The 115,343-nt window shown below is 37.5% G+C and carries 114 protein-coding genes, 1 tRNA gene, 1 pseudogene, 2 riboswitches and 1 other annotated feature (2 of these 119 cut by a window edge); of the genes and pseudogenes, 27 read left to right on the forward strand and 89 right to left on the reverse strand.

Going from position 1 to position 115,343, the window contains the following annotated elements; translation table 11 throughout:
* The 4 genes from pepF to spxA all read right to left on the reverse strand — a co-directional run.
* Positions 1 to 423: the 5' end (the start) of an oligoendopeptidase F gene (gene pepF / locus IGK72_RS10710; protein WP_023895563.1), read on the reverse strand. 1,389 nt of this gene lie to the left of the window's left edge; only the first 423 of its 1,812 coding nucleotides appear in the window; it begins with the start codon at positions 421 to 423; its stop codon lies off the left edge, out of view.
* Between the two features lie 47 nt (positions 424 to 470).
* Positions 471 to 1,649: a competence protein CoiA gene (locus tag IGK72_RS10715; protein WP_165548637.1), complete on the reverse strand. Its 1,179-nt coding sequence runs from the start codon at positions 1,647 to 1,649 to the stop codon at positions 471 to 473.
* Between the two features lie 88 nt (positions 1,650 to 1,737).
* Positions 1,738 to 2,400: an adaptor protein MecA gene (locus IGK72_RS10720; protein WP_002356478.1), complete on the reverse strand. Its 663-nt coding sequence runs from the start codon at positions 2,398 to 2,400 to the stop codon at positions 1,738 to 1,740.
* Positions 2,401 to 2,742: 342 nt separating this feature from the next.
* The gene (spxA, locus tag IGK72_RS10725; RefSeq protein WP_002356477.1) at positions 2,743 to 3,141 is read right to left on the reverse strand and encodes a transcriptional regulator SpxA; all 399 of its coding nucleotides are present in this window, start codon (positions 3,139 to 3,141) and stop codon (positions 2,743 to 2,745) included.
* A 359-nt stretch (positions 3,142 to 3,500) separates the two neighbouring features.
* Here spxA and trpS point away from each other — a divergent pair, with 359 nt between their 5' ends.
* On the forward strand, positions 3,501 to 4,511 hold the full coding sequence (gene trpS, locus IGK72_RS10730; protein ID WP_002359559.1) for a tryptophan--tRNA ligase: 1,011 nt from the start codon (positions 3,501 to 3,503) through the stop codon (positions 4,509 to 4,511).
* Between the two features lie 42 nt (positions 4,512 to 4,553).
* Here trpS and IGK72_RS10735 read toward each other — a convergent pair whose 3' ends face one another.
* Complete coding sequence (locus tag IGK72_RS10735; RefSeq protein ID WP_129194976.1) at positions 4,554 to 6,269, reverse strand: ABC transporter ATP-binding protein; 1,716 nt, start codon at positions 6,267 to 6,269, stop codon at positions 4,554 to 4,556.
* Positions 6,270 to 6,596: 327 nt separating this feature from the next.
* Here IGK72_RS10735 and IGK72_RS10740 point away from each other — a divergent pair, with 327 nt between their 5' ends.
* Positions 6,597 to 7,310: an HAD family hydrolase gene (locus IGK72_RS10740; RefSeq protein ID WP_002356474.1), complete on the forward strand. Its 714-nt coding sequence runs from the start codon at positions 6,597 to 6,599 to the stop codon at positions 7,308 to 7,310.
* 37 nt (positions 7,311 to 7,347) lie between these two features.
* Here IGK72_RS10740 and elrE read toward each other — a convergent pair whose 3' ends face one another.
* From elrE to IGK72_RS10790, 10 genes are all read right to left on the reverse strand, one after another.
* Entirely contained in the window at positions 7,348 to 8,373 is a 1,026-nt protein-coding gene (gene elrE, locus IGK72_RS10745; protein WP_023894655.1) for a transmembrane protein ElrE, read from the reverse strand.
* Positions 8,374 to 8,447: 74 nt separating this feature from the next.
* Entirely contained in the window at positions 8,448 to 9,224 is a 777-nt protein-coding gene (elrD, locus tag IGK72_RS10750; protein ID WP_002362542.1) for a WxL domain-containing protein ElrD, read from the reverse strand.
* A 39-nt stretch (positions 9,225 to 9,263) separates the two neighbouring features.
* Positions 9,264 to 10,046, reverse strand: coding sequence for a WxL domain-containing protein ElrC (elrC, locus tag IGK72_RS10755; protein ID WP_023894656.1), 783 nt, complete (start codon positions 10,044 to 10,046; stop codon positions 9,264 to 9,266).
* 1 nt (position 10,047) lies between these two features.
* Positions 10,048 to 10,416, reverse strand: coding sequence for an LPXTG anchor domain-containing protein ElrB (gene elrB, locus IGK72_RS10760; RefSeq protein ID WP_002356469.1), 369 nt, complete (start codon positions 10,414 to 10,416; stop codon positions 10,048 to 10,050).
* A 3-nt stretch (positions 10,417 to 10,419) separates the two neighbouring features.
* The gene (gene elrA / locus IGK72_RS10765) at positions 10,420 to 12,591 is read right to left on the reverse strand and encodes an enterococcal leucine-rich protein ElrA (protein ID WP_430608791.1); all 2,172 of its coding nucleotides are present in this window, start codon (positions 12,589 to 12,591) and stop codon (positions 10,420 to 10,422) included.
* Positions 12,592 to 12,780: 189 nt separating this feature from the next.
* Complete coding sequence (gene elrR / locus IGK72_RS10770) at positions 12,781 to 13,686, reverse strand: Rgg family transcriptional regulator ElrR (RefSeq protein WP_165548695.1); 906 nt, start codon at positions 13,684 to 13,686, stop codon at positions 12,781 to 12,783.
* Positions 13,687 to 13,753: 67 nt separating this feature from the next.
* The gene (locus tag IGK72_RS10775) at positions 13,754 to 16,951 is read right to left on the reverse strand and encodes a DEAD/DEAH box helicase (protein WP_002362298.1); all 3,198 of its coding nucleotides are present in this window, start codon (positions 16,949 to 16,951) and stop codon (positions 13,754 to 13,756) included.
* A gap of 19 nt (positions 16,952 to 16,970) precedes the next feature.
* Positions 16,971 to 20,108 carry an SbcC/MukB-like Walker B domain-containing protein gene (locus IGK72_RS10780; RefSeq protein WP_430608792.1) on the reverse strand — a complete coding sequence of 1,046 codons (3,138 nt, stop codon included), beginning with the start codon at positions 20,106 to 20,108 and terminating at the stop codon, positions 16,971 to 16,973.
* A gap of 4 nt (positions 20,109 to 20,112) precedes the next feature.
* The gene (locus IGK72_RS10785) at positions 20,113 to 21,381 is read right to left on the reverse strand and encodes an exonuclease SbcCD subunit D (protein ID WP_207623145.1); all 1,269 of its coding nucleotides are present in this window, start codon (positions 21,379 to 21,381) and stop codon (positions 20,113 to 20,115) included.
* Between the two features lie 51 nt (positions 21,382 to 21,432).
* Positions 21,433 to 22,059, reverse strand: a complete 627-nt coding sequence (locus IGK72_RS10790) for a lysophospholipid acyltransferase family protein (RefSeq protein WP_002356461.1) — start codon at positions 22,057 to 22,059, stop codon at positions 21,433 to 21,435.
* 188 nt (positions 22,060 to 22,247) lie between these two features.
* Between IGK72_RS10790 and IGK72_RS10795 the strand changes: the two genes are divergently transcribed.
* Entirely contained in the window at positions 22,248 to 22,982 is a 735-nt protein-coding gene (locus IGK72_RS10795; protein ID WP_002356457.1) for a tRNA1(Val) (adenine(37)-N6)-methyltransferase, read from the forward strand.
* Positions 22,972 to 23,238: a GIY-YIG nuclease family protein gene (locus IGK72_RS10800; protein WP_002379749.1), complete on the forward strand. Its 267-nt coding sequence runs from the start codon at positions 22,972 to 22,974 to the stop codon at positions 23,236 to 23,238. The genes IGK72_RS10795 and IGK72_RS10800 overlap by 11 nt, the downstream gene beginning before the upstream one ends.
* 66 nt (positions 23,239 to 23,304) lie before the next feature.
* On the opposite strand, the gene IGK72_RS10805 is transcribed toward IGK72_RS10800, so the two are convergent.
* The 3 genes from IGK72_RS10805 to IGK72_RS10815 are packed head-to-tail and all read right to left on the reverse strand — an operon-like array spanning position 23,305 to position 24,893.
* Complete coding sequence (locus IGK72_RS10805; RefSeq protein ID WP_002356454.1) at positions 23,305 to 24,000, reverse strand: 5'-methylthioadenosine/adenosylhomocysteine nucleosidase; 696 nt, start codon at positions 23,998 to 24,000, stop codon at positions 23,305 to 23,307.
* A gap of 15 nt (positions 24,001 to 24,015) precedes the next feature.
* Complete coding sequence (macP, locus tag IGK72_RS10810) at positions 24,016 to 24,312, reverse strand: cell wall synthase accessory phosphoprotein MacP (RefSeq protein WP_002356451.1); 297 nt, start codon at positions 24,310 to 24,312, stop codon at positions 24,016 to 24,018.
* Positions 24,309 to 24,893, reverse strand: coding sequence for an NUDIX hydrolase (locus tag IGK72_RS10815; protein WP_002356449.1), 585 nt, complete (start codon positions 24,891 to 24,893; stop codon positions 24,309 to 24,311). Before IGK72_RS10815 ends, macP begins: the two co-directional genes overlap by 4 nt.
* Before the next feature lie 402 nt (positions 24,894 to 25,295).
* On the opposite strand from IGK72_RS10815, the gene IGK72_RS10820 reads away from it, so the two are divergent.
* From IGK72_RS10820 to IGK72_RS10835, 4 genes are all read left to right on the forward strand, one after another.
* Positions 25,296 to 25,976: a 5-bromo-4-chloroindolyl phosphate hydrolysis family protein gene (locus tag IGK72_RS10820; protein ID WP_002356448.1), complete on the forward strand. Its 681-nt coding sequence runs from the start codon at positions 25,296 to 25,298 to the stop codon at positions 25,974 to 25,976.
* Positions 25,977 to 25,995: 19 nt separating this feature from the next.
* Positions 25,996 to 27,183: a toxic anion resistance protein gene (locus tag IGK72_RS10825; RefSeq protein WP_002356447.1), complete on the forward strand. Its 1,188-nt coding sequence runs from the start codon at positions 25,996 to 25,998 to the stop codon at positions 27,181 to 27,183.
* A 162-nt stretch (positions 27,184 to 27,345) separates the two neighbouring features.
* Positions 27,346 to 28,167, forward strand: coding sequence for an NUDIX domain-containing protein (locus IGK72_RS10830; protein ID WP_002372290.1), 822 nt, complete (start codon positions 27,346 to 27,348; stop codon positions 28,165 to 28,167).
* 16 nt (positions 28,168 to 28,183) lie between these two features.
* A complete protein-coding gene (locus IGK72_RS10835; protein WP_002362532.1) occupies positions 28,184 to 28,708 on the forward strand; it encodes a GNAT family N-acetyltransferase in 525 nt (174 codons plus the stop codon).
* 44 nt (positions 28,709 to 28,752) lie between these two features.
* On the opposite strand, the gene IGK72_RS10840 is transcribed toward IGK72_RS10835, so the two are convergent.
* The 4 genes from IGK72_RS10840 to recX form a co-directional block, all read right to left on the reverse strand.
* Positions 28,753 to 29,238 carry a hypothetical protein gene (locus IGK72_RS10840; RefSeq protein ID WP_002356444.1) on the reverse strand — a complete coding sequence of 162 codons (486 nt, stop codon included), beginning with the start codon at positions 29,236 to 29,238 and terminating at the stop codon, positions 28,753 to 28,755.
* Positions 29,239 to 29,375: 137 nt separating this feature from the next.
* The gene (locus tag IGK72_RS10845) at positions 29,376 to 30,500 is read right to left on the reverse strand and encodes an LCP family protein (protein ID WP_002374081.1); all 1,125 of its coding nucleotides are present in this window, start codon (positions 30,498 to 30,500) and stop codon (positions 29,376 to 29,378) included.
* A gap of 180 nt (positions 30,501 to 30,680) precedes the next feature.
* Complete coding sequence (gene mutY / locus IGK72_RS10850; protein ID WP_002372293.1) at positions 30,681 to 31,865, reverse strand: A/G-specific adenine glycosylase; 1,185 nt, start codon at positions 31,863 to 31,865, stop codon at positions 30,681 to 30,683.
* Positions 31,855 to 32,655, reverse strand: a complete 801-nt coding sequence (gene recX, locus IGK72_RS10855; protein ID WP_002356439.1) for a recombination regulator RecX — start codon at positions 32,653 to 32,655, stop codon at positions 31,855 to 31,857. The genes mutY and recX overlap by 11 nt, the downstream gene beginning before the upstream one ends.
* Before the next feature lie 131 nt (positions 32,656 to 32,786).
* On the opposite strand from recX, the gene rlmD reads away from it, so the two are divergent.
* On the forward strand, positions 32,787 to 34,157 hold the full coding sequence (gene rlmD / locus IGK72_RS10860; protein ID WP_010820222.1) for a 23S rRNA (uracil(1939)-C(5))-methyltransferase RlmD: 1,371 nt from the start codon (positions 32,787 to 32,789) through the stop codon (positions 34,155 to 34,157).
* A gap of 264 nt (positions 34,158 to 34,421) precedes the next feature.
* Here the strand turns inward: rlmD and IGK72_RS10865 are convergent, their stop codons facing one another.
* The 3 genes from IGK72_RS10865 to IGK72_RS10875 all read right to left on the reverse strand — a co-directional run bounded on the left by IGK72_RS10865 (position 34,422) and on the right by IGK72_RS10875 (position 39,405).
* On the reverse strand, positions 34,422 to 34,670 hold the full coding sequence (locus IGK72_RS10865; RefSeq protein WP_002356434.1) for a GlsB/YeaQ/YmgE family stress response membrane protein: 249 nt from the start codon (positions 34,668 to 34,670) through the stop codon (positions 34,422 to 34,424).
* Positions 34,671 to 34,850: 180 nt separating this feature from the next.
* Positions 34,851 to 37,973: a beta-galactosidase subunit alpha gene (gene ebgA, locus IGK72_RS10870; RefSeq protein WP_031324268.1), complete on the reverse strand. Its 3,123-nt coding sequence runs from the start codon at positions 37,971 to 37,973 to the stop codon at positions 34,851 to 34,853.
* A complete protein-coding gene (locus IGK72_RS10875; protein ID WP_002359464.1) occupies positions 37,906 to 39,405 on the reverse strand; it encodes an amino acid permease in 1,500 nt (499 codons plus the stop codon). Before IGK72_RS10875 ends, ebgA begins: the two co-directional genes overlap by 68 nt.
* A 148-nt stretch (positions 39,406 to 39,553) precedes the next feature.
* Between IGK72_RS10875 and IGK72_RS10880 the strand changes: the two genes are divergently transcribed.
* Together IGK72_RS10880 and IGK72_RS10885 are read left to right on the forward strand one after the other, a co-directional pair.
* Positions 39,554 to 40,384, forward strand: coding sequence for an AraC family transcriptional regulator (locus IGK72_RS10880; RefSeq protein WP_002356429.1), 831 nt, complete (start codon positions 39,554 to 39,556; stop codon positions 40,382 to 40,384).
* 319 nt (positions 40,385 to 40,703) lie between these two features.
* Complete coding sequence (locus IGK72_RS10885; protein ID WP_002379759.1) at positions 40,704 to 41,576, forward strand: LPXTG cell wall anchor domain-containing protein; 873 nt, start codon at positions 40,704 to 40,706, stop codon at positions 41,574 to 41,576.
* Between the two features lie 250 nt (positions 41,577 to 41,826).
* Here IGK72_RS10885 and rplL read toward each other — a convergent pair whose 3' ends face one another.
* The 5 genes from rplL to lsa(A) form a co-directional block, all read right to left on the reverse strand.
* Positions 41,827 to 42,195 carry a 50S ribosomal protein L7/L12 gene (gene rplL / locus IGK72_RS10890; protein WP_002356427.1) on the reverse strand — a complete coding sequence of 123 codons (369 nt, stop codon included), beginning with the start codon at positions 42,193 to 42,195 and terminating at the stop codon, positions 41,827 to 41,829.
* Positions 42,196 to 42,257: 62 nt separating this feature from the next.
* Positions 42,258 to 42,758: a 50S ribosomal protein L10 gene (rplJ, locus tag IGK72_RS10895; protein ID WP_002356426.1), complete on the reverse strand. Its 501-nt coding sequence runs from the start codon at positions 42,756 to 42,758 to the stop codon at positions 42,258 to 42,260.
* A 130-nt stretch (positions 42,759 to 42,888) separates the two neighbouring features.
* Positions 42,889 to 43,018: a sequence feature (ribosomal protein L10 leader region), on the reverse strand.
* A gap of 62 nt (positions 43,019 to 43,080) precedes the next feature.
* A complete protein-coding gene (gene rplA / locus IGK72_RS10900) occupies positions 43,081 to 43,770 on the reverse strand; it encodes a 50S ribosomal protein L1 (protein ID WP_002356425.1) in 690 nt (229 codons plus the stop codon).
* 111 nt (positions 43,771 to 43,881) lie between these two features.
* Positions 43,882 to 44,304, reverse strand: coding sequence for a 50S ribosomal protein L11 (rplK, locus tag IGK72_RS10905; protein WP_002356424.1), 423 nt, complete (start codon positions 44,302 to 44,304; stop codon positions 43,882 to 43,884).
* A 122-nt stretch (positions 44,305 to 44,426) separates the two neighbouring features.
* Positions 44,427 to 45,923, reverse strand: coding sequence for an ABC-F type ribosomal protection protein Lsa(A) (gene lsa(A), locus IGK72_RS10910; protein ID WP_430608795.1), 1,497 nt, complete (start codon positions 45,921 to 45,923; stop codon positions 44,427 to 44,429).
* 375 nt (positions 45,924 to 46,298) lie between these two features.
* Here lsa(A) and sdaAB point away from each other — a divergent pair, with 375 nt between their 5' ends.
* Both sdaAB and sdaAA read left to right on the forward strand, forming a co-directional pair.
* A complete protein-coding gene (sdaAB, locus tag IGK72_RS10915) occupies positions 46,299 to 46,967 on the forward strand; it encodes an L-serine ammonia-lyase, iron-sulfur-dependent subunit beta (RefSeq protein WP_002414070.1) in 669 nt (222 codons plus the stop codon).
* Positions 46,968 to 46,989: 22 nt separating this feature from the next.
* Positions 46,990 to 47,862, forward strand: coding sequence for an L-serine ammonia-lyase, iron-sulfur-dependent, subunit alpha (sdaAA, locus tag IGK72_RS10920; protein ID WP_002367199.1), 873 nt, complete (start codon positions 46,990 to 46,992; stop codon positions 47,860 to 47,862).
* A 64-nt stretch (positions 47,863 to 47,926) separates the two neighbouring features.
* Here sdaAA and IGK72_RS10925 read toward each other — a convergent pair whose 3' ends face one another.
* The 3 genes from IGK72_RS10925 to IGK72_RS10935 are packed head-to-tail and all read right to left on the reverse strand — an operon-like array spanning position 47,927 to position 51,514.
* On the reverse strand, positions 47,927 to 48,772 hold the full coding sequence (locus tag IGK72_RS10925) for a M55 family metallopeptidase (RefSeq protein WP_010707192.1): 846 nt from the start codon (positions 48,770 to 48,772) through the stop codon (positions 47,927 to 47,929).
* Positions 48,769 to 49,872, reverse strand: coding sequence for a M42 family metallopeptidase (locus IGK72_RS10930; RefSeq protein ID WP_025194202.1), 1,104 nt, complete (start codon positions 49,870 to 49,872; stop codon positions 48,769 to 48,771). Before IGK72_RS10930 ends, IGK72_RS10925 begins: the two co-directional genes overlap by 4 nt.
* 13 nt (positions 49,873 to 49,885) lie before the next feature.
* Positions 49,886 to 51,514 carry a peptide ABC transporter substrate-binding protein gene (locus IGK72_RS10935; RefSeq protein WP_165548645.1) on the reverse strand — a complete coding sequence of 543 codons (1,629 nt, stop codon included), beginning with the start codon at positions 51,512 to 51,514 and terminating at the stop codon, positions 49,886 to 49,888.
* A 77-nt stretch (positions 51,515 to 51,591) separates the two neighbouring features.
* Between IGK72_RS10935 and IGK72_RS10940 the strand changes: the two genes are divergently transcribed.
* Positions 51,592 to 52,314, forward strand: coding sequence for a MurR/RpiR family transcriptional regulator (locus tag IGK72_RS10940; RefSeq protein ID WP_002407253.1), 723 nt, complete (start codon positions 51,592 to 51,594; stop codon positions 52,312 to 52,314).
* A 92-nt stretch (positions 52,315 to 52,406) separates the two neighbouring features.
* Here IGK72_RS10940 and IGK72_RS10945 read toward each other — a convergent pair whose 3' ends face one another.
* The 4 genes from IGK72_RS10945 to rpmG (IGK72_RS10960) form a co-directional block, all read right to left on the reverse strand.
* Positions 52,407 to 53,294 (reverse strand): alpha/beta hydrolase, encoded by an 888-nt coding sequence (locus IGK72_RS10945; RefSeq protein ID WP_002407254.1) that lies wholly within the window; start codon positions 53,292 to 53,294, stop codon positions 52,407 to 52,409.
* A gap of 110 nt (positions 53,295 to 53,404) precedes the next feature.
* The gene (nusG, locus tag IGK72_RS10950) at positions 53,405 to 53,950 is read right to left on the reverse strand and encodes a transcription termination/antitermination protein NusG (protein ID WP_002384070.1); all 546 of its coding nucleotides are present in this window, start codon (positions 53,948 to 53,950) and stop codon (positions 53,405 to 53,407) included.
* 124 nt (positions 53,951 to 54,074) lie between these two features.
* A complete protein-coding gene (gene secE / locus IGK72_RS10955) occupies positions 54,075 to 54,245 on the reverse strand; it encodes a preprotein translocase subunit SecE (protein WP_002356409.1) in 171 nt (56 codons plus the stop codon).
* Between the two features lie 20 nt (positions 54,246 to 54,265).
* On the reverse strand, positions 54,266 to 54,418 hold the full coding sequence (rpmG, locus tag IGK72_RS10960; RefSeq protein WP_002356408.1) for a 50S ribosomal protein L33: 153 nt from the start codon (positions 54,416 to 54,418) through the stop codon (positions 54,266 to 54,268).
* Between the two features lie 285 nt (positions 54,419 to 54,703).
* On the opposite strand from rpmG (IGK72_RS10960), the gene cbpA reads away from it, so the two are divergent.
* Entirely contained in the window at positions 54,704 to 55,342 is a 639-nt protein-coding gene (gene cbpA / locus IGK72_RS10965) for a cyclic di-AMP binding protein CbpA (protein WP_002365057.1), read from the forward strand.
* A gap of 73 nt (positions 55,343 to 55,415) precedes the next feature.
* On the opposite strand, the gene murB is transcribed toward cbpA, so the two are convergent.
* Positions 55,416 to 56,303 (reverse strand): UDP-N-acetylmuramate dehydrogenase, encoded by an 888-nt coding sequence (murB, locus tag IGK72_RS10970; protein WP_002387193.1) that lies wholly within the window; start codon positions 56,301 to 56,303, stop codon positions 55,416 to 55,418.
* Between the two features lie 86 nt (positions 56,304 to 56,389).
* On the reverse strand, positions 56,390 to 57,304 hold the full coding sequence (locus tag IGK72_RS10975; RefSeq protein ID WP_002359452.1) for a Gfo/Idh/MocA family protein: 915 nt from the start codon (positions 57,302 to 57,304) through the stop codon (positions 56,390 to 56,392).
* 206 nt (positions 57,305 to 57,510) lie between these two features.
* Between IGK72_RS10975 and IGK72_RS10980 the strand changes: the two genes are divergently transcribed.
* The 3 genes from IGK72_RS10980 (at position 57,511) to IGK72_RS10990 (ending at position 59,545) form a co-directional block, all read left to right on the forward strand.
* A complete protein-coding gene (locus IGK72_RS10980) occupies positions 57,511 to 58,266 on the forward strand; it encodes an exodeoxyribonuclease III (protein WP_023894972.1) in 756 nt (251 codons plus the stop codon).
* Positions 58,267 to 58,300: 34 nt separating this feature from the next.
* Positions 58,301 to 58,834, forward strand: a complete 534-nt coding sequence (locus tag IGK72_RS10985) for a 3'-5' exonuclease (protein ID WP_002356400.1) — start codon at positions 58,301 to 58,303, stop codon at positions 58,832 to 58,834.
* 120 nt (positions 58,835 to 58,954) lie between these two features.
* A complete protein-coding gene (locus IGK72_RS10990) occupies positions 58,955 to 59,545 on the forward strand; it encodes a hypothetical protein (RefSeq protein WP_031324150.1) in 591 nt (196 codons plus the stop codon).
* Positions 59,546 to 59,644: 99 nt separating this feature from the next.
* Here IGK72_RS10990 and IGK72_RS10995 read toward each other — a convergent pair whose 3' ends face one another.
* From IGK72_RS10995 to IGK72_RS11060, 14 genes are all read right to left on the reverse strand, one after another.
* Positions 59,645 to 61,327: an FAD-dependent oxidoreductase gene (locus IGK72_RS10995; RefSeq protein WP_023894970.1), complete on the reverse strand. Its 1,683-nt coding sequence runs from the start codon at positions 61,325 to 61,327 to the stop codon at positions 59,645 to 59,647.
* A 96-nt stretch (positions 61,328 to 61,423) separates the two neighbouring features.
* A complete protein-coding gene (ahpC, locus tag IGK72_RS11000; RefSeq protein WP_002367212.1) occupies positions 61,424 to 61,987 on the reverse strand; it encodes an alkyl hydroperoxide reductase subunit C in 564 nt (187 codons plus the stop codon).
* Between the two features lie 240 nt (positions 61,988 to 62,227).
* Positions 62,228 to 62,917, reverse strand: a complete 690-nt coding sequence (locus tag IGK72_RS11005) for an O-methyltransferase (protein ID WP_002381418.1) — start codon at positions 62,915 to 62,917, stop codon at positions 62,228 to 62,230.
* 613 nt (positions 62,918 to 63,530) lie between these two features.
* Positions 63,531 to 64,535 (reverse strand): lipoate--protein ligase, encoded by a 1,005-nt coding sequence (locus tag IGK72_RS11010; protein ID WP_002356394.1) that lies wholly within the window; start codon positions 64,533 to 64,535, stop codon positions 63,531 to 63,533.
* 32 nt (positions 64,536 to 64,567) lie between these two features.
* Positions 64,568 to 65,308: an MBL fold metallo-hydrolase gene (locus IGK72_RS11015; RefSeq protein ID WP_002356393.1), complete on the reverse strand. Its 741-nt coding sequence runs from the start codon at positions 65,306 to 65,308 to the stop codon at positions 64,568 to 64,570.
* A 145-nt stretch (positions 65,309 to 65,453) separates the two neighbouring features.
* Positions 65,454 to 66,245 carry a DUF975 family protein gene (locus IGK72_RS11020; protein WP_002365061.1) on the reverse strand — a complete coding sequence of 264 codons (792 nt, stop codon included), beginning with the start codon at positions 66,243 to 66,245 and terminating at the stop codon, positions 65,454 to 65,456.
* Positions 66,246 to 66,265: 20 nt separating this feature from the next.
* Entirely contained in the window at positions 66,266 to 67,348 is a 1,083-nt protein-coding gene (locus IGK72_RS11025; RefSeq protein ID WP_002367214.1) for a M42 family metallopeptidase, read from the reverse strand.
* Between the two features lie 212 nt (positions 67,349 to 67,560).
* Positions 67,561 to 68,835: a D-alanyl-lipoteichoic acid biosynthesis protein DltD gene (dltD, locus tag IGK72_RS11030; protein ID WP_002359447.1), complete on the reverse strand. Its 1,275-nt coding sequence runs from the start codon at positions 68,833 to 68,835 to the stop codon at positions 67,561 to 67,563.
* Positions 68,835 to 69,071, reverse strand: coding sequence for a D-alanine--poly(phosphoribitol) ligase subunit DltC (dltC, locus tag IGK72_RS11035; RefSeq protein WP_002356389.1), 237 nt, complete (start codon positions 69,069 to 69,071; stop codon positions 68,835 to 68,837). Before dltC ends, dltD begins: the two co-directional genes overlap by 1 nt.
* A 32-nt stretch (positions 69,072 to 69,103) precedes the next feature.
* Positions 69,104 to 70,309 carry a D-alanyl-lipoteichoic acid biosynthesis protein DltB gene (gene dltB / locus IGK72_RS11040; protein ID WP_430608797.1) on the reverse strand — a complete coding sequence of 402 codons (1,206 nt, stop codon included), beginning with the start codon at positions 70,307 to 70,309 and terminating at the stop codon, positions 69,104 to 69,106.
* Entirely contained in the window at positions 70,306 to 71,826 is a 1,521-nt protein-coding gene (gene dltA / locus IGK72_RS11045; RefSeq protein WP_002359445.1) for a D-alanine--poly(phosphoribitol) ligase subunit DltA, read from the reverse strand. The genes dltB and dltA overlap by 4 nt, the downstream gene beginning before the upstream one ends.
* 14 nt (positions 71,827 to 71,840) lie before the next feature.
* Positions 71,841 to 71,990 (reverse strand): teichoic acid D-Ala incorporation-associated protein DltX, encoded by a 150-nt coding sequence (locus IGK72_RS11050; protein WP_002356384.1) that lies wholly within the window; start codon positions 71,988 to 71,990, stop codon positions 71,841 to 71,843.
* Between the two features lie 203 nt (positions 71,991 to 72,193).
* The gene (locus IGK72_RS11055) at positions 72,194 to 74,290 is read right to left on the reverse strand and encodes an ABC transporter permease (RefSeq protein WP_165548647.1); all 2,097 of its coding nucleotides are present in this window, start codon (positions 74,288 to 74,290) and stop codon (positions 72,194 to 72,196) included.
* The gene (locus IGK72_RS11060; RefSeq protein ID WP_002356382.1) at positions 74,280 to 75,047 is read right to left on the reverse strand and encodes an ABC transporter ATP-binding protein; all 768 of its coding nucleotides are present in this window, start codon (positions 75,045 to 75,047) and stop codon (positions 74,280 to 74,282) included. Before IGK72_RS11060 ends, IGK72_RS11055 begins: the two co-directional genes overlap by 11 nt.
* 405 nt (positions 75,048 to 75,452) lie before the next feature.
* Between IGK72_RS11060 and nrdD the strand changes: the two genes are divergently transcribed.
* Positions 75,453 to 77,636 carry an anaerobic ribonucleoside-triphosphate reductase gene (gene nrdD, locus IGK72_RS11065; RefSeq protein WP_002382497.1) on the forward strand — a complete coding sequence of 728 codons (2,184 nt, stop codon included), beginning with the start codon at positions 75,453 to 75,455 and terminating at the stop codon, positions 77,634 to 77,636.
* A gap of 32 nt (positions 77,637 to 77,668) precedes the next feature.
* On the forward strand, positions 77,669 to 78,265 hold the full coding sequence (gene nrdG, locus IGK72_RS11070; RefSeq protein WP_002356379.1) for an anaerobic ribonucleoside-triphosphate reductase activating protein: 597 nt from the start codon (positions 77,669 to 77,671) through the stop codon (positions 78,263 to 78,265).
* Between the two features lie 44 nt (positions 78,266 to 78,309).
* Here the strand turns inward: nrdG and dinB are convergent, their stop codons facing one another.
* From dinB to IGK72_RS11140, 14 genes are all read right to left on the reverse strand, one after another.
* Complete coding sequence (gene dinB, locus IGK72_RS11075) at positions 78,310 to 79,425, reverse strand: DNA polymerase IV (RefSeq protein WP_023894966.1); 1,116 nt, start codon at positions 79,423 to 79,425, stop codon at positions 78,310 to 78,312.
* A 128-nt stretch (positions 79,426 to 79,553) separates the two neighbouring features.
* On the reverse strand, positions 79,554 to 80,312 hold the full coding sequence (locus IGK72_RS11080) for an ABC transporter permease (protein ID WP_002365066.1): 759 nt from the start codon (positions 80,310 to 80,312) through the stop codon (positions 79,554 to 79,556).
* Positions 80,296 to 80,958, reverse strand: a complete 663-nt coding sequence (locus tag IGK72_RS11085; RefSeq protein WP_002356375.1) for an ABC transporter ATP-binding protein — start codon at positions 80,956 to 80,958, stop codon at positions 80,296 to 80,298. The genes IGK72_RS11080 and IGK72_RS11085 overlap by 17 nt, the downstream gene beginning before the upstream one ends.
* Positions 80,959 to 80,972: 14 nt before the next feature.
* Entirely contained in the window at positions 80,973 to 81,845 is an 873-nt protein-coding gene (gene rsmI, locus IGK72_RS11090) for a 16S rRNA (cytidine(1402)-2'-O)-methyltransferase (protein ID WP_002356373.1), read from the reverse strand.
* Between the two features lie 111 nt (positions 81,846 to 81,956).
* A complete protein-coding gene (locus IGK72_RS11095; protein ID WP_002356372.1) occupies positions 81,957 to 82,304 on the reverse strand; it encodes a DNA replication initiation control protein YabA in 348 nt (115 codons plus the stop codon).
* Complete coding sequence (locus tag IGK72_RS11100) at positions 82,297 to 83,136, reverse strand: PSP1 domain-containing protein (RefSeq protein ID WP_002356371.1); 840 nt, start codon at positions 83,134 to 83,136, stop codon at positions 82,297 to 82,299. The genes IGK72_RS11095 and IGK72_RS11100 overlap by 8 nt, the downstream gene beginning before the upstream one ends.
* A 116-nt stretch (positions 83,137 to 83,252) precedes the next feature.
* Entirely contained in the window at positions 83,253 to 84,203 is a 951-nt protein-coding gene (gene holB / locus IGK72_RS11105; RefSeq protein WP_002384059.1) for a DNA polymerase III subunit delta', read from the reverse strand.
* A gap of 1 nt (position 84,204) precedes the next feature.
* Positions 84,205 to 84,534 (reverse strand): cyclic-di-AMP receptor, encoded by a 330-nt coding sequence (locus tag IGK72_RS11110; protein ID WP_002356367.1) that lies wholly within the window; start codon positions 84,532 to 84,534, stop codon positions 84,205 to 84,207.
* Between the two features lie 19 nt (positions 84,535 to 84,553).
* On the reverse strand, positions 84,554 to 85,192 hold the full coding sequence (tmk, locus tag IGK72_RS11115; protein ID WP_165548651.1) for a dTMP kinase: 639 nt from the start codon (positions 85,190 to 85,192) through the stop codon (positions 84,554 to 84,556).
* A 208-nt stretch (positions 85,193 to 85,400) separates the two neighbouring features.
* Positions 85,401 to 85,997 (reverse strand): recombination mediator RecR, encoded by a 597-nt coding sequence (gene recR / locus IGK72_RS11120; RefSeq protein WP_002356363.1) that lies wholly within the window; start codon positions 85,995 to 85,997, stop codon positions 85,401 to 85,403.
* A 175-nt stretch (positions 85,998 to 86,172) separates the two neighbouring features.
* The gene (tenA, locus tag IGK72_RS11125) at positions 86,173 to 86,835 is read right to left on the reverse strand and encodes a thiaminase II (protein ID WP_002379778.1); all 663 of its coding nucleotides are present in this window, start codon (positions 86,833 to 86,835) and stop codon (positions 86,173 to 86,175) included.
* An 11-nt stretch (positions 86,836 to 86,846) separates the two neighbouring features.
* Entirely contained in the window at positions 86,847 to 87,500 is a 654-nt protein-coding gene (locus IGK72_RS11130; RefSeq protein ID WP_002362491.1) for a CbiQ family ECF transporter T component, read from the reverse strand.
* Positions 87,491 to 88,849: an ABC transporter ATP-binding protein gene (locus IGK72_RS11135; RefSeq protein WP_031324148.1), complete on the reverse strand. Its 1,359-nt coding sequence runs from the start codon at positions 88,847 to 88,849 to the stop codon at positions 87,491 to 87,493. Before IGK72_RS11135 ends, IGK72_RS11130 begins: the two co-directional genes overlap by 10 nt.
* The gene (locus tag IGK72_RS11140) at positions 88,846 to 89,409 is read right to left on the reverse strand and encodes an ECF transporter S component (protein ID WP_002359429.1); all 564 of its coding nucleotides are present in this window, start codon (positions 89,407 to 89,409) and stop codon (positions 88,846 to 88,848) included. The genes IGK72_RS11135 and IGK72_RS11140 overlap by 4 nt, the downstream gene beginning before the upstream one ends.
* 104 nt (positions 89,410 to 89,513) lie before the next feature.
* Positions 89,514 to 89,604, reverse strand: a riboswitch (TPP riboswitch).
* 178 nt (positions 89,605 to 89,782) lie between these two features.
* Between IGK72_RS11140 and IGK72_RS11145 the strand changes: the two genes are divergently transcribed.
* Together IGK72_RS11145 and IGK72_RS11150 are read left to right on the forward strand one after the other, a co-directional pair.
* Positions 89,783 to 90,568, forward strand: coding sequence for a TraX family protein (locus tag IGK72_RS11145; RefSeq protein WP_002356353.1), 786 nt, complete (start codon positions 89,783 to 89,785; stop codon positions 90,566 to 90,568).
* Between the two features lie 163 nt (positions 90,569 to 90,731).
* On the forward strand, positions 90,732 to 92,093 hold the full coding sequence (locus IGK72_RS11150) for an MFS transporter (RefSeq protein ID WP_002356351.1): 1,362 nt from the start codon (positions 90,732 to 90,734) through the stop codon (positions 92,091 to 92,093).
* A gap of 50 nt (positions 92,094 to 92,143) precedes the next feature.
* Here the strand turns inward: IGK72_RS11150 and IGK72_RS11155 are convergent.
* Positions 92,144 to 93,334: pseudogene (locus tag IGK72_RS11155) on the reverse strand (MFS transporter).
* Between the two features lie 144 nt (positions 93,335 to 93,478).
* On the opposite strand from IGK72_RS11155, the gene IGK72_RS11160 reads away from it, so the two are divergent.
* Complete coding sequence (locus IGK72_RS11160; protein ID WP_002356348.1) at positions 93,479 to 93,835, forward strand: winged helix-turn-helix transcriptional regulator; 357 nt, start codon at positions 93,479 to 93,481, stop codon at positions 93,833 to 93,835.
* A gap of 92 nt (positions 93,836 to 93,927) precedes the next feature.
* Here the strand turns inward: IGK72_RS11160 and thiD are convergent, their stop codons facing one another.
* From thiD to galE, 8 genes are all read right to left on the reverse strand, one after another.
* Entirely contained in the window at positions 93,928 to 94,758 is an 831-nt protein-coding gene (gene thiD, locus IGK72_RS11165) for a bifunctional hydroxymethylpyrimidine kinase/phosphomethylpyrimidine kinase (RefSeq protein ID WP_002362487.1), read from the reverse strand.
* Positions 94,755 to 95,390, reverse strand: coding sequence for a thiamine phosphate synthase (gene thiE, locus IGK72_RS11170; RefSeq protein ID WP_002387208.1), 636 nt, complete (start codon positions 95,388 to 95,390; stop codon positions 94,755 to 94,757). Before thiE ends, thiD begins: the two co-directional genes overlap by 4 nt.
* Entirely contained in the window at positions 95,387 to 96,205 is an 819-nt protein-coding gene (locus tag IGK72_RS11175) for a hydroxyethylthiazole kinase (RefSeq protein WP_002387209.1), read from the reverse strand. The genes thiE and IGK72_RS11175 overlap by 4 nt, the downstream gene beginning before the upstream one ends.
* Positions 96,189 to 96,677 (reverse strand): energy coupling factor transporter S component ThiW, encoded by a 489-nt coding sequence (gene thiW / locus IGK72_RS11180; protein WP_002356342.1) that lies wholly within the window; start codon positions 96,675 to 96,677, stop codon positions 96,189 to 96,191. Before thiW ends, IGK72_RS11175 begins: the two co-directional genes overlap by 17 nt.
* Before the next feature lie 140 nt (positions 96,678 to 96,817).
* A riboswitch (TPP riboswitch) is annotated at positions 96,818 to 96,906 on the reverse strand.
* A gap of 147 nt (positions 96,907 to 97,053) precedes the next feature.
* On the reverse strand, positions 97,054 to 97,368 hold the full coding sequence (locus IGK72_RS11185) for a YbaB/EbfC family nucleoid-associated protein (protein WP_002384048.1): 315 nt from the start codon (positions 97,366 to 97,368) through the stop codon (positions 97,054 to 97,056).
* A gap of 20 nt (positions 97,369 to 97,388) precedes the next feature.
* A complete protein-coding gene (dnaX, locus tag IGK72_RS11190) occupies positions 97,389 to 99,149 on the reverse strand; it encodes a DNA polymerase III subunit gamma/tau (protein ID WP_002356340.1) in 1,761 nt (586 codons plus the stop codon).
* Between the two features lie 71 nt (positions 99,150 to 99,220).
* Positions 99,221 to 100,471, reverse strand: a complete 1,251-nt coding sequence (locus IGK72_RS11195) for a UDP-glucose--hexose-1-phosphate uridylyltransferase (protein ID WP_002380784.1) — start codon at positions 100,469 to 100,471, stop codon at positions 99,221 to 99,223.
* A complete protein-coding gene (gene galE, locus IGK72_RS11200; RefSeq protein ID WP_002378649.1) occupies positions 100,452 to 101,444 on the reverse strand; it encodes a UDP-glucose 4-epimerase GalE in 993 nt (330 codons plus the stop codon). Before galE ends, IGK72_RS11195 begins: the two co-directional genes overlap by 20 nt.
* Before the next feature lie 267 nt (positions 101,445 to 101,711).
* On the opposite strand from galE, the gene IGK72_RS11205 reads away from it, so the two are divergent.
* Positions 101,712 to 101,879 carry a DUF3042 family protein gene (locus tag IGK72_RS11205; protein WP_002356337.1) on the forward strand — a complete coding sequence of 56 codons (168 nt, stop codon included), beginning with the start codon at positions 101,712 to 101,714 and terminating at the stop codon, positions 101,877 to 101,879.
* 163 nt (positions 101,880 to 102,042) lie between these two features.
* Here the strand turns inward: IGK72_RS11205 and IGK72_RS11210 are convergent, their stop codons facing one another.
* From IGK72_RS11210 to IGK72_RS11245, 8 genes are all read right to left on the reverse strand, one after another.
* Complete coding sequence (locus tag IGK72_RS11210; protein ID WP_002406043.1) at positions 102,043 to 103,881, reverse strand: FAD/NAD(P)-binding protein; 1,839 nt, start codon at positions 103,879 to 103,881, stop codon at positions 102,043 to 102,045.
* A 13-nt stretch (positions 103,882 to 103,894) separates the two neighbouring features.
* Positions 103,895 to 104,245: a DUF488 domain-containing protein gene (locus IGK72_RS11215; RefSeq protein WP_002379785.1), complete on the reverse strand. Its 351-nt coding sequence runs from the start codon at positions 104,243 to 104,245 to the stop codon at positions 103,895 to 103,897.
* 121 nt (positions 104,246 to 104,366) lie between these two features.
* Positions 104,367 to 104,765 (reverse strand): rhodanese-like domain-containing protein, encoded by a 399-nt coding sequence (locus tag IGK72_RS11220; protein WP_002356334.1) that lies wholly within the window; start codon positions 104,763 to 104,765, stop codon positions 104,367 to 104,369.
* A gap of 15 nt (positions 104,766 to 104,780) precedes the next feature.
* Positions 104,781 to 105,752, reverse strand: a complete 972-nt coding sequence (locus IGK72_RS11225) for an ROK family glucokinase (RefSeq protein ID WP_002356333.1) — start codon at positions 105,750 to 105,752, stop codon at positions 104,781 to 104,783.
* On the reverse strand, positions 105,753 to 105,971 hold the full coding sequence (locus tag IGK72_RS11230; RefSeq protein ID WP_023894867.1) for a YqgQ family protein: 219 nt from the start codon (positions 105,969 to 105,971) through the stop codon (positions 105,753 to 105,755).
* Positions 105,972 to 105,988: 17 nt separating this feature from the next.
* Positions 105,989 to 106,699, reverse strand: a complete 711-nt coding sequence (locus IGK72_RS11235; RefSeq protein WP_002362481.1) for a rhomboid family intramembrane serine protease — start codon at positions 106,697 to 106,699, stop codon at positions 105,989 to 105,991.
* A 10-nt stretch (positions 106,700 to 106,709) separates the two neighbouring features.
* Positions 106,710 to 107,252 (reverse strand): 5-formyltetrahydrofolate cyclo-ligase, encoded by a 543-nt coding sequence (locus tag IGK72_RS11240; protein WP_023894868.1) that lies wholly within the window; start codon positions 107,250 to 107,252, stop codon positions 106,710 to 106,712.
* An 87-nt stretch (positions 107,253 to 107,339) separates the two neighbouring features.
* Positions 107,340 to 108,110 carry an alpha/beta fold hydrolase gene (locus IGK72_RS11245; protein WP_002356329.1) on the reverse strand — a complete coding sequence of 257 codons (771 nt, stop codon included), beginning with the start codon at positions 108,108 to 108,110 and terminating at the stop codon, positions 107,340 to 107,342.
* Positions 108,111 to 108,275: 165 nt separating this feature from the next.
* On the opposite strand from IGK72_RS11245, the gene IGK72_RS11250 reads away from it, so the two are divergent.
* From IGK72_RS11250 to IGK72_RS11260, 3 genes are all read left to right on the forward strand, one after another.
* Positions 108,276 to 108,851, forward strand: coding sequence for a DUF805 domain-containing protein (locus tag IGK72_RS11250; RefSeq protein WP_002379789.1), 576 nt, complete (start codon positions 108,276 to 108,278; stop codon positions 108,849 to 108,851).
* Positions 108,852 to 108,941: 90 nt separating this feature from the next.
* The gene (locus IGK72_RS11255; protein WP_016632964.1) at positions 108,942 to 110,507 is read left to right on the forward strand and encodes a membrane protein; all 1,566 of its coding nucleotides are present in this window, start codon (positions 108,942 to 108,944) and stop codon (positions 110,505 to 110,507) included.
* A 353-nt stretch (positions 110,508 to 110,860) separates the two neighbouring features.
* Positions 110,861 to 111,592 (forward strand): DUF4950 domain-containing protein, encoded by a 732-nt coding sequence (locus IGK72_RS11260; RefSeq protein ID WP_411146543.1) that lies wholly within the window; start codon positions 110,861 to 110,863, stop codon positions 111,590 to 111,592.
* A 258-nt stretch (positions 111,593 to 111,850) separates the two neighbouring features.
* Here the strand turns inward: IGK72_RS11260 and IGK72_RS11265 are convergent, their stop codons facing one another.
* The 5 genes from IGK72_RS11265 to IGK72_RS11285 all read right to left on the reverse strand — a co-directional run.
* On the reverse strand, positions 111,851 to 112,915 hold the full coding sequence (locus IGK72_RS11265) for an FUSC family protein (RefSeq protein ID WP_002387217.1): 1,065 nt from the start codon (positions 112,913 to 112,915) through the stop codon (positions 111,851 to 111,853).
* A gap of 255 nt (positions 112,916 to 113,170) precedes the next feature.
* A complete protein-coding gene (locus IGK72_RS11270) occupies positions 113,171 to 113,422 on the reverse strand; it encodes a hypothetical protein (RefSeq protein WP_002403006.1) in 252 nt (83 codons plus the stop codon).
* 89 nt (positions 113,423 to 113,511) lie between these two features.
* A tRNA-Ser gene (locus IGK72_RS11275) sits at positions 113,512 to 113,601 on the reverse strand.
* A gap of 95 nt (positions 113,602 to 113,696) precedes the next feature.
* Positions 113,697 to 113,846, reverse strand: coding sequence for a 50S ribosomal protein L33 (gene rpmG, locus IGK72_RS11280; protein WP_002356321.1), 150 nt, complete (start codon positions 113,844 to 113,846; stop codon positions 113,697 to 113,699).
* Positions 113,847 to 113,971: 125 nt separating this feature from the next.
* Positions 113,972 to 115,343, reverse strand: the 3' portion of a protein-coding gene (locus tag IGK72_RS11285; protein WP_165548655.1) for a peptidoglycan D,D-transpeptidase FtsI family protein. It continues 764 nt past the right edge of the window; the window shows 1,372 of its 2,136 coding nt (coding positions 765–2,136); its start codon lies beyond the right edge, outside the window; the stop codon is at positions 113,972 to 113,974.

Here is a 115,343-nt window from a genome sequence, read left to right on the forward strand (position 1 = left end):
GTGACGATAAACAGCTAATTTCGGCTGCTCTTCAAAATATCCCCAAATTTGTTCATCACTTAATGTTAAAACCTCTGGATCAAACCAAGAAACAGCTTCACTAACTTGTGCATATAAAGAACTAGCTCTGGCATATAAAGCTTGGTAAGCTGTATTTGTAGTGTCTTGATCATTTTTTAAATGAGAATAGACATATAATGTTTCCACTTTTCTATAGACATCTAAAACGTATTCTAACGCAGCTAGAAAAGCTTCTGCACCATTCCCTAAGGTTCCTTTAAATGATTCTGCTTGATTTAGCTCTTCTGTCAACTGATTATACGCAACATCAAAAGCAGCATCATCTTTAAAAATTTTGGTTAAATCCCAAGTTAATGGAGTTGGAACTTCATCACGTGTTGGTAATTGTTTAATTTCGCTCATAGTTTACTCTCCTTTAAGAAACGTTTTACTCATTATACTATCATAATTTAACACGTGTGACTAAAAAAATGTTGTTTTTTCACTTTTTTTAGCCAATGAATGAGCTTTTCAGGATCTTCTCTTAGGAAAATACTAGTTATTAGGTACTTATTGTTTACTTTAATTAACACATAACATTCTTGTAACCATCTCAATAAGTTATTTCCCACAATTTTAAAAAGCTTTTTTAAGCCAATATTCGGCAGTGGCTGCCAAACAAAGTTCCCTTCTTCAAAAAAAATAGCTTCCAAGATACGCCATAGTTCCTGTTTGGTCACTAAACGCTCTTCTTCGGTTTTTAGTGCTTCCCAAACAAGCATTTTTAAATGAATATCTTCTTCAGAAGAAGGTAATAGCTTCAATCCAGGATAGTAAAACCAAGGAGGTAACTGGAGAAGGTGACAACCTTTCGTATATAAAAAGCTCTGTGTTCTAAGCAACTGAGCATTTCTGTAACCAAGTTGTTGAGTCAATTTTTGATAATAATCATGCATCAATTGACCAGTGTGCCGTCTATTTGGCAGTAAATTTAAATTAGCGGTCGGTAGTCGGAAGATTTCTAGTAATTTTTTTTCGTAAAAATCCCATGATTGTTTTCTTCTATAAAATTGTTGACATTGACTCTCTTCAATATGACAAAGTAACTCTATTCGTTCTTGTTTCTTATTGGCCGACCATAAATAAAATCCCAAGGACTCCGAAAAATAAAGGAATTGTTTCGTTAATTGCGTGAGTTTGTCTTTAGGCACTAATCGTTCACCTAAAATCCAAACAACTTGATAGCCATGAGTTTGATAAGTCTCCGTCCGTTCCACCAAACGTTTAATTGGCAATGGACTACATTGAATTTCAATGGCTATCTTCCCAATGAGTAAATCTGGGCGTTGCTTCAAGGCGGGTAAGTATGCCTCAACTTGAAAAGACAGCTTTTCACGTAAACACTTTTCCGCAAAAAGCTGCTTCAAGCGGAGGTGTTCTTCTGTTTCAGCTTCTGCTTCGTACCAACAACTATTCTTTTTACGATGAGCAAAATGGGGTATTTTAATGGGGCCTGCCTTCAAAATGACCGATTGATGACACATTGGACACACAAAAGCTTGTTCGCTTCGTATCTGTGTTAATTCATCAATCGAGCAATCGATTAAAGAAAATAATTCTTGGTTGTCTGCCGTTAAAGCTGTTAACATGATTTTCACCTCTCATAAATAAACTACGCAAAGTTTCTTAATTTTCATCAAAAAAAAAGCAAAAACTCGAAAGTTTTTGCTTTTTTGCTTAATCATTAAAGTAATAACGTGTTAATTCCAATGCACTGCGTTCCATAATACAAGTGCCATATTCGACTAAAGTATCCTGAGTGACAGTTGTTTTATGAGCAAATTCTAAAATCTGTGCAATTTCATTGTCAACATTTGTTTTTTCTAATTCATCGGTTAAGAACAAAACTTGTAAGTAATAACGATCGTTGTACGTGTATAAGTTAGTCAAAACAGATTGCATGAAGACTTCTTTGGATAATTGGATCATCGCTTCAAAATTATCTAATTCAAAGATTACATTTCTGTTTGTTTCATCTGTGGCTTCCATCTCATCAAGTTCATCGGCGGCTGCTTTGTCTGCTTCAATTTGTTTGCGAATTAATTCGCTAACATCTGCATTGACTTCGCTCAGACCTTCTAAGGAAGACAAGTCGTCCATAGCGACATTTTTACTAATAAACAGTTCTAAACCATCATTTTTAGGCAAGACTTGGAAAGTGACTGCTTCACTACCTTGGAATTCATCTTCGACATCAACTTCTTCTAAAATACTATAAAAGAAATTTTCAACATCTTTGTGGTTTCCTAGTAAGTCAAGAAAAGTAATCCCTCTATCCGCCAGGTCTTCGTTGCCAATTAACACACGAATCGTATTTTCATTAATATGTTCCATTTCCATAGCGCTACACCTCTCTTTGCTTCAATCAGGAAACTTCTTACGTTCATTGTAGCGAAAACTACACAAAAGTAAAGTGGAAAGTCTATAAATCCTCGAAAACTAGCGAACGTTTTATAAACTTTGAACTTTTTTAACGATTGGTTTTTCGCTCCTTCTACCTCTTCATCTTAACGCAGTCTCTCCAAAAAAGATACTATTTTTCCTTGACCACGTTCTGCCAAATCAAATGAATACAAGTTCTAAATATGTATTAAAAAGCCAGAGATAAAAATCCCTGGCCCTAAATTCATATGAATCGTTCTTTATTACAATTAACAAATAAAGAACAAAATTTTATATTTTTTATAAACCTGCCATTAATTGTGCTTGGCGCAATTCCAGTTGTCGAACATCTCTTGGTAAGAATCGGCGAATTTCATCTTCGTTAAAACCGACTTGTAATCTTTTCTCATCAATCATAATTGGCCGACGCAACAATCCAGGGTTTTCTTGAACCAACTCTAATAAATCTTGAAGTGGAAGCTCGTCCAAATCCATATTTAATTTTTGGAAAACTTTAGAGCGAGTAGAGATAATCTCTTCTGTTCCATCTTCTGTCATGATTAAAATTGCTTTTAATTCCTCAATATTTAAAGGTTCAGAAAAAATATTTCTTTCTTTAAAAGGAATTTCGTGCTCTTGCAACCAGGCTCTAGCCTTACGACATGACGTGCAACTTGGGGAAGTATAAAGTGTCAACATTGTGCATCACTCCTTTTCGCGAATCATCGCGTTTCTGAAACAGGGAACTGTACTGTTCCTCTATTTAAAACCAGTATACCTAATTTCTAATAAAAATACTAGGGGTTTTTAAACATTTTTTATTAACTTTGTTTATTTTTCCTTCATTACATCCGTGTAAAATTAGGGTTAATTTTTATGAAATTTTATGGATATTCGTTATGATTCTGTAAAAAAGTAATACAGTTTTCTATTTTTATGGTTGCTGTTATAATTTACTTCTCTTGGTGATTTTTCAAGAAGTTCCCATGTATTTTTTTCTAATAAAATGTATAATAGAACTATTCACTATCTTAAGTCTAAAGTCAGGTGGTTATTTAATGAAAACAATTTTTTCTGGTATTCAGCCCAGTGGTACTCCGACAATCGGAAATTACATTGGTGCAATGAAACAATTTATCGAATTACAAAATGAATACAATTGTTATTTTTGTATTGTGGATGAACATGCCATTACCGTTCCCCAAGAACCGCAAAAGCTACGCCAGCAAATTCGTAGTTTAGCAGCTCTTTACCTAGCGGTTGGTTTAGACCCACAAAAAGCAACAATTTTCATACAGTCTGAAGTGAGTGCCCATGCAGAAGCTGGTTGGATCATTCAGTGCAATACTTCTATTGGTGAGTTAGAGCGAATGACACAATTTAAAGATAAATCGCAAAAAAATGGTCGTGCTGGCGTAAGCGCTGGTCTTTTAACATACCCTCCATTAATGGTTGGTGATATCGTGTTGTACAACGCTGACTTAGTGCCAGTCGGAGATGATCAAAAACAACACTTAGAATTAACACGTGATTTTGTGGAACGCTTCAACAAACGTTACGCCCAAAAAAATCAAGAAATTTTAACGATGCCTGAAGTCAAAATCGCTGAGCAAGGTAGTCGAATTATGAGCTTACAGGAACCAACGAAAAAGATGAGTAAGTCTGATACAAATGTGAAGGGCTTTATTTCAATGCTTGATGAGCCAGCAGTGATTCGCAAAAAAATCCGCTCTGCTGTAACTGATTCAACTGGTGTAATTGAATATAATAAAGAAGAAAAGCCTGGTATTACTAACTTACTAAATATTTATTCTGCTGCGACAGGTCAAACTGTTGAGGAACTTGTTCAAGCATACGAAGGCAAAGGCTATGGAGACTTCAAAGCAGATTTAGCAGAAGCAGTAGTTGCCTTATTAGAACCTATTCAAGTGCGCTACCAAGAGCTTCTAGCTTCAGAAGAATTAGATATGATTTTAGATGAGGGTGCAGAAAACGCTCGCCAGGTAGCCAACAAAACACTTCAACGAATGAAAAATGCTGTTGGTTTGGGAAGAAAAGTTCGGCGCTAACTAAACATAATAAAAACCCGCGAAGTTTTATTCGCGGGTTTTTTATGATCTAAATTGAGCATCGTACAAGCGACGATAGTGACCTCTTTGCGCGTACAAAGTTTCATGTGTTCCATCTTCTAAAATTCCTTGGTCACTCACTACGATTATTCGATCAGCATGTTTAATCGTTGCCAGTCTGTGGGCAATAATTAATGTTGTTCGCCCGTCAGCTAACGAGTTTAATGACTCTTGAATCACTTGCTCTGTTTCTGTATCTAATGCAGAAGTCGCTTCATCTAGAATTAAAATCGGCGGGTTCTTCAAGAACATTCGCGCAATTGCCACTCGTTGCTTTTGACCGCCCGATAATTTCACGCCACGTTCGCCAATAATTGTGTCCAAGCCATCTGGCATTAGCTGAATTACATGTTCTAAATGTGCTAATTTCACCGCTTGTTGAATGTCTATTTCTGTAGCATTTAAATTCCCATAAGCAATATTTTCTCGTAATGTTCCAGGGAATAAAAACACATCTTGTTGAACAATTCCAATTTGCTTACGTAATGAAGCCAAGGTTATTTGCTGGATATTTCTACCGTCAATCGTAATTTCACCACTACTGACTTCATAAAAACGAGGCAACAGATTGCACAAGGTCGTTTTTCCTGAACCACTTTGTCCAACGAAAGCAACGGTTTCACCAGGTTGAATTTTTAAATTGATATGGTCTAAAACTTTTGTGCCATCTTCATAAGCAAATGAAACATCTTTATAGGCAATCGTTCCCTCTAAATGCGAAACAGCAACAGCTCCTGGCAAATCTTTGATGGACGGTTGTTTGTCCATTTCTTCCGTAAAACGTTTAAAACCAGCAAATCCTTTGGGATAGCTTTCAATCATATTGTTGACTTTTTCAATCGGCCGAATAAAAATATTGGCTAATAAAATAAATCCTACAAACTGACCTTCTGTAATTTCTCCTTTAATTGTATAATACGCACCAAAAATTAATGAAAATAAATTTATCAGACGAATTAATAAGTAATTATAGGCGGAACTGACACCCATCACCTTATAAAAATATAATTTCGATTTTCGATACATTTGATTTAAATAATTAAACTGTTTTCGTTCAAACGGTTCATTTGCAAAAGATTGCGTGACACGTATCCCACTTACTGACGCTTCAATCCCAGCATTAAATTCACCTAAATTATCGTAAATATCCGTATTCGCTTTTGTCATTTTTTTATTAAAATAGCCTAGCGCAATCGTGATAAATGGCAATAAAATAAACGTAGCGATGGCTAATTTCACGTGAATGGTTAACATTAATAAAAAAGAACCTGCTAACGTCATAATCGTAATAAAGACGTCTTCTGGACCATGATGCGCCACTTCCGAAATTTCAAAAAGATCAGTGGTCAAACGGCTCATTAATTTCCCTGTTTTTTGATTATCATAATACTCAAACGGTTGTGTTTGAAGATGTTGATATAATTCTTCACGCATATCTGTTTCAATATTCACGCCTAACATATGACCAAAATAAACCACAATAAATTGTAAAAACGTATTGATTATATAAAATGCAAATAAGCCCGCACTAGCTAATGCAATGAGGCGAAAATCTCCTTTTGGCATAATCTTATCAATTACTTGGTTGACTGCTACTGGAAAAGCCAACTCTAACAGCCCCGCAAAAACGGCACACCCAAAATCCAAAATAAATAATCGACGATAAGGTCGATAATACCCAAAAAAACGCTTTAACATAACTCCCTAACTCTCCCCCTTCATTCTCATTCATTATACGGAAAAAGACTGTCTCTTGCAAAATTCTAACTTCTATCAGAACACGTGTTATTTAAGTAACTTTGACTCAAAATCATTTTCACAAACTTTTCATTATCAGAATATTTTTTCATTTATCGTTTCCATTTTTTCGGTAAAAATAACTATAATTGTCTTTTCCCGCAAGGCTTTGATTTCTGTACAAAACCTTGAAATACAGTGAAAAATACTCTATTTATTTGTGAAAATATCGGCTACAATATAACATATGAAAAGTTTTGTAAAAAAGTTAAGAGGTGCACTTGTTAAATGAGAACCATTGTTTTTGATGTTGATGACACGCTGTACGATCAGCAACAACCCTTTCGAAATGCGATGACTAAAATTTTCCCAAACGTTGCGACAGAGGATATGCATGAATTGTATCTTCGTTTTAGACACCACAGCGATGAAACGTTTCCGAAAGTTTTAGCCAATGAATGGTCCCTAGATTTCATGCGGTTTTTCCGGATGAATGAAACATTAAAGGATCTAAACTATCCAGGAATTTCACAAGAAGAAGGAAAAATTTTCCAACAAGTTTATGAAGAAGAATTGGATAATATTACGATGCATCCAGAAGTTACTAAGCTTCTTGATACTTTACAAGAGAAAGAAATTCCGATGGGGATTATTACAAATGGTCCAACAGACCATCAATTTAAAAAAGTTAAACAATTGAATCTTGAAAAATGGGTTCCAAGCCAAAATATCATTATTTCTCAAAGTACGGGTTTTCAAAAACCTGAAAAGGAAATTTTTGATTTAGCCTGTAATCAATTTTGTATGGAACCTGAACATACTTTATATGTTGGTGATAGTTATGACAATGATATTGTAGGCGCACGTAATGGTGGCTGGCATTCTCTTTGGTTTAACCACCGCTCTCGTGAACTACCAAGTTGCCAACCTGCATCACACCTTGCAGAAGTCACTTGTTTCACTGAACTTTGTCCGACTGTGGAGAAATTATTTAATCTTTAAAAAAAAGCCGCTCTTCAAATTGAAGAACGGCTTTTTTTTATTTATTTTTTTGTTTTTTCAGACGTAAAATGATGAACAGGCAGATTATCAGTAAAAGGATCAATAAACCGATTAAGAGATAAATAAGTTTAGATTCCGTTTTTTTGACGGTTACATCTTTCTCATTAAATGTTTCTGCTTCCTCTTTTGAGATCGTAAATTCTTTCGTAAATTGCCATTTTTTTCCTGAGCCTTCCACAGTCATTGCCAATACATACGTCCCAGCTTCCATTTCATTTTCTTCATAAGGAATAGGGAAATTAAAAATTGAATTGGGAGCCATTTGCATATCTTCTTGTTCTTTCTCTAAAATAACGTTATTTGTTTTCTTATTTTTAATATTTGCCGTTACTTTCATTGATTGAAGATAGGCTGCTTCATGGTTTAACAGTGTTGCAGAAATAACACTGCGCGCATTTCTTTGTGTCGGTTCAACTTTCTCTAAAGACAATTCTGGTTGTACAACTGTTTCATTTTCTCGAAGTAAAACAGCTACTGTATAGGCATAGCGATTTTCAATTGCTAAGCCGTTTGTATTTTCTTTTTGCTTGTCTTTCGTTTCATCGACTTTTTCACTAAACGTGATCCCGCCCGCTAGTTGCCCTGAAAACTCTTCTTTAGGCATCTTCACTCGCAATTCAACTACTTTTTCACTTTTAGCAGGCAATTCAACACTCTCACCGCCGTCTTTCAGTTGAATGATTTCTGATAAATCTGCTGGTGCAGATTTATCTAATGCTGTCAACGACTCGCCATATTCAATCACTCCGTTGCTGTTTGTTGTGGCCGACTTCACACTAACATCAATCACTAAATTTTCATCTGTACTATTGGCCGCTCGAACTTTCAAAATTTGTTCTTGGTCTGGTTTCATCATTAAATCAAAATATGTTTTTGTTTTATCTATTTGGTTTTCTGGAATTTCTGTTTCAACACTAAATCGTAATTCTGCTGCTGAGGTTTCAATCCCAAAAGCAAAGAAATAAAAACTTAGGATCATCAGAATAAAATATCTATTTTTCATTTCGCTCTACACTCCATTTCTATGTAAAGGAGAAAGGCTGAGTTCCCCTCTTCCTTTCTCCAAAAAGGTTCTTTTTATACTGGCGTATTAGCTAATGTCCAAGTAATTGTTGTTTTGTAGGCATCATTTAATTTAACTGATTTACCTGGCACTTTTAATTGAACATCTTTCATTACTTGACGGCCGTCAACTTCAGCAATTGAACTAGCATTGCCGTATAAGTATGACCATTTCCCAGCACCTTGATCTGTTGCAGCTACCATCACGTTATGACTTTCACCAACTGTACCAAAAGTTACGCTCGCTAAACTTGTTGGTGCAGCGCTTTGTCCTGCTGTCACAGCTGAAGCGTTTTGAAAGACAATTTCAGTTCCTTCAAGCGTCTGACCTTTTGTAGCAGAAGTAAATGCAGAATTTTGTTTTGCAGATAAAGTCCAGCCTTCTAAAGTTCCACGATTATCTGTAATTTGAGCAAATAATGGACCCGTTTTTTCAACATTATTTTTATCTTTTAAAACTTGTGCTGATGCAAAATAGATTTCATCTTTTGTGCTGATGATATTTTCACCAAAGTTTAAACTTGAAGCATAGTCCAAGGTTAAGGGGCCTGTAGAACCTTCATCAACTGGTTTGTCAGGATTTACTGGGTCGATAGGTGTCACAGGATCTTTGCCGTCTTTGTCTTCTGGATCCACTACAGGATTTTTGCTGTTGGGATCCTTTTCATCTGGTGCTTTAAATTTTACAATAGCATCTGTGTCGCGATTAGCCACTTCCTCTGCTTGAACTGGTAGTGTGCCTACCGCGATGGTTGCTAAAATTAAGCTGCTTGCGATGGTCATTTTTTTCATGTTAGTGCTCCTTCTCTTCTATTGTTATAGTTTCAATAATTATACGCTTGGTAAATCAGCGATTGTCCATGTTAAAACAGTTTTGTATTGAACAGCATCTTTTGGTGTTGCTCCTGGTACAGTTAATGTGATCGCTGTATTTTTATCTACGCTTTCACCGTCAACTTCCACTTTTTCAATCCCACCGAACGCACTAAGCCAAGTTCCAGAACCTTGACCTTCAGCGGCAGACATCACATTTGATGAATCGCCAGCTACTAAAGTTACTTCATGCGCAGTTGGTGTGACTGCTTTGGAATTAGACACTGCTTTGTTTTGACTTAATTTAATTTCTGAACCGTCTAAAACTTTATTTAATGTTTCTTTTGTCGCTGTTAATTGTGTTTCTTGTTTAACTGTTAAGGCCCAACCGGCATTCGTTCCGCGTTTGTCGGAAATTTGTACATAATTTGGTTTAGGATTAGTCAAATCAGGACCAGAACCGTCTGCCAAGAAAAAGTATTGTGGATTTGCATAATATTTTTCATCTTTATTTGAAATTTTATTTTTGCCAAAGTCTAGACTAGAAGCATAATCGATACTTAGTGGATCAGTTGTTCCTTCATTTGGCTTATTGCCTGTGTCTGGTGTCGTTGGGTCAAAGGGTTCAACAGGTTTTTCGGTATCTGGATTCACTGGATCGACTGGTTTGTTGATAGAGGTATCCGGCGTAAATTCTACGATGGCATTTGATTCATAGTTTTTTTCTTCTGCATTCACTTCTGGTGCAATAGCCACGCCTAAAGTGATAGCGGGGATTGTTGCTAAGATAATTTTTTTCATTTTATTGTTCCTTCTTTCTTTTTTTTAAAATAAAACTAGCCATAAAGATGACTATTATTCCGAGATAATTAAACATTTGTTGCTGTTTAGTACCAGTTCGAGGTAAGAAGCCTGAGCCTTTTTGATCAACCGTTTTACTTGTTGAATGCTTCAATGATTCTCCACTCACTGCTGGTATTGCTTCCGATTGCTTGGGGAAACGCTGTGGTATCTTACCATCTGGTTTTTCTTTGTTGGCTGGTGGTTCATACTCGCCATAAAAAGAAACTTCTGCATTTGTCGGATAGGCATTTGTTTCAGCAAATACATCAACTGATGAAATCAATCCTAATAGCAATACACCGCTAACTATTTTTTTGATAAGACTCACCCCCTATTTTGCACTGCCATCAGGTACGTCCATCAAGTGCCAAGTTAGTTTTGCTTCGTATTCTTCTGCTTTGGCCGTCCCTCCAGGAACAGATAATAACAACTCTTGGTCATTTTCTTTCCATTGATCAGAAATATTTGTTTCTTGATGTCCATTGACTTGGTTGTGAACAAGAATCGATTGGCCTTCTGGAATGTCCTGTAAGCGATGGTTGGTTCTAAATTTTAAAATATTCGGCAACGTAGCACCTGATTCAGATTTGAAATCAGAAGTAACGGTTAGTGCAAGCGACCAATTATTCCCTGTTTGACGAGTATCCCGTATCACTAATGGTTGATCCATGGAAACAATTGGATATTGGGTCGTGCTACTAGCGATTTGCAGCTCATTCCCAAAGGAAATCGCTGTGGGTACCGTTTTGAACCTGACAGAGCCAACCACAGTGACTGTTAGCGCTAATTCATCAATCTTGTAGCCTTTATCATAGACTTCCACGACCAACTGCTGTTTTCCATAAGTTAGTTCTGGTAATAACAAGGCTTTTTCCTTAAATGTTTTAGAATTAGTGGTTGTTTCATCTGCTAATTTCTGGATTTCTTGGCCCTCTTTTTTGACAATAAATTGTAATCTATTCCCAGTATCGACATCTTGCCAATAAAAAGGCAGGGCTGTTTTTTGAAAGTCATCAATATCGATTGTTTTTTCCATCGACTTTTCTATACGCTCTTTTGACCAAGATAGTTTCGTTTCACTTAAGAAAACTTCTTTGACAGGTTGGACGACTGTTCCAGAAAAGTTCCCTAAGTATGCTTTATCTGTTGATTCCCAGATATAAGAAACGCCTTCATGAGCTTTGGGTAAATTCCATTCAAACAGTCCTTTTGTGGCATCGTAACTTCCATAAGGGCTAATCGTCAGCGGTGGAAATAGTTGACCATCACGAGATACCACCTTATTTTTTAATTGCAGTGGTTTCCCAGCAATATAATCGACAGAAGATAAGATAATCATTTGATTAGATACATCTAGCCCTGTAATGGCCGTTAAGCCTTTTAACGGACTGATATCTGAAATTTGATTTTCTCCCACATCTAAAACTGTTAGATTGAGTGTTTTCTCTAACGGTGCCAAGGAAGAAATTTGATTGTTTCTTGCATACAGTACACGCAGATTAGGAACAGTGCTTAAAGCTTCCAGACTAGCAATCGTTTGATTCATAATACTCAACTCTTCTAGACGTGGCTTATTCGCCAAGGGCGCAATTGTTTTTAATTGATTATTTTCCACATAAAGACGGAGTAGGTTATTTGCTTCCGTAAGCCCATCTAAAGTAGCAATCTGATTATTGGCAGCCCAAATGGTTTCTAAATTACGAAGAGAACGAAGCGGGTCGAATGAAGTTACTCGATTATTCGGCGTGATTTTTGACGGATGATCTGTCGTATTTTGGATACTTAAATTTTTTAAAGCAGCCATTCCTTCAAGTCCATTTAATGTCGTTAATTGATTGTTCTCAACATACAAGCCTTCTAAATTAATTAATCCTGCTTGACCTAACGGACTAAGATCAGCTATTTTATTGTTTCTCATATATAAAAAACGTAATAGCTTAAATTCACCTTTAGCAAAAGGACTCAAATCTGTTACATTGAGTGAATCTTGAAAAGATAATTCTTCTAAGTTTCTTAGGTATTGAACTCCTTCCACATTAGAAACAACGACATTTTCTAAAATAACTTTATTCAATTTTTCCAATTCTGCTTGGGTGACAGTATTAGAGGTCCGAGATTTGCTTAACTGTTTTCTGATATTTTCCGCAAAGGCTGGATCAGGAAATAGTGTACTGATAGGCGTCGCTTTATCTAAGACAGCACCTGCGTATAATTGGGGCATCATCAGTTGTGCTTCCGTTATCGCTAGTGCTTCATTTGGCGGCTCTTCACTTGTTTCAACAGTCGTTAACTCTTCTGACTGGGGAATCTCCGAACTACTGGTTGCTGAATTTTGCTCTTCTGCCGATGAAGTTTCTGGAATCTTTTCTTCTGAAACAGATGAAACATTTTCTTCACTGGAGGATGCAATTGTTTCGGTCGTTTCGGCGAAAGTTGTTACAGGAAGTAGCAAACTATTACCCAAAAGTAAGGCACTAACTGCGGAGATGCACATTTTTTTCATAAACTTCACCTCCTGATATTTTCTTAATTATAGTGAATATCAACTGAAAATGGGTTCAATTACGACAAACTGTCCAAATTAATTTGTATAGACAAGACAAAGAGCGCCAAATAGGGTTTTCTACCCCTATTTGGCGCTCTTTGTCGCTAAACACAACCAGAATGTATTATGACAAATTCTCAATTATGCCTAGTTTTCTTTTATTTCTTTTAAACTATCCTCTATTTTTTCCAATTGCCCAGCAAAAAATTCTTGTTTGGCTTTTGGTAAAAACAATGTGATAGATAAAAGGATCTGTTCTTTAAAGATTGACCAATCTGCGAATATTTCTTCATTGGTTAAAATCATTTCTATTTTTTCTGCTATTTTTTTCCAGAGGATCATTCGCCAGTTATTTTCACCCACTTCATATTCTTTAAACATGCTTAATACATGAAGAATATGGGGAACATTTTGGCTGACAATCGCCGCAAATAAAAAATCAATAATTACTTGCTCGATAATTTCTAGTGAGCGAATATCAATAATTTCCCGCTCATTGACAGATTGTAGTACACGAAAAAGTAACGAAGTTGGAAACGGCTGCAAGCCAACGTTTTTTTGTAATGCTAAAAATTTCAAATTAAAAATAGTATACACATCGGCATTAATTAATCGTTCCAGAATCTGATTTTCTAATGCAATAATTTCCTCTTTTGTCACAACCGTTTGAGGGTTAAAAAGATATTCCAACGCCAACATCGAATACATTACTTCTTGCTTTCCTAAAGCAAAAGACGATTTCTCATAATACGCCCGATAATCTGCAACGATTCGACTACTTTCTTGAAAATTTTTACTAAAGATTGCTTGATTAAACTGCTCCTTAGCTAAAACTGTTTTGGACATTGGCGTTAATTTTTCTGTCATTTCCATCGGTGAAATAGACAAGATTTCGACAATAATGGCTAAATCCGAAATACGCAATTCACTATTTCCTTGGACAAAGCGTTGATAACTTCGACTAGAAACACCATTTTCATCAAAGACACGCAGAGGAATATTTTTCCCTTTACGAATCCGTTCAATTTCTTCACCTAGCGGCCAATATTCCATATATTCTTTTTGTTTCAAACGAATTACTCCATTTCTCTTTAAATAAGGTAGCAACTAAGTTGAACGGCTATTCTCCAATGCTTAAAATTGTGCGAATATCTTCTTCCGTCATTTTCGCTAATTGCTCTTCATTTCCTTGAATCACTTTTTGGAACAGCTCGCGTTTCTCTTGCTGTAAGGAATTCATTTTTTCTTCAACCGTTCCTTCTGCAATCATCCGCCACACTTCAACAACTTTTTTTTGTCCCATGCGGTGCGCCCGACCAGCCGCTTGTTCTTCGACTGCGGGATTCCACCATAAATCGTATAAAATAACTGTATCTGCACCAGTTAAATTTAGTCCGGTTCCCCCTGCTTTCAATGAAATTAAGAAGACATCTTTTTCTCCTTCATTGAAGGCATTCGCCATCGTTAACCGATCTTGAGGCTTCGTACTTCCTCGTAAATAGAACGTCTCTAAACCTAATTCATTCAATTCTTTTTCTAAGATAGAAAGCATGCTTGTGAACTGAGAAAATAATAGAACACGACGATTGTTTTCTTTGGCAGCCACTAAAAAGTCTTTGACTTGTTCCACTTTGCCAGAACCTCCCGTGTAATCCTCAATAAACAAACGCGGATCGCAACAGATTTGTCGTAAACGGGTCAAGCCTGCTAAAATACTCATGCGATTTTTCTTGAAGGTCGCCTGATCCATTTGACTGACATCTGCTTGCATTTGTTTTAGATAGGCCAAATAAACCGTTTTTTGTTCTTCTGTTAAGACACTGTACATATTATTTTCAATTTTTTCTGGTAAGTCTGCGAGCACCGTTTTCTTGTCTCGTCGTAAAATGAATGGTTGAATCATTTTGGCAATTTCTTCCGGCTTAATTTCTCGAAAGGCTTTTTTGCCTGGGAACAATCCCGGTAAGATCATTTGGAAAATTGACCACAGTTCATCTAAATTATTTTCAATTGGTGTGCCACTTAATGCAAAACGTTGCGGTACTTTTAAACTTTTTAAGGCTTGCGCCGTTTTAGTTCCACTATTTTTAACCATTTGGGCCTCATCTAAAATCAAATAGCCGACACGCATTTCCTGATAAAGCTGAACATCTTGTCGCATACTTGCATAAGAAGTAATCAGAATATCTTCGGTGCTATTTTGTAAAAGCGCTGCTCGTTCTTGGCGGTTGCCAGAAACCACTTGAACATTTAAGGTTGGCGCAAAACGTTTGACTTCGGCTAACCAGTTATAGGTTAAACTTGCAGGAGCGACAATCAAAGCTGTCCCTTTCAAGCGCTCTTCTTCTTTTTCCGAAAGTAAATAGGTAATGGTTTGCAGTGTCTTCCCTAAACCCATTTCATCAGCTAAAATACCGCCAAATTGATAATGGCTAAGCATTTTCAGCCATTTATACCCTGTTTCTTGGTAATGGCGTAACGTTGCTTGTAAGGTTTTGGGGACTTGCGCTTCAAAGTTTTCTGGATGTGTTAAATCCGTGACCATTTTTTTAAAGGAATCTGAAAAATGTGCCCGCTCGTTGTCTTCTAATAAACTTTCGATCATGAGACCTTGATTTTTGGGCACATGAATGACATTGTCTTCTTGATGCATATTTTTTCGCAGCTTCGTTAAAATTGCACTTGTATGGAAAAATTCCTCTGAGTCAAAAGCAAGAATTTCACCACTTTTTAACGTATAAAAAGCATCATTACGTAGCAGACTAGTCAATACTGCATCGATTTCGGTTTCATCAATGCCAGTGACATCAAACCGAATATCCAACCAAGAATCCCCTTCCGCAACTTCAATCGTTGGTTGATGATGCTGGGCATCTAAATACAATTCCCGTAATTTCCGTCCCATCCGAACTTCTCCTAATTGACGGAAAGCTGGTACTTCGGCTTTAAAGAAATAATACAAGGACTCCCCAGCAGGTAAGACTTTTTCAAAGCCTGTGGTTGTTTGCTGATAGGCAAACTGTTGAAATTGTTGCTTAATTGCTGTTTCTTTTGCTTTATCTCGAACGATTTCTTGATTGACTTCAGGTAATTGAGCATATTTCGGGTTTGTCGAGAAAATGACTTCTCCATAGTGATAGTCAATTCGAGCATTAATCCGACCTTTAATTTTCTTAAAAATAAAGACTGCTTTTAAAGGATGATGGACGACTAATTCTTCAACTGATTCTTCAACAGACACTCGACCAATTTTTTCCAATAATGGTAACACTTCACTAAATAAATCAGAAACTGTTTCTTTTTCATAAATAATTGACGGCTCTTCCAAGCGTTTCATTAATTGAAGTAACGTGGTGTAGATGGCTTCCTGCTCTTCTGTTAGTAAATAAACCGTTTGATCCGCAATCGCCCAGTGATAGTGGGCTAGAAACGTTGTAATAGGATTCTGAATAGTTAATTTGAAGCTTTGTTCCTCGGTTTTTTGCACTGTAAACGTAAGTGGCAAACTGGTTTCTTTGAACGTTAGATAGCGATACTTATGAGTTTGATTGGTCAATATAAACTGACCCGTTCGATTCATTTTTTCAACTAACGATTGACTGCGATCAATTGGTAATAATAGATAACGTTTGTCGATTTTCCCTTTAACTTGAATACCGTTTGCACCTAATAATTGGCTGGTATGATAAATTGCCGCAAGTTCTGTTAAAATTTCTTGAATCTCCATTGAAAAAGAATCATGTAGCAAGGTAAATTGGTGTTGTTTATTCACCATAAAGGTCATTTCTTTTTCATATGCTTGTAAAAAATCACCAATATTTTTCACAATATATGTTTTAGGTTTGGTGCCTTCCAAACCAATTTTTAAAGAAAGACCAATCGTTGATAATTCTGGATAGTAATTATTCGTTTCGATCACATCTAAATGAAATTCTAAACGTAAAGGCTGCAAGGGAACTTCGGCAGAAGCTTTGCTTAATTTGGCAAAGCCTTTGGTAAACATTTCAGCTGTTGATCGATTTGTTTTCTCAAAACTGACTGTTTGATTCGCTTGAATAATTCTTGACACGCCTCGTTGTTTCAGTGCCAGTTCAACTGCCACTGTATGCTTGCAATAGCCATGTTCCATCCAATATTGACATTCACAAACATCTTGTTCTTTGGCGGTACCATCCAATTCAACAAGATAAAGTTCTTCCCCTAAAACCTCAGACAACCAGATCCTTTTTTCTGGATTTTGAACGATAGATAAGACCCGGCCTTCTTGCATATATTCGCGCCCTTGTTCAACGATTCGCTCTGGAATACTCCATTTCATCGACTCACCTCCTCTTCTACTAAGCTAGCTGATAGTGAACGGTACTTTGACCATTCCCATTGCTTTTTATTTGTAATTGTTGTGGAATTCGTGCTTTTAATTCGCCAATATGACTAATAATCCCAATCATGCGGCCTTCATTTTCAATCGTTTCTAACGCCTCCATTGCCATTTCCAATGCTTCTTCATCTAAGGAACCAAAGCCTTCATCAATAAACAACGCATCAATTAAGACTCCGCCGGCTTGTTCTTGAATCACTTCTGCTAAAGAAAGTGCCAAAGCTAACGCTGCTATAAAACTTTCCCCGCCTGATAACGTGTGAGCACTGCGCACCGTCCCTGAATTGTCATCATAAATATTGATTTCTAGCCCCGTTTGATTCCGATAACTGCCTGCTTCGTGATTCAATTCAAATTGATAACGACTATTGGTCAGGCGGTCTAAACGCTGATTAGCGACTGTCAGCACTCTTTCTAAATACGTTTGTAACATATACCGTTCAAAACTAATTTTTTTAGGATTATTGCCATTCACCGTATCTGCCAACTGTTGTAGTGCAGCAACTTCCTCAAACTTGTCTTCAATTGTTGTTCTTTGCGCATTAATTTCTTGAACCAACTGTTGGTTATTCAGCATTTTTTCATGCAGTTGATAGTATTTTTTTTCTTGTTCTTCAATTTGTTGTGTTATTTGTTCAATTTCTGTGGTGATTAAAGATAATTCTGGGAACGTATCACTAGATAATTTTTTCTCAATTTCAGCGAGTTGGATAGTCAGTTGGGTTTGCTCTTGTTCAAATAAAGCAATTTGTTCTTGCTGACTTTCTAGTGTCGGTACCTCTTTCAACCACTCCGTCAATTGGTCCTCTGTCACTCCTTGTTCCGTTAAAACTGCGTTTAACTGACTCTCAAGTTGTGCGACTGTTTGTTGAAGTGTTTGTTGTTCTTTCTCCAAATGCGTCAACGTACTTTCAAGGATCATTTCTTCTTTCTTCAAGGTTTCTCCTTGTGTCGTCACGTTTTCTTTTTGACGTTCAAATGCAGAGAGTTCTTCTTGAAGCAAAGCTTGTTGTTTGGTCATTTCTTCGTATGTGACGGTTGCATCCAATAATTGGCTAGCAATCATTTGCTGCTGGATAGTGATTCTTTCCAGACTTTGTTGCATTGTTTCTACTTGTTGTCGGAGCACTTCAAAGCGTTGAGAATTTTCAGCTACTTGTTCTTCTAGTTCCGCCAGACGGTCCTTTTCGACTGAAATTTCCGTTAGTTTTTGTGCTATTTGTTGTTTTTCTTTAGCTAATTGCGACTCAACTTCCGCAATTTCTGCAGGTGTTACTTGTGAAAAAGTTAGTCCTGTTAACGGCAACTGCAAGTCAGCAAACTGCGCTGCTAATTGTTCTTGTTCCTCAGTATACGCAGCTTCCTGTTCTTGTAATTGGCTTTCTTTCTGTTGCTTTTCCGCCCCTAATGCAGAGAGCGTTTCAGTAAATCGTTGTACCGTTTTTTCAACTTCCGTTAATTCCCGTTCCGCTTGATTAATCTCTTCTAAGGAAACTTCTTGATGAGTTTGTTGTTTTGGATGTTCTAAAGAGCCACAAACTGGGCAAGGTTCCCCCTCTTCAAGTAACAAGCTTAATCGTTGGATTTGTAAAGAGGCCCATTGACTTTTCTTTGTCTGCAACTTCGCTTCTTCGACGCTTTTTTGTTGCTGTTCAACAGCAAACCGTTGTGTCAACTCGTGCAATTCCCCTTGGTTTTGACTAATTTTTTGCCAAGCTTTTTGATTTTTTTGCCAACGTTCTACAAAATTTTGCCAATGATCTGCTACACTAGAACATTCAAAATTTGCTTTTTCAAGTGTTCCTTCTTGTTCAATAAATTGTTTGGCTGTCGCCACTTTATCCGCTAATGTTGTTTTTTCCTGTTGGCAAGATTCATACTCTTTTTGAATGGCTTGATAATTGGCTTGTTCTGCTATTTTTCGTTGAGCTAACTGTTCATATTCTTGGTATTGTGGTAATTGACGTTGAATCGTTTGAAGATGTTCTTGTTTTTCAGCAATCAATGGTTGTTGTTCTTCCAACTCACTCATGATTGCTTGCCAATCTGTCAATGCTTGTTGCGTTTCCATGAGAGCTTGTTGTTTGGACTTTGTTTCTTGTTCTTTTTGTTGTTTTTCGCTTCGTTTTTCAAAGACTTTTTCAGCTAAAGATTGCTGTTTTTGGCTCCATTTTAATTGCTGAATCTGTTCCTTTAACCGCTCAATGACGGTTTCCTGTTCAGCTTGTTTTGCTTTCTTTTCCAGTAATTCTTCTTTTTGCTGTTGCAAGTTTTGTCGTTCTTCAATAGCATAACGAACTTGCTCTTTTGCTTGTTTGGCTTGTTTTAAGGTTGCAATTTGTTCTCTTTCAACTAATAGTTGTTGCTGAGCCTCTTGTTGTTGGCTTTCTAATAATTGAAGTTTTTCAAAAAGTGTCATTGTCGGTTCAGGTTCTTCTGACCAATGCAACTGTTCTGTTTTCAGTTCAATTTTTTGCTGGGTTTCTTGAATCTCTTGATTGGCAATTTTTAAGCGTTCTTTTAAATTTTCGCTGAACAACTGATACAATTCTGTTCCGAATAAATTACGCAAAACCTTTTCTTTTTCATCACTTTTAGCAATTAAAAAAGTCCGAAACTCTCCTTGTGGTAACAATACAATTTGAGCAAATTGATTGGCATTCAAATGCAATAATTCTTGAATGAGTTCGTCCACTTCACGTCTTTTAGAATAGGCTCGTAGTTCTTTCCCTTGAGCATCTTTGACAATTAAAGAAATTTTGGCACTTTGTTTACGGACTCCTGTGCCACGTTTTTTAAAAAGTTCTTGTTCGGGAAGGCGGTTCAGTTCATAGAGATACTCGTTATGTTTAAAAAGCAAAGTAACTTCAGTGGCTTCTGAGGGGTCAGCAAATGTGGAACGCATTTCTTTGCCTAAACGTAATTTTCCAGAACTTTCACCAAACAAAGCATAGCTCATTCCATCAAAAATCGTTGTTTTCCCAGACCCTGTTTTTCCACTAATTAGAAAAAGTGAAGAATCTTCAAACTTCGTAAAATCAATGGTTTCATTAATATACGGTCCGAAGTTTTTCAATGTTAAAGATAATGGTTTCATCCTGTTACTTCCCTCTTTCTAATTGATTAAGTGTACTCAGTTCTTCTTGGACCCATTGTGCTTGTTGTTCTGTCAAGGCCTCTCCTGTCACATCGTTAAAAAAGTCATGCAGATGTTCTTCTGGTGAACGTTGTTCTATTTGTACCACTTTTTTCTGATTTCCGTTGCTTGTTTCTCGACCATTCAAACGTTCCAACCCAATAATTTTGGGGTAAATTTTTCGCAATTGATTCATCATGTTGGGAATGATCGCTCGGTCGGTTAATTGGACATGTAAATAATTTTCCCGATTCACTTCTTGATAAAAAGCGGGATCCGTTAACTGCTGAAACGAGCCCGTCAATTGTTGAATGTCTCGCAATGGTTTCAAAGTACGGAATTTAAAATGAACTTCAGCTTCTGTTTCAACAAGCCAAACACCCTTTTCTTGTGTCATTTCTGATAAAGAAAATTTTACAGGCGAGCCACTGTATCGAGCATTAGGTGACTGCAACGCATTTTTTCCATGTAAGTGGCCCAACGCGACGTAATCAAAAGGCTCTAACAAAGCCGTCGGTACAACATCCAAACCACCCACTGTTAATTTTGTTTCAGAATCAGTTTTTTCACTGCCAGCGACAAAAAAATGACTAACTAACACCTGTTTTTTGTTGGGAAGAAAAGATTCCTGCATTTTCGCGACAACTTTTTCCATCGCCGCCTGAATCGTTCGAATCGTTTCATCTTCAAAATATAAGCGAGCCGCAATCGGTTCAAAATAAGGCAACAAATAAAATTGGGTATTGTCGATTTCAATTGGTTGAAAGGCTTGTTCTAAACGCGTATTCAAATGAAATTGCGTTTGGTTAAACCAAGGGCCTCCTGTTTCTAAACGAGTGCTGCTATCATGGTTTCCCGAAATAGCTAACACGGGGAAATGCTCTTTGAGATTCATTTGAATCATCATTTCATTAAAAATCTCGACTGCTTCAACTGCTGGAACAGAGCGATCATACAAATCTCCAGCGATCACAACAGCATCCACTTGCTCTTCTTTCGCAATTGCTAAGATTTGTTTAAAGGCTTCCCTTTGTTCTGCCAATAAATCAAAACCATGTAATTTTTTGCCAATATGCCAATCTGCTGTATGTAAAAATTTCATTTTTTCACCGCCTAAAAAAGTCCTTCTTATTATTATAACAAATTTCTGGTATTTTTTAAGAAAATCGGACAGAAGAATTAGATTTTTAACAAACTTTTTTCTTAACGCAAGAAAAAAGACAGGGAGCATCATCTTTTGATGAGACTACCTGCCAGTAACATTCCTATTCTATAGCGGTTTGTTTTATTCTTTTTCTGTTGATTCATATTTAAAAGTTGGATCAATTTCTTTATCTAACTGATCAAATGCTTCTTGCATCCGACGTTCCACTTCAGCTAAACCATCTTTATCCATTTTTTTAATATCGCTAATATCGATTGGCTCCCCAAAACGAACCGTTACTTTTTTACGTTTAAACAACTCTTTTAAAGTTAACGGACCTTGATAAACAGATGGCACGATAGGTACTCGCCCCATTTTAGCAATCAAGGCTACCCCACCTTTTAATTCTGAGGAATGACGCGTGCCACTAGGGAACATAATCAAACTTAAATCAGAATTTTTTAAAATTTTGACAGGTGTTTTAATCGCGCTGGGACCGGGCTTCTCACGATCCACTGGAAACGCATTCGCATGTTTTAAAATGAAACGTAAAACAGGATTTTTAAACAACTCTTTTTTTGCCATAAAACTAAACTTCTTAGGACTGCCAGCAACAGCTAAATACAGCGGTTCCCACCATGTTCGATGCGGCGCAACTAAGACATAGTTTTGGTCTTTTGGTAATTTTTCTTTATTTTCATAATGTGCATTTCCATTAATCACAAATAAAATGACGCGAACCACGCCACGCATAAATGTAAAAAACATAATTTTCTTCCTTTCTTCTCTCCGCTTTCTAGTATGCCGAAAGCTCTACCTTTTGACAAGCTTTTTTTACGTCTATCAATCAGAGAAATAACATGTCCCTACTAATCTAGGGAACAGATTTTGTCATACGGGTTTAAAAGTAGTATAATACATGAACAATCAGATGAAAAGTTGGAGGTTCTTAATCTATGTTATTATCCGGCGAACGGATTGATCAATTATATGCGGATGATATTCAAATTATTCAAAGCAAAGAAGTCTTTTCTTTTTCCATTGATGCAGTCTTATTGGCTAATTTTCCGCAACTACCAAAAAAAGGCAAGATTGTCGATTTGTGTGCTGGCAATGGCGCGGTCGGCCTCTTCGTTAGTCGGAAAACAGCTGCAAAAATCGACCAAATCGAATTACAACCTCGTTTGGCAGATATGGGTCAACGAAGTATTCTATTAAATAAATTGGAAAAACAAGTAACGATGTATGAACGTGATTTAAAACAAGCGACAGAAGTCATCAAAAAAGATTCTGTGGATTTAGTACTATGTAATCCCCCATACTTTAAAGAACGACCAACTAGCCAAAAAAATCCAAACCCGCACTTAGCGATTGCCCGTCATGAAATTCACACGTCTCTTCAAGAAGTGGTCACTGTGTCGGCGGATTTATTAAAAACAAATGGTCGCCTCGCAATGGTTCATCGTCCTGATCGTTTCCTGGATATTTTACATGCCATGGAAAACGCCAATATTGCGCCGAAAAAAGCTCGGTTTGTTTATCCGAAGCCAGGCAAAGAAGCCAATGTTTTACTAATTGAAGGCATTAAACAAGGCAAAAAAGACGGTTTTCGTGTGTTACCACCTCTTTTTACATACAATGAAAAGAACGAATACGAAGCAGAAATGAAGGCTATGCTGTATGGAGAATAAGAAATCCCATTATTTTTATGTTTTACTTTGCCAAGATGGTTCCTTTTACGGTGGCTATACAACTGAGCCAGAACGTCGATTAACCGAACATAATAGCGGAACTGGTGCAAAATATACACGGTTAGCCAAACGTCGCCCAGTCATAATGATTCATACAGAGAAATTTGAAACACGTAGCGAGGCCACCAAAGCCGAAGCCGCCTTTAAAAAATTAACGCGTAAACAAAAAGAACAGTATTTAAAAACCTTTCATTAAATGACAACAAGCAAAAAGAAACAGCCATCATTTCATTGATGAAATGATGGCTGTTTCTTTCTCTTTTTAAACTAAGTTCTCGACAAAATGAATAACCATTTCGGCTGATTTTTTCCCAGCTTCATCGATGAATTCGTCAAAGCTTTGAGTTGCTTCACCATCTGCTGTATCACTCATTGCCCGTACAACTAAGAATGGAATATTGAACTGTGAAGCCGCTTGGCCAATTGCTGCGCCTTCCATTTCGCAAGCTAAGGCTTCAGGAAACTCTTTCTTAATTTTGGCGATTTTCTCAGCGCTATCCACAAAAGTATCTCCAGTAACAATCAATCCTTTACGAATAGCTAAACCAGTTTTTTCAGCAGCTTTCGCAATTTCCATCCGCAAGTATTCACTTGTTTCAAAATACAAAGGCACACCACCAGGCAATTGTCCATAGGCATAACCAAAACCAGTGACATCAACATCAAAGTAAGCTAATTTGTCTGCAATGACTAAATCGCCGACTTTTAGTCCTTCACCGATACCACCAGCAGAACCTGTATTAATCACCATATTTACGCCATATTGATGAATCAATAAAGTCGTGGTAACAGCTGAGGCCACTTTACCAATTCCTGAACGAACCACAATCACCTCATGTCTTCCTAACGAACCAGAAACAAATAAAGCGCCTGCTCGTTCCCATGACATCGTGTCTGTCAATTTTTCTTTTAGAATTTTGACCTCTTGATCCATTGCTCCAATAATTCCAATTTTCATAGTGATTCCTCTTTTCTATAAATTCAAAACGATATACGCCACAACGGCTAATAAAATCGCTACAATAATAATTGCCTTGTTTAACCAAGTACTCCGTTCTCGACGCTTCGAGTATTCTCCTACTCGTGACTTGTTGATCGGTTTTTGTTTTTTCTTTTCTTTACGATAAAACGTCGAAATTTCTTTTTCTTTTCGCTTATACGCTTTTTCCGCCAGCTTCTGCTCTTCTTGCTGACGACGTTCCGCTTCTTTTTCTTCTGCTTCTCTGCGTTTGCGAAGCTCTGTCCGAGTGACTAACGGACCTTTGCTCATTGCGTGTCCTCCTTAAACTGTCTCTGCAGTAAATACAATTCCCAGTATTGTATAGCAAAAAGTGTTTTGGCATCACAAATCGTGCCTTTTGCCACCTCTGCTTTGGCTTCAGCTATTGTTAGCTCGTAAAGTTCCAAGATTTCATCTTCATCTTGAGGACGCGGATTTTCGACTTTCTGCAAATCCGTTGCCAAATAGAGAGCCAATTTTTCATTAGCAAATCCTGGTGACAGATACATTGAATTTATGTAGGTGAGCTGACCTGCACGATACCCAGTTTCTTCTTCCAATTCCCGCATAGCCGTCGTTTCCAGTTGATTTTCTTCTCCAGGATCAATTTTTCCCGCTGGAATTTCTAAAATCACTTGTTCCAAGGGTTTTCTAAATTGTTTAACTAAGACGATTTTTCCTTCTGCGGTTAACGGAATCATAGCTACTGCGCCTGAATGAAAAACCAATTCGCGTTTAGCAGTGCCGCCTGTCGGTAAAGCCACGTCATCCAAAAAAACATCAATAATCTTTCCTTTAAAAATTTCTCGACGTTGAAGTGTTTTTTCTTCGAAGTCCTCATAATTTAACATATCTTTCACCAACCTTTCTTGTTTATCATACCCTAAAATGATAAAAATCGCACCCCTTCTTCTCTAGTTAAACCCTTTTCAAAGAAAAAAATTTATTGCTTTAGAAAAAAATTACATTTTCGAAAAAAAATAGACATAAAAAATTCACAACTTCCTTGTATTATTTAAGCATACCAACAAACAACCCTAACAAAACACTTTTTCATTTTTAACTCCTTTCCCGTCCTACCCCCAATTAGGACGGGTCTTTTTTTGCGTTTTATACTTTTTTTCTTAGGATTTCACTAAATCATAAAATACATCTTCCGCTGTATGTCTTTTCTCTCACAGAGTATGCTAAAATAACTATTGTAACGAGAGCTGACTCTTTCGAGGATTAGATAGATAGGAGGAACTATATAAATGAACAAATTAAATACAAAATTACTGATTGGCTATATTCTTTTAGGAGCCTTAATCATTGCTGTCGCTAGAGAATATGGCTTCTTCGCTTTTGTGATTCTGGTAGGCTTTTTAGTATTCGTTCTCTATCGAAAAAAGAAAAATGCCGCCGACAAGAGCGATCAAATGCCTTACTTAACAAAAGATAAAGAAGCCCATTATCGTGAGTTGGGGTTATCTCCACAAGAAATTGATTTTTTCAGAAGTACAATGAGCACAGCCAAAAAACAAATCATACAATTACAAGAAAACATGAATCGTTCAACTAAATTACGGGCGATTGACTTACGTAATGATACAACGAAGGTTTCTAAAGCTCTGTTTAAAGAGTTAGTGAAAGAACCTAAAAAGTTACACTTAGCCAATCACTTTCTCTATACACATTTACCAAATATCGTTGACTTAACAAGTAAGCATTTAGAAATCGAACAACATGAAGTAAAAAACAAACAAACGTATGAAAAATTAGAAGAAAGCGCACAAATCATTGACCAATTGTCAAAATTAGTTAAAAATGATTATGAGGAAATCGTTTCCGATGACTTAGACGATTTAGATGTCGAAATGTCGATCGCTAAAAGCAGCTTGTCGCAAAAAGCTGCAACTGAGGAATCACCTCAAGTAAACGAAGACCAGCAATAATCATTAGGGAGGAAAAAAAATGACTGAGCAACAACCCAAAGAAACAACATCTGTAACCAATACATTGGACGATTTATTAAGTAATCCATTTTCATCAATGGATGAACTAACACCAACGCAACAAAATGAACTATCTGAGTTAAAAGAACAGCAAGCAGCTCCTCGTTTAATTGATAAATTACCACAAGAACGTCAAGCCCAAGCAAAAGAATTAGCTTCAAAAATTGATGTCCAAGATTCACAAGCAGTAATTACCTATGGTTCAAATGCCCAAATCAAACTCGGCGAATTTTCGCAAGCGATGTTAAACCACGTTCAAGCACAAGACATTGGTCCTGTTGGTGATTCACTGACCGATCTAATGTTTCGTTTAAATGAAGCCAATCCCAATGAATTACGTGCTGGCGAAGGCAACTTTATTCAAAAAATGTTAGGTAAAGTCAAACAATCCGTTTACGAAATTACCGCCAAATATCAAAAAATTGGTGCGCAAATTGACAAAATTGCTGTCAAATTAACCCATGAAAAAGATGGTCTTTTAAAAGATAATGCCATGTTAGATCAATTGTATCAAAAAAATAAAGATTATTTTGATGCCTTAAACATCTATATTGCCGCTGGGGAATTAAAAGCAGAAGAACTACGGACGCAAATTATTCCTGAAGCCATGAAAAAAGCGGAAGAATCTGGAGATCAAATGGATGTCCAAATTGTTAATGATTATAACCAATTCCTAGACCGTTTAGAAAAAAGAACCCATGATTTACGCTTGGCTCGTCAAATTACGATTCAACAAGCCCCACAAATTCGTTTAATTCAAAATACTAACCAAGCTTTGGCTGAGAAAATTCAATCATCGGTGAATACGGCGATTCCGTTATGGAAAAACCAAGTAGTCATCGCCTTAACCTTACTCCGTCAAAAAGATGCTGTGACTGCTCAACGTCAAGTCTCTGAAACCACCAATGACTTACTGAAGAAAAATTCAGAAATGCTAAAAATTTCTGCAATTGAAACAGCAAAAGAAAACGAACGTGGCCTAGTCGATATTGAAACATTACAAAAAACACAAAATGATTTAATTGAAACTATCCAAGAAACATTACGTATTCAACAAGAAGGAAAAGAAAAACGCCAAGCTGCCGAAATCGAACTTGGCCATATGGAAGAAGATTTGAAAAATAAATTATTAGAATTAACACAATAAATAACGTCTAGAACAAACTTCTTATAGTACAAGCCTGGGACAAAAATCAAAAGTGATTTTTGTCCCAGGCTTGCTTTTCTTTTTACGCTTGAATATTGTATTTCAGCCACTTAATGATACAATAAAAGAAAACCATGTTTCTTTTTGAAAGGAGGAGCAATTGTGCCACAATTTGCTTCTAAAGCCGAAGAAAAAAATTATTATGAACGCCAAGCTAGCTTAGAAGAGTTTTTAACTTGGTATCATCAACAAGAATTACCTGAATATGAAAAACCCTCTTTAACCGTTGATATGGTTCTTCTTTGTTACAACAAGGAAGCTGATCAATTAAAAGTCTTACTGATTCAACGTAAAGGTCACCCCTTTAGAAACTCATGGGCGCTTCCTGGCGGTTTTGTTAATCGTAACGAATCTACTGAAGATAGTGTTTTAAGAGAAACAAAAGAGGAAACTGGTGTGGTGATTTCTCAAGAAAATATTGAACAATTACACAGCTTTAGTCGCCCAGATCGAGATCCTCGTGGTTGGGTCGTGACAGTCAGCTATTTAGCCTTTATTGGTGAAGAACCTTTAATTGCTGGCGACGATGCCAAAGAAGTCCATTGGTTCAATCTTGAACGGCATGGTCAACACATCACGTTATCTCATGAAGATGTGGAAATTACTTTAGACTTGAAAACAGCGGCCTCTCTTGGTAAAGATACATTAGCCTTCGACCATAGTGAAATTATAATTAAGGCGTTTAATCGTGTTGTTGATAAAATGGAACATGAACCGCAAGTGCTTCAAGTCTTAGGAAAAGATTTCACCATTACGGAAGCCCGTAAAGTTTTTGCGAAGTTCCTCGGCGTTGATTATCGCAGCATTGACCATTCAAATTTTAAAAAAGCCATGACACAATATTTTGAAGAGTTAGGTGAACGTCCCGTTGGCATTGGCCGCCCTTCAAAAATTTACCAATTGAAAACAACAACAGGTTTCTAAGAGGAGGGAATATTTTTTGACTGTTTACTTAAGAAAAGCAGAACCTTCTGATTTGCCTGACATACTTGCTATCATTGAAGATGGCCGCCGCACCTTACAAAAAAGTGGCATTCCCCAATGGCAAAACGGCGATGGCCCGAATCAAGAAATTTTAGCAAAAGATATCGACCAGCAAACTTGCTATATTTTAATGGTTGAGGATGCCTTGGCAGGCGTTGGTGTTTTATGTTCGGAGATTGATCCTGCTTATGAAGCGATTTTTAATGGTTCTTGGCAACCTCATTCTCAAACTACGTATACGGCAATTCATCGTGTTGCTCTAAAAAGTTCCTTTCAAGGTCAAGGACTGGCTTTGGTGCTTTTGCGCTCACTGGTTACAGCCGCTCGTTTGCAAGGTGCTACTGATATTCGAATCGATACACATCCACAAAATCTCGCTATGCAGCACCTGATTAAAAAAGCTGGCTTTGTTTATCAAGGTGACGTGATTTTAGATGTTAACGATGGCGAACGTTATGCTTATCAGATGATATTGAAATAAAAAAGTTAGGGATAGCTGCCAGATTGACAGCTATCCCTAACTTTTTACATCTTATGAACACTATGAGCGCTTTGAATGCCCTCACAGGCTTCTTTACAAGCTTGATTAATTAATAAATAAGAGGATTCTTTTTGGCGGATTCCTAATTGATATTTCAATTCATCTGTCACTTGGCAAGATTCACTTAATGCCTCTAACCAGAAAAATACTCCTTCTTTATACGTATCTAATCCTTCTAGCAAGATTTTCGTTGCTTCTTTATCATAATACGGCTCTAAATTTTTACGAAACATCATTTCTTCTGTAAAAAAACGATTCACATTATTTCGGCAAAACATATAAGTGTCACGGCCTCTCCGATGTGCAGCCTGATTACAACCGTATTCTTGAACTTCTTTAGAGATGGCTTTGAAAATTTCGTTATATACTTCAATTCTTTGCATAATTGACAAAATGGTATCTGTATAACTAAACATAACTCCTTGCTCCCTTCCCCTTCTAAGTAACAAAAATTTGCTTGTTACTTTCATTATAAAGGGAATGTTGGGTTTATATCAAATGATACGCTGTTTCCTTGCTAAAATCCTTCGTTTTTTCCTTAGAAGAATAATAAGTAAGCGGATTATTTAATCTGTTATGTTCGGATTTTCTACACTTGGAAAATAAATTATTTTATAAAGCCATTTTCCGTTTTAACTGATGGCAACGGGCCGGTCTGTGTATTGCCAGGAACACCAATATACGTATTGCCGTTGATGGAAGTCATTTCGTTTTCCTCAGCTGCTTCATCTTGAACGGTATAATCACTTTGATATAAAAATTCACCGTTCGTATGGAAGACATAGCCGTCTTGATCTCGTTCATCTGGCTTTTCTAAATTTAAAGACACACGTAATTGATGACGGACATTTTCAATACTATCTGGATATAGTTCAACCATACTGCGCCCTTCATTACTAAAAGTGCGCCAGTCAAAAGAAAGCTGTTGTTTATCATAATTGGTCCAAGTCAAACCTTCTTTGACTAAATGAGTCAATTCATTGGAATCCACATCAGTTTGAATGTTTCCATTTAACGAATCAATAATGTCCATTATTTTCATGATTGATTGACCAGATTTCAACTTGTCTTCAACTGCTTGAATAATTTCTTGTTGTCGGAATCCACGCATAATATCGTTATCGCTATGTCTTTCACGGGCATAAGATAAAGCTTTCGTACCATCTAAATGCTGTTTCCCTGCATCAAAATGAATGGATCCTGGCCCGTCTTTGGTGACACCATCAAATGCCTGCTTGACATTGACATCTATGCCGCCAACTGCATCAATTAACTTAATAAAAGATAAAAAGTTAAACACAACGTAATGATTGATTGGAATATTCAATAATTTCTCAACTGTGTTAACAGAAGCTGTTGGTCCATCGTAGGTATAGGCGGCTTCAATTCGCTGCATCCCTTGGTAATTTTTCGCATCAATTTGCACAAAACTATCCCGTGGCAAACTTAAATAGGTTATTTTCTTCGTCTTGTTATTCACGGTAATCACCATCATAGCATCAGTCCTAGTTGTGCCTAATTTCCGTTCAATTGTATTGTCTAGCCCCATAATCAAAAACGATTGACTATCTTTATTTTGCGCTTCATTATAATCATTTTTTATGGGAACATAGCCTTTATCAATTGTTTTCTTTAAATAGCTACCCGCTACAGCAAAGTATGCTGAGCCGACTGTGACAAAAAACAAAATGATGACTAAACTAATTAAGCTGATTTTTCGCTTCCTACTCATTGGCTGTACTTCCTCTCTCTTGAAAAGTCTCCACCATCATTACTACTCCTCTAAGCAGACAAGAGACAAGTCTATCTTACCAGTCCCTTTCAAAACTAAACATAGCAGAATTTATATAGGGGTATAACCTAGAGGAAACAAAAAAGAGGGGCTTGTTTGTTTAAAAGCCTCTCTTTTTTGTTATTTATTTTTGTGTTCTTTTTTGAACAATTCCACCATTTTTTGCTGTGGTTTTGGAAAAACATAGTCCGAAAATTGTTGTGCTGCCACCCATCGCTGCGACTCTAGTGTGGCTAATTCGCCTGTATTTCGGCCATAAAAGACTAAGATATGCCATTTTAAATGACTGAAAATATGAACGACTTCGCCTAAGGCACGTTTTTGCCAGACAACTGTTTCATAGTCCGTAAAAAAGCTGACAGGTTCTTCAGCGACCAAAGGCTCTGTTACAGGCTCTAACTCTAAAGTTAATTGTTTTTCCGTTTCTGCTGGTTGCGCCAGTTTTTGCAATTGTTGAAATTGTTTTTTGCTAATTTCTTCAATCGGAAACAGCCACATATTAGCTAACAAACCGGTTTCAGGGCGTTGTTCTAATAAAAATTCTTGCTTTTTATTTTCAATAATAGTGCCGACATAATACACATCTTTCGGCTTAACTTTTTTTGATTTGACTGGATAAGCGGTCATTTTATCTGCCTGATAGGCCGCACAATATTGCTGAAGCGGACAGCTTTCACACTTAGGGGAAGTTGGGGTGCAGACGGCTGAGCCTAGATCCATTAAGGCTTGATTAAAATCCCCTGGACGCTCACGATCGATGATTTTAAGCATCGCCGCTTCAAATACTTTACGACTACTCGCTTTTGCAATATCTGCATCAATTTCAAATAAACGGCTCACTACCCGCATGACGTTACCGTCAATTGCTGGTTCGGGGAGATTAAAGGCAATACTGCCAATCGCACCAGCCGTATAGGGGCCGATTCCTTTTAAACTCCGAATATCTTCGATTGTGTCAGGCATTTTCCCACCAAATTCTGAAACAATCTGTTGCGCTGCCACTTTTAAATTACGCGCTCGTGAATAGTAACCTAACCCTTCCCAAGCTTTCAACAACTTATCATCTGGCGCTTCCGCTAAATCTTGAATCGTCGGAAACCATTCCATAAATCGATAAAAATAATCAATGACTGTATCTACGCGAGTTTGTTGTAGCATAATTTCAGAAATCCAAATACGATATGCATCTGTATTCGCTCGCCAAGGTAAATTGCGTTTTTCTCGTTCATACCAAGCTAAAAAATCTTCCTGGAATGAACTAACTTTTGCGGGACTCCACGCCTCCCAAGGCTCTTTATTCGTCATGTTCTACTTCCTTTTCGCTAATAAATTGCTGAATCAAATCATAGTCAAACCCTTTTTGGAATAAGCTTTGTTTGACTTTTTGGACTTTTTTAGAAAAATCAAATCGCTGATTAGCACGCCATAAACGTTCGCCTTCCTTGTTTAACGCTTGTTGTTCTTGTTCTTCGTCCTTTTCAAAAGCTAAAGATTCCAAAGCTAGATCAATGATTTCATTTGTAAAGCCCTTTTGCATCAGATGCAGACGCGTTTTCTGAAGTGCATCTTTAAAACTTTTAGTTCGATAGCGTTTCATGGCTTTTTCTGCAGTTGCTGTGGCAACATTAAGCTGTTCATCTAACGTATAAAAGGTCAAGCCATGCTGAATATCTTCTTCACTAATGCCTTTTTGCTTTAATTGTTGTGCCACATTTCGTGGTCCTTTATCACTGGTTCGCATAGCTGTACGTACGTAACTTTCACTAAAAATTGCATCATCCAACAACCGCAGCTCTTCTAAACGTTGAACGATTTTTACTCGATCTTCAGGTACAATTTCTTTCTCTTTTAAATAAGTAAAAATCTCTTTCTTTGAACGTAATTGATAGCTTAAATAATTCATCGCCATTTGTAACCCGACATCATAAGAACTGGCTTTTTTTATTTCTTCTATTAAAGTATCTGATAACTCTTGGCCTTTTAGCAGACGCTGCCGTACTAAAATATCTTCCGAGACACGCAGTTTTTCGCCTGAAGATAGCCAAAGTAGATAAAATTCACCTTTATCTTTACTAATTCGTGTGATTGTTGTCATCTTATTCTCCTGCCCCTCTAAATCAGAACATATATTCTACTATACCATAGAATCCTTGGAAGCCAAATAAATAAAAATGTGCTAAAATGGGAGGAAGTGAAAAATGTGAGATGACTAAAGGATGAAAGAATATGACCCAACAACTAGTAAAAAAAGGCCAACAAATTTCTTTAAAAATTAAACGATTAGGAATTAATGGCGAAGGTATCGGCTATTATAAAAAATTAATTATTTTCGTTCCTGGGGCGCTACCGAAAGAAGAAGTGACTGCCACGATCACAAATGTTACACCCAAATTTGCTGAAGGAACCCTTCAATCTGTCAAAAAAGCTGCTAAAGATCGCGTGGTCCCTCCTTGTCCTGTCTATGAAACATGTGGCGGCTGCCAACTACAACATTTAGCCTACAAAGCACAATTAGACTTTAAAAAAGATTTATTAAAGCAGGCGCTTAACAAATTTAAGCCAGTCAATTATCAAAACTATGAACTACGAAAAACAATTGGGATGGAGAATCCTTGGAATTATCGAAATAAAGCCCAATTCCAATTACGCCAAATCGATGGCCAAGTAGAAGCTGGTCTCTATCAAGCTGATTCACATCAATTAGTACCGATTGATAACTGTTTGGTCCAACAGCCTGCGACAACCAAGGTGATGAATACATTAGTTGATTTATTGAATGACTTTCAATTACCAATTTATGATGAACGTAAAAATAGTGGTATCTTTCGAACATTAATGGTTCGAGTGGGCATCCAAACTGGCGAAGTCCAAGTAGTGTTCATTACACAATCGCAGAAATTTCCACAAAAAGAAAAAATGGTTCGCGCAATTAATGAACAATTACCAGAAGTTGTTTCTATTATGCAAAATGTCCAAAATAAAAAAACCTCTCTAGTAATGGGTGATGATACCCTTCACTTATGGGGCAAAGAAAGCATTGAAGAACACATTAACGACGTTGTCTTTGATTTATCGCCGCGAGCATTTTTCCAATTGAATCCAGAACAAACGGAAGTTTTATATAATGAAGGAATCAAGGCCTTAGATTTACAACCAAACGAAACTGTTGTTGATGCTTATTGTGGCGTCGGGACCATTGGCTTAAGTTTAGCGAAACAAGCGCATCAAGTTCGTGGTATGGATACCATTCCCGCCGCAATTGACGATGCTAGATTCAATGCAAAACGACTTGGTGTTACGAACACACATTATGCTGTTGGAACAGCTGAAGACTTATTACCTAAATGGTTCAAAGAAGGCTTTAAACCTGATGCCATTGTAGTTGATCCCCCACGGACTGGTTTGGATCGTAAATTATTAACGGCCCTTTTGAAACAACCACCTAAGAAAATGGTGTATATTTCTTGTAATGTATCCACGTTAGCACGTGATTTAGTTCAATTAGCCAAAGTATATCAAGTAGACTATTTACAATCTGTTGATATGTTTCCACAAACCGCTCGTTGTGAAGTTGTCGTAAAATTAACGAGAAAATAAAAAAAGGAGCGTGGGACAAAAATCACTTTGGATTTTTGCTCCACGCTCAAAAACTGATAAACGGCGGGAACAGAACCAACACTACGCGTTGCTCCGATCTCAACAACTTCTAAGAGCTAAAGCTCTAAGAGTTGAAGGTCCTTCGGAAATAAGCCGAAATTATCCAAAAATTAAAAAGCAATTTTCGGAAATTTCTTCTTATTTCTCGGAGCTAAACGGTTCTGTCCCGACCTCCTTTAACTAATTAAACAATTATTTACTTAATTAGCTATTTTTTCGTCCGAAGAAGAATGAAACCACAGCAACTAAAATTACTGCCCCAATAATTGATGGCACAATTGCCATACCTGCTACGTGAGGACCCCAGCTACCTAAGATTTTTTCTCCGATAAATGAACCAACTAAACCGGCAACGATATTCGCAATCCAACCCATTGATTGACCTTTGCTTGTAAGCGCGCCAGCGATAGCACCGATAACAGCACCAACGATTAAAACCCATAAAGTATGCATAAAATAATTCCTCCTAAATGCTTTATCTAGCGAATAATTCGCTATGTTACTATTATGGACTACTTTTATTAGATAACAAAATAGTTTGCTTGTTTCCATGAAAAAAAAGCAATAATTTCTGATAATTTCATTAAAAAAACTCAGAACAGGAGACCGATGTGCACTGTTCTGAGCTTTTATTTAAGAAATTGTTGGTCGTTTTACTCGTTCATGTGCGACATCCGCTGCTTGAATCTCTTTATTATTAAAAGGTGTTAAGCGGAATGCCAATTGGAATTCTTCAAACGTAGTCCGGTATTTTTCTAATTGCCACTGGCCACAAGAGTAGCTACCTAGGGCGTTTTGTTTGTAATCGATATTTAAAACAACATACTCACTTTCTTGTACTTCATTGGTATGCTTAGCAACATCTAGCGCTTGTTCTTCAAAATAAGAAACACTAAAATTATATGAATCAGCCGCTGTTGCTACTACCCCTTGGCCGCGATCATCCGTGAATGCGGACCATTTAGTCGCCATGTGGTTACCATTGGCTTGTGGAACAACATAATTAGTGAACATTTCCGCCACTGTAGCATCATAAACGCCAAGTAAACCAGCTTCTTGTGAATCTACATAGTTTTCTCTCGGCCCTTTACCGAAATATTTTACTTCTGATAGAGACTTGTCTAAATGGAGAGTCACACCCAAACGTGGTAACATATCTGGCGCATTTTCAATTTTACCAGCAGGACTACCTTTTAAATCGAAGAAAATTTCGCCATTTGGTGCAATTAAATACTGATAGGTACATTGATAATGCCAAGCACTGTTAGTCGTTCCGTTAATTGTTTTTACGATGACTTGGATAAAATCATCAACTTTTTTCCACTCAAAAGAACGGACAATTTCATGCTCTAAATGTAAGAAATATTTCTTCTTCATTTCATCAATAATTTCCATATCATTACTGATCGGTGCCCGCCAAAATGTAAATTTCGGCCCTTTATGCAATAATTTTTTACCATCTCGTGTCACATTCGTTAAGGCACCCTTCACTTTATCAAAATTAATTGAAAAGTTTGGTCCTTCAATGTATAAATGAGGGCCAATTTCCTTTGCCATTAGCGAGCCAACTGGTGTGATCTCAATCCCTGGCGTTGCAATTGGCAACTCAAACTGTGCGGTAGCTAATTCATGACCAGCAGATGCATAGGCAGTCGTTTCTTTCAATTGATATGAAAGAGTTAAATAATAGGCGGCTCCTGCCTTTTTAGGAAAATCTAAATGATAAGGTAAGTGCAGTCTTCCTTCTGCTCTACCAGCAATTGCTGGCACTGCTACTGTCCCTGATTGAATCACTGTTTGATCTTCAGTAATTGTATAAACCAGCTTAAAGATAGCCAAGTTTTCAAAGTCAAACCGACTCAATAATGAGAATTCACCTGACAGAACGTCAATAGCGCTAGTTGTAATGGGTTCAATGACTTTTTTGTATTCATACAAGCTAGGAGATGGCGTACGGTCAGGCATCAACATCCCGTCAATACAAAAATCTTTGTTACTTGGATCATCGCCGAAATCGCCGCCATAACGATAATAAACTTCACCGTTATCTGTTACCGATTCAATGCCATGGTCAAACCATTCCCAAATAAAGCCACCTTGTAATTTATCATGAGCATAAAATAGCTCTTGGTATTCTTTTAAATTCCCAGGGCCATTCCCCATCGCATGACAATATTCACATAAAATATGCGGTTTTTTTGAATTTTCAATAATCGTATTCATCAGTAATTCTCTAGTTGGGTGTTCCAACCAAGTATACATTGTAGAATAGACATCCGTGACCTCTGCCTCAAAATCACCTTCATAATGGACCAAACGTGTTGGATCCATTTCTTTGGCAATACGGGCCATTTCAATAAAGTTATGACCAAACGCAGATTCATTTCCTAACGACCAAAAGAGAATTGATGGATGGTTTTTATCCCGTTGAATCATCCGTACCATCCGAGAAACATAAGCCGTTTCCCATTCTGGATCGTTGCTAATCCAATCATATTCTCCTGTTAATTCAAAGCCGTGACATTCCAAATCAGTTTCATCAATCACATACATTCCATATTCATCGCATAAATCATAGAAATAAGCAGATGCTGGATAATGACTGGTTCGAATGGCATTAATATTAAATTGTTTCATTAAACGAATATCTTTTTCAATTTCTTCACGACTAACCACTCGACCATTTTTCGGATTATAATCATGACGATTCATTCCTTTTAGTTTAATGGCCACACCATTGACTAAGAAAGTCTCACCAGATACATGAATATTTCTGAAACCAACTTTTTGCGGAATAACTTCGACGACTTCCCCTTCAGAAAAAACAGTTATAAATAGTTGATACAAGTATGGTTTTTCAGCTGACCAAGCAGTGACAGACGGTAAACTTACTGAAAATTCAACTGTACCTTGATTTCCTGCGACAGTCTCTTTAAGAACCGTTTTTCCCTGCTGATCCATCAACTCCAATTGAACTTGTTGTCCTTTGTCTTGCCAAAATTTACCCGTAATTGCCAAGTGGCCATTTTGATACGAATCATCTAAATCGGAAATAATAAAGAAATCTTCCAGCCCATTTTCTGGTACACCGAGTAATTCAACATCACGAAAAATACCACTTAACCACCACATATCTTGATCCTCTAAATACGTACCATCTGACCATTGATAGACTCGCACCGTTAAATCATTTTTTTCACCAATTTTAGCGTAAGGCGTAATGTCAAATTCTGCTTCATTTCGTGCACCTTTACTGTAGCCAACTTCATGGCCGTTCACCCAAACATGATAAGCTGAATCTACGCCACAAAAACGTAAAATGATTTTTTTATCGTGAAATGTTTCATCTATAGCAAATGTCCGTTTGTAAATACCTGTTGGGTTTTCCGTTGGTACATACGGCGGATTAATGGGAAAATTGTACCATAAATCAGAGTAATGCATTTTGCCATATCCTTGGACTTGCCAATTTCCAGGAACAGTGATTTGATCCATTTGGCTTGTATCAAAGTCCGTCGCAAAAAAGTTTTCTGGGCTGTATTCTGGCGCTTCTAAAAAGAGAAAATGCCAGCATCCGTTTAAATTTTTGTATGCTTGTGTATATTTATTTTCATTTAATAACGCTGTTTCTTTCGAAGGAAAGCTCGAAAAGTGTGCTCGTCCAGGCAACCGATTAATACTATCTACTTTATAATTTTCCCAAGTCTTCATAATCCATTTCTCCTTTACCAACTTCATTTTTTTCTTTTGTTTCATATCGTTTCCAACAAATCCAAGCAAAGCCCATAAAGACAATTAACCCAATGATGTTATACGCCAACATGCCCAGTGGACTAGCGGTTCCTTTCGGTAACGTGCCATTGATTTCTTCCATGATTAATTTTGGATCCGGCACAGTTGACATAAAGAATACAAAGATAAAAATGGCTAATAAGAAAATTCCCGCAATTAAGCCAAAGGTTCGATTACCAAAGCGGAAACTTCTCGGCATTGTTTCTTTTTTCCAACGAAGCCCAATATAGGCGATTAACAAGAACAAGACAGGCACTAATGACGTAGAAGCTGTCATATTAATTAACGTTTCTAAAAAGCTATCCATATTTCCAATTCCTAATGCTGGAATGGCAACTAAAATCGTCACAATAATTCCTTGAACTAACAAAGCATTGGTTGGATTTCCCTCTTCGTTCGTTTTCACTAGCCACTTACCGAAGACCCCATCAGGAATTTCTGAGAAAAATACTTTAACTGGTGCTGCCGTCCACAGAGCCAAAGAACCAAGACTTCCGACAAATAAGATAATTCCTACTAAGCGCACCATCATTGCTGCGGGAATATGGAAATACGTACCTAAAATTTTAAAAATATCAAAAATACCATTTGAAAAATTTCCTTTTAAGACGTCCGTTGGCACTACCAAACCTACAGCAACGGCACCAAGAATATACATGATACCGACCGCAATCGTTGCACCAATCATCGTGCGGACAAACGTTTTATTGCCGCCTTTAACATCCTTAATATATACACCGATACTTTCACCACCGCCAACAGCTTGTAAAATCCACGCCATCGTCATGAAAAAAGTCCAATTAAAAGTTGGCATAATTGACGTCGTGGTAAACTCTTGTGCTGGTTCATTGCCAAAACCAAACACGACGACAAAGGCTAAAACCACAAAAGCCACGCCCATAAATAAACGAGCACCACCCGCTAAGCTAGTCACTTTCGAAATCCACGAAACCCCTTTAATACAAACCCATGTCATTAACCAAAATAACAGAATAGAAATCACTGCAATTATTTTAGTACTATGGTTTCCTTGAAAAACGTTTTGACCTAAAAAAGCGTATGAACCATAAATCAATGTATTCGGTAGCAATGAACAGAAGAAAAACAAGTTGACAAAGAAATACGACCAAGCGCCTAAAAATGCCCATTTAGGTCCTAGCACAGATTCCAACCAACTGTGAACACCTGATTCATTTTCAGAATTAGCAGAAGCAAATTCTGCAATCATTAGAATAAATGGTAAAAAGTAAAAAATAGAGCCGAATAAATATCCTGGAATAGTTGCTAGGCCAATCTGAATACTGTTGTTAACAATGCTGGGAAAGGCAAAAACCGCTGAAAAAGTCATGAGCATCAATGCGACAGAACCTAATCGTTCCCGTGAATGTGTTGCCATTTTACTACATCCTCTCTTTATCAAATTAATTAGTACTCACACATTGTAAAACGCTTACAGTTTTTTAAAAATAAAAAATGTTGCCTATTTCTTGTAAAGATGTTGACTTTTAGAAAGCCTTTACATACTCTTATAAAGAGGTGATAGCATGCAAAATGTTTTTACAAATAATGTCAGCATCCTGATTAATGATCAACCTATTAGCCAAGAATTTCATCTTTATGAAGCTGGCTATGAAAAATGCCGTCCGACAAAACCAACTGAGTTTGCCCCCATTAATTATTGGGTTTTGCATTATTGTAGCGATGGTGAAGGCTATTTTTCAACACCCTTTATGGAAAAACAACACATTACCGCTGGCGATTTGTTTATGATCCCAGCCAATTGTCGCAATATTTATTATCCTAATCGGCAAAATCCTTGGACCTATCATTGGGTCGGTTTTGTTGGAGATCTTTCGTCTCAGTATTTAGAAAAAATAGGCCTGACTACCGAAAATTGTATTTTAAAAGGAACTGTTGATAAGAAATTAGAAAGTTTATTTAAAAATATTTACCAAGAAGCGAAGAAACATAATCATTTTGGCAGCTTAAGTGAAAGCTTTCAATTGTTGAATTATCTAGAGCATCATTCCGTTACACAGCACGAAAATCAAAGCCAACAATTATTTAACCAAATAAAAATGGCTATTCACGAAAATTTTTCAAACAATCTTTCAATTAGTCAATTAGCTTCTGAGTATAACATTGATCGTAGCTATTTATTTAAGCTATTTCAGCGTTATGAACAAACAAATCCTAGTATTTATGTACAAAACTTAAAATTGCAAAAAGCCTGTTCTCTATTAAGAAAAAGTTCCTTAACCATCACGGAAATCAGTTTTGAAGCAGGTTTTTCTTCACCTTCTTATTTTTCAAAATTTTTCTTCCAGAAAAAAGAGATGACACCTCGACAATATCGTCAACAGTTTTTGACTTAAAATAAATTGTCATTATTCTTAAATCTGTATTTTTATCCTTTTAAAAGATTGACGAAGTTTTCGCTATGCAGCATACTTGTCAATCTTTTATATAATGACTAATTTACTCGAAACTACCATTAAGCAAATACAGTACTTCTTTAACCAACACCTTTGAAATATTTTGACACTAATGTAATAGTCTCTACGGATCGTATTTTTGATAGATTAATAGTTTAAAATTTATATTTTTTATCACCTAGTATATATTCTTAAGCTTTTCTTAATATTTAATTGTTACAAAAATATTTCAAAAATGTTACAATAGGTAACGAAAGGAATGATTAAAATGAAAAAAATGTTTTTAGGACTCTTTTGTTTTGTTTCGATTACCACACTATCAGTTTCTAATGTATGGGCAGAAGATTCGGCTAATGAAGCTTCTGTGGAAAAGTCAACAGTTACTTCTTTAACTCAAGAAACTTCAGCAACAACAATTAATGCTTCAACTGATTCAACAGCACTTACAGCTGAAAGCGAGGAACTTCCATCGCTTCGTCAAACACTTCTTAATTACGTAGGTATGTATGGTTTAACAGAAACCTTGATAAATCGTTTATCTGATGACGAACTGGACTACGCAAAAAAAGTTTCGTTTCATTTTGTAAACCAAGACATCAGTGGAACAGCGAGAATGATTACTAAATTATATGGTGAGAAACCTATCCCGGAGGACTCCTACTCTACAGATTACTCAACATTAACGATTGATGACTTAAAAAATTATTTACCTCAAATTCGACTTTCGTTAATTTATGTATATGATTTAAATAGTGATGTTGTAAATAATTTAAGCGATCAAACACTCGTCGATTTAATTAATCAAGTCAAGGTAGACTACGCTAACCAAAATTACCCATCTGATGTCCGTGGTGATTATGGTTTAGCAGCAATGGCAGATAAAATAAAAGCAAACGATTATACGTCAATTAATCAAAGTGCTGAAAGTGTTTCTTCGGATACTACTAATACAGAATCTACATTACAAACAACTACGAGCAGTTCGAAGAAAGCTACTACATCAAGTTCAACCGAGCACAAAAAGGGGATATTTCCCAGTACTGGCGAAAAAAAATCAGTTTTATTTACTATCATTGGAATCATCTTACTATCTTTAGTTAGTATATTCATTATAAAAAATAAAAAGAAATAGACCTACTATTCAGTCACTATTTAAATAATTTGCTTTTTATCAAATAATATTGGTAACGAGAATTTATAGAAAATTATCAAATCCAGAGGTTAAGATCCTCTGGATTTTCTCTTTAGCTAGGAATGCTTATCTTTATTAAACGAAAAGATTATTTTGACAATCAATTCACTAACTTTACCACCATTTAAAAGCTTAATAAAAAAGAACCCTTGCAACACAAGGGTTCTCGAACATTCAAAAGTTGAATGAATTATTTTACTGTTACTGAAGCGCCAACTTCTTCTAAAGCAGCTTTTAAAGCTTCTGCTTCTTCTTTAGAAACAGCTTCTTTAACTGGTGCAGGAGCGCCATCAACTACAGCTTTAGCTTCTTTCAAGCCTAAGCCAGTTGCTTCACGAACTGCTTTGATAACTTTAACTTTTTGATCGCCAGCTGCTGTTAATTCAACAGTGAATTCAGTTTGTTCTTCTGCTGCTCCACCTGCTGCTGGTCCAGCTACTGCTACAGGAGCTGCTGCTGATACGTCAAATTTTTCTTCGATAGCTTTAACTAATTCGCTTAGTTCTAAGATAGTTGCTGTTTCTAACTCAGCAACGATGTTTTCAATGTTTAATGCCATTTTGAATTTCCTCCATTTAAATTAAAATTGTTTGTTTTTTATTGGTTTGAATTAGACTGCAATTAAGCAACTTCTTCGTTTTTCTCTGCCACTGCTTTGACAGCGTAAGCCACGTTGCGGACTGGCGCTTGTAATACAGATAATAGCATAGATAGTAAACCTTCGCGGTTTGGTAGTTTTGCCAACGCAGTAATTTGTTCCACTGAAGAAACTTTTCCTTCGATGACGCCACCTTTGATTTCTAATGCTTTTGCATCTTTAGCAAATTCGTCGATGATTTTAGCTGGTGCTACTACATCGTCGTTGCTGAATGCGACAGCAGTTGGGCCTGTAAAGACTTCGTCTAAGCCGTCTAAACCAACTTTTTTAGCTGCACGAGAAAGGATTGAGTTTTTGATGACTTTCATTTCTACGCCTGCATCACGTAATTGTTTACGTAAGTTAGTGACTTCTTCAACTGTTAAACCACGGTAGTCCACGATTACAACTGATGCTGCTGATTCAAATTTCTCAGCGGCTGCTTGAACTAGGGTTTCTTTTTTAGCGATTGCTGCTTCACTCATTTATTTCACCTCCTGATTTTGATGGTGGAGTTGGACTTGGTTTACGTTATGTAAAGTAGAAGAATCAAATGAAACTTCGCTCACTTCGTTCGCCAAGTATTGTTTTACATCGGCTTTTTTTCAAAAAGTCGTGTAAAACAACAAAACTCCATGCCACCGTAGACATAGAGGGACCGAATTGTATATAACTCAACAATTGTCCTCGGTAGGAAATTAAGACTTGCGTCACCTACTGTCTTCGGTACAGTTAATTATTAACCTCACTCACTTTACCATAGGGTAAGTGAGTGAGTCAAGAATTTTTTAATTATTTTCTTTCAAATTAGAAAGAAGCTTGGTCAACGTGGATTCCAGGTCCAAATGTTGTTGTTACTGAAATGTTTTTGATGTATTGACCTTTAGCAGTTGATGGTTTAGCTTTCAATAATACGTCGTTAATTGTGTTGAAGTTTTCAACCAATTTTTCGTTATCAAATGAAACTTTACCGATTGGTACGTGGATGTTACCAGCTTTGTCAACGCGGTAAGTTACTTTACCAGCTTTAACTTCTTCAACAGCTTTTGTAACGTCCATTGTTACAGTACCCGTTTTAGGGTTTGGCATTAAACCTTTTGGTCCTAAGACACGGCCTAATTTACCAACTGTAGCCATCATGTCAGGAGTCGCAACAACTACGTCAAAGTCGAACCATCCACCTTGGATTTTTGCAACCATGTCGTCGTCGCCTACGAAATCTGCACCAGCAGCTTCAGCTTCTTTAGCTTTTTCGCCTTTAGCGAATACTAAAACAGTTTGTGTTTTACCAGTTCCGTTTGGAAGCACAACTGCTCCACGGATTTGTTGGTCTGCTTTTTTAGGGTCAACGTTCAATTTGTAAGCAACTTCAACTGTTGCGTCAAATTTCGCGATGTTTGTATCTTTTGCTAAAGCTACTGCTTCTTCAACTGAGTAAGCTTTTGTAGCATCAACTTTTTTCAATGCTTCTTGCATTTTTTTGCTCTTTTTAGCCATTTTGTTTCCTCCTTGATTGTGGTTATAACGGTTGTACCTCCCACGTCTTTCATATCTTTAAATATGAAACGAACTGAGAAGCTACTTCTTTGAGTAAGTGTGGAATAAAAATTATTCTACGATGATACCCATGCTTCGTGCAGTTCCTGCAACCATGCGCATTGCTGCTTCAACGTCAGCGGCGTTTAGGTCTGCCATTTTAAGTTCAGCGATTTCTTTCACTTGATCGCTTGAAACTGTTGCAACTTTAGTTTTGTTTGGTTCACCTGAACCTTTTTCGATTTTTGCAGCTTTTTTCAATAAGACTGCAGCAGGTGGTGTTTTAGTAATGAATGTAAATGAACGATCTTCATATACAGAGATTACTACTGGAATAATTAAGCCTGCTTGGTCAGCTGTACGAGCATTGAATTCTTTAGTGAATCCCATGATGTTGATACCTGCTTGACCTAACGCTGGACCTACTGGTGGAGCTGGTGTTGCTTTCCCCGCAGGAATTTGTAATTTAACGATTTTTTCTACTTTTTTAGCCACGAAAATACCTCCTTAAGTTCTCGTGCGTGGTTAATGGGGTTGAGATTTCCCCTCCCACTCAACGTACATTTAAAACATACCCTATTACTATACAGGATTCCCTTTACTTTTTCAAGATGTTTTTATGATTTCAAGACAATTTTTTTATCCGTTATTTTCTTCATGAAATGCGCATCATGCTCAATCACTAGCATTGCAGGCTTCACAGATAAGATTAGCGCTTCTAATTGTTGATGATTAAACACATCCAAGTAATTAAGGGGTTCATCCCAAATATAAAGCTCTGCTGATTGAGACAATGATTTGGCTACTTCGACTTTTTTCCGTTGCCCCATACTCATTTGTTCAATTCGATTAGTGAAAACGGCACGCTCCATCCCAAGTTTTCGTAAGTTATTTAAAAATTGGGTGTAATCTAACTGATTTTTCTCTGCAAATTCGGATAAAGTTCCTTGATTGTCTTCATAATCTTGGCGCACATAAGAAATGGTTAATTGGTGAGCCAAAGTGGCTTCGCCTTCTGAATCCCCAGAAAAATTATCCAATAAATACTGAATCAAGCTCGATTTTCCTGAGCCATTTTTTCCTGTTATTCCGACAATTTCTCCCGCGTTTATTGAAAAAGAAATTGGCGCAAACAGCCAATTTTTCTCGTAGCCTAGACGAAGCTCTTCCACCGTCAATAATGTTTTGTGATGCGTTGGCTGATAATCCATTGACAAAGAATCAATATACTCAAGATCTTTTAATAGTTTTTCTTTTTCTGCTAATTGTGTTTCGGCGCGTTGTTGAATATGTTTCGAGTGCTTCATTACGCGCGCTGCCCGGGCACCAATGGCTCCTGTATCAAAAATCGCCCCGCTCCCTTTTTCCTTAGCGTTGCCGTACTTATCACCTTCACGGTTCATCGACCATTCCGCTTTTTTACGAGCGGTTTCTTTCAAGCGATTGACTTCTTTTTTGATTTTTTCATTTTCTGCTAGTTCAAAAGCATCTCTTAATTTTTTTTGCTCTTCATAAATAGAAAAATTCCCTTGATACAGCGTCAATTGACTTTTTTCAATCGCCAAAATATGATCAACCACTTCATCAACAAATGCCCGATCGTGGCTGACTAAAATAAACCCGTGTTTCTTTTTCTTCAAATATTCAGCCACTTGTTGTCTGCCAGCTAGATCTAAGTGATTTGTTGGCTCGTCAATTAAAGGAAAGGCATTTTCTTCAATAAAAAGAAGACCTAATAAAACTTTCGTCTTTTCGCCGCCTGATAAAGAAGAAAAGGGACGCCATAAAACTTCAGGATCAACGTTTAAAAGCGTTAATTCTCGTTCTAATTCCCACTGTTCAAAAGAAGTCACCTCTTGTAAGACATAATAAGTGAGCTGTTGTTCTTCTGCAACTGTTTGTGGAAAATAGACGAAATCGACTTGATGAAGAATCTCTCCTTGGTAATCCAACTGCTTTTGTAACAATCTTAATAAGGTTGTTTTCCCACGGCCATTGCGGCCAATCAATCCTAATTTCCAATTGGTATCCATCGTGATATTTGCCTGATCAAAAAGCAATACTTCTTGATTATCATAGGCAAAAGATAGTTGTTTTAGTTCAATTTTCGACATAAATATACCTCCATAAAGCAAAATTGATGCAGCTTTACGGAAATCAGCGGCATCAATCCAAGGTATACAAAAAGACCCGTGGCTGAATTCTTTAAGCTAATTTCCGAAAATCCGCACACTCCACCCGTTATAATCAGGCAAAGCTATACAGTTTCTCTAAAAAATTAACTTAAATTTTCAACGCACGAATCCCTCTTTTCGTCTTTTATTATCTAGAATTTAGCATCTCTTCACTGATTTGTCAACGAAGGCCCCTTGCTTTCATTCTGATAAAAATTTAAATTATTCGCTAAAACACAAGCGATTGCCTAGTTCCCCGCCATTTTTTGTGTTAGACTTCCAATGAAAACATATTCTAATGAAGAAGGTGCTGAAATGGAAGAGTTACGCTTTAATAGTGTTTTTGATATTATCGGACCTGTTATGATTGGTCCAAGCAGTTCTCATACAGCTGGAGCGGCAAGAATTGGAAAAGTGGTTCGCAGTATTTTTGGACAGCAACCTGATAGCGTTGACATTTATTTATATGAGTCTTTTGCTAAAACTTATCGTGGTCACGGAACAGATATCGCCTTAGTTGGCGGCCTTTTAGGTATGGAACCAGATGATGAGCAACTAGCCAATTCTTTGGAAATTGCTTATGAACAAGGAATGGAAGTTTGTTTTATTCCTAAAAGTGAAAAAGCAGACCACCCTAATTCCGTTAAAATTGTGGTTTCTTCTGGCGACCGAAAACTATCTGTGACAGGAATTTCAATTGGTGGTGGAAACATTCAAATTTCTGAATTAAATGGCTTCAAATTGTCTTTAAGTATGGGCACGCCAACATTTATCGTTGTTCATCAAGATGTTCCTGGCATGATTGCTAAGGTGACCAACATCCTTTCAGCTAGCGATATCAATATTAGTACAATGACCGTTACCCGAGAATCTAAAGGGGAAAAAGCGATTATGATTATTGAAGTTGATCAAGCCGAAGTCGGTGACATTGTCATGCAATTAGCTGAAATCCCTCATATATATAGCGTTAACTATTTTGACTAAATGAACGTAAAGGAGTAATACGATGTTTTATTCAATTGAAGATTTGGTAGCTCAAGCGAAAGAGTACCCTTCTGTGAGCGAATTAATGATTGCAACAGAAATGGCTCATGGCGGGTATTCTCGTGAACGAATTATTGAAACAATGGAAAAAAATCTAGCCGTTATGAAACAATCTGTCGCTGAAGGAATCGCTGGTGTTACCTCAGTAACAGGGCTAACTGGTGGCGATGCAACCCGCTTAAATGATTACATACATTCAGGCAACTTTTTAAGCGGTGAGACCATTTTACAAGCCGTGCGAAATGCGATTGCTGTTAATGAAGTTAATGCAAAAATGGGCTTGATTTGTGCTACACCAACCGCAGGAAGTGCCGGAGTAGTTTCTGGCGTCTTGTTGGCAGTTATTGATCGCTTAAAGTTAACCCATCAGCAACAATTGGATTTTCTATTTACCGCTGGGGCTTTTGGCTTAGTGATTGCCAACAATGCCTCAATCAGCGGTGCCGAAGGTGGTTGTCAAGCTGAAGTCGGTTCTGCTAGTGCAATGGCCAGTGCCGCTTTAGTTGCGGCTTCTGGCGGTACGCCTGATCAATCTGCTCAAGCTGTGGCTATTACGATAAAAAATATGATGGGCCTCATTTGTGATCCTGTTGCAGGACTTGTTGAAGTCCCTTGCGTGAAGCGAAATGCATTAGGTTCTTCTCAAGCCTTCATCTCAGCTGATATGGCTTTAGCGGGGATTCGAAGTGTCATTCCACCAGACGAAGTCATCCACGCAATGTACCAAGTGGGTCGCCAAATGCCACAAATTTTCAAGGAAACAGCTGAAGGCGGTCTTGCGGTGACACCAACTGCACAACGTTTAAGTAAAGAAATTCTAGAGAAACAAAAATAGAAATAACTATAGCAAGAAGCTTACAGAAAAAAACGTCCATTCGTTTTTTCCGTAAGCTTCTTCTTTAATAACTTGTTCCGCCTAAACCAACCACAGCGACAATTCCATTCATGACATCTTTCATCGTTTCACCTACAAATGAAACAGTTCTACCATCAATGCGTTTAATCATTGGTAACATTTCAATACGATCTGCTTGTGCTGTCGTCACACATTGCAATTTTACAGTTGCAGGTGTTTGCAAGGCATATCGGGGTAATTCAGACAACGCAAAGGAAGTTAACACCTGACTTGTAGTTGCTACGATAGCTTCCCGAACTTGTTGCATGGGTCTATTTTTGATTGCATAACGTCCCAGAGATTCTTTGGTGGAAACAAAGGGAACTTCGGGCATCATTTTTTCTTGAAAAAGTTGTTCCTCTAAGCCTGATTCACCGATAATTAAACCAACAGGGACACCTAATTCGCTAGCGTAAGCTGCATTAATTGTCGTTTCATTCATCTCTAAGTCGTTTATTTTTAAATCATAAGCAACACTAGCGCTATACCCATGATCCATATTCCCTTTTTGTTTACCAATACCGGCATGATAACCTAAGAAAAAGACTACATCATAGCTACTATCCAAGCCACTCATCATATAATCCATGCGAGGAAAACCGCTCACTAAGGAAATTCGTTCATCCATTTCTGCCAAGCGCGCATAAGCTAAATTCAATCCACGGCTATGCGAATCGGCAATAGTAATTTCTGTAATTTGTTCATTTTTGGCACTCTTTTGAATCCCTTCAATCAGCCAAGCCACATGTTGGTGATATAATTCTCGGAATAAAACGGTGTCTTCTTTTTCCATATCAAATGTCGCAATACCTGCTAATCCTTCAATATCGCATGACACATAAATCTTCATTTGTTCCACTCCTTTGACAATGGCTGAACCAGTGCTTGAATTTTGTCAGCATCTAAATTTTTGATTAATTGAATGACTAATTCTTTCGCCGCTTGGTAATCTTGAAAGTCCACATAGCAATGGTGTGTGTGTGCGTAACGGACAGGAATTCCTACAACAATCGTCGGGGCTCCTTGAACTTGTGTAATCGCCATGCCATTGGTTCCACCACCACTTCGAACAGAAACTTGAACAGGAATTTTGTGTATTTTAGCAATCTCTAGTGCATACTCTTGAAATTCCGGATTCGTAATCATAGAAACATCAAAATAACGTAACATCGGTCCTTTTCCCATTGCTGATTGAATCATCTCTGGCGTTTCTGCCGTATCATCAGCCGGGCAGCCTTCGAAAACAATAGCTAAATCAGGATTGACTTGCTTTGCGGCAATAAGTGCTCCTCTTTCGCCAACTTCTTCTTGTGCAGTTACTGTCGCAACTAACTTGAATGGAAGTGTCTCTTCTTTCAACTCCTCCATGACGTCCACTAAGCAAGCACAGCCAATACGACAATCAAAAGCTTTTCCTAAAAAAAGATCTGTCTGTTCGTTGTAACAACACGTCACATCTGGAATGACCGGTGCACCAAGATCGATTTTGTACGTTTCAATTACTTCTTCTTTTGAGGTAGCACCAATGTCGATCGTCAAATCAGCAATGGTTAATGGCCGCTGACGTTCCTCTGGTGTCATAAAATGAGGGGGCCGACTAGTAACTACGCCTGGCAGATAGGTGCCTTCCCGGTTACGAATCCGAACTTTTTGTGCAGAAATCGTATTAGGGACCCAGCCACCTAACGGAAGAAAACGCAACAAGCCGTTTTCTTTAATTGCTTGAATCATAAAACCAACTTCGTCACTATGAGCATCAAAAAGCACAACTGGACCTTCACTTAGATTATTTTTCTTCTCAAGATATAAATTTTTAATGGCATCTAGCCGTTGAATAGTAAAATCCGCAGTTGCATGTTGAAGGATTCTAACGACTTCTGTTTCAAAGCCTGAAACACCATTAGCATTTGAAAGTTCCTGAATTAATTGAACAGCTTGACTTTTTTTCATTTTTTCCCAACCTTTACTTATCACTGATAGAGACTGATTTGTAATAGCCTAAACCTAATGGACCATAGACTAAATTTTGGACAGAATCGTCCACTAAGCGTGCTTCTGTTAATTGATAAAGAGGAACTAGGGGTGCTTCTTCCGCAACCAATTGATCCGCTTTTTGTAATGTTTTCCAACGTTCTTCATATTTATTTGCATAAGTTACGTTTGCTTCTTGAAGCAACTGATCAAAGGTCTTATTAGACCATTTACCAAAATTATTGGAATTTTTTGATTGCAATAGGTTTAAGAAGTCGATTGGATCAGCATATACTGGCGTCCAGCCACCAACCACAATGTCGAAATCTCCGCTGCGACTTTTTTCTAAACGATTATTAAAAGGAACTGGCGAAACATTGACTGTTAAATTTTCTAAATTATCTGCTAAAGCTCCTTGAACATACTCACTGATTTTTTTAGCATTTTCTGTATCCGAACTTAAAATCGTTAGCTCCGCTTTTTCAATTCCTAATTCTTTTTTAGCCGTTTGCCATAACTCTTTCGCTTTTTCTGGTTCACTAGGATTTAAATCTCCTAATTCCTCTGCAAAATCTTTTTGCGTTTCTTGATTAGTGAAACCTGTTGGCACGAAGCCAAGTGCTTTTTTTGAGCCATCATTTAAAACATTTTTAGCTAAACGTTCAGAATTCAATGATAATGCTATTGCTCGACGTGCATTCTTATTTGCCAAAAGATCTTTTTGGGTATTTAATTGGATATAATACGTTCCAGGAATTTCACGAATTTTCAAAGCTGCATTGCCTTGTTCTTGTGCAACAATTTCTCCAGAAATTTTTACAACATCTAATTCTTTCCCTTCGAAAAGATTTTTCCCAGTATTGACTTCTTTAACTACTTGGACATCCACCTTATCTAGCGAAACATTCGCTTGATCCCAATAATTTTTATTCTTCACATAGGACCAAGTATTATTCGTGCCATCCCAACCTTCTAATGTGAAGGCGCCATTGTAAAGTGTTGACTCAGCTGATGTACCATAGTTTTTGCCCGTTTTTTCGACAAATGCTTCATTTAAAGGATAAAAAGCTGGTACCGCCAATAATTGTTGAAAATAACTCATAGGATAGCTTAGCTCTACTTCCAAGGTATGGTCATCAATGGCTGTTACTCCTAACTCTTCTTTAGATTTGCCACCGTCAACAATAGCACGATAATTTTTTAGCCCTTCAAAATAATACGCTTGCGGGGAAGCTGTTTTTGGGTCCACTGTGCGCTTCCAAGAATATTCAAAATCATTGGCTGTGATTGGCTCGCCGTTACTCCATTTTGCATCTTTTCGAATCGTAAAAGTATAGCTTAAACCATCATTGGAGGGCTGTACTTTTTCAGTTGCCAATGCTGGTTTAGCTTCTCCTTTTTCGTCAAAGGAGAAAAGGCCCTCTCCTACTTGACTCATTACATCTGCTGCGGTATTATCCATTGCCAACGACACGTCTGCCGTTGATAATTCCGAATCAATCCCGACCCGTAATACCTGTTGTTCTTGCTTTTTGGTTTCTTTCCCAACACTTCCACAGCCCGAGAGAAGTAGAACCATGATTGCTGCCAAAGACAGCCTTTGCTTTGTTGCCCTTTTCATAAAAACACCTCATTTTTTTATTTTTTGATACCTTTTTCCCACAAAATTATTTATAATCTGATAAAGGAGGTTTGCTCATGAACTTAGATTACTTAAAAGAAACGTATCATTTAACGAAAACAGAAAGTCAGATTTTGTATTATTTGGATCAACAAAGTACGAATGCGGCCGATTTGAGTATTCGGGAAGTTGCCAAACACTGCTTTTCTTCGCCTAGTTCCATCATTCGTTTAGCCAAAAAATTAAATTTATCAGGTTATAATGAACTTATTTACAAATTAAAAGAAGCCCATTTTTCTCAGCCAATCCCTTTTGAAACAGCGCCTTCATTTGAAACAACCAACGAGTTTTGTCGACTGCTTGCCAAACACAAGAGTCATTTATTTGTTATTTTAGGTCATGACTTTTCACGACATTTGGCGGCTTACATTAGTGAAGTTTTCAATTTTCATGGCATCCCCAGTATCACAACAGCCCATACTCATTCGATAAATAGTCAAAATAATCAGAATTTTCTTTTTATCATTCTTTCACATTCTGGTGAAGAAAAATACCTAAAAGAAACAGCTCTGCTTGCGAGAGAGAAAAAACATCCTATCATTTCTTTTGTTGGCGCCAAAAATTCAACTCTTGGTCGACTGGCAGATCTCGTTTTTTCAACTGACTCTTACAGCCCGTTTTCAACAAGTGTCGCTCAGCCACAAATGTTTTTTGGCCAAACATTAATCACCTTTGAAGCCTTGATTTGTGCTTATTTAAATCATGAGGATTACATTCCAATATCTCCTAAAAATAAATAATTTTATTTATTATAGCTGAAAAAAGCTATTTTGCTAGCCAAAGTATAGAAAAAGGCACATGTTCCATTTTTTATGGAACATGTGCCTTTTTGCTATTTTTTACTCGGCCATAGAAATTCGATTAGCAATTGATCTACTTCAGGATTTTCATGTAATTGGCTATGTTGTGCATTTTCTCCTTTAATAATCTGGCTAGTGACTTGAGTTCCTCGCTGTCTTAGCAAGGCGTTGACTGCTAAGGCACTAGATAACGGTACCGTTCCATCACTTAAATCTGTTGGACTTAATTGACCACCAATTAATAAAATGGGCAGTTTTTCTGGAACAACATTAATCATCTCTTGATAATCCAAATAGCGGCTACTTTTTTCTGTGGGGCCGTTTTCTAGTTCCGTTTCGATGGTTTGCTGTTGACTCGTATCAATAAAATCATTGAAAGGTGCTCCAATGCTGACGAATTTTTCAATTTTAGGTAACGATGCGTCTTGCCCATAGGTTCCTAAATAACGTAAACCACTAACACCACCCATAGAGTGCCCGACAATATTGGCTTTGTTCACTTGATAATTTTTTTGTAAATAGAGTAATGTGTTTTTTATCCATTCTGTTTGATTCCATTCATTGTTTTTATTATCTTCAAATAGAACTTGAACACTGGGATTCGTCGCTTTGCCACTTAAAGCTCCTCGCTCTTTAACCACGGTCCCATCAGGTTTAACGAGTAGCACTAATTCTTGAGTTGTGGCACCTTGTTTCTCCAAGCGATGCAGTAACGAGCCAAACGAATTTTTAGTTCCTGCGTAACCATGAAAAAAAAGCGTTGGTGTTGTTGTGCGGTTTAACTCAACAGTTGCTTCTTTTGTGGCGGCTTGGTTGTCATCCTTCGTAGTTGCCCCAATTTGGCAAGCACTTAATAATAGAACAAGACCCATTAGCAAAGAAAAATAACGATATTTTTGGGCATGTTTCATTTTTTTCATTCCTTTCTGCGATGAACTAAAAAAGGGCTTGGAAAAGAAGTCAGTTGACTGCTTTTCCAGACCCTACAATCTGTATCAATCAGCTGAACAATAGTTTGTCAGCTTGTTTATTAATCAATGTTATCGACTTGTTCAAAGTCTAATTCTGTACTTGTTTCACGACCAAACATATCGATGTTTACTTTTAATTTTTGTTTTTCTTCATCGATTTCTGTCACAACACCTTCAAGACCAGAAAAGGCACCTTCAATAATTTTCACTGTATCGCCTAGCGCTACTTCTAAGTCTGATTGACGGGTGCTCATGCCAATTGAACGTAAAATGTGGTTAATTTCTTCTTGTAATAAAGGAGCGGGTTTACTACCAGCACCATGTGAGCCTACAAAACCAGTTACGCCTGGCGTGTTACGAACAATATACCAAGAATCATCGGTCATAATCATTTCCACTAACACATAACCAGGGAAAGTTTTATGAACGATTTCTTTTTCTTTACCATTTTTGACTTCTTTTTCTGTTTCTTCTGGTACAACGACACGAAAAATATAATCGCCCATCCCCATGCTTTGTGCACGTGATTCAATGTTTGCTTTTACTTTATTTTCATAGCCTGAATAGGTGTGCAATACGTACCAATTTCTTTCAAAAGTTTCCATTACTGATTCGGCTCCTTTAAATGTTTTAGTTTATTTTTTTCGAGCAAATAAAAAAAGCTCAGTTTCCCGAAGCTTTTTCTCGAATACTATTATAGCACCCCTCGTCGGGAAATACTAGAATTAATTATTTTAAAATCCAGCCAAATGCCGTTTGGATAACAGTATCCATGATAAAGAACAATGCTGCAAATAAAATAGATGTTTCAATTACAACTAATGTATCTTTACGCAATTGTTTTTTTGTTGGCCAAGTTACTTGCTTCATCTCATCAGCAACGCTGCGGAAAAATTTCATGTTGATACCCTCCTCTAAATCTATTTCGTTTCTTTATGTAACGTGTATTGATTACAATATTTACAGAATTTATTGATTTCTAAGCGTTCGCCACGTTTACCTTCACTAACGGATTTAGAATAGTTGCGAGAGCCACAAACGGAACAAGCAAGAGCTGCTTTCTTTGTTGCCATGTTCTTCGACCTCCTCTATTCACAAATTTACTTCTTAACAGTACCATTATTCGAAAAAGTTGTCAAAGTTTAATTTACTTTTTAAAGAAGCACTGTGCCGATTCTTACGTAATTTTTTACCATTATCGCGAATACGTGCTTGATTTCTTTTATAAAATATCTGATTTTTCTTTATTTTCTATTTATTTTAACAAAATTGCTTTTATTCTGAGGTCTCAGCTATTGTTTTCTGCTAAGTTATGATATGATAAATTTATTAAAAATGAACCCTTAGGAGGCCTGTTTATGTTATTAAAATCTGTAGTTATTAAAAAAGATAATTTAACAACAGTCAATGAATCTTGTACTCTAGAAGAAGCTCTTTCTATTTTAGAAGACTCAGGTTACCGTTGTGTCCCAATTTTAGACGAATCTGGAAAAATTTTCCGAGGAAATATCTATAAAATGCATATTTACCGCCACAAAGCAAACGGTGGCGATATGAGTTTACCTGTTACCTATTTGTTAAAAAATGCCACAAAATTTATTTATGTCAACACTTCATTTTTCAAGGTATTTTTTACTATTAAAGAACTACCTTACATTGCTGTTTTAGATGAAAATAATTATTTTTACGGCATTTTAACACACAGCACCTTATTAAATATTTTAGCGCAATCTTGGAATGTAAAACAAGGGAGCTACGTTTTAACAATTGCTTCAGTTGGTCAACAAGGCGACTTAGCAGCCATTTCAAAAATCATTGCCAAATATAGCAGCATCGCCAGCTGTATTACATTGGATGTTGATAGTGAAGAATTTGTTCGTCGCACACTTATTACTTTACCAGCCGGCACAACTGCCGAAACGTGTACAGCCATTGTAGAACATTTAGAGCGGAAAAACTTTAAAGTTGTAGAATTGGAAAATTTAGAAGACGAGTAAAATTTACGACCTTTATCTTAGGATTTAAAGCTAGGGAGGCAAGTCAAAATGACTTGCCTCCCTAGCTTATTTTTTAGACTTCTTCACCAATAATTCGAACTTCCGTTTGCAATTCAACATCAAATTTTTCTTTAATCACTTCTTGGATATGTGCAATTAATTCCACATAATCTGTTGCGGTTGCATGATCGATGTTAACAATAAATCCCGCATGCTTTTCGGAAATTTGAGCACCGCCCCATTTTAAGCCTTGTAAGCCAGCGTCTTGGATTAATTTCCCTGTAAAATGACCAACAGGGCGTTTAAAGACACTGCCACAAGAGGGATACTCTAGCGGTTGCTTCAGTTCACGAAGTTCCGTTAATTCATCCATTTGGGCTTTAATTTCTGCATGGTTTCCTTTTTCTAAAGCAAACGTTGCTTGCAAGACAATGCAATGTAATTCTTGAATTTCACTATGACGATAACGGAAATTCAGGTCTTCTTTCGTCATTGTTTGGATAGTTCCATCTGCCAACAGCACTTCTGCAGACTGGAAAACATCTTTAATTTCCCCGCCGTATGCTCCAGCATTCATATAAACAGCACCACCGACACTTCCCGGAATGCCACAAGCAAATTCAAAACCAGTTAAATCAGCTGCTAAGGCTTCATAGGTTGTATCAATCAGCTTGGCACCAGCATCCACAATCATGGTGGTACCGGCTACTTTGATTTCTTTCATTTCTGTTAGCATAATCACGACATCGCGAATACCGCCATCACGAACAATCAAGTTGCTAGCATTGCCTAATACTAACCATGAAAGTCCTTGTTCTCGGCAATACGCCACAATCTCTTCGACTTCTTTTTTTGTTTTGGGTAAGGCCAACACATCAGCTGGGCCACCTGTTTTGGTAAAGGTTACGTTTTTTAATGGTTCATCTACTAATAAAGTAATTTCGTTTAATGTTTCTAACATAGCTTTAGTGTTCACGAAAGTTAGTCCTTTCTTTTCAAAATATCTGTCTTATTCTAGCATGATAGAAAGAAAGTTGCTAGTCCTCTTTAAAGAACATGCCGTTGTTGTTGGCGTAGCATTTCTTCACATAACGCATGACTTTCATAGACTTTTTCTTGCTTTAACTCTTGCTCTTGCGGTTTTTGAATGGCCTGAATGAAAGCAGTAACCATTTGGTAAAAACCTCTTTTTTCCAATGTTGGCGTCCAATCTCCCATCTCTTTTACTTGGTATTCTTCTTCTGTTTGGATGGTCAAATGCGTTAAATTTTCCAAGCGATAAGTACCTGTGGGGCTGGTGACTTCAAAAGTTTCTGTATTGGCTCCAGAATGTAAATCCATGGAACAAACAATCGTTGTCTGTTCGGTTTCTAATTGTAAAATTGCTCGTTTTAAATGACCGTTTTCTTCCACTAATTTTGACTGCACCACGTGGAGCGGTCCTTCCGCTAAATAAACTGCGGTATCAACGACATGTAAAAATAAATCATACATCATAAAACTTGTTTCTCTCGTTGTATTGATGCGGTTTTTTTTAATAAAAATTGTTTGTTTTTCAGGAATATTTTTCAATACTTCCGTATAAGGGGCAAAACGACGATTGAAGCCAACCATCAGGCGCAGATTTTTGGCTGCTGCCAATGCTTGTAATTCTTTGACTTCAGCAAGCTCTTCACTTAAAGGTTTGTCCACAAAGACGTGAATACCGGCCTGTAATAATTGGCGAACGACTGCACCATGCACTTTTGTGGCTACATGGACAAAGCAAGCATCAATCTTTGCTTCAATCAATTCTTCTATGGTCCCAACGGTTTCTGTAAAGCCATACTGATCAGCGATTTTTTGTCGTGTTTCTGGGTTCCTAGTCGCTAATACAAACTCTGCCAAGTGGCGGCATTCACTATAAGTTGGCAAATACGCTTTTTGTGCAATGTTTCCTAAACCAATGACTCCAATTTTCATTCGTTTGTCCTCATTTCTGCTCTTTTTACTATTTTATCATAGACTACTTCTTTCCAAAAATCAGTCATTTTCTCTTTTTCTTTTCAAGTATTTAAAACTTCTTTAAAAAGTATTAGAATAGAAGAAAGCACCAAGCGACCTTTTCTTTGGTTCTGGTTTGCACTGAAACGAGCAAAAGCGTTTCTTATTTGAAAGGAGTTTCAACAATGAAATGTATTTCTTGGAATGTCAACGGCTTACGAGCGGTTGTTAAAAAGAATTTTATGGATGTTTTTAATGAATTAGATGCAGATTTTTTCTGTTTACAAGAAACAAAATTACAAGCTGGGCAAATTGATTTAGAACTTCCTGGCTATCATCAGTATTGGAATTATGCCGAAAAAAAAGGCTATTCTGGCACAGCAATTTTCGCTAAAGAAGAAGCGTTAAGTGTTCGCTATGGCTTAGGTATCGAGTCTCACGATCAAGAAGGCCGCGTGATCACTTTAGAATATCCAGAATTTTTCATGGTCACTTGCTACACACCAAACTCACAAGCTGAACTAAAGCGTTTAGCTTATCGAATGACATGGGAAGATGCGTTTCGTGCCTATTTAAACGAATTAAATCAAGAAAAACCCGTCATTCTTTGCGGTGACTTAAACGTAGCTCATCAAAATATTGATTTAAAAAATTGGAAAACCAATCAAAAAAATGCGGGGTTCACGCCTGAAGAACGGCAAAAATTTACTGAGTTATTAGACAGTGGTTTCACTGATACATTCCGTTATTTTTATCCAGAAGCTGAGGGCATCTACTCATGGTGGAGTTATCGCTTTAATGCACGAAAAAATAACGCAGGTTGGCGGATTGACTATTTCGTTGTGTCAGAATCCTTGAATGAACGTTTAGTCAGTGCTAAAATCCATACAGATATTCTTGGTAGTGATCATTGTCCAGTGGAAGTTGTACTTGATTTTTAAGTGTTACTCAACGCGTTGAAAGGAGTTTTTTTTAATGAACTTTTACGCTTTTGACTTTGAAACAGCTAGTTATGATAAACATAGTGCCTGTTCCATTGCAATTGTTAAAGTAGAAAATAGTCGGATTGTGGATGAATTTTACACGTTAATCAAACCAGAAACACCTTTTTTCTGGCGAAATACGCAAATTCACGGCATTCATGAATCAGATGTTGTCAATGCGCCCAAATTCCCTGAAGTATGGCAACAAATTCAGCATTGTTTTCAACCAAATCGGTTAGTGGTCGCTCACAATGCAAGTTTCGATTGTAGTGTTTTGGCTGGCTGTTTAGATTACTATGGCTTAGAACAACCTAATTACCTTTCTTTATGTACAGTCAAAACGAGTCGCAAACTGTTTCCTGAATTTCCTAATCATAAATTAAATACCGTTTGTGAAAACCTCAATATCACTTTAAATAATCATCATGATGCTTTAGAAGATAGCCGTGCTTGTGCCGAAATTCTTTTACAGCAAGAACAACGATTTGGGGTTGAACCTTTAAAAAAATTAGTATTGGTGAAATAATCCAGTTCTTGTTTCCAGCGAAGGCGTTATCTCTTTCAGTGGCTAGTTGGCAGGAGATAACGTCTTTTCTTTTACATAACTTTTCCGCTAAAACAAAAATTTTTCAGAAAGGACGCGATGATGTATTCGATTCTTTACTTATTCACAGACTCTCTCAAAAATGCGTGGCGCTCAAAAAACCAATTTAGTACGTTGATTCTTATCTTTATTATTAGTTTTCTGACTTTTTCTGCTCTATTATTGACTTTGTTGTTTTCTCGATGGCTTTCACAAATGATTCTTCTTGATAATTATGCAGTGATTCCTCCCTTGACAATTTTCAGAGGTTTGGCTGGAATCAGCGCTGGAACACTCTTTTTCTTCCTGATTAGTTATATTTGCCGAACTTTCTTCCTAACTTTTTTAGAGCAAAAAAACGACTTACTGATCTTAGCTCTTTTAGGTACGAGAAAATTACAAATTTTAATTAGCTATGCCTTACAACCCATCTATTATTTGATTTTTATTTTGCCTTTAGCTGCTTTTCTAGCCAATAAGCTCATTCAACAGTTTATCCATGATTTTTTCAGCGAGGTACCTGGTTTAATGCATATCGATAGCTACATGCAAGGTATCTTTTTACCACTAACAGGAAGCCTATTGTTCATTTGCTGTTGTGTCTTTTTAATTCTTTTTAGGAAACTCAATAGCCTAATCAAAAGAGATACTTGACTAACTATGCGAAAAAAGTGAGAAATACGTCATCTCGACGTATTTCTCACTTTTTTGAATGGCTTAGGTCTTTAGGCTAATTACTTTTTTCCGCCTCTTTTAAGCCAAGGCTTCAATAATTTCGGTCATTGTTTTTGAACCAAAAATCATTTGTTCTCCATCAATTAGCATTGCTGGAACGCTCATAATTTTCTTTTCTTTTTTCAACTCTGGAAATAGACTAATGTCCACCATTTCTGCTTCCACATGAGGATTAATTGATGCAATACGTTGGCAAGCCGCCACGACATCGGGACAGAAATGACATGTTAGTGAAACAAAGATTTCTATTTTTCTTTTTGGCAATGCAAGTATGTTCTTTTGCAGACTTGCTTCTAACGGCTGCCCCTCGCTGCCGACATTATAAACCGCCAAAACCAACGAGTTTACTTCATGGCCACTAGGAATACCACTAAATTTAATTCCTGTATAGTTTCCTGCCGCATCTAAGAGCACAACGCTAGGCATTTTTTCAATCCCATACAGCAATTCTTTGGCTGGTTCAGTATCTTTCAAAATCGTTTCTAAAGTAATCTTCTGTTCCAGACTTGCAAATTCTGTTAAGAATGACTGAAGTTCCAATGATTTTTCATCACTTGCATCCAAAAACTGAAGCAATGTCACTTTTTTGGTTAGTTTAGCGAAAATACCGCTTAATTGTTGGCGCATACTTTCTGGGAACCACTGATGCTTACCAGTAACTTTCGCTGGCTGTTTTTCTTTTGGTTGCTGACTGTTTGTTTCAGGGGCAGATTGATTAGCTAATCGTTCAGTCATTCGCTTCGTTACAATCGGTTGGCCCGCCTGTGTTTTTTGTTCTGTCACGTAACGTTGCGCATGAGTGGCGGCAATTGCACCGTCTGCAACCGCCGTCACAATTTGACGTAATTCTTTTATTCGTAAATCTCCTGCTGCATAAACGCCAGGAATATTGGTTTCCATATTTTCAGTTGTTGGCACATACCCACGGTCTAAGGCAATTTTTCCTTCAAAAATTTCTGTACTTGGTTTATTTCCAGCAAAAACAAACAGACCAAATGTACTGTCTTTTGGCGCTTCATAAACCGTTTCTTCTCCCGTCTGGTTATTGACAAACACAGCTTTTCGGACAAAATCATCTCCCGTAATTTCTTTCACTTCTGTGTTATAAACAATCTTAATTTTCGGGTGATTTTTAGCCGCCTCCGCAGTTAATTTTGCACATGTAAAATCAGGTTCTCGGATAATCATCGTTACTGATTTACCGTAACGTGTCAAATAAACGGCCTCTTCCGCTGCTGCATAACCGCCGCCAATCACAAAAATATCTAGGCCTTGGAAAAACTCCCCATCACAAGTAGAACAATAGGCCACGCCGCGTCCTGTAAATTCACTTTCACCAGGGAAACCAATTTTACGAGCAGAGGCCCCTGTCGCAATCAATACTGCATATGCTTGGTAGGTTTGACTCGCCGATTGAACAGTTTTTATCGTTTGACTAAAATCAACATCAATAATCTCGTCGTTTGTAAAAGCTACACCGAAGTCTTGTGCTTGAATGCGCATTTCTTCCATTAGTTCTGGACCTGTTGTGTGACGAATCGCTGGATAGTTCACAATTTCAGAAGTCGTCGTTACTTGTCCACCAATTTTCTCTTTTTCAATAATTAAGGTATCCATCATTGCGCGACCTGCATAGATACCTGCAGATAAAGCAGCTGAGCCGCCACCAATAATAATCAAATCGTAGATTTCTTCTGTCACTTGCTTCTCCTCTTTCTTCTGTGTTTCAGAAAAAGAGCTGAACAAAACATTTTCTCTGTTTTATCCAACTCTTTGACCTCTATTTACAAAGCGAATTTAAATTTTACCAACTAAATCTAAGCTTGGCGCAATTGTTTCTTCTCCTGGTTGCCAATTGGCTGGACAAACTTTATCACCATGTTCTGCTACAAATTGAGAAGCTTCTAATTTACGAACAAGTTCTTCAGCATTACGACCAATACCCATGTCGTTGATTTCATAAGATTTGATGTCCCCTTCTGGACTCACAATAAATGAAGCACGGTAAGCCATTCCAGAAGCTTCATCTAAAACGCCAAAGAAACGAGCAAGTTGACCGTTGGGATCGGCTAACATTGGATATTTAATTTTTCCAATCGTTTCTGTAGCGTCAGCCCATGCTTTATGCACATAATGACTATCTTCTGAAACAGAGTAAACCTCACAATTTAATTCCTGTAAATGCGCATAATGCTCTTGCATATCCCCTAATTCCGTAGGACACACGAAAGAAAAATCAGCTGGATAAAAGAAGAAAATACTCCATTTTCCTAAAATATCTTCTGTTGATACTCGTGTAAATTCACCATCGTGATAGGCATCACATTCAAAGTCAAAAAGTTTTTGATTAATTAAATTCATTGTCGTTCCTCCTCTGTTTTTTTACTCTTTAAGGATAACAGTTTATAATTATTCCGTCAATAGAATAATTATAAACAAATGAGGTTTTATTAACGTATAATACTGTACTATTGAGAATTTTATGACTATCATTCTCAATTAGAAATAGCGAGATAACTTTTTAAATAACAAAAAAAAGAAAGCGAATCATTAAAAGAACTTGCTTTTTAACGATTCGCTTTCTTTTTGTGAAGACATTCTTTAACTATCTAAAATAATCGTTTCTTTCTCTTTGGTAATTAAAATAACTCCATCACCAAGAGGAACTAAAGTAGAAGTTAAATCAGGGTGCGCCATGACTACATCTAAAAATTGGTTTAATTTACGATGAATCGCTCGATTTTTTTTCGGTACTTCCTCAGCAGGGTCTAAAATTGTCCCAGCTTGAAATACATCATCCACCATCAAAACGCCGCCAACTGGTAGCAACCGTAAACATTCAGGTAAAAATTCAATGTATTTTGATTTGGCACTATCCATAAAAATAAAGTCATAAGGTCCTTCCAACGTTGGCAGAATCTCAGCTGCTTGTCCTTCTAAAAGAGTGACCTTTTCTTCTAAGTCCAGGCGTTGGTAAGTTTTCTTCGCTTTTTTTATCATTACGTCAAAACGATCAATCGTGGTCACGTGACCATCTTCACCGACAAATTGGGCCATCAAGCTTGAAGAAAAACCAATTGCTGCCCCGATTTCTAAAATATTTTTGGGCTTTAGTTGTCCTAGCAAAAATTGTAGAAAAACTACTGTTTCGTGCGGAATAATCGGCACCCCTGCTTCATTGGCTTCCGCCTCCACTGCACCTAATTCTCCGGGAAGTTTCTTTTGTTTTGTACGCATATACTCAACCAATTCTGGTTTAACGACTGGTCGATGCATCATTTCGTTTCTCATCACTTTCGCTCCTTTTCGTCCCTTTATTATACGAAGTCCTTGTTCCTCTGTAAAGGATTGAAATAGGATTCTTATTATTTGTTTGAAAATAACATGCACATTCTTAACTTCCTAGCTAAGTGCGGATTACTTCTTGTAAGCACATTTTTTCTTTGTTTCTGCTATTTTTTATTAAGTTTTAATTAGAAAACGTCAAAAAGTAGCCCTCAAGAACATACTTATTGATTTTTTCTCGTTATTTCTTATAAAAATACTTCTACATATGTTAATATTTTCCCTTAAATCACTATTAATTCTTGCTATTTCAAGCCCCAAAACAAGCCTATAACCTTGCCAAAATAAGAAACGTCAAATTTTACTACTTTGTCTGTAAAAATTTGATATCACAAAAGAAAGGAAATCTTGTATACTCTTTACAGATAGTGATTTATAGTGAAGCACATAACCAAATTCCCGGACTTGACTTGGTTCAAGTACATATGCAGGCGAGCTATTTGATATCTCCCTGATAAAAATCGTTTCGACGATTTTGCACATAGCACTACCTTTCTAAAAGCTAAAAATTATTTTTAGCTAGAAAAAAGACAACCGTTTGAAACGGCTGTCTTTTTTTTTAATAAATTAACCCAAGCAAATCTTCTTTTTCGATATTGCCAAAGTATTTTTTAACGTCAATTTGATCAATGGCTTCTTCTAAAGAAGCTTTATCATATTTCACGCCGGTTAAAATATCTTCAACATCTTTAATTTCACCAAGCCCAAAGAAGTCCCCAAAAATTTTAATTTCTTGAATGGCACCATCCGCCACATTCATTTTCATTTCAATTGAGCCAATTGGAAAACGATGGCGACGTTCTAAGTTAAATGCAGGTGATTTACCATAATTCCAATCCCAATTGCGATAGTATTGCTCTGAAATTTTGTTAATAGCCGCCCAGTCTTGATCAGTTAATTCATACGTTTTAACTTGGTCGATCGAATCTACGCCGAAAATTTTCAAAAGAATTTCTTGGCGGAATTCTTCCGTTGTCATCTCTTGTTTATCTTCAGATAAAAATGGTTTAATGTTTGTTACCCGTGAACGAACAGACTTGATACCTTTAGATTCGATTTTATCTTTCCGTACTTTCAATGTATTTACAACTTCATCAATATCACTATCAAACATTAAGGTTCCATGTGCAAACATGCGGCCGTTGGTAGCGTACATCGCATTTCCTGAAAACTTCATATCATTAATCACTAGGTCATTGCGCCCTTTTAATTCGGCACCTTCAACGCCTAAGTCGTGCAATGCTTGAATAATTGGTTGGGTAACTTTCGCAAAATCACGGAAAGAGTTGCCGTCATCTGGCATAATAAAACTAAAATTCAAATTACCATGATCATGATAAACGGCGCCGCCGCCACTTAAGCGACGAACAACATGAATGCCGTGCTCATCTACATATTCTTTGTTAATTTCTTCAATTGTATTTTGGTTACGGCCAATAATGATTGACGGCTCGTTAATGTAAAATAAAAGAATGGGCTCATCTAAAGGCATTTCTGTTAACAAATATGTTTCAATTGCTAAGTTCACTCGTGGGTCATTATTTTCATTCGGTACAAAAATCACAATCGGTTCTCTCCCTTGGTATAGTTACTTTTTTAAATCTCAACTGTTAAATCTGGTTGGGCTAATGTCACTGGAATTTCCGTTCCAGCATAGTTTTGCGCTTCTTCACGTAGTTGTTCCAATGACCCATGTTGTGGTAAATGGGTCAACATCAATTGTTTGACTTGTGCTGCTTTGGCAATTTCACCCGCTTCTCTTGACGTAAAGTGTGCATGATGTCGTTCATTACCTTCAAATAAGTACGTATCCGCTAAGAATAAATCAGCGTCTTTTGCAAAGTCTTCAAAACTTGCTAAGTAACCAGAGTCTCCTGTAAAGACAAAGACTTTGCCAGTCGCTTTTTCAACAATCCGCATCGCGTAACAAGTGACAGGATGAATCGTTTCCATGAAAGTAATTAAAAATGGTCCTACTGCCAACTCTTCTGCTTCAAAATACTCTTTCCCTTCGGAAACGTTAGGAAGCGTTAGTTCTTTGAAATGCATTTGATCTTGTGTATGGCCATATATTGGCAAAATAGGAGTCGGTTCCAGCGTTGGATAAAGCTGACGATAATATTGTAAAACACCTAAATCTGCGATATGGTCATGATGGTAATGCGACAGAATGACAGCATCTAATTTCAATGGATCTAGATAGTTTTCTAAACGCACTAATGTCGTACTGCCTGCATCAATAAGCAAATGAAAGCCTTCAGATTCTAACAAATAGGAACTCGTTCCTTCTCCTTTGTATGGATAAGCACCTAAACAGCCTAAGACAGTCAATTTCATGTGTGGACAACCTCCTTCAATACGATACTTCCATGTTACCATAAAATAACGGAAAAACGAGGTTAAAACGCTTAAATTTTCACAAAAAGACCAAAGAAAAAACCTGAACCCTTTGTCGAGATAACGAAGGATTCAAGCTTCTTTTTTATTCTTCGGCTAAACCTTTTTCTTCTAAGGCAGTTTGATAAAAACTAGCTAACGCTACATAGTTATAAGGAATCACCCATAATAGACCGATACCAATAGCTAAAAAGCCCACAATATACCAACCAATAAAAGAAAATTGTAAACATAAATATTGCCAAAAACGATTTTTCATTAAATATAACGCCTGTTTCAATGCCATCATAATTGGCAGTTCTGGATTATCAAAACGTAGCCACACAGCAAATTGAAAAACGCCACTCACAAATAAACCAATTAAAAAGATCAAGATAGTGGCAACGCCAAATGCTAGGAAAAAGGAAAAATCATTTAAGAAAAAGGCTTGGATTTCCTCTGGTGTAACTGTATTAAACATCAATTTGAAATACAAGGTTGTCCCTGCCCCAAATAAAATTGGTAACAAAAATAACAAACCAATTACACGTTCAAGTACTTTTTGAAGTAGGTTGACCACAAATAGCGGACCATAATATTTTCCTTGAAAAACACTCATTAAAATATTGACCCGCACCTTTTCACCACGTAACACCTTCAAGGCTGCGTAATATAGCGCATAACTTAACGCGAATAAAACAAAAATTTGCAGTAATACTGCGGCAAAACTACTTTGAAAAACTTGATTTTCACCAGAAAATAAATTTTGCACAATCGATGTTAAGAAGCTCTGTAAAACCACTCCTAAGAAAGTTAACCAAGCCATGATCCCCCATTGCCCATCAAGAGCTCTGCGAGCATTGGCACGATGTTGCGAATTTGTTACTAAACTTTTCATTCATTCCATCCTTTCTGAAACTAATAACTAGTCAATTTAGCGACTGTTTCTTTATCTAGACGTTTCACCACTTCTGTGACTAATTTGACTGTGTTGAAATAATCATCTTCATGAATAACTGAGGTATGTGAATGCAGATATCTAACAGGCACCGTGATGGCTAATGATGGAATCCCGTTGCGCGTTAAATGCATGCGGCCAGCATCCGTACCTCCCCCTGTAATCACTGTATATTGGAAGGGAATGTTATTTTCTTCCGCCACTTGAATAACAAAATCACGTAATTTTTTATGCGGAATCATTGATGCATCATAAATCAAAATTTGTGGCCCTTCACCTAAAACAGAGTCGGCTTCTTTAGGTGTCATTCCTGGTGTGTCACCAGCTGTTCCTGTGTCTAAAGCAAACGCTATGTCTGGATTCACAAGATGCGTACTTGTTTGCGCACCGCGTAGCCCCACTTCTTCTTGCACATCACTGCCTGCAAATAAAATATTGGGGTGCCCTTCTGTCGCTAAATTTTCTAAAACTTTTAATGAAACGGCCGTACCAATTCGGTTATCCCACGCTTTTGCCAATAAAAATTTTGTATCATTCATGCGACGATAGTCAATATATGGTGTCACCATATCCCCTGGATGAATCCCCCATTCTGCAACTTGTTGATCGCTACTTGCACCAATATCAATAAACATATCTGCAATCTCATAGGGTTTGTTACGAACTTCCGCTGTTAACACATGCGGTGGTTTAGACCCAATGACACCATGGTAAACCTTACCAGTCGTGGTTTTAATCTGAACTTGTTGGGCCAACATCACTTGCCCCCACCAACCACCAACGGTTTGAAATTTTAAAAAGCCTTTTTCTGTGATTTGGGTAACCATGAAACCGACTTCATCCATATGCCCAGAAATGTAGACTTTTGGTCCTTCTTTATCACCAACATTTTTTGCAATAATACTGCCAAGGCCATCATATAAAAATTTATCCGCATACGGTGCTGCATACTTTTTAAATAACGAACGTACTTCGTCTTCATTCCCAGCAATCCCTTTAGCACTTGTTAAATCAATTAACATTTTTTCTTCTTTTGCATCCATAAAAATAACTCCCCTCAAAAACCAATTTTATCCATTATACCACGAACTAAAAAAATACTTACAAAAAATAAATTGAGCAACGTTCTCCACTAAAAATAAACGAAAAAACAGCCTGCACGCTCGTTATTCAACGGCAGGTACAGGCTATTTTCATTGTTACGAAGCGCTTCTAGTCCGCTTCAGATAATTGGTACTTGATCCATCTTGCCTTCTTAAAATTGAGGTAAGACCAATGGATTTTGTTGTTGCCAATCTGTCTGATAAAAACGATCATCAATTTGATACGCTAACTTTTTAGGCGCAGGTTGTTTCATAAATTCATCTACTTGACGATCAACAGCGAGCCAACCACGCCAACCTAAATGAATCGTGTCCGCCATAAAGTAACGTTCATTACTACATGTTGAGAAGTCAGCAATGTTAGTAAACCCTTGCTCTTGAAGTTGATATTTCAGCTTGCGTGCTACTTGTTGCAACATATCTTGTGACAAGCCCGTATAGTCCGACCAACGTTTGTTAACAGGTGGGATTACAAATAAAACATCGACATTTTTTTCTGCTAACTGTTCTAACGCAGCTTGGAAATCACCATATTCTGGAGAAAAACGATAATCCCATTTCTTTTGTGAATGAGCTAATTTCGGTAAAACTGGTTTAATCCGTTGGCGATAAAAACCGTTACTAATTTCAAATTTATTATTATTAATGGCTTTTGCCGCAATTTTTCCAGCTAGCTGATCTAATTCATTAAAATTATAAGTAGCAGGTAATTGTTTCATATCTTTTTCAACAATTGGTTCTCTGCTAACCATGCCAATTTGGCTAAACAATTCATCTTCACGATTCAAGAAACGGAGATTCATTATAAAATAATCTCGTTGAGAGCGTTGGGGAAGTTGCCCTGCCTGCAGATTTGCCAAAGTTTCCATTAAGACTTTGTCTTTTTGAACAACTGGAAATTTGGTCAAACGTTGTGCTAGATATTGGTCACCGCTGGTTAATTCGGTTAAATTAGCTAACCATTGATAGGTTTGTAATTGTGAATAGTGTGCACCAAAACTATCATTAGGTACACCCTTTTTGACAAACCATTGCGGAGATAAAATAAAGACCGCTTTCTTATTGGCAATCGCATCGCCCATCGAATGAATGACCATTGCTTGGGTTAATGACTGTGTGCCCGCTTCTCCTAGTAAAAACGGTCGGTAGTTCCGTTGATACTTTTCAGAGAGCACACTAGGGTGGAAAGCACTAAATCGACTTAATTCAGAAGAGCCAAAAAAAGGAACATATTTACCAGAAGCCACTGCTTTGTTTTTAATCACATTGCCTTTTAAAACGTTCGGTGCCATTGACGTTGATGCTTCCTTCAACGTTTTTTCGGAAGTTAAATTGATTCTGAACGGTGCAAAAAAGAACACTGCAACCAAGACCGCTGAACAAAGCACTGGACCTAAGATTCTGATTAGTCGTTTTTTTCTAGACATTATTGTAAAGCTTCCACTTGTTGAATGATTTGTTTTGGTGTTCCCCATACTTCACGGTCAAAGTCTGATACAGGAACTTGGATTCCTAATTGTCCTTCAATTTCTACTAATAATTGAACCGTCGCTAAAGAGTCCAATAATCCTTCTTCAAATAATTGAATGTCTTGATTGTTCACAACTTCGTCTGTTCCTGTAATATCTTCTAAAATGTTTAATACTGTTTCTTGAATGTTCATTATAAATTGCCCCTTTATATTTTTATTTTTATTTATTTAAACCATAGTTTGTCTAAAAATCCTGAGAAAATCAGGAAGCTGACACAAACCGCTTGGAAAGTTAAAAAGACTGCAAATGCATGTGTAAATTTGTTTGATGGTATCTTGTCTTTATGTTTTTTCTTAAAACGTAGCCAAGCATCTGTTACACAAATTAGTGTTGCATGGTAGAGCCCATAAGCGATGTAGAACCACGTTAATCCATGCCAAATGCCCATGATTAAGAACAACGCAAAGTAACCAATATTAGAAGTCACAATCCGACTTTTAAAGACTTTCTTTTTCATTAAGAAAAACATTAAGCGCATGTAAATGTAATCACGGAACCAAAAAGATAAGGTCATGTGCCAACGATTCCAGAATTCTTTAATATTCCAACTTAGGAACGGTTTGTTAAAGTTCATTGGTGTATCATAGCCCATTAAATAACTTGTGCCAACGGCCAGTAAACTATAGCCTGCGAAATCAAAGAATAGATACAAACTGTAATTATACATATAGCCGACTGTCCACCAAGATAAACCACCTTGTGCCAAGGCCATTTTTTCCACATGTGGTAAAAAGACACCACCAAGATAATGACTGATAATAAACTTATATAAAAATCCTAGAAATAAATAAAAAATTCCTTTTTCTAAAAAGTCTAAATATTTCTCCGCACTCGGCGGTTTTTTCAAATCTTTTTCAAAGCGCCGATAACGATCGATGGGTCCTGAAGAAATAGTCGGGAAAAACAAGAGAAACTGAATGTAACGAAACGGATGATATTCTTTCATTACGCCATCCCGTAAATCCATGACCACTTGGACCGCTTTAAAGGTTAAATAAGAAATCCCTAAAAAGCCAAGTAAGGTTGTTTTGCCTGTCATGAATGGAGAAACTTTCACCCAAACAAGCGGTAATATAGCTAAAAAGACAGCCAGATAAAAGACCCAACCTGCATTTTTATTTTTTCGATAAGCCGCATAGCCCCACGTTAGTAACGTCTGATAAATAACATATACAATCAGAGCGACTCCTTGTTGCCAAAATTCGCCACCAAAACTGATATATAGAAAGACCAGTGTCACGAGTGTTTGGTACCAAGACCAACGTGTCCCTTTAATGGCTAAAGTTAAAATCATCGGCAACAAGGCCGCAATTAGCAGAACAAAGTAATACGGCGCATTATAGGGAATCATATGAGGAAAATTCATCATGTGGCATTCACCTCATTCATCAACCCTTTCCGATCAATTTTGCCATTACTTGTCAAAGGTAATTGTTCAACATATACAAATTTTTGCGGAATCATATAGTCCATTGTCAACGTGGCTAATTCTTGTTTAATTGCCTTAGTTAATTGAAAATCACTTGAAAATTCATGTGCTTGCGGAACGACATAGGCAATTAATTGTTGGACTTTATTTCCTTGATATTTCGGCACAACGACTGCTTGTTTCACGTAGGAAACATTCGTTAAGTGATGATCCACTTCTTCTAACTCAATGCGGTAGCCATGCAATTTAATTTGAAAATCTAAGCGTCCCTCATACTGCAATAGGTTATCGACTAACTTTCCAGCATCGCCTGTGCGATAAGCTGGTACGCCATCTAATTGGAAAAAAGCTTCAGCTGTTTTCGCAGGATTATTTAGATAGCCTTTGGAAACACTTGGTCCAGCAATGACGATTTCACCAATTTCACCTGCAGGTAATTTTGACATGCCTTCCATAATATAAATTTGCGTATCCTCTTTCACATACCCAATTGGTAAACGTTGGACACTTTTTAAAACTTCTTGAGTGATTTCAATGGCACTAATCGCTACAGTCGCTTCTGTCGGCCCATACGTATTATAAATATGCGCAGTTGGGAAACGAGCGGCTAATTTCTCAGCCGTTGGTTTTGGTAATTCTTCTCCGCAGAATAAAAACGTGCGCAGTGCTGGTAGATGTTCACCATCGAAGCTTGGTTCCATTAGACACAATTCAATAAAGGACGGTGTTGAAACCCAGACGTCGATTGTTAATTGTGGCAAACGCGTAAATAATTGTTTAAAATCGTTAATGATTTCATTGGGTAACGGAGTTAATGAGCCACCTAACGCCAATGCGGGATAAATAGACATCACCGATAAATCAAACGAATAAGGTGCCTGTGCTAAAAAGCGGGCCCCTTCTTCTAAACCAAAATCTTGCAACAACCAATTCGTAAAGCTAACTAAATTATCATGGCTGATTTGCACACCCTTTGGTACGCCAGTTGTCCCTGAAGTGAAAATGATATAGTAATTACTTGCTCCTGTGACAGGTATTAACGCAGGCGCATGCCGAGGTGCATGCATCATCATTTCTGTTAATTCTTCCGCCGTAATTACTGGCACTTCGGTGGCTAACTCAGGCCATTCATGCACAGCAATCACTGCGGTTGGTTTGGCTACGTTTAGAATTAGTTCAATGCGTTCTTTTGGTGTATGTGCATCAATGGGGATATAGCTAAAACCAGCTTTCGATGCGCCTAGAAAACTCACAATCATTTCAAAATCTAATTCTCCGTATACGACAATCGCTGACTTGTCCGTTTTCAGCTCAGCTAAATAAGCGGCTAGATTGTCTGACTTTTCTTTTAACTCTCCATACGTAGAGACTTTTTCTTCGGTTAAATAAACAGGACGTTGGGGTTCTTTACGTGCCCATTCATCAATCGTTTGAATCATATTAATTACTTTTTCCATGTATAGCCGCCTCCTTAAAACTCGTTATAAATGAAGGTTCCTCCATTGATATTCTTGTAATGATAAAGATAAATTAATGCAATGACAATGAAAGAATAAAATAACGTTTTACCGATGAATTTAAGACTTTCGTTATTGAGAATTTTCTGAAAAGTTGTTTTCATTATCATTCACCTCCTAAGGTTAATCGCTATCCATTATTTTATGCTATATTTCAGCAAAGTCCATTGAAATTTCTTACAATTTAATAAAAAAACTAACAATTTCGTCACTTCTTAAATTTTCATGATTTTCATAAACGGAACTCTCATAATTTTTTCGCATAAAGAAACTGTAAAAACCGCTTCACAACGGCTTTTACAGTTTTTTAAAAATGGATGTGTCGAATCATCCGCGCATAAATGGCAGATGTTAAAATATAAAAAATTAGATAAACAATTATTAAGATTCCACAAGAAAGATATACTAACAAATATCCTGGACTCTTAATAAATTGGCTTAGCAAATAAATGGCAAAGGTAGTATGCAAAATCCCAATGACCATCGGCGGAAAGAAAATCAAACTATTCTGTCGATAAATTTGCTTAGTTATCGCTTTACTAGAAACACCCATCCGTTTTAAAGTCACGTAATCTTGACGCTCACTTACAGCTGAAAAGAGTTGTCGTAACATCAAAATACTGCCCGTAATAAACAACGCTAAAATTGCCACAAACATGGAGACATATAAAGTCAAGCCGTTAATTTTTCGTTCATAGCGTAAAGAGGCGTAGCGATCATTCATATTTAGCCGCCAAGTTTCTGTGACATCATCTTGCGTATTCTTTACCTCTTCGTTAGGCATTTGTTTGGCAAAACCACTCAACTGCTGGTTATTTTTTTCATACTTATACAAAATTGGCGCTTGCCATTCTGTGGCAATCTGTTTATTTACGGCTTCATAAAGTTTTTCACGGCTTTTCGTGTCAACATTTACGGCGTTAATCTGATACTGAATGGAATTTTTTGTCACTTTCTGATAAAGGGCATCGGAAACGACAATCGTTGGTAAGGAATATTGCAATAAAAAATTGCCTAGATAGTTAGGCAGCACTTGTTGCAGTTGTGCCTTCTCTCCTTCAACAAATTGCAGTTTCGATTCATAACGAGACATACCACTTAAAATATTGGTAAAGCTATCCATATAGATAACACTTTGGTCATTTTTTAAATGTAAATCGTTTAAATAAGGATTAATTTTTTGATAGTTGCGGTAATTTGAGAAGGATAAAACATTAACTGCTTCAATCGTTTCTTGTTCCTCTTGCGCTTGACCAATTCGCAAACTTCGTTCAATTCCAGTAATTTTATAAGAAAGTGTCACTTCATTTTTTATTTTGGTGTCCTTCGCTTCATCGAGAACTTTCTTCAATTTAGTATAGCTTTCCTGTGAAACTAAAAAGTCCACGGGGCCATCACTGTTGACCGTGTGCATACTAATCGTATACACAAAAACCATCACGCCGATTCCACTCAAGGCTGTCGCAATTAATAAGGTCAAACCAGTGAGTGTTTTGCTACTTTTAAATAAGTAGCGTTTGGCATTGCCTAAAGTAATCATGCGTAAATCTTGGTAATACCATTTTTTTCTATGATTAAATAAGCGAATGATAAAATACATGGTATAACGGAAAAATAAATACGTTCCCACCACACATAGACCCAAAATGATAAAAGGCGTCAATGTAATAATCATCGGAATCGAGATATCCAATGAATCATTTAATTGTTTATACACAATACCTGTCGCTAAATTCCGAAAATCAAACGCAATAAAATAACCAGCCAGTAAACAAATAGGTCCTAAAATACCTAGAAGCTGCCGCCGTTTCGTTAAACGACTATAATTAATTTGACCAATTTTTTCTTGGTGCATAAGCTGCGACAATGGATAACGATAAATCATCCAAATACTTCTTAAGCAGACAATCAAAATCATAAATGCAAAAGCTACACCGGTTTCAATAACGGAACGCCAAGAAATATAGAAGAAACTGGGCACTTCTAAAAACATAACTTTGGCTAAAATCATTGAAAACAACTTGGTGAAAATCACTCCTAAAATAATCCCATTAATTAGTGAAACAAAGCCTAAAACTAAATTTTCTACTAAAAAAATTAGTGAAACTTGGCTCTTTCTCAAGCCAATTAATCGATACAAGCCAATTTCTTGGCTACGTTTGCCTATAAAAAAACGATTTGCTGCCAACATAAAGCCCAAAATAATAATGGTGACTAAGGTACTACCGAGTCCTAAAGATCGCTTAATTTCGATATCATGGCCTGCACCTGCGACAAGAGGCTGGTTGTAAGCGATCGCACGGAAACAATAATAAACGACCGCTGCAAAAGTCATACTAATGTAATAAACCAGATAGTTAGGTACATGAGCTTTTAAATTTTTTAATGATAGTTTAAAAATCATTTGCGCGCCCGCCTCCACCAATCGTTGCTTGCATATCTATCACACGATTAAAAAATTCCTTACGTGATCCTTGACGAACAACTTCTGAGAAAATCGCACCGTCTTTAATGAACAAGATGCGATTACAAAAACTGGCCGTGTACGGGTCATGTGTCACCATCAAAATTGTGGCATCATCATGTAGATTAATTTCAGCTAAATATTTCAACAATTCTGTTGCTGATTTTGAATCCAGCGAGCCAGTTGGTTCATCTGCAAAAATAATTTTAGGGTTCGTAATCAAAGCACGAGCAGCTGCTACCCGTTGTTTTTGTCCCACAGATATCTCTGGTGGATAAGCAGATAAAAGCTCCTGAATCCCCAAAATCGAAGTCACATGTAACAAACGTTTATCCATTTCTTCTAATGAAACTTTTTCTACAGCTAAAGGCAACAGAATATTGTCCTTCACATTTAACGTATCAATTAGGTTAAATGATTGAAAAATAAACCCCATTTCGTTTCTTCGAAAATCACTTAATTGATTATCTCGCATTTTTAAAATATCTTGTCCGGCGATGCGCACGATCCCTGCGGTTGGCAAAATAATCGAGGATAAGACATTCAACAGTGTCGATTTCCCAGCACCGCTGGGACCCATAATCCCCACAAATTCGCCTTCATCAACGGTAAACGAAATATTATCTAATACTTCTGTTTTATTATTTAAACGACCATATGTCTTGCTGACATGGTTTACTTCTACAATTTTTTTCATTTTTCTCGCTCCAACGTTTTGTTATTACTCTTATTTTACCAAGAAAAAATCTGAATGAACATCGTTTTATCTTACAATATCGTTCGGTAGTCAAAGAATAATTGGCATTTCGTGAATAAATTCGCAAATAATTATTATTTAATAATTGTTATTTTTTAGTGTTGCTTTTAGCAATTTGGCAAAAAACTCTTTGCTGTTTTTTAATTTGGACAAAGAATTTTTTTCACACAAAAAAATTTGCTCAATCCTTTTCTTCATTTGTTTTCATATTTTTTCAAAACAGCGCAAGCACAATATATAGTGTTTGTCTAGTGATATTTTACTAAAAATACTCAATATATCGATTGAATTTAGCCGACCTTTGTATTAGGATAGTTACTAACGAGATATAAGGAGCTGGATAAAATGATGAAGATTACTGATGAAAAAGCCGAGGATGTTAATCTCTCAACAATTAAAGTCGTCAAACGGGATGGTCGTTTAGTGACTTTCGATGATCAAAAAATATACGATGCTTTGATCAAAGCTGAACAAAAAATACATGACCAAGTCACTCCTTTGACACATCAAAAAGTCCAATCGATTGTTGCCGATGTCAATCGAGAAATTGCCGAACGTTTTACCAATAACGTAAAAATTTATGAAATTCAAAATATTGTGGAACATACTCTGCTATCCAACAACGAATATGCCTTAGCCGAAGAATACATTCATTACAGAACCCAACGTGATTTTGAGCGTAGTAAAGCGACTGATATTAATGTATCTATCGGCAAATTAATTAATAAAGATCAGACTGTCGTGAACGAAAATGCCAACAAAGACAGTGACGTTTTTAATACGCAACGTGATCTAACCGCTGGGATTGTTGGAAAATCAATTGGTTTAAAGATGTTGCCTTCACACGTGGCTAATGCCCATCAAAAAGGCGACATTCATTACCACGATTTAGATTATCATCCATATACTCCCATGACAAACTGCTGTTTAATTGATTTTAAAGGTATGCTAAACAATGGCTTTAAAATTGGGAACGCTGATGTCGAATCACCAAAATCAATTCAAACGGCCACTGCACAAATTTCTCAAATTATTGCCAATGTAGCTTCCAGTCAATATGGTGGTTGCTCTGCCGATCGGATTGATGAATTATTAGCGCCTTTTGCGGAACGTAATTATGAAAAACATTTAGCAGATGCGCAAGAATGGATTGAAGGAGAAGAACGCCAAAAAGCATTCGCTCAGAAGAAAACGAAAAAAGATATTTTTGATGCCATGCAAAGTCTTGAGTATGAAATTAATACTTTATTTACTTCCAATGGACAAACCCCTTTTACTTCTCTGGGATTTGGTTTAGGTACCAACTGGTTTGAGCGAGAAATTCAACGGGCGATTTTACAAATCCGAATTAATGGCTTAGGGATTGAAAAACGAACAGCTATTTTCCCAAAACTGATTTTCACAATTAAACGAGGCGTCAATGCGCAACCTACTGATCCAAACTACGATATTAAACAGCTGGCACTGGAATGCGCAACGAAACGCATGTATCCTGATGTTTTAAACTATGATAAAATCGTTGAACTAACAGGTAGTTTTAAGGTACCAATGGGCTGTCGTTCCTTTTTACAAGGCTGGAAAGACGAACAAGGTGAAGAAGTAAATGTTGGCCGAATGAATTTAGGCGTTGTGACCTTGAACTTACCAAGAATCGCTTTAGAAGCGCAAGGAAGCCAAGAAAAGTTCTGGCAAATTTTAAATGAACGTTTAGCGATCGTTAAAGATGCTTTGGTTTATCGGGTTGAACGTGTTAAAGAAGCTAAACCAGCGAATGCACCGATTTTATACATGTATGGTGCATTTGGAAAACGTTTAGCTACACAGGATGCCGTAGATGAACTGTTTAAAAACAAACGTGCCACGGTTTCACTTGGCTATATTGGCTTGTATGAAGTGGCTTCTGCCTTTTACGGCGGTGCTTGGGAGGACAATCAAGAGGCCAAAAACTTTACACTGGATATTTTAAAAGAACTGAAAAAAAATGCCGACAACTGGGGCAACGAATACGGCTATCATTTTAGTGTCTACTCTACACCGAGCGAAAGCTTGACTGACCGTTTTTGCCGTTTAGATACTGAAAAATTTGGCATCGTCGAAAATATTACAGATAAAGAATATTACACAAATAGTTTCCATTATGATGTACGCAAAAATCCAACGCCTTTTGAAAAACTTGATTTTGAAAAGGATTATCCAAAATACTGTTCTGGTGGTTTTATCCACTACTGTGAATACCCCATGTTACAGCAAAATCCCAAAGCACTTGAAGCTGTCTGGGATTACGCTTATGACAAAGTTGGCTATTTAGGAACCAATACGCCAATTGATCATTGTTATGCCTGTGGTTTTGAAGGGGACTTCCATCCAACTGAACGTGGCTTTGAATGTCCAGAATGTGGCAATCATGATCCTAAGACTTGTGATGTCGTTAAACGGACTTGTGGTTATTTAGGTAACCCGCAAGCTCGTCCAATGGTACATGGTCGTCACAAAGAAATTTCCTCTCGTGTGAAACATTTAAAAAATTAAACTCGATTATTCTATAGAAAGAAGTTTTGCTGATGCGTAATCCGAAACCACAAGAATGGAAAACCGAAGACTACAGCCAAAAAAAGATTGCCGATTACAAAGCGTTCAACTTTGTTGATGGCGAAGGTGTACGCAATAGTTTATATGTGAGTGGCTGTCTCTTTGCTTGTGAAGGTTGTTTTAACAAAGCTGTCCAAAATTTCAATTACGGTACGCCGTTTACAGAATCTTTAATGAATCAAATTATTGAAGATTTGTCCCATGACTATGTCCAAGGTTTGACTCTTTTGGGTGGTGAACCTTTTCTGAATACAGATGTTTGTCTTAGTGTGGTCAAACGTGTGCGGGAAACATTTGGCTCAGCCAAAGATATCTGGTCTTGGTCTGGGTATACCTTTGAAGAACTACTTTTAGAAACGCCTGATAAGCTTGAACTACTCCATTCAATTGACATTTTAGTTGATGGGCGCTTTGAACTGGCAAAACGTAATTTAAATTTACAATTTCGTGGCAGTAGTAATCAACGGATTATTGATGTACCCAAATCACTTGCTGCTGGCAAAGCTGTTATTTGGGAAAAATGTCATGACGCCGAAACGTCTTATGAACAAATCAAAAAATCAATTTAAAAAAGTTAGCCCTTTAGCCATCTCTTGAGGATGTGTCTAAAGGGCTAACTTTTTTCCCATAAAGGTAAAACAATGTTTTCATACGCTAGTGGATCTAAATTCGTTAAAGTAATGCCTAATAAACGGATTCCTTGTTCTAAACCTAAAATATCTTCCCAAATTAAATTCGCTTGATAGAAAAGTTCTTCTTTTTTAGAAATATATTCAGGTAATGTCACACGTTTCGTAATCGTCGTATAGTCAGTATAACGAACTTTCAGGACTACTGTTTTGCCATGTTTTTGCACTCGTTGCAATGCACGCTCAACACCTGCTGCTAATTGTCTCAATTGAGCCGTAACCTGCTCTTCCGTCGTTAAAGGGGTGCCGTAAGTATGTTCCTTGCCTACCGACTTACGATCTCTAGTCACTTGAACTGGCGCATCATGGATACCACGGACTTTACGATACAATGAATAACCCATTTTACCGAATAACCGAATCAACGTCATCTCATCTTGCTTGTATAAATCTGCTCCAGTAAAAATCCCTAGTTCATGCATTTTAGGCACTGTTTTTTTCCCGATTCCGTGGAAATCTTCAATCGGTAATGCTTTCAAAAAATCTTCGGCCTCTTCTGGTAAGACAACCGTCAGGCCCTTTGGTTTCTGAAAATCTGATGCTAACTTGGCTAAAAACTTATTGTAACTAACACCTGCCGAGCAAGTTAACTGCAATTCATGCCAAATATCATATTGGATCATTTTCGCAATTTTAATAGCCGACTTACTGTTGACCTTATTTTCAGTTACATCTAAATACGCTTCGTCAATAGATACTGGTTCAATCACATCTGTATAGCGGCGAAAAATTTCACGGATTTCTTGAGAAATTTCACTATATTTCTGATAATTACCTGGCTTAAAAATGGCACTTGGACATAGTTCATACGCCTTTTGAGCACTCATAGCCGAGTGAATACCGTACTGTCGAGCAATATAATTCGCTGTGGTCACCACTCCTTTGCCCCCAGTATCACTTGGATGGCGCGCAATAACTAACGGATGTCCTACTAGCTCTGGATGATCTCGTTCTTCAACTGAAGCAAAAAACGCATCCATATCTATATGTATAATTTTTCTCGACGTATCTTTTTTTAAGGGAAAACGTAATTCGCTCATCATTTTGATTCGCCTCCTCCCTCCATTATATACGAACGTCCGTTCTTTTTCAAATTGAAACTTCTTTATTTCAACCAGAAAAAGCTAAAAATCCGTGAAGTTATAAACACAGATTTCCAGCTTTTTAATTAAACAACCAATTGTTTTTGTTGATTATAGTAGCCTTTATAGGCAAGATAAGTTGCAATCACTGAACCAATACTTGTTGCTGATAGCAACATAAAAGTCACCATAATCTGATATTTTATCGCATGGACAGGATCAACGCCCGCAAAAATCAAGCCTGACATCATCCCAGGCAAACTAACAATTCCGACAGTTTTGGCAGAATCAATCGTCGGCGCCATCCCGGTTTTCACACTTTGTTGGATAATTGGTAAAGAGGCGAGTTTGATAGTTGCACCTAATGCTAGTTTCTCCATTACCGCTTGCCGTTGGTTTTGAAAAAGAGTATCTAAATTGCGATAGCATAAACCAATTGCCACCATCGAATTGCTGGCAATCATCCCACTGATAGGAATGATTTGAGAAGGAACAAATTTGATAGAACCAGAAAAAATCAAAATACCAATGGTAATTCCTGTACTACAACCAATTGCAATGAAAGAAATCAAAAAGCCCTTTTGTAATTGCTGGCTGCGTTTTTTTGCATTAAAGGCTGCGTTGGAAACAATCACCAAAACCATGATGAGCGTTAAAATCAGGTTATTGACTTGAAAAACATATTTTAATAAATAGCCGACTGCGACTAATTGAATGACTGCTCGAATCACACTAATAATAATATCTTTGGTAAAACCTAATTTTTCTTTAGTACTAATAATTAATGCGACCACCACTAGCATGGCTGAAAAAAATAAGGATAAATTATTAACTGCTAAATCCATCTGTCGGCGCCACCTTTCCTGCTACAATACGAATCACTTGCTGTGCTTGCTGAATTTCTTCGGTATCATGCGTGACACGAACCAGCGTGACTCCTTGCTCTTTGTTTAATTGGTTTAACAATTGATTGACAATCTGTTTGCTTTCTTCATCTAATCCCGTTGTAACTTCGTCTAATAATAAAACATCTGGTACAAAAATAATGTTTCGTAGCAAAGCAACCCGTTGTCGCTCACCACCAGAGAGTTCGGCTATTTTCTTTTCAAGATAAGCAGCGGGCAATTTCACTTGTTGGAGTAATGCCACGACTTTTTCCTGATTAAACGCTTCTTGTCTGACGGTAAATGGAAATAACAAATTATCATACACGGTTTCACCAAATAAAGTTGGCTGCTGAAAACAATAAGAAACCTTTTGGCGGTATGTTTCGATTGGCATTGTAGTAATTGGCGCTTCTTGATAAAAAATTTCGCCTTCTGTAGGACTTAATAATGAAGATAAAATTTTTAAAAATGTACTTTTCCCGCTACCTGAAGGACCAACAATTGTTGTATTGCTGCCTGTTTCAAATGACAAATCAATATCAGAAAGAATGCTACGACCATTTACTTGATAAGACACGCCTTCTGCTCGCAATAAATTACTCATGTTTCTCTCCTTTTTTAAATGGAATGATATTCTTTATATACTTCTTGTTTTTTTACATTTCTCAATTTGGCCACTTCTTTGATCGCCTCTTTGGAACTCCGTCCCTCTTCCTCCATTAAAACTTGTACATGTTCTTTGAGGGAAATAGCTGGCATTGCTGCTATTGTCTCTTTCTCACCAGTAAATCCGCTAACTAATAAACAACACTCGCCTTTTAGCGTATTTTCTGCTAAATATTCTGTTAGTTCTCCTAAGGTACCACGCAAATACTCTTCATGAAGTTTCGTTAATTCTCGACAAATCACAGCGGGGCGTTCTTGACCATAGACTTCAGCAAACGTTGCGACCGTTTTAGCAATCCGATAGGGGGACTCATAAAAAATCTGTGTCGGCCGTTCTTCTTTTAATGCTGATAACACGTCTTTCTGTTCTTTTTTCTTTCTTGGTAAAAAACCATAAAACGTAAATGGCTGTGGTAAAAGACCCGAGGCAATCAAGGCGGTCATTCCTGCCGTAGGTCCTGGCAAGGCAATCACTGCCAGTTCTTCTTCAAGACATGCTGTAACCAATTCATGACCAGGATCACTAATTGAAGGCATACCTGCATCGCTAACTTGGGCAATCGTTTCACCACTCAGCAATCGTGTAATCAGTTGAGGAATTCGCTCTTTGTAATTATGTTCGTGTAAACTAATTTGTGGTGTTGTAATCTCAAAATGATTTAGCAATTTTTGTGTGTTTCTTGTGTCCTCACTAGCAATCACCGTTGCTTCTTTCAATATGTTTAAACAACGAATACTCATATCTTCTAAATTGCCGATCGGTGTTGGGACAAGATACAATTTTCCTTTTGTTGTTTGCTTATCAAAACTTTTCTGTTTTTGCATAGCGCATCCCTCATTTCCCTTTTTCGTTCTATAAATAGATAAAGGTTTGATTTGACAATCGATTGACTGTCAAACCAAACCTTTCCTTTTTATTTGCAGTGTCCACTAGACTTAACGCGTACGTTCCCCATAAATAACATCAAGACAAAAGGCACATTCTTCATCATTTTCACGTCTTGAACCATATAAAATATTGCAGACATGGAAGCCCTCTTCATAAAGTTTTTCCAAATTCATACGTGATTTTGATAGCTCTTGTTTTTCAGTTTCAGTTGTATTTCCTGCTAACTTATTCAGTTCTTGGAGATGCTCCCGTAAGCGTTGGTTTTCGATTTCCAACGTGGTATTTTTTTCTACCAACTCATGGAGTGCTGCTTTAATTTCTCTTAATTGTGTCACTGAACTGTCTAAATCAGTTTCCAACGAATTTAATCCATCATAGAGCGAACGTTTATCCATTTTGATCACCTTTTTCAGCAGCAACTTTCGCAGTAGCTTCTTTGATTTCTTCGTAATCATAATCCGCTGCGATTTCACGACCATGCAGACGAACTTTGACAATCCGACTTAATAGATTCAACCCGACGACTTTGCCTTTGCCATCTGGTGTTATTACTTCTTTTCCATAATCTGGTAATTCTTTTTTAGCGGCTTCATATTCGTCGTTTTCGTATTTCAAACAACACATTAAGCGGCCACATAATCCCGAAATTTTGACAGGATTTAAAGATAACCCTTGATCTTTAGCCATTTTGATTGAAACTGGCATAAAATCTCCTAGAAATGTTGAGCAACATAGTTGTCTGCCACAAGGGCCAATGCCACCTAATATTTTCGCTTCATCTCGGACACCAATTTGACGTAACTCAATTCGCGTCCGGAAAATAGCCGCTAAGTCTTTGACTAATTCACGAAAATCAATTCGCCCATCTGCCGTAAAGTAAAAAATCATTTTGCTACGATCGAAGGTATATTCTACTCGCACTAATTTCATTTTTAAGTCATGAGCTCGAATTTTTTCATTGGCAATGCTTTTGGCAGCTTCTGCATCAGCCAAATTTTTTTGTTCTTTTTCTAAATCATTGGCTGTTGCTTTATTTAAAATGGGTTTTAGGTCCTCTGGTAAATCGTCTGAATCGACTGTTTTTTTAGGAATAGCAACAGTAGCTAATTGTTTTGACTGTTGAGATTCAACGAGTACTTTCTCATTATAAATATACTCAGATTTTCCAGGAGCAAAATAATAGATATGACCGGCTTCACGGAAGCGAACTCCTACTACTTCTACCATTTTATTCCTCCTAATCTAGTTCAAGTGAACGTCGCTTCAATCGGTTAAGGAACTTGCTGAAACAACTAAGTTCCTACTATATTATGAAACTGAATGCCACTTGGCACTTTTTTCCTTTATGATTTAGGGTGAATCATTTGGATAACTAATTGTTCACAAACATTTTGCCAACTAACATTGGCAGTCCATTTTTGGCGTGCTTTCAAAATTAGCGCCAACCGTTCCGCCTGCTCTTCCGTTACTTTTTTGGCTTGCTGTGTCGCAACACTTTCTTCCAATAATTGACGGTAATAAACCATGAGCAAGTCAAAGCTAAGCGCTTGTTGTTCTTTTTCCTTAAATACTTTGACCATTTTCTTCTGAACGTAGATAAATGCCTGTAAATCATTACTTTTTAGATAATTAAACCATTGCAAAATGATTTCCCTAGCTTCATTAAACCATTCATCTTGAGAGATTTCAACTGCTTTCTCAAAACTATTTGTCAGCTCAGCTAAAAGGGTTGCAGTCTTTTCACCAATCCCCTGTTTGATTAAGCGATCAATTAATGTTTTTTTGACTAATGGTTGAAAATGTAAGGTTTGGCATCGTGATTGAATCGTTGGTAAAATTCGAGAAAGCGAAGTGGTTTCTAAAATAGCTAAAATTTGTCCTTCTGGTTCTTCTAAAAATTTTAAGAGACTATTAGCTGCGCCGGTACTCATTTTATCTGCTTCTTGAATTAAGAAAACTTTTTTAGCAGTCTCGACCCCACTTTTAGAAAACTCCGCTTTTAATTCACGGATTTGGTTCACTTTGATGGTTTGCCCATCTGGCGCAATTCTTAAAACATCTGGATGTTCATTTTCATTAATCCGCACACAATTATGGCATTCGTTACAAGGCTGTTGATTTACTAAATTCGTACAAAAGACATGTTTCGCCATCCATAAGCCAAATTCTTGTTTTCCAGTTCCTGTATCTCCTTCAAAAAGATAAGCATGGGCAAGACGACCATGCTCAAAACTTTTTTGGAGTTGCTTGTACAGCAAAGGTTGCATTTGCTGTAGCTGTTGTGCTTCATTCATCTTAATATTGATGGAATCCTTCAACTGGTAAGACGAAGCAAGTAGCGCCGCCTACTTCAACTTCCACAGGATAAGGAATTTGGCCATCCATTGTGATATCTAAAGTCACAGGTGTTGAAACATATTGTTTTCTTGATTGACATGTTTCTTTAATTAAAGCTAATGTTTCGTCGACACGTTCATCATCAATCCCAATAATAAATGTGCTGTTTCCCGCTTTTAAGAACCCACCTGTTGAGGATAATTTTGTAGCACGAATATTGGCATCAATAAATTCGTTGGCTAATCGGTTACTATCTTTGTCTTGTACAATGGCTAAAATAATCTTCATGGTCTACACCTTCCTATAATTAAAAGTTTTCTGGATAACGTTCAATAATCGCCTGATACGTTGCTTCTACGACAAGTTCTAAACTCATCCGTGCATCAATCTTTTTGATACGTTGTGGATTTTCTTCTGCTAATTTCAAATATTCATGACGAACACGTTGATGAAATTCTAATCCTTCTGAATCTAAGCGATCAATTTGCTGTGTTCGATTTTCTTGAATCCGCCGTAAGCCAGTATCTGAGTCAACGTCTAAATAAATTGTAAAATCTGGTGAGACACCTTCTGTCGCAAACGCATTAATTGAAGCAATGGGGGCAATCCCAATTCTACGCCCAGCGCCTTGGTAGGCTAATGAGCTGTCAACAAAACGATCACATAGGACTAAATGACCCGCTTCCAAAGCTGGCAAGATTTTTTCCACTAAATGTTGACGACGAGCAGCTGCGTAAAGTAAAGCTTCTGTTCGCTCATCCATTCTGTCATTTCTTGGATCTAAAATAACTGTTCGAATCTTTTCGGCAATCGGTATGCCGCCTGGTTCTCTTGTAGTGATAATTTTTCGTTTTGACTCTTTAGCTAATCTTTCAGAAACTTCCTTCAAAACACTGGTTTTACCAGCGCCATCTGGACCTTCAAATGTGATAAAAATACCCTGCACGTGCGAAAACTCCAATCAATTTTTACTTGTATCTATTATACTTCATCTTGCTCTATCAGTCTAATTGAAATCCTTATGTCCTATTTAAAGTGATGCATCTGCTGAAAAAAAGAAACTGAAAAAGAAGTACGGAAAAGCTTGAACTGCGACATTTTCTCACAGAAACGACCTACTTCGATTTCAACCTCTTTTTCCAACGATGTTTCTTTTAAATTTCTCGACGTCCTTCGACTGCTTTTAGCAAGGTTATTTCGTCTGCATATTCAATATCGCTGCCGACAGACAAGCCGTGTGCCAAACGAGTAACGGTGATTCCAGCTGGTTTAATGAGCCGTGATAAATACATCGCCGTCGCTTCTCCTTCAGTGGTAGCGTTGGTTGCTATAATGACCTCTTTCACTTCATCATCGTGCAATCGTTTGATCAAAGAGGCAATATTAATATCTTCTGGTCCTGTTCCTTCCATCGGTGAAAGCACCCCGTGGAGTACGTGATACAAGCCTTGATATTCACGCATTTTTTCCATTGCCATAACGTCTTTTGGTTCTTCCACTACTAAAATAATACTACGGTCACGATTTTTATCTTGGCAAATTTCACAAGGATCTTCTTCAGTAATATTTCCGCAAATACTACAGAAATGGAGATCTCTCTTGACACTAATTAGCGCTTTTGCAAAAGCATTAGCATCTTCTTCTTTCATATCAATTGTATAAAAAGCAAGCCGTGTCGCTGTTTTTTGACCAATTCCTGGTAATTTCATATAACTTTCAATCAATTTTGCAATCGGTTCTGGATAATTCATGAGGCTTCTACAGTCCTTTCTTAGCAAGGCGTTTCTGTTATTACTGAGCGAGTTACAACAGATTTTGCGTCACTGAATATCTTATCACGCCCTGTCAAAAAAGCAACTGACAATTACTGCTTTCTAATACAAAAACAAGTCGTTAGTTACGAGCACTAAACGACTTGCTTTTGTATTAACCAATCCAGGTTTCGTGTGTATAGGCCATTTCCCAAAAAGCGTATTCCATCTCACTGCTGATAACAAAAGCGGTGATCATAGCTGCTTGTTCTTGTGGTGAACTTTCTTCATATAATTGGTCTAACAGTTGGCGTTCCTCTTGGACGTGTTGGTACGCTTCCTCCCCAGCATAGGTTTCAATCCAACGTTGGTACAGTGGCTCTGGTGAGTGTTGTTTGACTAACTGTGCACCAATTTCTTGATAGAGCCAAGAACAAGGCAACATACTTGCTGCGGCCGTCTTAGGCGTTCCTTCAATAAGTTGGCGATACATATGAGAAACATAGTGATACGCGGTTGGTGCAATCGGTGTCGCTGCAACTTCTTCTTCCGTAATCGCTAGTTCTTCAAAAAAAGTTTCACGAATAGCTAATTCGCCCAACGCGAGATTTTCCGCATTTGTTAAGAGTAATTTTTTCAATCGAGGTTGTTGCGTTTGTGCCGCAATCAAGCGATAAAGTTGACTAAAGTGTTTTAAATAGTAATGATCTTGAATTAAATAGTAGCGAAAAATCGTTGGACTCAAGGTTCCTTCATGTAATTCTGTGATAAAAGGATGCTGAAAACTCCCTTGCCAAGAAGCTTGCGCTTGATCTTTGGCTTGTTCTGTAAATGTCATAGGTTTCTCCTTTACGTTAGAAAAATAAACAAATTTGTAAAAATGATGATCAAAATAGCAAGCCCCAGACTGACTTTTGCTGACACAAAATGCTCTTTTCGACTTCTGGTGGCTCCTTCTTCATAGCCATGGGCAGACATTGCTTCAGTATATTTATCTCGCCAAGAAACAGCGACGAGCAGTGTTTTAACATAAAGCATCGGCGACCAAAAATGAAACGTTTTGCCACGGAGTAGGCTTGCTTCTTTTAAATCATTAATTTCTCTTTTCACTTCCGGTAAGGCGTGAACCACCACTAAAATTCCATAAACAAAGTTCGGTGCTAGCCCCTTTTGTTCCAATAACAACAATAATTCTTCAAAATCAACACCTACAGCAAAAGCTAGTCCTAAACCGGCAAAGGCATACGTTCGGCTAAACAAAAGCCAGGCTTGTTGACTACTCGTACCATGCAAATAAATAGACCAAAACGTCCCGATTGCTGGTAAAAGTGGCAAGAAAAATAACCAAAGCAGTAAGCGGGATTTTCGCTGGCCTATTAAAAAAATGACACAACCCATAAAAACCGCCAAATTTGCCAAAATTGACTGAGAAAAAGATAATTCAAAGGTCAAAATAAGAATCAAAGAAGCATAAATTGCTGCATTTGTTTGCTTTATTTGCATGTGGTTCCCTCCTGCCAGATAATCAGTTGTTGCTGCAGCAATTCTATTCGGTAATTGCTCACGCCAGAGAGAGGTTCTAGCCGATGCGTGACGATTAGAAAATCTTGTTGCGCACTTTTTTCTTTGATCCATTCAACAAAATAATTGCATGCTCGCTCATCTAATCCAGCAAAAGGTTCATCTAAAAGTAAACAGTCCAAATCTAAGCTCAGCAAACTAATTAATTGCACCATCTTTTTTTGCCCTTCACTTAGTTGAAAAACACTGTGCTCTAGTTTTTCTTTTAAACCTAAAAAAGTTAAGGCTTCCTCTTGTTTTCTTCTTTTTTCTGCTGTCATGTTCTGACCAAACAAAAGCTCTTCTCGTAAAGTCAACGTGACAAACTGACGATTGGCTTGTTGCACCGCTAATGTCATGTGTTGATACAATTTTTTTGAAGCCCGCAAGCGGCGGCCTGCCAAGAACATTTTCCCTTGATATTTTTGTCTCTGAACGATGGCTTTTAATAAGGTGGATTTTCCCGCCCCATTTGGCCCCGTCAACGTGGTAATTCCTTTAAACAAAAGCGCTTCTTTTTCTTCAAGTAGCACTCGTTTTTCCTGAGACAAACGAAAATTTTTCAATTGGAGCATTGGTTGTTTTACCACAGAAGTTGTAAGCTGAAATGTCTGCGGTTTTGTTTTGATAAACATCAACGGTTGTTTTTCAAACTGGCCATTTTTCAACGTGACGACTTGGTCCACAACATCAGCGTAATCGCTGAAATCGTGGTCGCACACCAAAATCGTTTTGCCAGCTTGATGGAGTCTTGCTAAAATTTGAATAAATTGTTTTCGAGAGGTTGGATCAATACTTGCAAAAGGTTCATCTAATAAAAGAATATCTGGGTTCATTGCTAGCAGAACTGTCAACGCCGCTTTTTGTTTTTCACCACCAGATAACGTCGCTAATTCTCGTGTGAATAAGGTTTGAGTCTGAACAAGTTGAAGCGCTGTTTGGATTTTTCGATTCATTTCTTCAGGCGGGATTCCTAGATTTTCTAAAGCAAAAATCAGTTCTCGTTCCAAGGTTTTCATTGTAAATTGTTGACTGGGATTTTGAAACAGCATGCCAATTTTTTGCGCCTTTTCACGAGTTGATAATTGTCGGCGTTCTATTCCTTCAATCAAAATTTCTCCTTGGTAATCAAGCGGAGCAAATCCGGCAATCAATCGTAAGAGCGTTGATTTTCCACTACCACTATCGCCAATTAATAAGGAAAACGTTCCTTGAGGAATTGCTAAATTTGTCTTTTCAAACAAGGGTTGTTCTCGTGAAAAGGACACAGCTTTTAATTGGATACTATTCATTTTGCCTTCACAGCTAACCCTTGCGCAGACTGATACATTCGTAAAATAACTTTCGTTAAGAAAATACCAAAGAAACAAATAGAAACGAACCGAACGCTAATTAAAGCAATGTTCATCCCCAGACCGTAATTGCCATAACCAAACTTAAAGTATTCATACACATAACTAAAAATAGTCGTCCCAATCGCACTATAAAATAACGTTAGTGTATCGTACCGTTTGTAGCGTGTCACAAAAAAGCCACTTTCACTACCTAGGCCTTGAATCACACCAGAAATTAATACACTAGGTCCGAAATACGAACCATAAAGCATTTCTGCCAAAGCGGCTAAAACTTCCGCCAAAACAGCACTTCCCGCTCGTGGAATCAGCATCGCTGCAATTGGTGCCACCATGGTCCACATTCCAAATAAAAGCTCATTGGCAAATGGACTCAGTCCTAATGGTAACAGCGCAGCATTCAATAACGCATAGAGGAATCCTGCCCCCATAAAAACACCGCCAAACAAAAAGGCTAAAAAAGCGAGTAAGACGACTTGTTGCAATGACCATTTTTTCAATAAAAAAACTCCTTTCTCTTAACAAAAAGCAAAAGGAGTGACTTAAATAAACCCTGATAAAAGAAAACGCACTCATCCTAGGACAGAATGAGTGCGTGAAAAATCAAAGTAAATCGGCATTTCCCTGCGACAGTACTAACTGCATCAGGTTCAATGGGTATCATCTCAGCCATAACAGCACCCCAAATGTTTTTTATTAAAATGTACTTTTACTATAGCATAGAATAATTATAAAAACTAGTCTTGACACTTTTTTCTTTCATCAAAAGCTGAAGAAATCAAACAATTTTGTAAGATAACTGTTAGGCAAATAAATGGTTGGTTTTTCTGGACTTTGTTATATTGTTCTTTATGAAAGAGAGGCGTTTATACTATGGGTAAAACATTAACTGGCTTTCATTTGAAAGTCATTGGGGTTATTTCAATGGTCTTTGACCATCTATTGCAATTTTTTAGTTTTTTAGGCGTGCCTGGTTGGTTCGGATGGATTGGACGAATTGCTGCACCTATTTTCTTATTTGAAAGTTCTGAAGGCTTCATTCACACAAGCAATCGGCGAAAATACATGTTCCGGTTATTGTTAGGCTTCTGGATTATGGGGATTCTGAACGGCATTTTAAATGCGTATTTTTCAACAGGTGGCTTAATTATCAATAATATTTTTGGGACGTTATTTTTAGGTACGGTCTACATGCAGTCTATGGACTATTTTAAACAAAAACAAATTGGTAAAGGGCTTCTTTGGTTTATTGTGCCTTTATTAATCAGTGCCCTACCTCTCGTTGTTTTTAGTTCTCCAGACATATTAAGCAACCCTGCTATCTTAATTGGTTTCCAAATTTTCAATCTGATTGTGCCATCACTAATGATGACAGAAGGTGGGTTTTTATTTGTTCTCTTGGCCGTAGCTTTTTATTTATTCCATGGCAAAAAGTGGTTACAAATTTCAGCAATTGGCGTTGTTGCGTTGATTTCAGCAGCCAGCTATAATTTCCAAGAACTATTCGGGGTGAACCACCAATGGATGATGATTTTAGCAGCGATTCCAATTGTTCTTTATAATGGTGAAAAAGGCCGTGGCATGCGGAATTTCTTTTATATTTTCTATCCAGCTCACATTGCTATTTTTGCAATTATTAGTTTCTTCATGCAACGTTAATTATTTTCTGCTTGACGATTGCCTAAAAACTGTTTACAATGCAACATGTAAACAAATCGTACAGATAACACGCAAGTTGCGTGTCGAGAGAGAGGCGGTTTCTATTCTTATAGAAACTGCTTCTATTTTTTTACGAAAAAATGAAAACTATAGAGGTGATTAAATGGAACAAAAAAACGTACGATTATTCCCTGCCGTTTTAGCGACAGGAATTATGTCTTTTGCTGGCGTATTAATTGAAACAGCAATGAATGTAACCTTTCCGACATTAACAAAGGAATTTGGTGTTTCCACCGGTACCGTGCAGTGGGTGACAACGATTTATTTATTAGTTATTTCTATCATGGTGCCCTTATCCAATTATTTATTAAAAACCTATTCGTTAAGACGCTTATTTATTGTTGCGAATCTTTTCTTTTTGATTGGTTTAGCGATTGATGTCTATTCGCCATCTTTCAGTATCTTGTTATTAGGCCGACTCTTCCAAGGGGCTAGCACTGGGATTGCTTTGCCACTGATGTTTCATATTATTTTGAACTTTACCCCGCTGGAAAAACGAGGAACGATGATGGGGGTAGGCACATTGACCACTTCAATTGCTCCAGCCATTGGTCCAACGTATGGTGGAATCTTAACATCTTCCCTATCTTGGCACGCCATCTTTTTATTCTTAATTCCTGTTTTACTACTTTCTTTGTTTATGGGATTATCTGCTATTCCAGAAATACCTGTTAAAAAAACCACCACTCTTGATTTGGTTAGTTTAATTGGTATTGCCCTGTTATTTAGTGGTTTGTTGATGTTTTTAAGTAAAATTGGCACATTGTTTGGCTGGCTTTCACTTCTGGCAGCCGTTATTGGCTTTGTTATTTTTTATAAACGAGCAACGACCGCTGAACAGCCACTAGTACGTTTGACAATTTTAAAAAATCCCTCCTTCGTTTTATTTTTATGTGGCTTTTTAGTTTGTCAATTCTTATTGTTAGGTATTTCCTTTGTCTTACCAAACTTTGTTCAAATCGTCCTTGGAAAAAATGCGTTTGTAGCTGGGCTAGTCATGCTGCCAGGTGCTACAGTTGGGGCCATTTTGGCACCACTTTCTGGACGAGTGTTGGATCAATACGGCGCTAAAAAACCTATATTATTTGGCTTAAGTTTGGCGACAATCGGTTGGCTAGCTTTAACAATTTTACTAGAGATGCCTGTTTTATTAGGATTCGTCGCTGGACATGTTACCTATATGATTGGTCTAGGTTTTGCATACAGTAATATGATGACGACTGGTATGAGCTTGTTAGAGGAGAAAGATTTTGGCGACGGCAATACGTTATTTAATACACTTCAACAATTTTCTGGCGCTATTGCGACGGCCATTGTAGCGACGATTATTAATATCGCTCAAGACCACGCAGATAATTTTGCTCAGGGGACAACGATGGGCTCCCTCATTTCTCTGATTTTCTTGTTAACCTTATTAGTAATTGTTTTAATTGCTTGCTGGAATTATTTCCGCAAAAAAGCTTAAAAAAAAGCAGCTGGTCGGTTCCATAGTGACCAGCTGCTTTTTTTAGTTTTCTAAAGATAGTTGTTTTTTTGTTCTTCTTGCTTCCGAATATAAAGTACGAACAAGACAGCAATTAGCACGATAAAACCACCAAAAATCGGTGTATATGTTACTGATAAATGATCTGTGACCACCCCACCTGTCATTGAGCCGACGGTAATCCCAATATTAAAGGCTGCAATATTAAAAGCTGAGGCCAAAGTGATATCTTTTGGAACATACTTTTCCGCTAATTCTACAACATATAGTTGTAACCCAGGTACATTCATAAAGGCAAATAGACCCAACATCAAACTTGCTAATAAGCCTAGAAGACTGTTATCCATTAAAACAGTAATGAATAAAAAGACTAAGGACAGAATTAATAAGCTAAACATTTTTACTAACGAATCTAAAGGTTTTTTATTTGCCCAGTGACCACCTACTGTATTGCCAATTGCGACCATTACGCCATAAACAACTAAAATAATCACTACCGCGTTGGCTGAAAAGCCTAAATTTTCCAATAACGGTGACAAGTACGTCTATGCAGCAAACGTTCCACCATAACCAAAAGCAGTAATTAGAAAAGAGAAAACGAGGGGTTTGTTCGTAAAAATCCGCGTGATTCCTTTTAAGTCAACCTTCCCTGGTATCGGTAAATTTTTGGGAACTAAAAAATAACTAGCAATCAGTCCCACCAAGCCAATACTGGCTATAAAAAGAAAGGACATATGCCAAGCTGTTTGTTGCCCAATAAACGTCCCTAAAGGTACGCCAGTCACTGTTGCAACCGTTAACCCCGTAAACATAATAGCAATGGCACTGGCTCGACGTGATGGCGGCACAACATCTGCGGCGATGACAGTCGAAACAGACATGAAAATGCCATGCGCCAATGCAGAAAGTATCCGCCCTACCAATAAAATAATAAACGTTGGCGCAAACGCAGCAATTAAATTCCCACTAATGAAAAGAAGCATAATCCCCAGCATTAATGAGCGACGATTCCATTTTCCTGTCAAAATTGTTAATAACGGCGCCCCAATCGTCACACCTAAAGCGTACAAAGAAACAGTCAAACCTGCTTGGGAAAGACTAATATGAAAACTTTTAACAATCATTGGTAATAAACCCACACTAATAAATTCTGTTGAACCGATTGCGAAAGCATTGATAGCTAATGCAAAGAGCGTTAAATTTGGTGAAATTTTCTTTTCCATTCTCTTCCTCCTAAAAAACATTTGAATTTCAACAAAAATTACTATATACTAAGATTGAAATTTTGATAAGTACCTACTTTTTTGTATCATAGGTACCTTTTAGTAACTTTTGGTTATTATCAACCTATTAAGGAGGAATGTTTTTTGGAAACTCGTACATATGCGATTGGTGTCGAAGCAACGATGGATGTTATTGGCGGTAAATGGAAACCAATTATTCTGTGTAATTTACGGCACGGCGCCATGCGCCCCAGCGATTTAAAACGCGGTATTACTGGCATTAGTCAAAAAATGCTGACACAACAATTACGGGAACTCGAAGAAGACAACATTATCGAGCGGAAAGTTTACAACCAAGTTCCACCAAAAGTCGAATATTATTTAAGCGATTATGGTCAAAGCCTCTCTGCTGTCTTAGATAACTTATGTAATTGGGGAGAATCCCACGTGGCTCATTTGCAAGAACAAGGCCAAGAAATTTATTTAAAATGTGAAGATTAGTGAACAAAACGTTTATAAACTATATTAAGAGGGAGCTTTAAGCTATTTAAAGCCTGGGGAAAAATCATTTTAGATTTTTCCCCAGGCTCTTCTTATGCTTTAATAACTTGAATATCTTGCGTTAATTGGGCCCAATGATTAGTAGGTCCGTGACCATGTCCAACAGAAATTGCTTGGCTAATGGCCCCTTGTATAAACTGTTTGCCAATCACAATCGCCGCTTCTAACGGCGTACCTTTTGCTAATTCGGCTGCGATACACGCTGAAAAAGTATCTCCTGTTCCATGAGTATTTTTCGTTACAATTCGTGGTGCACTTAGCCAAAAGCTCGAACCGTCTTCCATTAACACATAATCAGCCGCTTGTTGATTTGTGCTATGTCCGCCTTTCATAATAATATTTTTTGTGCCCAATTGCTGTAATTTTTTTGCTGCGGTCTGCATTTCTTGTTCTGTCTTGATGGTCGTCTCTAGTAAAACTTCCGCTTCTGGTAAATTAGGTGTCACGACCGTTGCTAATGGCAACAGTTGCTCTTTAATCGTTTGAACTGCCTCGGCTTCTAACAAATGATGTCCACCTTTAGCCACCATTACAGGATCGACAATCAACGGACCAAAATCAACTTTCTGCAAATTGCGAACAACAGCTTCGACACGCTCACTATCTGCTAACATCCCCGTTTTCGCTGCCCCAATTTTAAAATCAGCCGCCAGTGATTGGAATTGTGCATCAATAAATGAACTAGGAATCGGTAAGCTATCTTGCACGCCATACGTATTTTGTGCCGTCAATGCAATGACAATATTTAAGCCAAATGCCTGCCGTGCTTGAAATGTTTTTAAATCTGCTTGCATGCCAGCTCCCCCACCAGAATCAGAACCAGCAATCGTGACTACTTGTGGGGTCAAATTATATTCGGTCATTTTCTCGCCTCCAACATTCGCTCCGTTACACGCATCAACCCTTGAACTTTCTCGGTTATCTGTTCAGCCAGCATAATTTCACTGACCAGTGAAACACCAGCCACTCCCGTTCCCATAAGTTGTTCTATATTTTCTTCTTTGATTCCACCAATCGCTACAACAGGAATCGTGACTGCTGCGGCAATTTCAGAAAGTGTCTGCAAAGAAGTTAACGGACTGTCCTTAGTCGTTGTGGGGAAAATTGCGCCCACGCCTAAATAATCGGCGCCCTCGTTTTCCGCTTCAACTCCTCGTGCCACCGTTTTGGCTGAAACACCTACGATTTTTGTGGACCCAACCAGTTTTCGCACAAGAGCAACCGGTAATTCATCATCCCCTATATGCACACCTGCTGCATCCACTGCCAAGCAAATATCGACACGATCATTAATAATCAACGGAATCTGATACGCATCTGTTACCACTTTAACTTTCACTGCTAATTCGTAAAAGCGCCGTGTTGACACTTCCTTTTCGCGCAGTTGGACCAATGTCACTCCACTGCGACAAGCAGTTTCAATTCGTTTTAAAAATTCAGTATCACTAAAATCATACCGGCCTGTCACCAAATAAACTTTCAATTGCTCTCTCATAGCACTCGTCCTTTCACCGCCTCAAACCAATCCTTCTCCTTCATTAAAAGAGATAACTGATTTAACGTATTTTGGCGAAAATCGGCCAGCCCTTGGCTCTTAGTCTTGGCTTTTTCTCCGCAAAGATTAAAATAGCTCACTGCGGCTACTGCCGCAGTCATTGGCGCGTTGCCTTCACCTAATAAAGCGGCAACTAATGCGCCGACTAAATCGCCCGTGCCAGTGAAACAATCCAACTCAGGAACGCCATTTTGTAAGACAATCACTTGCTCTTGGCTAACCAAAACATCTTGAATCCCTGTTGCTAAAAATACCGTCTGGGGAAACTTTTGCGTTTGTTGACGTAAAGCCTGAATCAGTTCCTCAATTGCTTCTTCACTTTGATCCAAAGGGCTGCCATCCACTCCTCTGCCATGACTCACCAACTGGCAAAAAGTCCGCATTTCTGAAAGATTTCCTTTCACAACGGTTGGCTGATTGTGCACCAGCTTTTCCCCGACTTCATTTCGAATATCACTGGCGCCATAACCGACTAAATCGACTACGGTCAGTTTATTCACTTGCCGAGCATAATCACTAGCTGCTAACAAGCTTTGCTCTCGTTCTTGTGATAAATGGCCTAAATTCAAAACCAAAGCACTGGTTTGCTGAAACATCTGCGGAAATTCCCGGGGATCATCTGCCATAATGGGCTTAGCATCAATATAAAGTAATGCATTCGCCATAGACTCACACGTAATTTCATTCGTAATGCACTGAATTAATGGTGCCGTTGTCAGTGGAAAAATCGTTTCAAACTTAACGCTTGTTTTCATAAAAGTACCCTCCTAAAAATAATTCCTGTGTTTGTTTAAATACCCGAGTTTCTTTCAGTTTTACTAAGACAAGCCAAGCAATCACTGAACCAATCAGTGTGGCACCAATAAATCGTGGTGTATAAATGAACCAATAAAAATTCTGCTTACTGCCAGTAAACCAAACCATTACAGGATAGGACAATAACGAGCCAATGATGCCTGTCCCAAAAATTTCCCCTAGCATCGACCAGCCTAATTTTTGTCCCCATTGATAAAATAAACCAGCAAAAAACGCGCCAAAAACGGCACCTGTTAACGCTAATGGCGGAATACCTAAGAATGTCATACGGATTAAGCCGCAGACAAGTGCCATGAGCGTTCCGTAAAGAGGACCTAATAAAACTCCGGCAATAATGTTCATGACACTGGACATAGGGGCCATTCCCTCAATTCGCATTAACGGCGATAATACAACGTCCATCGCAATCATTAAAGCCAGTAACGTAACTCTGTGGATTCGATTTTTTTCCACGTAAAAAAACTCCTTTCTGCGAGAAGCAAAAGGAGGCGCGACTGAAAAAGACAGAAAAACCCAACCACAAATAAACGTAGTTGGGTGCAATAATCGGTCAAAATTTCAAGACATTTCCCTGCGCCAGTCCTAACTGTTTCAGGTTCCATGGGTATAATCTCAGCTAATAGCACCCCAAATGTTTCTCTTCAATTGGCTTTAGTATAGCATAGTTTTTTGGAAGCGACTACTAAAATTGCCAAAGAGTTTTCCCACAAAAACAGAAAAAACATCATGCCCAAAAAGTTCGATTTTTTGGGCATGACGTTTTTCATACTTTCGTTTGTCTTATTTTTTAGAATCCTGGCATTCCTTTGGTGTATTTGCCTAAAGTCGCTTCAGTTTCTTTTTCAATTTTTACTAACGCGTCGTTGACAGCCATAATGACTAAATCTTGTAGCATATCAACGTCTTCAGGATCAACCACGTCTTCTTTAATGATCAAATCTTTCATTGTGCGATCACCAGTAAATGTCGCTGTCACAAGTTGATTGGTGGCTTCACCGATAAATTCTTTTTCATTTAGCGCTTCTTGCGCTTTGGCCATTTCTTTTTGCATTTTTTGTACTTGTTTCATCATGCCTTGCATGTTGCCCATTCCTCGCATCATAATTCCTCTACTCCTTCGTATTAATCATCTAGTACTTCGACAAGCTCTTCACCAAACATAGCGATTGCTTCATCTACTACTGGATTTTCTTGTGAATGTTCATTTGTTACAGGCGGTTCGTCCGCTAGACGAGCCATTTCATTTTCAGGTTCAGAATGATTCAAACTGCCCTGATTTTGGTTAATAAAACTTTGTCTTAGTTTTGGCCAGCTTTCTCTAGTAATGCAGACCATTTCTGGTGTATAGTCCATCAAACGGCTTAAATTATTATTGAAAGCTAACTGCATCTCTTCATCGTCTGTTGCACGAGCACAAACAATCTCATAGTCAAATGCCACCACGATGCCCTTAGGACTCGCTGCGACAGGTTCACTAGCTTTGAGCATCGCTCGTTGAGTCACAGATAATGTTTGCAGTAAGTCTTCCCAGACATTTTTCACATTCATTAAATGTGTTCTAGTCGCTTCGTTTAAGACTTGATATACCCGTTCTGTGGGTACACGGAACGAACTTTTTGGCGCTTGTGGTCGTGCTTGTTGACGTGGCGCATCTGCTTCTTTGGCAGCTACACCGTGTTTCTTTAATTCAGCCAGTTCTTTCTTCAGTTGCCCGATTTGATTTTGTAAATCTGCTAATTCTGGATTTCCCTCTGCACTACCATCTTGATTAGCTGTTTCTGGCGTGTTGTGTTTATTGGGTTGCACCGTTTTAGCTAATTTGACAGTGGCTACTTCCAGATAGATATTCGCATTGTTGGTAAAGCGGATCTCATTTTGTGTGTCACTTAAAATTTGGATTAGTTGGTAGATTTTTTCAGCAGGTGTTTGTGTAGCTAGTTCCTTAAATGCTTCTGTCAAAGTTCCTGCTTTTTCTGCTAATAACTTCGGTGCTTGCTGATACATCAGCAAATCTCGACAATATAATAACAAATCTTCTAAGAAACGGCGCGCTTCTTTGCCTTCGCCTAAAATACTTTCCAAGCCTTCTAATGCTCGTTCAACATCACCGGCGACACAACACTGAATATAATGATCCATCATTTCATAGGTTAGGCTGCCTGTCACTTGCATTGCATCTTCCAGTGTTACTTTTTCATCACTAAAGGAAATCGTTTGATCCAAGATACTCAAGGCATCTCGCATCCCACCTTCCGCAGCACGCCCAATCACATAAAGGGCTTGTTCCTCATAATCGAGAGCCATTTCCTGCATGATATGGGCCATATGATCGACGATATCTTGCGTACTAATTCGCTTAAAATCAAAGCGTTGCGTCCGTGAGATAATCGTTAACGGAATCTTGTGTGGTTCAGTCGTTGCTAAGATAAAAATAACATTTTGTGGCGGTTCTTCCAAAGTTTTTAAAAGTGCATTGAACGCGCCTGTTGATAGCATATGAACTTCATCAATAATATAAACTTTGTACTCGGCTTGTGTCGGTGCATACTTTGCTTTATCACGAATATCACGGATTTCTTCCACGCCATTATTACTCGCCGCATCAATTTCAATGACATCATTTAAACGACCTTCCGTAATGGCTACACAGGTTTCACAAACATTACAAGGTTCACCATCTTGACTATGTTTACAGTTAATCGCTTTAGCGAAAATTTTTGCGGCACTGGTTTTACCTGTACCACGAGGGCCAGTAAATAAATAGGCATGAGATGTTTTCTTTTGCACTATCGCATTTTTCAGTGTCTGAGTAATTGCTTTTTGTCCTACTACGTCATCGAAACGTTGTGAACGCCAGACCCGATAAAGTGCTTGATAAGCCATTTTTTACCCTCCCTTATTTTTCATTCTTATCTATTATACGTGATTTTTAGTCATTCGGCATCTTTTTTCTTTTAATGAGTCACTGGCGCAACCATTGCTAAAAAAGCCGCTTTTCCTTCACTTGTTTCTGCAAACGCACTGGCTTCTTTTAATCGCTGTTGATACGCTGAAGCGACAGTTTCAAGTGCCTGCGTTTTCTGGTTGTTCCAAGTCGTTAAACCTTGGACTTCTGCTAACGTTAACGAAGGCTTTGCTTGAGGTCGACTAAAAATTAAGTCCATGACATATAAAAGTTCTTTTCGTCGGGCAACGATTTGTATCTCATCCGTTGGCAGTTTCAGCATTTGCCATTGCTCAAAAATATCATTTGCGGCTTGGGCAACTTCTGACGCATTCGGTCCCTCTAGGCGAAATGTCGCAACTGGCCAATTCACCATTCCTGCGTTGATTAAAGGATAGTTAGCTAACTCAACATATTCTGAAATGCTCGCTTCGGCTAATGGAAATTGTTGCAAACCCGTTTGATAATAGACATGCTCATTTTGTTCAAAGTCAGCATCAATCCCAGCAAAATAATGAGGAAAGACCTCAACAATTTTCAACAATTGCTGAAAAGTCTTAATTGAACGTTTCGCTGACTGATGTTTTTCAAACGCAATCACACCTTGTTGCTGATATTGTGCCTGTTTTACAAAGGAAAATCCCCAGCTTTCGCCATCTAAGTTCATTCGAATCACTCGATGGTTCGTAGTCGCAGGAAATTGCTGACTTCCCTGGTAGCCTTCTGTTGCCATGCACCATTCACAGCGGGGATAGCTTTGTGCAGAGAGCGTTGCTTTTGACGCCTCACTGTGGACCTTATTTGCTAAAAAATCACCATAGACTGTTGAAAAAACAACAGGTTCTTCCTGTTCAATGACCGTACCGTTTTTTTGACAAAGTTGGTAAAAATACTCGGTAGCCTCTTGTGGCTCTTTGGCATAATGTTGTGCAAAAAAAGCATTAACCACAGAAGGTGGCGGTGTTAACAAATCCATCAATTGCACCATGAACTGTTCTTTTTGTTGCTCTGTTTTTACAAGTTGGTTGGCACTCGCAACTTGACACAATTGTTCCGCCAAATCAGCGGCGGGTGTTGCCACAGGCCGTATGTCTACTTCGCCTAATTCTTGTTCACCAATCATTGATAATAAACGGTTCTGAAGATATAAGCGATCCAATTCCATCCAACCACCTGCTTGAATAGCAAGTGTGGTAAAATCGGCAATCATTTGACTCGTGGTCATCGATTCATTCCTCCTATTACTTTTCTTGATATCCATGTGGATGAGCTTGATGCCATTGCCAAGCGGTGGCGATAATATCCTTGACCTCAGTTACTTCTGGTTGCCAGCCTAAAACTCGTTTGGCTTTTTCACTAGAAGCAATTAACGTACTAGGATCCCCTGCTCGGCGTGGCGCGATTGTCGCAGGAATTTCTTGACCTGTCACTTCGCGTGCAGCATCTAACATTTCTTTAACAGAATAGCCGTTGTTGCTACCCAGGTTAAAGACGTCACTTTCGCCGCCATTTTTCAAATATTCTAAAGCCAAAATATGTGCTGCAATCAAGTCTTCAATATAAACATAATCTCGAATGCACGTGCCATCTGGTGTATCATAATCATCCCCAAAAATACTTAGCTCTGCTCGTTGGCCCAATGCCACTTGTAAAATAATTGGCACAATATGCGTTTCTGGCGTGTGATCCTCACCAATTGAGGCATCTTTTTTTGCTCCTGCAACATTAAAATAACGCAAAGCAACATATTTCATTCCATAAGCGTTGTCGCACCATTTCATGATTTTTTCCATCATTAATTTACTTTCCCCATACGGATTTTTAGGATTCGTTGGGGTTTCTTCTGTAATAGGCATTGCTTTTGGTTCGCCATAAGTGGCCGCTGTGGAAGAAAAAACAATGTGTTTCACTCCGAATTCTTGCATAACTTCCAAGGCAATTTGAGTGCCGTGAACATTGTTATTGAAATACATTAACGGTTGCTCCACGGATTCTCCTACTAAAGAATTGGCCGCAAAGTGCAACACCCCTTCAATTGATTCTTTTTCAAAGACACTACGTAAAAAAGCTTTATCACGAATATCGCCTTCATAGAAAGTCGCTTGTTCATGAACTGCTGAACGATGCCCCGTTAATAAATTATCAACAACCACAACGGCATAGCCTTTTGAAATTAATTGATCAACGGCATGTGAGCCAATGTAGCCTGCGCCACCTAATACTAAAATAGACATAAATACGCTCCTTTTACTCTCTAATTTCTTTTTCTATTGTACCATTAAATAAGGTTTACTTCTGAATTATTTCATTTTGTAAACAGGATTTAATTTGGCCATTTCTCCTTATTCATTTTTCCTATAAAAATACAGAAAAGACTTGGTAAATTTTAACAAATCTCTAAATTAGTCGTAGAGTTTATGAAAAATCATTGTAACTATTGGATTTTTTTGCTTTTTTCCGTCATAATAGAAACAAATACAATTTGAAAGAAGGAATGAACGATGAAAAAATTTGTATCAGGTATGTTAGTCGGTACTGCTATCACAGTTGCTGCTTTAGCCGGTGTGGCTACAACTATTAAAAAAACAGTCATTGATCCAATTGAAGAAAAAGAAGATATGATTGAAGAAAACCGTAAAAAAGCGATGCGTAAACGTATTGCACGTTAAAAAATAGCTGTGACGTTGAGATAAAAAATCTAACGCCAAGAAATCAACAGAAGCGCTTCTGGCTCTGTTGATTCTCTTAAGCATAACAAGTGGTCATCCATCAAAGCGATGGATGACCACTTGTTATGCTTTCTTTTTTTACCAAAGGAGCTGACTATTTTTCTTAACTATTAAAAATAGTGGCAGCAATCCGATCCATATCGCGCATATTCCAAGGATCCACACCAGGACGAGCTGCAGCGGCTGTTAACCAATGAATCCCTTCTGTTGGAATACCACAACTAAAAAGGCCTGTCGCCACCTGTCCATCTTTTGTGATGACTTGATTCGTGGCAGGCACAATCAAGAGTGCACCTGTTTTGACTATTTGACCATCGGCTAATGCCAGTTGATGGAGCGTAGCTAGCTTATCGGCTAACAACTGCCTCGTTAAAGGATTCAAACTTTTTTCATTATTGACTTTGGGAATGCGCGCTTCAATTAAAAAGTGACTATTATACCGATTTTCCGGAAACAAATTAGCATAAGTAATAAATTGACCCGCTTTCATTTCGACACGCATTTCTGGCCCCAGAATCGTGACTAATCCCAGTTCAACTAACGCCTGTAGCTCTTCTGTTCTTTCAACAGAAGGTCCCACTGACAAAAAGGTATTCAACGGGGTAAACCAATGCCACAACCACTTTTGACTCTCGTCATTCGTTAATAACCCTTCATCCAAAACAAAGCGAATCTGATCTCTTAAATCTTTTAAACTGTCTAAAGCAGTGGTCAAAGGACCGCTAAGATTGCCTTTCTCTGCTTCTTGAATATCCCATTTTAAATACTCTAGTAAAAACGAACGAAAACTTTCATGAGTGGTTTTCTTTGTTTCAGGATGTTCTAACGCTTGCCAATCAAACCAATCTTGTTTTTCAAAGTGGGCTAGGCTTTCCGGCGCTCCCTTGGTTTGAATAAACAGCTGTTGAAAGGCCTCTTTAGAAAGATGCGGATATTTTTCTTCGATTAAGCAAGTGTAATACACATATTCCACTTCTTTTTTTAAATACCCAAAAAACTCTGCACCTGTAACCTGTCCTTTTTTACGACATTCAGCTAAATACGTTTCGGTTAAAAAAACAGGCTGATAGGTTTCCCCGTAGCCTTTTTGATTATTCCCTCGAGGATGAGAAGGAAAACCGCGACCAGAACCAGCAATAATAATGGGCTCTCTTCCAGAAGGTTCATAACGTAAGCGGCCATTTTGACGAGAAAAAACACCCCCGCGGCCAATCGTCAAGGCAGATAAATAGTCAAAAAATGCCAAACCTAAGCCTTTTAACACAACGGGTTGTTTTGCAGGTATATTGGCAAGTGCCAATAAAGCATCCGCCGCATTTTTAGGAGAAGAATAAAACAAACGATGCTCCTTGGCGTAGTCCGCAAGCTCTTGTTCAACAGTCGTTAATTCATTTTCTTGGTGACCCAAAGCTAAAATTACTTTGTCTGCCGTAAACTCAATGGATTGAGTATACACATAATAGTTATCCTCTCCTGCCCGCACAGCAGTTACTGGCTCTTTAAAAAACGTCAGCGATGTTTGTTCGTTACACCTCGTGGCTAAATACGTATAAAACCATTTTTGGTACATGCCATAAAAAGCCCTCGAGCAGTGATCATTCGGTCCAAGGCGATGACATTCTTTCAACAACTCAAGATAATTATAGGGTTGTTGCTGTTGAATGTACTGCGCAGCTTCTGTTTGGGTCCATTCATAGAGAGTGGGGCCCTTGACAATTGGTCCTTCGCCACTAAAAGATTCATCTGTAAATAAAGTGACTTGACTAATCACGGTGTTCATTAATAAATAATTAGGTTGCTCTGCTCGCCAAATTTTCCCACCTGGACCGTATGGATCAAACAACGTGAGCTGAACATTTATTTCCGTTTTACGAGCCCATTCAATGACTCGTTCTGCAGCTGATAAGCCTCTGGGTCCAGCACCTACAATTGCAATTTTCATCCAATCACCTACTCTATTTTTCTAATAATTCTTTTAAGACAACCGCTTGATTATGCACTGTATCTTTCGCCCCATAGACCAGCGTGACTACTGGCTGATTTTTTACAATCGTCTGTAACTGCTTAAACGCTGTGGCAGTTGGCTCGTGTTTCAATTCTTCTTGGTATTTTTGTTTAAACTTGGGATATTTATTTGCTTCATGATTAAACCATTTCCGCAGCTCTGTACTTGGGGCTACTTCTTTGAGCCATTCATCTAACTTTTCAGATTCCTTAGATTTTCCTCGTGGCCAAACACGGTCAACTAAAACACGGTAGCCATCTTGCTCTGTCGGTGCTTCATATGCTCGCTTGATTTGAATCATCTGCCTTCACCTCTTCTCTTTATTGTAGCTCAAAAAGTGAGGACTGACAAAAAGCAACATCTCTGTTAAGCTTTCCTATACAAAAAGAGTTGGTCTCAATGAAGACCAACTCTTTTTGTTATTAACTATTTCTCTTTTTCACTTTCCCAGTCCAGCCATCATAGCCGCCTTTTAAAATATAAATATCAGTATAGCCATTTTTGCGTAATAAATTAGCTGCTCGGATACTTAAAGCTTTCTTCTGATCATAAAGATAAACAGGTTGATCCTTACGAAGAGAACCAATTGTTGTTTTTAACATGCTGTATGGCATGCTGCGCGCCCCTAAAATATGCCCAGCATCAAATGTATCTTTCTCACGAACGTCAATCACTTGTGCTTTACGCATTGTTTCTTTAAATTCTTCTTCCGTCAGCATTTTTGCTGAACGTTTCACCATAATTTTCAAATATAATTCATTGAATACCATCGCTAGTACAATAACTAGCAAAATGCCATTGATTACCCATAAAATACTCATTCTAAAAAGCCCTCTCTATTTCTCTTTTGAAAATTGTAATGCTAGTGAAGCGGCACCAATGACGCCGGCCTCATTACCTAGCTCTGCTAATTTGATTTTTGTACTATTTCGAACTTGTGGGAAAGTAAATTCTTGGAAATATTTTTCGACACGACTACGTAAAAATTCTCCTGCTGCAGAAACACCTCCACCGATAACCACGCTATCTGGATTTAACGTGTTACCTAAGTTTCCTGTGGCTAAGCCTAAATAGAAACAAACACGATCCACAACCATTAAAGCAAAATGATCGCCTTTTTCAGCAAATTCAAAAACATCTTTACTCGAAACATCTTGTCCATCATCAATCGCTTGTTTCAGTTCAGAGTCACCTGCAAATTCTTCTGATAAATGACGTGCAACACGAACGACACCAGTGGCACTAGAAACAGTTTCTAAACAGCCACGTTTCCCACAGGTACAGTCAAAGCCGTTAGGATCAACCGTCACATGCCCAACTTCACCAGCACAGCCAGCAACACCGTGGAGCAATTCTCCCGCTGCAACAATGCCTCCGCCGACACCTGTTCCTAAAGTAATAAAAATCACGTCGGGATTGTTTTCCCCCGCGCCTTTCCAACGCTCACCTAAAGCGGCAACATTGGCATCATTATCTAAGGCAAACGGAATTCCTAAAGCAGATTCGATTTGTTCTTTAACAGGCTGTACAGTCGTCCAGTTTAAATTATAGGCACCTACAACAGTTCCTTTTTCAATGTCGACACTTCCTGGTGTTCCCATACCAATTCCCACAAAATCTTCTTTTTTCATATTATAAAGATCTATACGGTGACGAATACTTTCAATAATTGATGGCACAATGTGCTTGCCATCTTCTAAAATATTCGTTTCAATACTCCATTTTTGTTGAACAACGCCATCGGTTGTTAAAATAGCAAATTTGATGGTCGTTCCACCTAAATCAATCCCAATAATCTTCTTATCCATTTAGTCGATTCCTTTCTGCGTCCCTCTAGATTCTTCTATTCGATGCTCTCTTTGCAAAATATGCCGGGCCTGTAAATACGTATCTCGGTCTACCAATTGACCTTCATACAATTTTTTTAATTCAATCATCATTAACTCAATATCATAAATCCGTGCACCGACATAAATATACATCCCAAACTGTTTAAAAAGTTGTTGTACATCATATAACGTTTCCATACGAAAACACTTCCTTATTATACAGGTAAACCGTATTTTTTAAAACCCAATAACAGACAAATTACGACAAGAAAAATAAAAATTAACGTGGCCATAATTCGCTCGTGCTTATTAAATGCTTCTTCACGATTTGGAACAGCAAAAGCCGTCGCGACTAATAGTCCACCGATTAGACCGCCAACATGACCCATCATATCTACAGAGCTACTAAACAAGTTAAATAACAAATTAATCACAATAAACATTGAATAGCGTTGCACCATATACATAATCGCTGGATTGTCTCTAAAATGGCGTCCTAAAATAACAAATGCGCCGAACAAACCAAAAAGCGCTGTACTAGCACCCGCTGAGACACTGTTGGGTGTCCCAAAGGCAAAACTGGCGATATTTCCAGCAATCCCACTCAATAAATAAATTCCCAAATAGCGCCAATGCCCATAAATTGCCTCAACCTGTGCGCCGATATAATAAAGAGTAACCATATTCAAAATAATATGCATAAACCCAATGTGAAGAAACATTGGCGTGATAAACCGCCAGTATTCATGATTTTGAGCTACCAGTGGACGAACCATTGCTCCCCAATTAACTAAGTTTAAAATATTTTCTGATCCTCCAGTTAATTCCAATCCAAGGAAAACAATGATTGAAATACCTAAAAGGGCATACGTAATGAACGGCTGATTTTTTAGCCGTTTCAATTTCATTTCTGTTTGATAATTCATTCCATTCCTCCTATTGTATAAATAATTGTTCGATTGGCTGATCAAACGCTTCTGGTTGCCATTGTTCATGGAGTTGTTCACTGAAAACTAAACTACATGAATGGCCCGAAAAATGTTCCAAATAACGATCATAAAAACCACCGCTGAAGCCTATTCGATAGCCAGCACGATTGAAAACAATCCCTGGCACAATCAATAAATCAATCGCTGTAGCTGTTATTTCTGCCGCTGTTAACGGAGGTTCTTCCACGCCAAATGCACTGGTATCATAAACCGTCTCTGGAAAGACTTGATAAAAGTGCATTTTGCCTCCTTTAAATGTTCGCGGCACCGCCACTTGCTTGCTCTCTTGCATGGCCCGTTCGAAAATTGGCTGTGTTGATAATTCTAGCGGTAACGACCGAATCATTCCGATCGTTTGTGCTTGTTGCCATTGCTGACTAGCAAACAACTGTTCATAGAGACTTGATTCTTTATGTTGTTTAATTTCTGGATGTTGTTTTAGCCATTCCAGGGCAGTTAAGCCCACTTTTCTCAACTTGTTTTTCTCCATGTACACCTTCAACCCCTTTTCTGTTAAGTTTATAGAAAGTGTTCTTAAAAAACAAGCTGATTCCCCTTTTCTCTTTGAAAAATCCCGTTATTTTTCTAACGTTTTTGACGCTTCTTTAAAAAAGTCAACAACCAAATCCATTGTTTCTCCTTTCACTAAATGCCGCTCACCGATTTCCGTTATAAATTGCGTATTTCTCGCATACGTTTTCCCAGACACTAATTGTTCAAAATCAGCCATGTCTTCATAAGGAATTTTTTCATCTTCCGTTCCATGCCAAAACAGCATCGGTCGTTCTTGCAGTCTTTCTGGCGTTTGTGATAAATCGTATTGATGCACCCAACTTAGCAACAGTGGCAAGTCTTTAGGTACAAAAATAGCAAATTCTTTCGCCCGTTGAATCACTCGCTGAATATAGCGCGCCGGATAGGGTGTTCCCATTAAGCAAGCAGCAGCTTGAATCTCAGGATGTTGGGTCATAAGAGCGCTAGTAGTAATACCGCCCATGGATACACCACCCACGCCAATCCAATTTTCTTTAATCAACCCTAATTTATGAAAATGATGGATAATTACTGGAAATTCAATTAAATTATATTGAATGCTACTCCAAAATGTAATCGATGGAATCGTGGAAATAGGTCCTGTTTTTCTTTCTCCATGGTTCATGGCATCTGGTAAAATGACCCGAAACCCCTCGTGTGCTAATTTTCTTGCTTGTGTTAAAGATAATTCTTTAGCTGATTGCCAACCATGATAGTAAACAATTAAAGGTAATGCTTCGTTTTTTTGCTCTTCTGTTGTCACTTCTAATGCTGGAATTTTTGCTATGTAGCGATGTCTAATACTGATTTTCATTCATGATTCCTCCATTATAAAATATCTTCTCTTATTTTACCGTTTTTTGATAAAACCTGCTCTTTATATGATTTATCAAAAAAATCACAAAATATGCGAATTCGCATTTTCCTATTTTATTACTTTCCGTTATAATCATTTTATTAAATACAAAGGGGTGTTTTTATGGTTAAAATTGAGGAAAAAGGTAAAGTAACATTTGGACAAGCTTTTAAAGATTATTTTCGTGGATATGTTGATTTTAAAGGTCGGACCACACGTGCTGGTTATTGGTGGATGACATTGGTATTAAGCATTTTAGCACTTATTTTTTATATTGCCATTGTCGGCAAAGCCGTGTCAGCAATTTTAGCAGCTGAATATTTTGAAACCTATGATTTTGGAAACTTATTACCGTTGATGCTTTTTGCACTTGTTTTATGGTTAGCTTTATTATTACCAACGTGGGCAATGTGTGTACGTCGTTATCGTGATGCTGGGATGACAGGTTGGGGCGTGCTTGTTTTATATCTACTTTCTATTGCCTGTAGCTATACACAAGTTTTCTCTGTTATGTCAACTTTTAAATATGACGTTCAAACAGATACTGTGATAACAGGTGGCAGTCCCGTCTTCTTATTTTTCACTCTTGTGATTAGTCTGTTTTTCTTCTTACTAACAGTCTTACCGACAGATAAACTAACAACAACTAGCCAAAATAGCGTCTTACGCTTCTTCTTCCGTTACAAAGAAGTGAAGTAAGGAAAAGTTTTAAGCCTTTCTTTTAAAAGAAGGGCTTTTTTCTTATTTTAAAATCTTTATGATAAAATAAGAACTAGTCTAGCTAAAAAAATGGAAGGAGAAAATATGGCTACTTTTAAACGGATTCTGAATCTAGAAAATTATATTTTTACTTTTTTTATTTTATTTGTCTTTTACGGCGCAATTAACTCTCCCTATTCTCTGGTAAAAATTCTTTGGGAAAAGCCTAAGCACTTGCTTGTTTTACTTCCTCTATTAATTATTCTATTGTTGATTATTTATAAAAACAAAAAATTTCTTTACACTAAGATTCAAGCGCTCTGGCACTTAATAAAAACCCATGATCGTGTGGTTATTATTGGTAGTTTGGTCAGTTTATTTTTACTACAACTTTTACTCCTGACGCAGATTACTGTGCCGATTGGCTGGGATGTTTTTGACAACTTTCATAGTATTACCACTGAAAATAGGGATTATTCAAAAATCGTACTTTCTTTAAACCCCAATAACGAATTTTTCTTTTTCATGATGTATTACCTGAATAAATTTTTGCGTTTCATTGATGTAACAGGGAGCTGGAGCAATACTTGGTTTAGTTGGCAAGTGGTTAATTGCTTGTTTATTAATAGCAGTTTATTTCTCTTTTATCATGCCTCTAAGCGTGTCTTTAATCCATTAACGGCCTTCGTTGCTTACAGTTTATTTTTTCTTTCTTTCGGATTGTCTCCATGGTTACTCACGCCTTATACAGATACGGCCGTCTTATTGTTCATCAACCTAGTCTTTTTTGCATATAGCCTTTTTGACCAAGTTTCCCCTCCCTTCGTAAAATATTGTTTATTACTGTTTATTGGAATTGGCCTAGCTTGGTGTTTTTTAATGAAACCTTCGTCTATTATCTTTTTTATTGCATTTAGTTGTATCAAAGTGCTGCAACTTCTTTTAGTAAATCGGAACAAACAGTCTATCGTAAAATTAACCGTGGTTGCTCTCTTTTTACTGACTGGTTTCGCCAGCGCATATTATAGTTTTCAATTTTTTGTGGAAAAACAAACGATTACGGAAATCGATAAAGAACAAGCCAAACCTTGGACACTTTTTGTAATGATGGGTTTGACTGGAACTGGCGGTTACAATGATGCAGATACACAAGCAGTAAATCAGTTGCCTACACAAGAAGCCAAAAAAGCTTATACCATAAAAATGATTCAAGACCGTTTAAAAAATAAAGGATTCTTCGGTTATCTTCGTTTTCTGGCTCAAAAAAATCGTCATAATACTGCCAATGGTGATTTTGACTGGGGTTGGGATGGCGGTGATTTAATCCCAGAAACACCTTCTAAAAATCGTTGGCAAGAACACTTGCGGTCACTGTATTATCCGCAAAATCAAAAAAGTAACTATCTACGAATTTATATGCATTTTTTCTATTTACTCACATTACTAGGTCTATTGTTCAGTATCCCTCTAAAAGATTCAAAAAATAACTACGCGATTTTAAAATTAGCTTTCATTGGAGCTATTCTGTATTTATTGCTCTTTGAAGGCGGCCGCTCTCGCTATTTAATCCAGTTTATGCCGTTTTGGTACTTGTTATCAGCGAGTGGTTGGCTGGGGTTGAGAGAGATTCGAAGATACAAAAAAATAGTAAAATAGAAAAGAGGATTGAGTTAAAAATGAAAAAAAGTTTGCTGGGGTTGATTGTTTTTTTATCCTTACTGACCCTTACTTCCTGCAGAAATAAAGTGACCACAAAAGAGCTAATGGCAAACGAGTGGGCCGTAAACTCCAACGTTGATGAAGTAGTAATGATTGTATCATTCAGCGAAGATACCGCTACTTTCAAAATCAATACAGATGAACACACATCAACTGCAAAAAATGAGTTGGAAAAAGCAGGCGAAGAATTAGGTAAACAAATTGCAAATAAAATAGAATACAAAGTCAAATACCATCTAAAAAACAATCAAATTCGTTGGGAAAATGAAGGAAAAGAAGTAGCTTACAAGATAAAAAAAGAAAAGCAAAATCTACTTTTCACTCCTACTAAGACAAACAATTCTGATAACCAAACAAAACTAGTTTTGAAACCTTACACAAAGAAAAGTATTGATTCTTCCACTCAAAAAGATAAAACGGAAGAAACCAGCTCTAATTATCAAAACGTCTCATCTGAAACAAACCAATCTACCTCTTCATCTACTACTAAAGAACCGCTGCCACAAGTTAGCTTAGCTGATTTTATAGGCGGTTGGGGTATTCCTCAAAGTGATAACTTATTTTTTATAAATGCTGACGGAACACTCACTAGCATAACTCAATCGAATGTTCCTCTTCAAAATGTAAGTTTTTCTGTGGATGAGAATGGTAATCAAACAATGACGTTTCTTTTGAATAATATGCCCCGAACAGTAACGAAAAATAATGATGGTACTTTAACTGTTAATGGACAAATATACACTTATCTAGGTAATATTACGTTGGAACAATTAATTGAAAGAAATAATCAAACTCAACAAGTTTTTGAACAATCTGAACAGCAACCACCACAAAACTCTGATTCTAGTGAACAAATACAAAATTCTAAATCAGACCAACCTATATACGATACGGTACGAAGTGGTGAAGGTGGGCGACAGTTAGCCGAAAGAAATGGTTTAACCTTGGAAGAATTATTAGCGTTAAATCCAGGCATTGAAACTTCTGTTTTTTATCCTGGTCAGTCATTACGAATTAAATAGAAATTTAGGTATACTAATAGATAATAGTCTATAAAAGTAGAACTGGACCATCTACCATTTACTTGGGATACCAGTTGATGGCAATAGTTTTGACGAAGTGGAACTAGACCTTGTACCTACTGGCTCAGCAAAAATTGCGACATTTGATATAGCAGTTGGGCATTGATTAACAGCATGCATATAATTTGATAATATGGAATATACACAAAAATGTCTAAGGAGCCTAACATTCTTTCAAGAAAGAATGTTAGGCTCCTTTTATTCAGACAATTTCAGCCACTCCTTGCGATTGCAATAGGACATAGTTTTTACAAAGACAAAATGATAAAGCAAACCGTAAGCTAGCCCTAACATATTTAACAAAATTCTTAAGTAAAGACTTGTTTCTAGCCCAAATATCATAGAAGCTGCCATGATAGCACCAACACAATTAAAAATCGTTTTACTTTTATAAGATGTGCATAAGCCTAAACAAAGTCCTCCTAAAATACCAAGTAGGTTCGTTGGTATATAAAATAACAAGATAGCCGATACTAGAGAACCAATAACGACCCCTATTATTCGTTCTTTTGCTCGTTCAGACAATTTAAACGTCTCATACCCAGAAAATAATGACGAACTAGCAAATGTTGCCCACATAAAGCGGTCAATCTGAAGGTGCGTTCCTATAAAAAGTAATAAGCTAATGCCTAAAGCGTAATAACCAAACCAAATATTTCTTTGATTAAAAAAACCATTTTCTGTAACCATCTGTATAAAAGTAATCTCTTGATCCAACTTTTTATGTTTCACATGATAAACAAAAGCTAAAAGTAAATAGGCAAACACTAATACAAAGAAAGTTTGTTCTAATTGCTGAAACGATTGATAGTGAACCGTGCCAACTAAATATAAGTAGGAGAACGTATACAAGCCCGGATTACCCATTTTAGGGTTTTTACCAGTTAAGAAAAACAATGCCAGCAAGCAGATAAAATGAAGACCCCATTGTAAAAATGATACAGAAATCAGTGAAATTAGTGGACTAACACCTAGAATTGTTAACACGATTCCTAAACTAAGCAAGGCCTGTTTTTCCCTGTAGCCATATGAGACGAAACGGATACTCAACAGCAAACAAAATAATACAATTGAAAAAGGCGCTACAGCTTTTCCAAAGAAAAAAGTAATCGTCGACACCCATAAAATCGCAAACGAAACTAATAAAATATCCCTTATTAACAAGGCGCGCCAAAAATATCTCCGCTGTTTTTTAGTGTCCGCTTGATGAATTTTTTGTTTTAAAATAAATGGATCTAACTGCAATAATTGATAAAAAGTCACCTAAAATCATCTCCTAAAAATCGACTCTTCTCAATTCATTATTCCAACTTTTCCTTCTATGAAATCATAAGAAAAGAAGTTGTGACGAACATTTTACTACAACTTTTTTTCTGAATCAATACATGCTTTATTTCTTATTCCAATACCTTTCCCGATACGATTTGCTTACTTCATAAAAAATAAGCCTAGAAAAAATCAAAACGATTAATTCTAGGCTCAAAATTAAATAACTGTTGAACAAAAGCTAGCGCTTTTTTACATAAACTTTTCCAACAGATCCATTTCTTTTTCTAATTCTTTTTCATCATACTTGTCATACTTACCAGCTTCGTGTGCAATTTTTTTAATCTCATGAATGGCTTTTTTTTCAACAATCCATTTCTTCATACTATGTTTTTTTGTATCCTCATCTAGCGAGCTCAACTCTTCTAAACTTGCATCCAATTTGTTCAAAACATCGGCAATTTTTGCTAATGCTTGCGCTTCTTTTTCTTCATAGTTTGACATAATAGACACCTCTTCTTAAGTATTTTTCTACTTTAAGTGTACGTCTCTGTCGTTTTATTTGCAACTAATAACTCAACTGCTTCTCGGTACGGAGGATAAGGGATTCGAACCCTTGCACGATGTTACTCGCCTAACGGTTTTCGAGACCGTCCCCTTCAGCCAAACTTGGGTAATCCTCCCTCTACATTCCATCTACAAATGAACATGTAATGAATCTATAGATAAAAAGCCTAGACCCTTACACAACAAGGATTCTAGGCTCTATCTAACTAAATTATTTAGTTTCACGGTGTAAAGTAACTTTTCTTTCACGTGGGCAATATTTTTGTTTTTCTAAACGATCAGGATTGTTACGTTTATTTTTATTTGTTAAGTAGTTACGTTCTTTACAAGAAGTACACTCTAAAGTGATGTTTACGCGCATGTTTTCCCCTCCTACTAATAATTAATCTTTCCAAGAGATTTCTTAGACTTGAATATCATACCATTTTTTTTGTCATTTGACTACCCTTTTGGGCAAATTTGTAAAGTAGTTCTACTTTACAAATTTTATTTTTTGTACATTTCCATATACGCTTCTAAAACTTCTTTGGCAATCGTTTGATTTGGTTTGGAAGCTTCATCATTTAAGTGTGGTAAAACAACGCTAATTGCAATTTCAGGATTTTCGTACGGCGCATAAGCCACCAAGTTACTATTAACCGTTGTATGGTTTACTCCATTAGCATCTGTTGCTTGCGTTTCGGCGGTCCCTGTTTTAGCAGCAATCGAAAACTTGTCTGATTTTAAACCACGTGCAGTTGTAAAAGGACTAGTTCCATTTACCACATTATAGAAACCTTGTTGAAGAATTCCTATCTGGTCTTCAGAAATATTCACCTTATTCAAAACTTTTGGTTCAATTTCTTTTAAAATTTTTCCTAAAGCTCCATTTTCATCATTGCCATAGATTCCTTCTACCACATGGGGTTGCACGCGGATGCCATTATTTGCGACAGTGGAAACGTACTGTGCTAATTGTAAGGCGCTATAGGTATCATATTGTCCAAAAGATAGGTCAAGAAGATTACCGCCTTGTGGCGCAGATGACGAATCCTTAAAGTCCTTGTTTTGAATTCCTGTTGTTTCTCCTGGTATATCAATTCCAGTTTTCGTTCCCATACCATATTCTGCAAAAGCTTTTCTTAATTCTTTAAAGACAGTGTCATCTCCTACTTCATAAGGGAAAATCATATTGGGATAATAATTCACACCCATCATTTTAAAGACTAATTTCATCATATAAGCATTCGAAGAATATTCTAACGCTTGCTCCGCAGTTAATTGCATGGTTGTTCCGCCAGAAGCATTCCACCAAGAAGCTTTTGGATTACTACCTGCTAGTAAAATAGCTTCATCTGTTAAAACGTCATTGCCTTTAATGACGCCTGTTTCATAACCAGCTGTTAAAGTACCTGCTTTCACAACTGATCCAGGAACTTCAGAATTCAAAATAGGTGCTAAAGGATTAGGTGTGACTTCTCCAGTTGCTAAATCATGATGAAATCCGGACATCGCTAAAATAGCTCCTGTTTGAGGGTTCATAGCAACGACATATGCATTTTCTGAGTATGGTCCAATGGTTTTGACTATTTGTGAATAGTTTCGTTGTAAAATTTCATCAACTTTGTTTTGGAAATTTGAATCAATCGTTAATTTTAAGTTGGAGCCTTTTTCCCCTTTGGAAATTGGGGTTTGTGAAACAATCTTTCCGTTATTGTCTAAAACGACTTCTGATTTTGCTTTTTTACCTTGTAGAACGTCTTCATATTGTTTTTCTAAATAGCTAGTTCCAACACGGTCATTTCGTGCATAGCCTTTTTTCAAATATTCATCGACTTCTTCGGCTGGCAATCCTTGTTTTTCAGTTGAAACGGTACCC

The organism is Enterococcus sp. DIV0183 (assembly GCF_050541505.1).
GTDB lineage: Bacteria > Bacillota > Bacilli > Lactobacillales > Enterococcaceae > Enterococcus > Enterococcus faecalis.

Coding starts and splice junctions, on each gene's coding strand:
- IGK72_RS10715 (WP_165548637.1), bottom strand. CDS start 1,649: ATGTTAACAGCTTTAACGGCAGACAACCAAGAATTATTTTCTTTAATC.
- IGK72_RS10720 (WP_002356478.1), bottom strand. CDS start 2,400: ATGGAAATGGAACATATTAATGAAAATACGATTCGTGTGTTAATTGGC.
- spxA (WP_002356477.1), bottom strand. CDS start 3,141: ATGTTGACACTTTATACTTCCCCAAGTTGCACGTCATGTCGTAAGGCT.
- trpS (WP_002359559.1), top strand. CDS start 3,501: ATGAAAACAATTTTTTCTGGTATTCAGCCCAGTGGTACTCCGACAATC.
- IGK72_RS10735 (WP_129194976.1), bottom strand. CDS start 6,269: ATGTTAAAGCGTTTTTTTGGGTATTATCGACCTTATCGTCGATTATTT.
- IGK72_RS10740 (WP_002356474.1), top strand. CDS start 6,597: ATGAGAACCATTGTTTTTGATGTTGATGACACGCTGTACGATCAGCAA.
- elrE (WP_023894655.1), bottom strand. CDS start 8,373: ATGAAAAATAGATATTTTATTCTGATGATCCTAAGTTTTTATTTCTTT.
- elrD (WP_002362542.1), bottom strand. CDS start 9,224: ATGAAAAAAATGACCATCGCAAGCAGCTTAATTTTAGCAACCATCGCG.
- elrC (WP_023894656.1), bottom strand. CDS start 10,046: ATGAAAAAAATTATCTTAGCAACAATCCCCGCTATCACTTTAGGCGTG.
- elrA (WP_430608791.1), bottom strand. CDS start 12,591: ATGAAAAAAATGTGCATCTCCGCAGTTAGTGCCTTACTTTTGGGTAAT.
- elrR (WP_165548695.1), bottom strand. CDS start 13,686: ATGGAATATTGGCCGCTAGGTGAAGAAATTGAACGGATTCGTAAAGGG.
- IGK72_RS10775 (WP_002362298.1), bottom strand. CDS start 16,951: ATGAAATGGAGTATTCCAGAGCGAATCGTTGAACAAGGGCGCGAATAT.
- IGK72_RS10780 (WP_430608792.1), bottom strand. CDS start 20,108: ATGAAACCATTATCTTTAACATTGAAAAACTTCGGACCGTATATTAAT.
- IGK72_RS10785 (WP_207623145.1), bottom strand. CDS start 21,381: ATGATGCTCCCTGTCTTTTTTCTTGCGTTAAGAAAAAAGTTTGTTAAA.
- IGK72_RS10790 (WP_002356461.1), bottom strand. CDS start 22,059: ATGTTTTTTACATTTATGCGTGGCGTGGTTCGCGTCATTTTATTTGTG.
- IGK72_RS10795 (WP_002356457.1), top strand. CDS start 22,248: ATGTTATTATCCGGCGAACGGATTGATCAATTATATGCGGATGATATT.
- IGK72_RS10800 (WP_002379749.1), top strand. CDS start 22,972: ATGGAGAATAAGAAATCCCATTATTTTTATGTTTTACTTTGCCAAGAT.
- IGK72_RS10805 (WP_002356454.1), bottom strand. CDS start 24,000: ATGAAAATTGGAATTATTGGAGCAATGGATCAAGAGGTCAAAATTCTA.
- macP (WP_002356451.1), bottom strand. CDS start 24,312: ATGAGCAAAGGTCCGTTAGTCACTCGGACAGAGCTTCGCAAACGCAGA.
- IGK72_RS10815 (WP_002356449.1), bottom strand. CDS start 24,893: ATGTTAAATTATGAGGACTTCGAAGAAAAAACACTTCAACGTCGAGAA.
- IGK72_RS10820 (WP_002356448.1), top strand. CDS start 25,296: ATGAACAAATTAAATACAAAATTACTGATTGGCTATATTCTTTTAGGA.
- IGK72_RS10825 (WP_002356447.1), top strand. CDS start 25,996: ATGACTGAGCAACAACCCAAAGAAACAACATCTGTAACCAATACATTG.
- IGK72_RS10840 (WP_002356444.1), bottom strand. CDS start 29,238: ATGAAAGTAACAAGCAAATTTTTGTTACTTAGAAGGGGAAGGGAGCAA.
- IGK72_RS10845 (WP_002374081.1), bottom strand. CDS start 30,500: ATGAGTAGGAAGCGAAAAATCAGCTTAATTAGTTTAGTCATCATTTTG.
- mutY (WP_002372293.1), bottom strand. CDS start 31,865: ATGACGAATAAAGAGCCTTGGGAGGCGTGGAGTCCCGCAAAAGTTAGT.
- recX (WP_002356439.1), bottom strand. CDS start 32,655: ATGACAACAATCACACGAATTAGTAAAGATAAAGGTGAATTTTATCTA.
- rlmD (WP_010820222.1), top strand. CDS start 32,787: ATGACCCAACAACTAGTAAAAAAAGGCCAACAAATTTCTTTAAAAATT.
- IGK72_RS10865 (WP_002356434.1), bottom strand. CDS start 34,670: ATGCATACTTTATGGGTTTTAATCGTTGGTGCTGTTATCGGTGCTATC.
- ebgA (WP_031324268.1), bottom strand. CDS start 37,973: ATGAAACAAAAGAAAAAAATGAAGTTGGTAAAGGAGAAATGGATTATG.
- IGK72_RS10875 (WP_002359464.1), bottom strand. CDS start 39,405: ATGGCAACACATTCACGGGAACGATTAGGTTCTGTCGCATTGATGCTC.
- IGK72_RS10880 (WP_002356429.1), top strand. CDS start 39,554: ATGCAAAATGTTTTTACAAATAATGTCAGCATCCTGATTAATGATCAA.
- IGK72_RS10885 (WP_002379759.1), top strand. CDS start 40,704: ATGATTAAAATGAAAAAAATGTTTTTAGGACTCTTTTGTTTTGTTTCG.
- rplL (WP_002356427.1), bottom strand. CDS start 42,195: ATGGCATTAAACATTGAAAACATCGTTGCTGAGTTAGAAACAGCAACT.
- rplJ (WP_002356426.1), bottom strand. CDS start 42,758: ATGAGTGAAGCAGCAATCGCTAAAAAAGAAACCCTAGTTCAAGCAGCC.
- rplA (WP_002356425.1), bottom strand. CDS start 43,770: ATGGCTAAAAAGAGCAAAAAAATGCAAGAAGCATTGAAAAAAGTTGAT.
- sdaAB (WP_002414070.1), top strand. CDS start 46,299: ATGGAAGAGTTACGCTTTAATAGTGTTTTTGATATTATCGGACCTGTT.
- sdaAA (WP_002367199.1), top strand. CDS start 46,990: ATGTTTTATTCAATTGAAGATTTGGTAGCTCAAGCGAAAGAGTACCCT.
- IGK72_RS10925 (WP_010707192.1), bottom strand. CDS start 48,772: ATGAAGATTTATGTGTCATGCGATATTGAAGGATTAGCAGGTATTGCG.
- IGK72_RS10930 (WP_025194202.1), bottom strand. CDS start 49,872: ATGAAAAAAAGTCAAGCTGTTCAATTAATTCAGGAACTTTCAAATGCT.
- IGK72_RS10935 (WP_165548645.1), bottom strand. CDS start 51,514: ATGAAAAGGGCAACAAAGCAAAGGCTGTCTTTGGCAGCAATCATGGTT.
- IGK72_RS10940 (WP_002407253.1), top strand. CDS start 51,592: ATGAACTTAGATTACTTAAAAGAAACGTATCATTTAACGAAAACAGAA.
- IGK72_RS10945 (WP_002407254.1), bottom strand. CDS start 53,294: ATGAAAAAAATGAAACATGCCCAAAAATATCGTTATTTTTCTTTGCTA.
- nusG (WP_002384070.1), bottom strand. CDS start 53,950: ATGGAAACTTTTGAAAGAAATTGGTACGTATTGCACACCTATTCAGGC.
- secE (WP_002356409.1), bottom strand. CDS start 54,245: ATGAAATTTTTCCGCAGCGTTGCTGATGAGATGAAGCAAGTAACTTGG.
- rpmG (WP_002356408.1), bottom strand. CDS start 54,418: ATGGCAACAAAGAAAGCAGCTCTTGCTTGTTCCGTTTGTGGCTCTCGC.
- cbpA (WP_002365057.1), top strand. CDS start 54,704: ATGTTATTAAAATCTGTAGTTATTAAAAAAGATAATTTAACAACAGTC.
- murB (WP_002387193.1), bottom strand. CDS start 56,303: ATGTTAGAAACATTAAACGAAATTACTTTATTAGTAGATGAACCATTA.
- IGK72_RS10975 (WP_002359452.1), bottom strand. CDS start 57,304: ATGAAAATTGGAGTCATTGGTTTAGGAAACATTGCACAAAAAGCGTAT.
- IGK72_RS10980 (WP_023894972.1), top strand. CDS start 57,511: ATGAAATGTATTTCTTGGAATGTCAACGGCTTACGAGCGGTTGTTAAA.
- IGK72_RS10985 (WP_002356400.1), top strand. CDS start 58,301: ATGAACTTTTACGCTTTTGACTTTGAAACAGCTAGTTATGATAAACAT.
- IGK72_RS10990 (WP_031324150.1), top strand. CDS start 58,955: ATGTATTCGATTCTTTACTTATTCACAGACTCTCTCAAAAATGCGTGG.
- ahpC (WP_002367212.1), bottom strand. CDS start 61,987: ATGAATTTAATTAATCAAAAACTTTTTGACTTTGAATGTGATGCCTAT.
- IGK72_RS11005 (WP_002381418.1), bottom strand. CDS start 62,917: ATGAGAAACGAAATGATGCATCGACCAGTCGTTAAACCAGAATTGGTT.
- IGK72_RS11015 (WP_002356393.1), bottom strand. CDS start 65,308: ATGAAATTGACTGTCTTAGGCTGTTTAGGTGCTTATCCATACAAAGGA.
- IGK72_RS11020 (WP_002365061.1), bottom strand. CDS start 66,245: ATGAAAAGTTTAGTAACAAATTCGCAACATCGTGCCAATGCTCGCAGA.
- IGK72_RS11025 (WP_002367214.1), bottom strand. CDS start 67,348: ATGGATGCAAAAGAAGAAAAAATGTTAATTGATTTAACAAGTGCTAAA.
- dltD (WP_002359447.1), bottom strand. CDS start 68,835: ATGTCTAGAAAAAAACGACTAATCAGAATCTTAGGTCCAGTGCTTTGT.
- dltC (WP_002356389.1), bottom strand. CDS start 69,071: ATGAACATTCAAGAAACAGTATTAAACATTTTAGAAGATATTACAGGA.
- dltB (WP_430608797.1), bottom strand. CDS start 70,309: ATGATGAATTTTCCTCATATGATTCCCTATAATGCGCCGTATTACTTT.
- dltA (WP_002359445.1), bottom strand. CDS start 71,826: ATGGAAAAAGTAATTAATATGATTCAAACGATTGATGAATGGGCACGT.
- IGK72_RS11050 (WP_002356384.1), bottom strand. CDS start 71,990: ATGAAAACAACTTTTCAGAAAATTCTCAATAACGAAAGTCTTAAATTC.
- IGK72_RS11055 (WP_165548647.1), bottom strand. CDS start 74,290: ATGATTTTTAAACTATCATTAAAAAATTTAAAAGCTCATGTACCTAAC.
- IGK72_RS11060 (WP_002356382.1), bottom strand. CDS start 75,047: ATGAAAAAAATTGTAGAAGTAAACCATGTCAGCAAGACATATGGTCGT.
- nrdD (WP_002382497.1), top strand. CDS start 75,453: ATGATGAAGATTACTGATGAAAAAGCCGAGGATGTTAATCTCTCAACA.
- nrdG (WP_002356379.1), top strand. CDS start 77,669: ATGCGTAATCCGAAACCACAAGAATGGAAAACCGAAGACTACAGCCAA.
- dinB (WP_023894966.1), bottom strand. CDS start 79,425: ATGAGCGAATTACGTTTTCCCTTAAAAAAAGATACGTCGAGAAAAATT.
- IGK72_RS11080 (WP_002365066.1), bottom strand. CDS start 80,312: ATGGATTTAGCAGTTAATAATTTATCCTTATTTTTTTCAGCCATGCTA.
- IGK72_RS11085 (WP_002356375.1), bottom strand. CDS start 80,958: ATGAGTAATTTATTGCGAGCAGAAGGCGTGTCTTATCAAGTAAATGGT.
- rsmI (WP_002356373.1), bottom strand. CDS start 81,845: ATGCAAAAACAGAAAAGTTTTGATAAGCAAACAACAAAAGGAAAATTG.
- IGK72_RS11095 (WP_002356372.1), bottom strand. CDS start 82,304: ATGGATAAACGTTCGCTCTATGATGGATTAAATTCGTTGGAAACTGAT.
- IGK72_RS11100 (WP_002356371.1), bottom strand. CDS start 83,136: ATGGTAGAAGTAGTAGGAGTTCGCTTCCGTGAAGCCGGTCATATCTAT.
- holB (WP_002384059.1), bottom strand. CDS start 84,203: ATGAATGAAGCACAACAGCTACAGCAAATGCAACCTTTGCTGTACAAG.
- IGK72_RS11110 (WP_002356367.1), bottom strand. CDS start 84,534: ATGAAGATTATTTTAGCCATTGTACAAGACAAAGATAGTAACCGATTA.
- recR (WP_002356363.1), bottom strand. CDS start 85,997: ATGAATTATCCAGAACCGATTGCAAAATTGATTGAAAGTTATATGAAA.
- tenA (WP_002379778.1), bottom strand. CDS start 86,835: ATGACATTTACAGAACAAGCCAAAGATCAAGCGCAAGCTTCTTGGCAA.
- IGK72_RS11130 (WP_002362491.1), bottom strand. CDS start 87,500: ATGCAAATAAAGCAAACAAATGCAGCAATTTATGCTTCTTTGATTCTT.
- IGK72_RS11135 (WP_031324148.1), bottom strand. CDS start 88,849: ATGAATAGTATCCAATTAAAAGCTGTGTCCTTTTCACGAGAACAACCC.
- IGK72_RS11145 (WP_002356353.1), top strand. CDS start 89,783: ATGGGTAAAACATTAACTGGCTTTCATTTGAAAGTCATTGGGGTTATT.
- IGK72_RS11150 (WP_002356351.1), top strand. CDS start 90,732: ATGGAACAAAAAAACGTACGATTATTCCCTGCCGTTTTAGCGACAGGA.
- thiD (WP_002362487.1), bottom strand. CDS start 94,758: ATGACCGAATATAATTTGACCCCACAAGTAGTCACGATTGCTGGTTCT.
- thiE (WP_002387208.1), bottom strand. CDS start 95,390: ATGAGAGAGCAATTGAAAGTTTATTTGGTGACAGGCCGGTATGATTTT.
- IGK72_RS11175 (WP_002387209.1), bottom strand. CDS start 96,205: ATGAAAACAAGCGTTAAGTTTGAAACGATTTTTCCACTGACAACGGCA.
- thiW (WP_002356342.1), bottom strand. CDS start 96,677: ATGATTGCGATGGACGTTGTATTATCGCCGTTAATGCGAATTGAGGGA.
- IGK72_RS11185 (WP_002384048.1), bottom strand. CDS start 97,368: ATGATGCGAGGAATGGGCAACATGCAAGGCATGATGAAACAAGTACAA.
- dnaX (WP_002356340.1), bottom strand. CDS start 99,149: ATGGCTTATCAAGCACTTTATCGGGTCTGGCGTTCACAACGTTTCGAT.
- IGK72_RS11195 (WP_002380784.1), bottom strand. CDS start 100,471: ATGGATATCAAGAAAAGTAATAGGAGGAATGAATCGATGACCACGAGT.
- galE (WP_002378649.1), bottom strand. CDS start 101,444: ATGTCTATTTTAGTATTAGGTGGCGCAGGCTACATTGGCTCACATGCC.
- IGK72_RS11205 (WP_002356337.1), top strand. CDS start 101,712: ATGAAAAAATTTGTATCAGGTATGTTAGTCGGTACTGCTATCACAGTT.
- IGK72_RS11210 (WP_002406043.1), bottom strand. CDS start 103,881: ATGAAAATTGCAATTGTAGGTGCTGGACCCAGAGGCTTATCAGCTGCA.
- IGK72_RS11215 (WP_002379785.1), bottom strand. CDS start 104,245: ATGATTCAAATCAAGCGAGCATATGAAGCACCGACAGAGCAAGATGGC.
- IGK72_RS11220 (WP_002356334.1), bottom strand. CDS start 104,765: ATGAGTATTTTATGGGTAATCAATGGCATTTTGCTAGTTATTGTACTA.
- IGK72_RS11225 (WP_002356333.1), bottom strand. CDS start 105,752: ATGGATAAGAAGATTATTGGGATTGATTTAGGTGGAACGACCATCAAA.
- IGK72_RS11230 (WP_023894867.1), bottom strand. CDS start 105,971: ATGGAAACGTTATATGATGTACAACAACTTTTTAAACAGTTTGGGATG.
- IGK72_RS11235 (WP_002362481.1), bottom strand. CDS start 106,699: ATGAATTATCAAACAGAAATGAAATTGAAACGGCTAAAAAATCAGCCG.
- IGK72_RS11240 (WP_023894868.1), bottom strand. CDS start 107,252: ATGGAGAAAAACAAGTTGAGAAAAGTGGGCTTAACTGCCCTGGAATGG.
- IGK72_RS11245 (WP_002356329.1), bottom strand. CDS start 108,110: ATGAAAATCAGTATTAGACATCGCTACATAGCAAAAATTCCAGCATTA.
- IGK72_RS11250 (WP_002379789.1), top strand. CDS start 108,276: ATGGTTAAAATTGAGGAAAAAGGTAAAGTAACATTTGGACAAGCTTTT.
- IGK72_RS11255 (WP_016632964.1), top strand. CDS start 108,942: ATGGAAGGAGAAAATATGGCTACTTTTAAACGGATTCTGAATCTAGAA.
- IGK72_RS11270 (WP_002403006.1), bottom strand. CDS start 113,422: ATGTCAAACTATGAAGAAAAAGAAGCGCAAGCATTAGCAAAAATTGCC.
- rpmG (WP_002356321.1), bottom strand. CDS start 113,846: ATGCGCGTAAACATCACTTTAGAGTGTACTTCTTGTAAAGAACGTAAC.